The sequence below is a fragment of the Goekera deserti genome, assembly GCF_010685995.1.
Lineage (GTDB): Bacteria > Actinomycetota > Actinomycetes > Mycobacteriales > Geodermatophilaceae > Goekera > Goekera deserti.
Genome location: NZ_JAAGWK010000015.1, coordinates 1 through 112,433 on the forward strand (window position 1 = coordinate 1; position 112,433 = coordinate 112,433).

The window sequence follows — 112,433 nt, forward strand, 5'->3', positions numbered from 1 at the left end:
GCCGCGACCGGGAGCCCGTGCAGCTCGGCGACCAGTTCCCGGCCGTACCGGTCGCGGTCGGCCCTGTGCGGCAGCGCCTGGACGGCCAGTGCGATGCCGGCGCGCGCCACGGCGAGAGGCGCGCGTGGGCGGGTCATGCCGGCCCCGGCTGCGGGCGCAGCCGTGACGAGGCGGGCGGACGGTAGGCACGCGCCAGGGCGGCCCGGGAAGCCGGCACGCCCTCGCCGGTCAGCGCGTAGTAGCGGCGGGCCGGTCGACCCTGCACCGCGGGGTCGATGTCCTCCCACCGCGACGTGAGCCAACCGTGGCCCTCGAGCCGGGCGAGGATCGGGTGGACCGTGCCGCTGCGCAGGCCGGCCGCCTGGCCGATCTCCCGCCCGTAGCGCTCGCGCCCCGGGTCCTCCAGCAGTGCCTCGAGCACGCGCTGCGTGGTGAGGGTCATCCGGAGTTCGACCATGCCCTTACTCTACCTAGCTCCAGGTGGAGGACGAGTCGTCCGGACCGACCCGCCTGGTGTCGGGAGGATGCCTTGAGCGCGGATGCCTTGGACGCGGGGCCGCCTCACTTCCTCCCTCTGCGGGGCTGACCTTGCGAGTCGGCCATCGTGTTCGGTGGCCGACGTCCAGCGGGACAGCGACCTCGTCGGTGCTGTGACTCGGCGGGTCCCACCACTGGTTGGCGGTCTCCCCGCTGACGTCCTGGGGGTCGAACACCCACACCGCCCCGAGCTGGGCGCCGGGGTCCCCGCCCCCGGCACCGGCGGGCACGCGGGCCAGGTGCACCGCGGCGGTCGTCGTGCCGACCACGACCGGTACCGCGCCGACGGGCATCCACGTGGCGCTCTACGGTGACGGCTCGACGACGCCGAGTGCCGGATGCGGGTGGACGCTGTGGAGCGGGACGAGCGGAACCAGTACTCACCTGCCGGTGAGGTCGATCGGTGGGGTCACCTGGCCGCCGGTGCCGCGAGCGACCACCCGGGGCGGCGTCGGGCGCTGCGCATGCTGCTGGCGCTGCTCGTCGTCGTCGTCGCCGGGACGGTCCTGGTGTTCCTGCTCGCCGCCGTCGGCGTCCTGCCCGGTTGAGTCCACGACCGGGCCGGCAGACCCGTCCCGAGGCGGGCGCGCTCACGTCCAGGGCCGGCCGCGGGCCCTACGCTGCCCGGCATGACCAGCAGCGGGGGACGCCGCACGGCAGCAGGGCGCGGGCGGCGCACGGCACCGACGCAGGTGGTCGCGCCGTCGCGGCCGTGGGGGCTGATCGCGGCCGCCGTGGTGGTTGCGCTGTTCGCCGTCGCGGTCGTGGGCTACGCCGTCGTCCGCTCGAACCGGGCCGAGGCGGAGAGCGTGACCTCCCCGGACCAGATCCCCGGCGTCGCCGTGTACGAGTACCCGGGCGGCGCGCACACCGCCGACCCGGTCGGCTACGAGCAGACCCCGCCGGTGGGCGGGGAGCACGACCTGGAGTGGGCCGACTGCACCGGCAGCGTCTACCCCGCACCGATCCGGGACGAGAACGCCGTGCACGCCCTGGAGCACGGCGCCGTCTGGATCACCTACGACCCGGACGTCGTCACCGGCGACGACCTGGCCGTGCTGGTCGAGCTCACCGACGGGGTGTCCGGCACGATGGTCTCGCCGTACCCCGGCCAGGACACGCCGGTGAGCCTGCAGTCGTGGGGCCACCAACTGCGGGTGGACGCGGTCGGCGACCCCCGGGTCGAGCAGTTCCTCCAGCTGCTGCGCTACGCCCCGGGGCTGTCTCCCGAGCCCGGCGCGAGCTGTGAGAACCCGCAGTTCCTCGACGCCCCGCTGCGCCCCGAGGACCCCAGCCGCACCGGCTGACGAGCCGGGCCCGGGCAGTGCCCGGTGACGCAGCACCCGAGGGTCTAACGTCCGCCGCATGTTGCTCGTGTGGGGTGGGATCGGGCTCGTCCTCACGGCGCTGCTGCTCGCGGCCTGGCTGATGGACCGCAGCGTGCGGCGCCGCGGCTCCCAGGTCACCGGCGGCGGCCGGGTCTGGTTCGACGTCCGGGAGAGCCGGCGCGACGCCGATGTGTCGACGTACGCGCACGGCCGGGACATCTCCTGGAGCAGCTGGAGCCGGCGCAACCGGGGCAGCTGACGCCCAGCACGGCAGCCCCATGAGGCCGGCTCCCGGGACGCCGGGGCACGCCGTCCCTCCCCGCGAGCTGACTGCCCGCGGCCGGGCTCAGTGCAGGTCGCGCCGGGCGAACAGCACCATGCCCGCGCCGATGACCACCGCGGCGACCGCGCCCAGCCAGAGCCCGGCCTGCAGGTTGCCCAGCACGTACTCGGTGCCCTGCTCGACGGGCAGCCCGCTCCCGTCGAGGGTCCGCTGCGGGATGTACAGCGTCAGACCGTCGGGCACCACCAGGGCGATGGCGTTGTTCGTCAGCAGCCACGGCTGGGCGTTCGGCAGGAAGATGCGCACCGCCGTCTCGGCGATCGCCACGTACACGAACGCGATCCCCAGCGCGGCGCCGGTGTTGCGCACCAGGTGGGTCAGCCCGAAGCCGAGCAGCCCGGCCAGCAGCGCCAGCAGCACCCCCCGGCCCTGCAGCGAGAGCAGGCCCGACCAGAAGTCGTCCGGCAGGCGCGCGCCGTCACCGGCGACGGCGCGCAGCAGTGAAGCCATGGCCAGCCACATGGCCGCGGCGGCCAGCCCGATCAGCAGGGCCGCACCAACTACGACCAGGGCTTTCGCGCCGAGCACCCGGGTGCGCCGGGTCTCCCAGAACAGCAGGGCCACCATCGAGCGGGTCGACCACTCCGCGCCGACGAAGGTGGCACCGATCAGGAACGCCAGCACCGCGGCCGCGGCACCGAAGGCGATGGCGCCGCCCTGTCCCTCGTCGGCGAGGGAGAAGGGGGCGGGTATGAGGTAGCTGGCGACCTCGTAGTCCTCCGCGCGCACCTCCTGCCCGCACCCGGAATCCACGGGCACGTCCTCCGGACGGTCGGGACCGGTCAGGCACTCCTCCCGGTCCCGGTTGGCCTGCTGCACGTCCTGGGCGAGCCGCTGCTCCGCGCGGGCCAGCTCCTCCGGCCCGGCCGAGGAGTACTGGGTGGAGGCGACCAGCACCGCGGCCAGCCAGCCGAGCACGGCCAGCGCCAGCACCACCTGGATGAAGCGCCGGGAGAGGAAGCGGTGCGCCTCGGCGCGCAGCAGGCCGCTGAACCGGCCGGCCGGGACGCTGGCGACGTCGTCCGGGCGACCTCCGCCCTGCGCCCGGACCCCACCCTGCCCGACCGCGGTGCTCACACCGGCTCCGCGGTGATGGCGAGGAAGGCGCTCTCCAGGTCGGCGGCCACGGGGGTGAGCTCCTCCAGGTAGTGGCCGTGCTCGGCGAGCACGCGGGTCACCTCACCGGGCGCGGTGACGGCGTGCACGACCAGTCCCGCCTCGGCCGGGCTGACGGCCCAGCCTGAGGCCTGCAACACCGCGGCGGCCTCGGCCGGGGCGGGCACCCGGATCCGGACGTCGCCGGAGGACCGGCCGGCGAGCACCTCGCGCACCGGCCCGGCCGCGACGCAGCGCCCCCGGGCCAGGATCGCGACCCGGTCGCAGACCTGCTCGATCTCGGCCAGCAGGTGCGAGGACAGCAGCACCGTCGTCGAGCCGCTGCTGCCCAGCCGGCGGATCAGCTCGCGGACGTCCCGGATGCCGGCCGGGTCCAGGCCGTTGCTCGGCTCGTCCAGCACCAGCAGCCGCGGCGACTTCAGCAGCGCCGCGGCGATGCCGAGGCGCTGCTTCATCCCCAGCGAGTAGCCCTTGAAGCGGTCGTCGGCCCGGTCGGTCAGCTCGACCGTCTCCAGCACCTCCTCGACCCGGGTGCGGGGCAGCCCGGCGACCTCGGCCAGCAGCTGCAGGTTGCGCCGCCCGCTGAAGCCGGGGAAGAACAGCGGCGTCTCGACGAGTGCGCCCACCGACCCGATGACCTGCGGCAGGTCACCGGGGACGGGGCGGTCCAGCAGGCGCACCTCGCCGGCGTCGGGCCGGATCAGGCCCAGCAGCACGCGGATGCTGGTGGTCTTCCCCGACCCGTTCGGCCCGAGGAACCCCTGCACCCCGCCGTGCTCGACCACCAGGTCCAGGGCGTCCAGTGCCTGCTGCGGCGGCCGGCCGCGCCGCCGGTAGCTCTTCGACACGCCCCGCATCTCGACGGCTGGCACGTGGTCTCCCGACGGTCGGCGGACAGGGCCGGCACAGCCTGGCAGAGGTCGCCGTACCCGGGCCAGAGGCCACGCGGCGCGTGCCCGGGTCAGACCCGGAAGCCGCGCTGCCGGCGCACCAGCTTCTTCAGCATGAACAGGGTCTGGATGACCGTGATGAGGTACAGCACCGGCCAGCCGATCGACAGGATGGCGGACTGGATCTGCACGCTCTGCTGGCTCCAGGCGAAGATCAGCACCAGGAACGTGGCGAGGGCGCAGATCGCCGGGAAGACGTACGCCGAACCCCGGCCGCGCTCGGCTGCGGCCTGGGCGGCCCAGTTGTCCTTCTCCACCCGCGCGAAGAACTGCACCCACGCCGACACGAAGTGGCCCATCCGGATCCACATGTACAGCTCCGCCGGCGCGATGAGGACGGCGTAGAGCAGGTCCGAGGCGCTCGTGTCGTGCATCGAGGCGGCGATCCGGGCGTTGAGCAGCATGGCGACCGCCGGTGGGATGAGCCACACCGGGTTGAACACGAAGGCGTCGATCGACAGGGCTGCCGCCAGCAGCAGCAGGAACGCCATGCGGGTCGCGATGTTGAAGACCATCGAGATGTTCTCGTACCAGCGCAGCCGCAGGTTCGGGTGCATCGGCTGGCCCTTGTTGTCGCCCCGCTGCCCGGGCCACATGAGGTCGATGCCGCCGAAGTTCCACTTCACCTGCTGGCCGTGCAGCGCGCGCAGGTCCAGCATCGGCCCCACGAACGCGCGCGCCCGCGCGCTGATCTTGGTGCTGAACCCGGCGTCCTTGATCTGGAGGGAGAGCTTGGAGTCCTCCACCTCGGAGTCGCGGACCCAGGGCGCGGTCTGGTGGTTGCGGTACATCACCGTCTCCAGGGCGCGGACGCTGAACAGGCTGCACTGCCCCCCGAGCACCGCCATGTTCCGGCCGCGGACCAGGTTGTCCATGTTGAACCCGGCGAACTGGGCGCGCTGCCCGGCCACCAGGAAGCGGGCCAGCATGCCCTTCACGATGCTCTTGTCGAAGGTGTAGATGGCCGACAGCCCGCCGATGCGCGGGTCGGTGACCATCTCGTTCTCCAGCCACTCCACGCAGCGCCGGTCCAGGGTGGTGTCGCCGTCGACGCCCAGGATGTAGTCCGACCCGCGGCTGAGGTGGTAGCCGATGTTGAGCGCGCCGACCTTCTTGTCCGGGTTCACCCCGATGTCGTGCACGTGCACGACGGTGCGGAACACGTGCCCCTTCACGGTGCGCTCGTGCGGGCCCTCGAAGCCCCGGGCGATCTCGATCGTGTCGTCGTCGGTGTTGTTGACGATGACGTGGATCTGGTCCGGCAGCCGGGTCTGGGCCAGCAGCGAGGTCAGCACGGCCGCGATCGTGTCCTGCTCGTTGTACGCCGGGATGATGCAGCTGATCGTCGCGGTGCGCTGGGCCTGGTAGGCCTGAGCCTGCGCGAGGGAGTCCGGCAGCAACGAGGTGACGGTGGGTACGGCGCCACGGGCGACCAGCTGGACGCGGTCGGTGGAACGGCGCAGGCCGGGGACGACGAGGTCGGTGGTCACGAGGCGGTCTCCTGGACGAGCGGCAGGGTGAGGGTGTCCAGGACGGTCTGCCGGTAGGACGAGGTGCCCTTGGCCGTCGTGGCCACCAGCAGGTCGAACTGGACGTAGAGGGTGAGCGACGACGCGGTGGCGGCCGACGGCGTCAGGGTCAGGGCGGTCGAGTAGCTGAACGGCGGTGCCAGGGCGAAGGAGCCCTTGTCCTCCAGCGCGACGCTGCGCGTGACCCCGTCGTCGGAGGTGGCGACGAAGCGGGTCACGTCGATCGGGATGTCGTCGTCCCCGCCCTCGATGTGCGCCGACAGCTGGATGATCTTCGTGTCGGCGGCCGCCCAGGTGGTCGGGTCCTGGGTGGTCCAGTAGTCGATGACCAGGCTGCGGTCCCCGGCAGCGAGCTGGTGGGTGATCGAGCCGGTGTCCAGGTCCCCGGGTGGGCGGACCGGCTCCTGCGCCGTCGGCGCAGCCGTGGCCGCGACGACGGCCCGGCTCGGCGCGGCGGCCGTCGCGGTCGGGCTGGCCGATGCCGACGACGGCGTCTGCATGGGGCTCATGCTCACGTCGGGCAGCTCGCACCCGCTGAGCAGGACGGCCGCGCCGATCGCGAGGCCGTACGCCCGGGCCCGGCGGGTGGGGGATGGTCGTGCCGACACGGCGGCGTACTCCCGGTGATCGCTGGAAGCGGAGGACGACGCTGTGCTCCGTGAGCGCGGCGGCGCTCGCGGTCGCTCTCTGTCAGCGACCGGACTGAGGTTAGGAAGACCCGGCTCGACAGCACATCCCCCTGTCACCCGTGCGGAGGAGCGGCACGTCCACGCGCGGCAGCTGCCCGTGCAGCAGACTGCTGCCGGGCATACCGCCCCGGCTCGGAACCCGACGGAGGAGCACCACGATGGGCATGATCAAGGTGCACGAGTTCACCACGCTGGACGGCGTCGTCGACGCCCCGATGTGGACGATGGACTACGAGTTCAGCGACGAGTTCTCGGACGCGATCGGGCAGATCACCGGAACCTGCAGCGGCGTGCTGCTCGGCCGCACCACCTACGAGATGTTCGCCCCCGCCTGGTCCTCGCGGACCGTGGAGGACGACCCGGGCGCACCGTTCTTCAACGACAGCCCGAAGTACGTCGTCTCCGGCACGCTGGAGCACGCCGACTGGAACAACTCCACGGTGATCGGCAGCTACGACGCCGACCGGATCCGCGAGCTCAAGGCCCAGCAGTCCGGCGACCTCTACGTCAGCGGCAGCGCCACCCTGGTGCGGGCCCTGCTGGCCGACGGCCTGGTCGACGAGCTGCACCTGCTGGTCTACCCGGTCGCCGTCGGCACCGGCATCCGGCTGTTCCCCGAGGGCGGCCCGCGGACCCCGATGACGCTGCTGGGCAGCCGCGGGTTCGCCAACGGCGTGGCCCAGCTGACCTACGGCCCGGCCACCGCCTGACCCTCCCCGCGGAGCGGCCTTTTCCGCGGAAGTGGCCGGATGGGGCGGCCCTTTCCACGGAAGTGGCCGGATGGGGCGGCCCTTTCCGCGGAAGTGGCCGTGCGGGAGGCGGTCGTGTGCGCGGAAGTGGCCGTGCGGGAGGCGGCCGTGTGCGGGGAAGTGGCTGCGCGGGGCGGCCGTTCCCGCCGGAGTGTCGGGCGGGCCGGGCGGGTCAGGTGCCGCAGAAGGTCTGGTAGGCGCCGAAGTCCTGCGGGGCCGGGGCGGCGTACCGCTCCAGACCGGGCCGCGCCTGGAACGGTGCGCTCACCGCGTCCACCAGCCGGTGCAGCGGCGCCAGGTCGCCCCCGGTCGCGGCGTCCAGCGCCTCCTCGACCAGGTGGTTGCGCGGCACGTACACCGGGTTGACCCGGTCCATCGCGTCGGGGTCCGGGGACAGGGCACGCCAGCGATCCAGCCAGGCGTCGACGCCGGCCAGGTCCAGGAACAGCAGCCGCACCGGCTCGGCGTCGCCCCGGGCCGCGCGGGCCAGCGCCCGGTAGAACGACGTGTGGTCGACGTGGTCCTGCTGCAGCAGCGCCAGCAGGTCCACGAACAGCGGGGCCGGCTCGGCGTCGTCGGCGGCGTCGGGCAGTCCGAGCTTGGCGCGCATGCCCGCGGCCCAGGCCGCGTTGTACAGCGGCCGGAACGTGCCCAGGGCCTGCACCGCCAGCTCGACGGCGGCGTCCTGCTCCTCGTGCAGCAGCGGCAGCAGCGCCTCCGCCAGCCGGGCGAGGTCCCACTCGGCCACGACCGGCTGGTTGCCGTAGGCGTAGCGGCCGCCGTGGTCGATGGAGCTGTAGACCGTCGCCGGGTCGAAGGCCTCCATGAAGGCGCACGGCCCGTAGTCGATGGTCTCCCCGGAGATCGTCATGTTGTCGGTGTTCATCACCCCGTGCACGAAGCCGACCAGCATCCAGCGCGCCACCAGCGCGGCCTGCGCGGCCACGACGGACTCGAACAAGGCCAGGTACGGCTGGTCGGCCTCGGCGGCGGCGGGGTGGTGCCGGGCGATCGCGTGGTCGGCCAGCCTGCGCAGCAGGTCGGTGTCGTCGGTGGCCCGGGCGTAGGAGAAGCTGCCGACCCGCAGATGGCTGCTGGCCACCCGGGTCAGCACCGCACCCGGCAGCGGCGTCTCCCGGCGGACGGTGCGCCCGGTCGCGGTCACGGCCAGCGCCCGCGTGGTGGGGATGCCCAGTCCGTGCATCGCCCGGCTGACCACGTACTCGCGCAGCATCGGGCCGACCGCGGCCAGGCCGTCGCCGCCGCGGGCGAACGGGGTGCGCCCGGAGCCCTTGAGGTGCAGGTCGACCAGCCGGCCGCCGGTGTCGGTCAGCTCGCCCAGCAGCAGCGCGCGGCCGTCGCCCAGGCGCGGGGTGTAGCCGCCGAACTGGTGCCCGGCGTACGCCTGCGCCACGGGGGTTGCGCCCTCGGGCACGTCCACGCCCACCAGGAACCGCAGGCCCTCGGGGCTGCGCAGCCATGCCGGGTCCAGGCCCAGCTCGCCTGCCAGCTGCTCGTCGAGCAGTAGCAGTCGGGGCTCGGGGGCCTGCTCGGCGCGCCAGGGCAGCGCCATCTCGGGCAGCTCGCGGGCGAACCGGGAGTCGAGGGTGACGGTCGGGGGCAGGGCGACACTCACCCGCCGAGCGTACGGCGGCCGGCGGGCTCCGGCGCCCCGTCGGCCTAGCACCCGCGGTGCCGGGGCGGGGCGGACGCGAGCTCCGTCACCCGACGAAACGCCGGACGCCGATTGTCAGCACTGCACAACCCGTCTACGGTTGCCCGGTCCGGCCGACCACCACGCGTCCCCCCTCGGGGACCTCGGCCGGGCGCCGCCGAGTCGCCCACGGGCGAGCCGGGGACCCACCGAACCACTGGGGTGAATCCCGCTCCCGAGCACGATCCGGGTGTGGGTAGGGCTGCTTCCGGCCCGAACCCGTCAGCTGACCTGGTAGGCGGCCATCGGGAGAACGGAGAGCCGCCGCATGGCGCGCCCTGGAACTGCTGCACGTCCCCGGCCCGGCACGGCCGGTCCCTGCGCGCCCGACCGGCGCCTGCCACGGGACCGGGTCCAGCCCGGCTGACCCACCACCGCCGTCCTCCCGGACGGCGATGCCGGCCCTCGCCGGCCGCACCGGACCGGGCACCCAGCCCGATCGGCTCCCCGCCGCTGCCCCGGTGCGCGCCGCACGGCCGCGCTGCCCTGATCACCCCTCGCCCGGCCGTCGCCCCTCCCCGGGCGCGCCGCCCCCGCACACCCGGAGTCCCCCCGCCCATGCACCCCCGCACCACGGCACGTCACGCCGCCGCACACACTGCGGCCACATCTCCCGTCGCCCCGGCCGGCGACACCGCCGGTGAGCGCACGGCACCGGGCCGGGCCGCGACCCGCCGGTCCGCCGCACGCCGCCGCACCGCCCCCCGCCCGGGCCTGTACCTCGCCATGGCGGTCGCCGGTGCGGTCGCGGCCAACGTGCTGCTCGGTGCCGAGCCGGCCGCGCAGGCCGACCCCGCGTCGTCGGAGTCGGTGGCCATCGCCGCGCAGCTCGGGCTGACCGCGCAGACCGGACCGGTGGAGCCGGACATGCGCCAGCTCGAGCAGCTGGCCGCCACCCGCAGCACCCGCAGCGCCGCAGCCACCGCGGCACAGCAGACCCAGGCCGCCGCCGACCAGGCCGAGGCCGACCGCCGCCGGCAGGCCGAGGAGGAGGCGGCGGCCCGCGCCGCCGCCGAGGCCGCCGCGGCACGGGCCGCCGAGCAGGCCGCCGCGGCCGCGGCCGCGCAGGCAGCCGAGCAGGCCGCCGCTGCCTCGTCCTCCGCCGCGACCGTCGACGCCGACGCCGACGCCGACGAGTCGTCGTCCGGTGCGCAGGAGAGCACCCGGACGGCGGCCGCCCAGGCACCCTCGGCGTCGGTCTCCACCGGGTCGGTGGCGGTCATCCGCAACACCTCCGGCGCCGTCGAGCCCCAGGTGCAGGCCGCCGCCGACGTGGTGGTCAGCAACGTCCCGGGGGCCGACGGCATCACGCTCGGCGGCACCCGGCCCAGCGCCACCGACCCGGGCGGGCACCCCTCCGGCCTGGCCCTGGACTACATGGTCATGTCCGACGCCCAGCTCGGTGACGCCATCGCGGCCTACCACATCGCGCACTGGGACGAACTCGGCGTGGAGTACGTGATCTGGGAGCAGCGGATGCTGAGCTCGCCCAACGGGTCGTGGAAGCCGATGGAGGACCGTGGCGGTGTCACGGCCAACCACTTCGACCACGTGCACGTGAACTACCGGTAGCCAGAGCCGCCGGGGGCGTCACGCCAGGCAGGTCAGCGGGACGCCCCCGTTGAAGGTCACCATGTCCCGCAGCGCACTCAGCCCGTCGATCGGCCCGCCGGCCGGCACCCCGCCCAGCTCGGCCATGGCCCGGTGCAGGTTGCCGACGATGCGCTCGCTGTCGGTCCACTCCGCGTAGCGCCCCAGGTCGGTCTCCCGGGCGGCCTCCAGCGGGCCGATGCCCGCGGCGTGGGCCCGGCCGGCGACGTCGAGCACCATCCGCAGGTAGCCGAGCACCGCGTCGATGACCTCCGGGCCGCAGACCGGCCCGTGACCCGGGACGATCGTGCGGGCCCCGAGCGGGGCGACGAACCGCTCCAGCACCTCCACCGCCCCGGCGACCGAGCCGCTGAGCAGGAACGGCGTCCCGCCGTTGAACAGCAGGTCACCGGCGTAGAGCACCGACTGCTCGGCGACCCACACCACGCAGTCGTTGGTGGTGTGCGCCGGCCCGCCGACGTGCCGCACCTGGGCGCGGGTGTCCCCGGCCCAGATCGTGACGCCCTCGGTGAAGGTCAGGAAGGGCGGGGCGAACGGCGGCGCGCCGGAGTCGAACTCCTGCCAGATGCCCGGCGGGTGCACGCTGCCCATGGCGATCATCTCGGTGCGCGCGGCCTCGTGCGCCACGATCGTGGCGTCCGGCAGCAGCCCGTTGCCCGCGGTGTGGTCGGGGTGGTGGTGGGTGTTCACCAGGGTGCGCACCGAGCGCCCGGTCACCGACCGGACGGTGTCCAGGTAGGCGGTGGTGCGGGCCGCGGTCGCGCAGGTGTCGACGCTCACCACGCCGTCCGGGCCGGTGAGGAAGCCGGTGTTGTTGATCATCCAGCTGCCGTCGGGCTGCACGTAGGCGAACAGCCCGTCGCCCACCTCGACCACCTGGGGTGGCCCGCCGCGCAGGTCGCCGGCCGCGGTGCCGCTGCTCACCGGGTCACCCGTCCGCTCGTGTCGCCGGACCGTCGGGTCGTGGGCATGGCGTCTCCTCGCTGCTCGGGTGGCTCAGCGAGACCGTAGTCACCGTGGGTGCGCGCGGGCGCTCCGAGGTGTGCCCGCCCACGCCGGCCGGCCCGCCGGGGGGACACGCCGCGGGCGTCGGGGGACTGTCGGTGGCGTCGGGTAGACAGGCCGCGTGCTGCACCTCCACCGCGCGGAGCGGACCGCCCGGCTGGCCGACGGCCTCGCCGGCCTGCTCGCCGACCCCCTCGCGGACCCCTTCGCCACCGAGGTCGTGGCGGTGCCGGCGAAGGGCGTGGAGCGGTGGCTGGCGCAGCGGCTGTCCACCGTGCTGGGCGCCGGCCCGCGCGGTGACGGCATCTGCTCGGGCATCCGCTTCCCGTCCTCGGGCCGGCTGGTCGACGAGGCCCTGGCCGTCGCCACCGGCACCGACCCGCGCGCCGACCCCTGGGCGGACCCGACCTGGGCGCTGCTGGAGGTGCTCGACGCCTGCGTGGGCGAGCCGTGGTGCGCGGTGCTGGCCGCCCACGTGGGCGCCGGCGCCGCCGGTGAGGGGGCGGGAGCGCACCGCCGCGGCCGCCGCTGGGCCACCGCCGCGCACCTGGGCGAGCTGTTCCGCTCCTACGCCGCGCACCGGCCGGGCATGCTGCGCGACTGGGCCGCCGGCCGGGACACCGACGGGTCGGCGCCGCTGCCGGGCGACCTGCGCTGGCAGGCCGAGCTGTGGCGCCGGCTGCGCGAGCGCCTCGGCCCCAGCCCCGCCGAGGACCTGGCCGCGGCCTGCGCGGTGCTGCGAGCCGAGCCGGGCCGCTCCGACCTGCCCGACCGGGTCAGCGTCTTCGGCCCCACCCGGCTGTCCACCCAGTCGCTGGCGGTGCTCGACGCGCTCGCCGCCGGCCGCGAGATGCACCTGTGGCTGCCGCACCCCAGCCCCGCGCTGTGGTCGGCGCTGGCCGGCCGCACCGCCACCCGGCGCGCGGAGGACACCAGCGCCACGGTCGCCCGGCACCCGCTGCTGCGCAGCCTCGGCCGGGACGTCCGCGAGCTGCAGCTGCGGCTGCCTGAGCACGTGGACGTGCACCACACCGGCCCCGACGGCGACGTGCCGGGCACGCTGCTGGCCCGGCTGCAGGCCGACCTGCGCGACGACCGGCCGCCGGCGGCCGGCGGCACCCTCGACGGCACGGTCCAGGTGCACGCCTGCCACGGCCCCGCCCGGCAGGTCGAGGTGCTGCGCGAGGTGCTGCTGCGGCTGTTCCAGGACGACCCCACCCTGGAGCCCCGCGACGTCCTCGTGCTGTGCCCCGACGTCGAGACCTTCGCGCCCCTGGTGTCGGCCACCTTCGGGCTCGGACCGGACCTGCCGCACCCCGGCAACGCGCTGCGGGTGCGACTGGCCGACCGCAGCCTGCGCCAGACCAACCCGCTGCTGGACACCGTCGCGCTGCTGCTGGAGCTGGCCGACGGCCGGGTCACCGCCAGCCAGGTCCTCGACCTCGCCGCCACCCCCGGCGTCCGGCGGGCGTTCGGCTTCGACGACGAGGACCTCGAGCGCATCCGGGACTGGGTCGCCCGCTCCGGGGTCCGGTGGGGGCTGGACACCACCACCCGCGCGGCGTACGCGATGGAGCGGGTGCCGCAGAACACCTGGCGGGCCGGGCTGGACCGGGTGCTGCTGGGAGTCACCACCTCGGAGGACCAGCCGGTGTGGCTGGGCCTGGCCCTGCCCCTGGACGACGTGGACAGCACCGACGTCGACCTCGCCGGCCGGCTGGCCGAGCTGGTGGACCGGCTGGAGGACGTGCTCACGGCGCTGTCCGGCGAGCACCCCGTCGGGCACTGGGTGCACGTGCTGGCCGCGGCGCTGGACAGCCTCACCACCACCGAGCCCGACGACGCCTGGCAGCTGGCCCAGGCCCGGCGCGAGCTCGCCGAGACCGCCGAGGGCGGCACCGCCCCGGTGCGGCTGGCCGACGTGCGGGCGATGCTGGCTTCCCGGCTGCGCGGCCGGCCCACCCGGGCCAACTTCCGCACCGGCAACCTCACCGTCTGCACCCTGGTGCCGATGCGGTCGGTGCCGCACCGGGTCGTGGTGCTGCTCGGCCTGGACGACGGCGTCTTCCCGCGCAGCTCCGGGGTCGACGGCGACGACGTGCTGGCCCGCGACCCGCGGGTCGGCGAGCGGGACGTGCCCAGCGAGGACCGGCAGCTGCTGCTGGACGCGGTGCTGTCCGCCGGTGAGCGGCTGGTGGTGGTGCACACCGGCGCCGACCCGGTCAGCGGCGCCACCCGGCCACCGGCCGTCCCGGTCGGCGAGCTGCTGGACGTGCTGGCCGCGATGGTGCCGGCCGACCGGGACCGGATCGTCCGCCGGCACCCGCTGCAGCCGCACGACGCCCGCCAGTTCACCGGCGCCACCCCGCTCAGCTTCGACCCGGTCGCCCTCGCCGGCGCCCGGCAGGCGGCCCGCGCCCGAGCCCCCGAGCCGGCCCGCCGGCCGCTGCCGCCGCGCGGGGGCCCGGTCGCGCTGGACGACCTGGTCTCCTTCGTCGAGCACCCGGTGCGGGCCTACCTGCGCCAGCGCCTGCAGATCACCCTGCCCGGCGAGGACGACGAGGTGGCGGACGCGCTGTCGGCCTCGCTGGACGCGCTGCAGGAGTGGGCGGTGGGCGACCGGCTGCTCACCGCCGGGCTGGCCGGTGTGCCGGCCGCCGACGCCGAGCGCAGCGAGTGGCTGCGCGGCACGCTGCCGCCGGGCGCCCTGGGTGCCCGGGTGCTGCAGCGGGTCGGCCGCCGCGTCGTGCCGCTGGTCGGGGCCGCCGCGCCGCTGCTGGCCGCGCCGTCGCGCGCGGTCGACGTGCGGGTCGACCTGGGCGGTGGCCGGGAGCTGTCCGGCACGGTCAACGGCGTCCGCGAGGACGCCGTGGTCAGCGTGACCTACTCCAGCCTCGCGGCGAAGCACCGGGTGCGGGCCTGGGTGCTGGCCCTGGCGCTGGCCGCCACCGAGGGGCGAGGCACCGCGGTGACCGTCGGCCGGCGCGGCGACCGGGCCCGCACCTCCACGATCGTCGCCCCGCCCGACCCGCGGGCCGCGCTCGCCGGACTGGTCGACCTGTACGACCGGGGCCTGTGCGAGCCGCTGCCGCTGGCCGCCAAGGCCTCCGAGTGCTACGCCCGCGCCCGGGCCGGCGGGGGCACCAGCGTGGAGCAGGCGCTGGAGAGCGCTGGCCAGGAGTGGGCCGGTGGCCGGTTCCCCGGTGAGCGGGAGGACCGGCACCACGTGCACGTCTGGGGCACCCGGGCCCCGATCAGCGCCCTCGCCGCGGCCGCACCGCTCGACGACGAGCGCTGGCCCGACGAGCGCACCCGCTTCGGTGTGCTGGCCCGCCGGCTGTGGAGCCCCCTGCTCGATGCGGAGACCACCTCGTGACGCCGTCCACCCCCGAGCCGTCCACCTCGGAGCCGTCCACCCCGATGCCCTTCGACGTGTGCGGCCCGCTGCCCACCGGCACCACCGTGCTGGAGGCCAGCGCCGGCACCGGCAAGACGTTCACCATCGCCGCGCTCACCACCCGCTACGTCGCCGAGGGCGTCGCCGAGCTGTCCCAGCTGATGCTGGTCACCTTCGGCAACGCCGCCTCCCGGGAGCTGCGGGACCGGGTGCGCGAGCGCATGGTCACCGCGGAGGCCGCCCTGCGCGACCCGGCCGCGGCCCGCGCGTCGGGTGACCCGCTGCTGCGGCTGCTGGCCGCTGTCGGCGACGCCGAGGTCGGTGAGCGGTGCGCCCGGCTGGCCCGCGCCCTGGCCGGGTTCGACGCGGCCACCATCGCCACCACGCACTCGTTCTGCTCGCAGATGCTGGCCGGGCTGGGCACCGCCGCCGACACCGACCCCGCCGCCACCTTCACCGAGGACGTCGGCGACCTGGTGCACGAGGTGGTCGGCGACCTGTACCTGCGTTCCTTCGCCGTCGGCGAGCAGACCGCGCCGCCGTTCCTGGAGCACGCCCAGCTGCTGGAGCTCGGCCGGGCCGCCGTGGGCAGCGACCGGCAGGCCCGGCTGGAGCCGATCGACGACACCGGGACGCCCGGGCGCCGGCGCCGGGCCGCGCAGGCCGTGCGGGACGAGGTGGAGCGGCGCAAGCGCCGGCGTGGCCTGGTCGACTACGACGACTGGCTGTCGCTGCTGCGCGACGCGCTCGGCCACCCCGAGCACGGGGCGGTCGCCTGCGAGCGGGTCAGCTCCCGGTACCGGGTGGTGATGGTCGACGAGTTCCAGGACACCGACCCGGTCCAGTGGGAGGTGCTGCACCGGGCGTTCCACCAGCGCACCACGCTGGTGCTGATCGGTGACCCGAAGCAGGCCGTCTACGGCTTCCGTGGCGGCGACGTCACCACCTACCTGGCCGCCGGCGCGGTGGCCGGCAGCCGGGCCACGCTGGCCTGCAACTGGCGCAGTGACCGGCCGCTGATCGAGGCGCTCGACCAGGTGTTCGGCGGCACCGCGCTGGGCGACCCGCGGATCGTGGTCCGGCCGGTCGGGTCGGCGCACCCGGAGCCGCGGCTCACCGGCGCGGGCGCCCCGCTGCGGCTGCGCCGGGTGCCGCGCACCGGGCACGGCCGGCTGGCCCGCGGGCTGCCCGCCGTCGACCGGCTGCGCGACGCCGTCGCGGCCGACGTCGCCGCGGACGTGGTGGACCTGCTGTCCGGGCCGGCTCAGCTGGAGGGCCGGCCGCTGCGCCCCAGCGACGTCGCCGTCCTCGTGCGCACCAACCGGCAGGGCCACCTGGTCACCGACGCGCTGGGCCGGGTCGGCGTCCCGGCGGTGATGGCCGGTGGGGGCAGCGTGTTCGGCACCGCCGGGGCCCAGTCGTGGCTGGTGCTGCTGGAGGTCCTGGAGCAGCCGCACCGGGCCGGGCGGGTCCGGGCGGCGGCGCTGTCGGTGTTCCTCGGCCTGGACGAGGCCGCCCTGGACGCCGGCGCCGAGCAGGTCACCGACCGGCTGGCGCCCCGGCTGCGCCGCTGGGCCGACCTGCTCACCGACCGCGGCGTGGCCACCTTCCTGGAGGTGCTCACCGCGGAGGAGGGTCTGCCGGCCCGGGTGCTGCGCCGGCCCGACGGCGAGCGGGTGCTCACCGACCTGAGGCACGTCGGGCAGGTGCTGCACGCCGCGGCGGCCGCGGAGTCCCTCGGCCTGACCGCGCTGGTCCAGTGGCTGCGCCGGCGCATCGCCCGGGTCGAGGTGGAGGGCACCGAGGAGCGCAGCCGGCGCCTGGAGTCCGACGCCGCCGCGGTGCAGGTGATGACCGTGCACGTCAGCAAGGGCCTGGAGTTCCCCGTGGTGCACGTGCCCTTCGGCTGGGACCGCTGGGTGCCGCGCGAACTCGACGTGCTGCGGCTGCACGACGACCACGGCAACCGGGTGCTCGACGTCGGCGGGCCGGCCGCCGCCGGGTACACCCGGGCCCGCGTGCGCCGGGACGCCGAGGAGTTCGGCGAGGACCTGCGCCTGCTGTACGTGGCGCTGACCCGGGCCGCCTGCCAGGTGGTCGCGCACTGGGCGCCCAGTGCCAACACCCGCTCCGCGCCGCTGCACCGGCTGCTGTTCGGCCGGCCGGCGGCCGGGGCGCAGCCCGACCCGGAGGTGGCGGTGCCCTCCGACGACGACGCGGCCGCCCTGCTCGCCGCCCTGGCCGGGCAGTCGGGCGGCCGGATCGGCGTCGCCGACGTCGCGCCCGCGCCCGGCACCCGCTGGTCCCCACCGGCGCAGCCCCCGCCCGAGCTGGCGGTCAGCAGCTTCACCCGGGTGCTCGACGACGACTGGCGGCGCACGTCCTACAGCGCGCTCACCCGGGCCGCCCACGACCTGCCGCCGACCAGCGAGCCGGACGAGCCCGGCACCCAGGACGAGCGGGACGCCGAGCAGGACGTCCCGGCCCCCGACGCCGTACCGGCCCCCGACGCCGTCCCGGGAACGGGCGCCGTCCCGGGCGCGGGCGCCGTCCCGGGACCGAGCGCCGGCGGCCCCGCCCTGCCCCCGGACACCGGCGCGCTGCCCTCACCGCTGAGCGCCCTGCCCGGCGGTGCCGCGTTCGGCACGCTCGTGCACGCCGTGCTCGAGGAGCTGGACCCGGCGCAGCTGGACCAGCGCTGCGCCGAGGCGGTGGACCGGTTCCTGGTGCCCGGGGTCGACGCCGCCGCCCTGGCCGACGGGCTGCGCCCGGTGCTGCACACCCCGCTCGACGAGCAGGGCACCACGCTGGCCGGCATCGCCGCCGGCGACCGGCTCGCCGAGCTGGACTTCGAGCTGCCGCTGGCCGGCGGCGACGACGCCGTCCCGCACGCGACGCTCGCCGACGTCGCCGCGCTGCTGCGCCGGCACGACCTCGGCCCGGTGACCGGCTACGCCGACCGGCTGGCGACCCTGGAACCCGCGGCGCTGCGCGGCTTCCTCACCGGCAGCATCGACGCCGTGCTGCGGCTGCCGGACGGGCGCTTCGCCGTCGTCGACCACAAGACCAACCGGCTGGGTGCCGAGCCGCTCACCACCTGGCACTACCGGCCCGCCGCGATGGCCGGGGAGATGCAGCACACGCACTACGTGCTGCAGGCGCTGCTCTACTCCGTGGCCCTGCACCGCTTCCTGCGCTGGCGCCAGCGGGACTACGACCCGGCGCGGCACCTGGGCCCGGTGCTCTACCTGTTCGTCCGCGGCATGGCCGGCCCGGAGACCCCCGCCGGCGCCGGGGTGTTCACCTGGCACCCGCCGGCGGCCCTGGTCACCGAGCTGTCGGACCTGCTGGCGGGCCGGTCGTGATCGGTGTCCGCGCCACCGGCGTGCTGCGGGAGTTCGCCGAGGCCGGCGTGCTGGCGCTCGCCGACGTGCACGTGGCCCTGCGGCTGTCCCGGCTGGGGGCGGAGACGTCGGAGACGGTGCTGCTGGCCGTCGCGCTCGCCGTCCGCGGGGTGCGCACGGGGTCGGTGTGCGTGGACCTGGCCACGGTGGCCGACTCCGTGGTGCCCGACGAGGACGCCCCGCCCGTGGACCTGCCCTGGCCCGTGGACTGGTCGGCGTTGCAGGACAGCCCGCTGGTCGCCGTCGGCGCCGCGGCGCCGTGGCGGCCGCTGCGGCTGGTGGACGGGCTGCTCTACCTCGACCGCTACTGGCAGCAGGAGCAGCTGGTGCGCCGCGAGCTCGGCCAGCGAGCGGCACTGCTGCCCCCACCGGTCGACCTCACCCTGCTCCCCGAGCTGTTCCCCGGCCCCGCGCCGGACCGGCAGCGGCTGGCGGCGGCGGTCGCCGCCGGCCGCTGGGTCAGCGTGATCACCGGCGGCCCGGGCACCGGGAAGACGCACACCGTGGCCCGGCTGCTGCGGCTGCTGATGGCCCAGCCCGGCCCGCCGCCCCGGATCGCGCTGGCCGCACCCACCGGCAAGGCCGCGGCTCGGCTGCAGGAGTCGGTGCTGGCCCAGGCCGCGGAGGTGGGGCTGCCGCTGGACCTCACCGCCTGCACGGTGCACCGGCTGCTCGGCTGGCGCCCGGACAACCGCAGCCGCTTCCGGCACGACGCCGGCAACCGGTTGCCGTTCGACGTGGTCGTCGTGGACGAGTCCTCGATGGTGCCGCTGACCCTCATGGCGCGGCTGCTGGAGGCGGTGCGGCCCACGGCCCGGCTGGTGCTCGTCGGCGACCCCGACCAGCTCACCCCGGTCGAGGCCGGCGCCGTGCTCAGCGACCTGGTGCACCGGCCCGGTGCCGCCGCGGCGCCCGACCCGAGCCCGGAGCTCGACCGGGACGCCGACCTCGACGAGGTCGAGCGGGCGCAGCTGCGCAACGGCGTGGTGCGGCTGCGGGTGTCCCGCCGGTACGGCGCCAGCATCGGCGGGCTCGCCGAGGCCGTCCGCACCGGGGACGCCGACCTCGCGGTGACCCTGCTGACCGGTGGCGCGGGGCTGTCGCTGGCCGCGGGCACCGACGCCCTGGCCGGCACCGTCCGCCGCTCGGCCGAGCAGCTGCGCTCCGCAGCCACCGCCGGTGACGCCAAGGCCGCCCTGGCACTGCTGGGCGGCCACCGGCTGCTCTGCGCGCACCGGCACGGCCCGCACGGCGTCTCGTACTGGAACGAGCAGGTCAGCCGCTGGTCCGGGGACGTGCCGGGGGAGTGGCACCCCGGCCAGCCGCTGCTGGTCACCGCCAACGACTACGAGAACCGGCTGTTCAACGGGGACACCGGGGTCGTCGTCGACACCGCCGACGGGTTGCGGGCCGCCTTCGCCCGCGCTGACGGCGTCGACCTGGTGCCGCTGTCCCGGCTGTCGTCGGTGGCCACCGCGCACGCGCTCACGGTGCACCGCAGCCAGGGCAGCCAGTACGAGGCGGTGACGGTGCTGCTCCCGCCGGCCGGCTCCCCGCTGCTCACCCGGGAACTGCTCTACACCGCGGTCACCCGGGCCCGCACCCGGGTGCACGTGGTGGGCAGCGAGGACGCCGTCCGGGCTGCGGTCGAGCGGCAGGTGGTGCGGGCCAGCGGGCTGCGCCGGCCGGTGACCTGACCCGGGCCGGGGCGGCCCAGGCGGGGGCGGCTCAGGCGGGGGCGGGCGTCGCCCACGGGTCGGGCACGGCGAGCGACAGGTCGTCGGCGACGATCTCCTCCCCGCACGTCGTGCAGGTCAGCCGGGCCGCCAGCCGGTGCTCGTGGCCCTCGTGCCGGTGCCGCAGCGGCATCCGGCCGGCGGTGGGCAGGTGCCGGTCGCCCCACTGCTGCAGCGTGAGCAGCACCGGCACCAGCTCCTGCCCGGCCGGGGTCAGGTGGTACTCGAAGCGGGGCGGCCGCTGCGAGTACTGCCGCCGCTCCAGGACGCCGGCGTCCTCCAGGGTGCGCAGCCGCACGGCGAGCATGTTGCGCGGGGCGCCGGTCGCCAGCCGGATGCCCTCGAAGCGCCGGACCCCGTAGAACAGCTCGCGCACGACCAGCAGGGACCACCGTTCCCCGACCGTCTCCAGCGTCGCCGCCACCGAGCAGGGGCGGTGCGATCCGGCGTCCACGGCAGCAGACGGTACCCGCGGGTCTCAGCCGAACTCGTTCATCGCCTCCGCGCGGAACTGGGCCAGGAACTGGTCGCGGGTGATGCCGCGCCGCTCGGCCTCCCGGTCGCAGAGCATCGCGATGACCAGCGACGACTGCCGGACGACGTCGGCCCGGGTGTCGTCGTCCAGCCCGGCCAGCACCTTCGTCCAGCCCGCCCAGTCACCGCCGCCGGCGGCCTCGGCGAGCTCCAGCACGATGCCGAACCGGCGCAGCGACTCCAGGTTGGCCATCAGGCGTGCACCGTCGCCCGGCCCACCGACTGCACGGCCTCGGCCAGCAGGACGGTGGAGCGCAGCCGGCCCTCCAGCGCGGGGGAGGAGTGCCCGACGATCAGCTCGTCGGCGTCGGCGTACCGGCGGAAGTCGACCAGCTGCTCGCGCACCTCCGCCGGGGTGCCCACGGCCGAGTGCGTGAGCATCGCGTCGACCTGCTGCCCGGCGGCGGACTCCAGCAGCAGGTCGGTCTCCTGCTCGGTGAGGTCCCGGCCCCGGCCGAACAGCAGGGCGGCGCGGCGGCGGCGCAGCACCTCGAACTGCTCCCGGGCCGAGGCCGTGGTGTCCGCGGCGACCACGTTGGCGCCGGCGATGACGTGCGGGGCGTCCAGCTGCTCAGAGGGCCGGAAGTCCCGGCGGTACAGCTCCACCGCCGCCCGCAGTGCCTGCGGCGCGAAGTGCGAGGCGTGCGCGTAGGGCAGGCCGAGCGCCGCGGCGAGCTGCGCGCCGAAGGTGGAGGAGCCCAGCACGTAGAGCGGCACGTGCGAGCCGCTGCCCGGGAACGCCTGCACCCCCGGCACGCGGCTCTCGCCGGCGAGGTAGGCCTGCAGCTCCAGCACGTCCTGCGGGAACCGGTCGCCGGCGCGGGGGTCGGTGCGCATCGCGTGCATCGCCTGCTGGTCCGAGCCGGGTGCCCGGCCGACGCCCAGGTCGATCCGGCCGGGGTACATCGCCTCCAGGGTGCCGAACTGCTCGGCGATCACCAGCGGCGAGTGGTTGGGCAGCATCACGCCCCCGGCGCCGAGCCGGATGGTGGAGGTCCGCGCCCCGACGTGGGCGATGAGCACGCTGGTGGCCGAGGAGGCGATGGCCGGCATGTTGTGGTGCTCGGCATACCAGACCCGGGTGTAGCCGTGCTGCTCCGCGCACTGCGCCAGCGCCACGCTGGCCGCGATGCTGTCGGTGACGGTCTCGCCGGGCGCGACGGGGGCGAGGTCGAGGACGGAGAGCGGGAAGGACACGGGGCAGGGCCTCTCTGGTCGGAGCAGGGACCCGGTGCCTGCGGTCCCCGTCAGGGCGAACGCCTCAGCGGCGCGGGCATTCCACCCGGGCGGGGTGGCCGGGTCACCGAGCGGGTCGTCCGAGGTCGGGGACCAGGTCGCGGAGAAAAGATGGTGCCGGTCACACCGGTTCTGTCGGACCCTCAGGAGATGCTCCGGGTGAGCACAGGAGAGGAGTCGCGATGACCACATCGGCACCGTTGGCGATCGAGGCCAGCGGTCTCAGGAAGAGCTTCGGCACCACCCGGGCGGTCGACGGCGTCGACCTCGCCGTCCCGGCCGGGTCGGTGTACGGGGTGCTCGGCCCCAACGGCGCCGGCAAGACCACCACCATCCGCATGCTGGCCACGCTGATCGCCCCCGACGCCGGCACCGCGCTGGTGCTCGGGCACGACGTGGTCACCGAGGCCGACGCGGTGCGCCGGCTGGTCAGCCTCACCGGTCAGCTGGCCTCGGTCGACGAGGAGCTCACCGGCCGGGAGAACCTGGTCATGCTCGGCCGGCTGCTGGGCCACTCGTGGGCGGCCGCGCGCGTCCGGGCCGACGAGCTGCTGGCCGCCTTCGACATCGCCGAGGCCGCCGGCCGGCTGGTCAAGCACTACTCCGGGGGCATGCGCCGCCGGCTCGACATCGCGGCCAGCATCGTGGTCACCCCGCGGCTGATGTTCCTCGACGAGCCGACCACCGGGCTCGACCCGCGCTCGCGCAACCAGGTGTGGGAGATCGCCCGCGCGCTGGTGGCCGAGGGCACCACGATCCTGCTGTGCACCCAGTACCTGGAGGAGGCCGACCAGCTCGCCGACGGCATCGCCGTGATCGACCGCGGCCGGGTGATCGCCGAGGGCACGCCCGGGCACCTCAAGGCCTCGGTCGGCACCGGCGCGCTGCGCGTCCGGCTGATGGACGCCGGGCGCCGGGCGGAGGCCGCCGCGCTGCTGGAGCGCACCGTCGGCCCGGTGGCGCTGGAGCCGGACCCGGCCGCGCTCGCGGCCACCGGTGCCGACGCCGCGCGGGCCGCGCTGGGGGTGGCCGAGCTGGCCCGGGCCGGCATCCCGCTGGCCCAGTTCTCCCTGGAGCAGCCCAGTCTGGACGAGGTCTTCCTCGCCCTCACCGGCCACCTGGCCGAGGACACGCCCGCACCGTCCGACACCCTGCAGGAGCAGTCATGACCGCCACCACCCGGGCCCCGGGCCCCGCCGACACCGCGGCGGTCCGCCGGGCCATCACCTCCACCGCCCGGCCCACCCCGCCCGGCCGGCTGGCCACCGCCGTCGTGTTCGGCTGGCGCGGCATGCTCAAGATCAAGCACGTGCCCGAGCAGTTGCTGGACGTCACCGTCACACCGGTGATGTTCGTGCTGATGTTCACGTACCTGTTCGGCGGGGCGATCGCCGGCTCCACCGGCGCCTACCTGGACTTCATCCTGCCCGGGATGCTGGTCATGTCGGTGCTGTTCACCACCGTCTACTCCGGGGTCTCGCTGAACACCGACCTGACCAAGGGCGTGGTCGACCGGTTCCGCTCACTGCCGATCTGGCGGCCGGCGCCCCTGCTCGGGTCGCTGCTGGGCGACAGCGTCCGCTACGTGCTGGCCGGCACCGTGATCATCGTGCTGGGCCTGGCCCTGGGCTTCCGGCCCGACGGCGGGGTGCTCGGGGTGCTCGGCGCGCTGGCGGTGGTCGTCGTCTTCTCCTTCGGGCTGTCCTGGGTGTTCTCGGTGCTCGGGCTGCTGCTGCGCTCGCCGAACGCGGTGATGAACGCCGGCTTCATGGCCATCTTCCCGCTGACGTTCCTGTCCAACGTGTTCGTCGACCCGGCCACCCTGCCCGGCCCGCTGGAGGCCTTCGTGCAGGTCAACCCGATCACCGTGCTCGCCACGGCGTCCCGCTCGCTGATGCAGGGCGAGCCGGACGGCGTGGCGATCACGGTGTCCCTCGGGGTGGCGGCACTGCTCACCGCGGTGTTCCTGCCGCTCACCACGCGGCTCTACCGCAGCCGGTGAGCGGGGCGCGGCCACGTTCGAGCGGGCCGCTGGGGCGGTCCGCTGGACCGGCACCCCGGCTCGGCGGGACGGCGCGACTGCTCAGCGGGAGAGCGCGGCGGCGACGGCGTCGACGTTCGACTGCATCCAGCTGACGTAGTCCATGCCCTCGGGCAGGGTCTCGGTGACCGGGACGACGGCCACGCCGGCGTCCTCGGCGGCCTGCAGCACCTGCTCGGTCTCGGCGCCGGTGGTCTGCTCGTTGTAGACCAGTGCCTTCACCTGGCCGCTGGAGAACAGGTCGAGGGTCTGCTGCAGGACGGCGGGTGAGACGTCGGTGCCCTCCTCGATGGCCTCGGAGAACTCCTCGGGGGTCCGGTTCGCAGCACCCAGGGCGTCGAGCAGGTACCCCGGCACCGGTTCGGTGATGGCGACACCGGCCCCGCTGGTGGCCGGCTCGTCGGTGGCTTCCGCGTCGATGAGGGCCTGCACCTGGGCCGTGAAGGCGTCGCCGTTGCTGCGGTAGGTGTCGGCGTTGTCCGGGTCGATCGTGCTGAGCTGGTCGACGATCTCCCCGACCAGCGTCACCACGGTGGGGAAGTCGTACCAGACGTGCTCGTTGAAGCCCTCGGCGTCGGCGTCCTTGCCCGAGAGGTCCACGACGTTCAGCACGGTCGCCTGCGTCTCGGTGGAGTCGACCAGGGTCTGCATGAAGTCGTCGTAGCCGCCGCCGTTTTCGATCAGCAGGTCGGCCTCGGACACCTGCAGCTGGGTACGGGTGCTGGCCTCGAACGAGTGCGGGTCGGCCGACGGGTCGTCGATGATCGAGGTCACGTCCACGTCGTCCCCGCCGATGGCCGAGGCGATGCTGCCGTAGACGTTGGTGGAGGCCACCACCGAGACGCCGTCGGAGGCCGACGGTGCGGCGCCGGCGTCGTCGTCGGAGGACCCGCAGGCGGTCAGCAGGAGGCCGGCGGCCGCGGCGGTGGCGAGCAGGCGGACGGGGGTGGCGCGCATGGGACTGACTCCTTCAACCGACAATGACAATCACTACCGTAACCCGGTGATCGTCGTGCGTGGTCGAGGGGCCGTCCCGGGCGAGGGGTCGGGGTGGGTCAGCCGGCCGGCTGGGCGGCCGCGCTGGCGGCTCGGGCCTGGCTGCAGGTCGTGCAGGTGCCGAAGATCTCCAGGGTGTGGCTCACGTCGGTGAACCCGTGCTCGGCAGCCACCCGGTCGGCCCAGCGCTCGACGGCCGGACCCTCGACCTCCACGGTGCGCCCGCAGTTGCGGCAGACCAGGTGGTGGTGGTGCTGCGTGCTGCAGCGCCGGTAGACCGCCTCGCCGGAGTCGGTGCGGATCGAGTCGAGCTCGCCGTCGTCGACCAGCGCCTGCACTGCCCGGTACACCGTGGACAGGCCGATGCCGTCGCCGGCCGCGCGCAGCCGGGCGTGCACCTCCTGCGCGCTGTGGAAGCCGTCCAGCTCGTCGAACACGGCCGCGACGGCCGTGCGCTGCCGGGTGTTGCGGATCTGTCCCACCCGGTCACTGTACGGCGGGAGCCGGCCTGCGACTGCATCGCCGAGAGGTGTCAGGGCACGGCTGCGGGGACCGGGCGGGCCGTTTCCGCGCCGGCCGGGCGGCGCCCGCCCCAGCCGCGCCGCGTCCGCCGCCAGGCGACCACCCGGCACACCAGGTAGATGGCGAAGGAGATGGTGGTGACGAACGGGCTGATCGGGATGCTGCCGCCCAGGGCGAGCAGGATCCCGCCGACCGAGGCCGTCAGCGCGAACCCGGCGCTGAGCAGCGGGGCCAGCACCGGGGAGGCCGTCACCCGCAGTGCGGCCGCAGCCGGGGTCACCAGCAGCGACAGCACCAGCAGCGCCCCGACGACCTGGACGGCCAGGGAGACCGCGAGCGCCAGGAGCACCGTGAAGACCACCGACAGCACCCCGACCGGGACACCGCGCGCGGCGGCGACCTCGGGGTCGGCGGAGACGAAGGTGAGCGGGCGCCAGACGACGGCCAGCCCGACGAGCACCACGACCGACACCGACACCAGCCAGCCCAGCTGCACGGTGTCCACCGAGACGATCTGGCCGGTGAGCAGGCCGAACTTGTTCGCCGCCCGGCCCTCGTACAGGGCCAGGAACAGCACGCCCAGCCCCAGCCCGAACGGCATGAGGACGCCGATCAGCGAGTTCCGGTCCCGGGCGCGCACGCCGAGCAGGCCGATCAGCGCACCGGCGAGCAGCGACCCCAGCACCGAGCCCAGCGCCACGTTGACCCCGAGCAGCAGCGCGGCGGCCGCGCCGGCGAAGGACAGCTCGCTGATCCCGTGCACCGCGAACTGCATGTCCCGCATCTGCACGAACACGCCGATCAGCCCGCCGACGACGCCGAGCAGGGCCGCCGCGATCAGCGAGTTCTGCACCAGCCCCAGCAGCGCGCCGTAGTCGGTGAAGTCGAACAGGCCGCTCACCGCCCGGACCGCGCCGTCGTCCGCAGAGCGGGGTGGTCGTGGTGCTGGTGGTCGTCCGGGTGGTGACGTGCCGAGCCCGACGCGTGGTCCGGGGTGCCGACGACGACGATGCGCCCGCGGACGGTGACCACGTCGACCGGCGTCCGGTACAGCTCGCTGAGGGTCGCGGAGTTCATCACCTCGGCCGGGGTGCCCAACCGGTGCTGCCCGTTGGCGATGTAGAGCACCCGGTCGACCAGGTCGAGCACCGGGTTGATCTCGTGGGTGACGAACACGACCGCGGTGCCGTGCTCGCGCCGCCGCCGGTCGATCACCGCGCTGACCGCACGCTGGTGACCGAGGTCCAGGGACAGCAGCGGCTCGTCGCAGAGCAGCAGCTGCGGGTCGGTGGCCAGTGCCTGGGCGATCCGCACCCGTTGCTGCTCGCCGCCGCTCAGCAGCCCGACCGGCGCGTCGGCGTAGTCAGTGGCGCCCACCGCGGCCAGGGCGTCGGCGACCGCCCGGCGGTGGTCGGCCCGCCGGCGGCCGAGCCCCCACCGGTGCCCGTCGATGCCCAGCGCCACCAGGTCGCGGGCCCGTAGGGGCGTCGCGGCGTCCATCGACTTCTGCTGGGGCACGTAGCCCGCCGCGCGGCTGCCGCGGCCCGGTGGCCGACCGGCCACGAGGAGCTCGCCGGCGGTCAGCCGCTGCTGGCCCAGGGCGGCCTTCAGGAACGTCGACTTGCCGGCGCCGTTGGCACCGAGCACGGCGAGGAACTCACCGGGGGCGACGTCCAGGTCCAGGCCGCTCCACAGCACCCGGTCGCCGAACGCCATCGCGGCACCGCGGGCGCTCAGCACCGCGTCCGGGCGCCTGGATCCGCCCGGCGCGGGCGTCCCGGTCGCTGTTCTCGTGCCCACGCTGACCGGGGCGGCTGACTCCACCGGACCAGCGTAGACAACGGGAACCGTTCCTGGCAGGACGCTCGCGCCGGCTCAGCCCTCGTAGGCGGGGACCGGTTCCGGGACGCGGGTGACCGACACTGCCCGGACGACCGGCTCGAGGAACCTGCCGGTGGGGTCCGGGACCGGGTCGGCTGCCGTGCCGACGACCTCGACCCACTGGTCGGCCGGCAGGTCGCCGCGCGGCGCGTCGACGACCACGGAGATCGCCGCGGCGTCCGCGGCGCAGCAGCTGATCCGGATCCGGCTGACGTACCAGCCGCCGCCCTCCCGGGGCGTCACGAAGCCCACCAGGCGCACGATGCGCCCGTCGAGTGTGCCCTGCTCCTGGCTGGCGAACCAATAGCTGAGCAGGGGAAGGGTCACGTGGTCGGTGCCGGGGTCGTCCGGGGCGATGCGGGAGCCGGCGGCGGCCGGGGGAGCGGGCGGGGCGGCCTGCCGGGCGGCGGTGTACGCGCCGAGTGCCGGGGGCGCCACGACCACGAGCACCGCCACCGGCAGCAGCAGCAGCCACCCGATGCGCGGCCCGGCGTCGCCGTGCCCGTGCGCCCCTGCCCCGTGCCCGCCGACGGACGGGCCGGCGTCCTGCTGCTCACCGGCGGCGTCGTCGTCCCGGCCGGGTGCGGTGAGCACCCCGGCGACGCCGAGCAGGAACACCACCGCACCGGCCACCAGCAGCAGCGGGCCGAAACCGGGCCGGACGTAGGCCAGGTGCTCCTCGCCCCACGCGACCCGCACGGCCACCCCGCCCAGCAGCACCAGCAGCAGGTCCCGGGTCAGGCGCTGCACGGGGCACCTCCCGGTGACCGGCTCACAGCAGCACCGCCCCGACGGCGACCGCGGTGGTCACCGCGACGAGGAAGGTGACCGGGGCGAAGCGCACGGCGAACCGGCGGCCGAACGTGCCGGCCTGCAGCGCGATCAGCTTGACGTCCACCGCGGGGCCGACCACCAGGAACGCCAGCCGCGCGGTCAGCGAGAACGACGTGAGCCCGGCGGCGACGAACGCGTCGGCCTCCGAGCAGATGGCCAGCACCACCGCCAGCCCGGCCAGCACCAGGACGGCGAGCACGGGCGAGTCCGCGACCGTGTCCAGCCAGGCCCGCGGCACCACGACGTTCAGCGTGGCCGCGGTGAGCCCGCCGACCACCAGGAAGCCCCCGGCGTGCAGCAGGTCGTGCCGCATCGAGTCCAGGAACGTCGCCGTCCGGCCGCGCTCGGGCCCGGGCGCCTGCTCCGGCAGCCGGATCCAGTCCGACCGGCCGAGCAGGGTCCACAGCCAGCCCATCACCAGCGCGACCAGCAGCGAGGCGAGGAAGCGGGCGGCGACCATCTCCGGGTCGCCGGGGAAGGCCACCGCGGTCGCGACCAGGACGACGGGGTTCACCGCCGGCGCGGACAGCAGGAAGGCCAGCGCCGCCGCCGGGGTGACGCCGCGCCGGACCAGGCTGCCGGCCACCGGCACCGACGCGCACTCGCAGCCGGGCAGGGCGAGACCGGAGATGCCGGCCACCGGCACCGCCAGCGCCGGCCGCGAGGGCAGCACCCGGGTGAAGAAGGACGGCGGCACCAGCGTGCCGATCGCCGCCGACAGCAGCACGCCGAGCACCAGGAACGGCAGCGCCTGCAGGCAGACGGCGACGAAGACCGTGCTCCAGGCCTGCACCGCCGGCCGGCTGAGCAGGTCCGGCGCGGTCAGCCGCAGCGCGACGACCAGCGCGATCGCCGCGACGAGCAGGTCGGTGGACTGCAGCCGTGCCCGGCGGGCGCTCGTACCGGCCGTCGCCATGGGCCCTCCGGTGGTCCAGCGCATGATTCCCGTTAGCGTGAGGGGAGTCTGCCCCACGACAGTGCCGAACCTCGAGGAGTGCCGTTCATGAGCGAGTCGTCGTCCCGAGCCGGGGGAGCTGCCCGGGTGTTGCGCAAGGCCGCCGGGACGGTGGCCACCGGCGTCGTCGGTGTGCTGGTCGTCCGCGCCGCCGAGCGCGGTGAGGGTGGCAGCCTGCCGCGCCGGGTGGCGGTGACCGCCACCCGCTGGGGCATCCTGGGCGCCCGCCGGGCGGAGTCGGTGGTGGAGCGCACCCGGCTGGCCGCCGGAGATGTGCGCGCGCAGGCCTATGCCGACCTCGGCGAGCAGGCCCCGCCGCCGGCCGACCGCTCGGCCGACCCGCACGACCACAGCCACTGATGGCCCCGGACCCGGCCGTGCCGGTCGTCGTCGCCGATGCCGGCGGGCGGGTCCGGGTGCACGCCGCCGGACTCACCGGCTCGCCGTCGCGCGCGGTGCTGGCGGAGGACGCGCTGGACGCCGTGCCCGGGGTGCTCGCCGCGCAGGGCTTCCCGGTCACCGGGCACGTGGTGGTCTGGCTGACCGCCGACGCCGACCGCGCCGCGGTGCTCGCGGCCGTGTCGGCGGCGGCGGACCAGCCCGGCGACGCCGTGGTGGCGCGCCGTCCCCGGTCGGCCGACGTGGCCAACACCGAGCTGGTGCGGATCGCCGTGGGCGGTGCCGCGCTGGTGCTGCTGGGCGTGCGCCGCTACGGCCTGGGCCGGCCGCCGGTGCTCAGCGGCCGCAGCCGGTTCGCCGCGACCGTCGTCACCGTGTTCACCGGCTACCCGTTCGTCAAGGGGGCGGTCGGCGCGCTGGCCGGCAAGCGCAGTGCCGGGACCGACGCGCTGGTCACCGCGGCCACGTTCGCCAGCCTGCTGCTGCGGGAGAACGTCGTGGCCCTCACGGTGCTGTGGCTGCTGAACATCGGGGAGTGGTTGCAGGCGCTCACCCTGCGCCGCACCCGCCGGGCGATCAGCGCGCTGCTGGCCGGCACCGAGACCACGGCGTGGGTGCTGGTGGAGGGCCGCGAGCCCGGGGACGCCGACGTCGAGCGCCAGGTCGACCTGGGCCAGCTGCGGGTCGGTGACCTGGTGGTGGTGCACGAGCAGGCCACCGTCGCCGTCGACGGCGAGGTGGTCGACGGTTCGGGCGTGGTGGACCAGGCCGCGATCACCGGTGAGCCGCTGCCGGTGTCGGTGACCGCGGGCTCCCGGGTGCACGCCGGGTCGGTGAACCTGCGCGGGCGGATCGTGGTGCGCGCCTCGGCCACCGGGTCGGACACCGCGATCGGCCGGATCATCTCCCGGGTCGAGCAGGCGCAGGACGACCGGGCGCCGATCCAGACCGTGGGCGAGGAGTTCTCCCGCCGCTTCGTGCCGGCGTCCTTCGCCCTCGCCGGGCTGACCTGGATGCTCACCCGGGACGTGCGCCGGGCGATGACGATGCTGCTGGTGGCCTGCCCGTGCGCGGTCGGGCTGTCCACACCGACGGCGGTGAGCGCAGCGATCGGCAACGGCGCCTCCCGCGGGGTGCTCATCAAGGGCGGCGCGCACCTGGAGGCCGCCGGCCGGGTCGACGCCGTGGTGTTCGACAAGACGGGCACCCTGACCATCGGCCGGCCGGTGGTGACCAACATCGTCTCGTTCTCCCCGCTCTGGGAGCCCGAGCAGGTGCTGGGGTACGCGGCCAGCTCCGAGGTGCACTCCCGGCACCCGCTGGCCCAGGCGGTGATCCGCTCCACCGAGGAGCGGCACGTGTTCATCCCGCCGCACGAGGAGTGCGAGGTGCTGCTGGGCCTGGGCATGCGCACCCAGGCCGACGGGCGGGTGCTGCTGCTGGGCAGCGAGGCGCTGATGGCCAGCGAGGGCGTCGAGGTCGGGGCCGAGGCGGCGGGCTGGCTGGCCACGCTGCGCGCGGAGACCGAGACACCGCTGCTGCTGGCCGTGGACGGCGAGCTGGTCGGCCTGGTCAGCCTGCGCGACGAGATCCGGCCCGAGGCGCGCGAGGTGCTCACCGCGCTGCGGGCCACCGGTGTGCAGCGCGTCGTGATGCTCACCGGTGACCACACCGCCACCGCCGCGGCGGTGGCCGGGGCGCTGGACATCACCGAGTGGCGGGCCGAGGTGCTGCCCGAGCAGAAGCAGGACGTCGTCCTGGCGCTGCAGGCCGAGGGGCACACGGTCGCGATGATCGGCGACGGCACCAACGACGCCCCGGCGCTGGCCGCCGCCGACATCGGCATCGCGATGGGCGTCTCGGGCACCGACGTCGCGGTGGAGACCGCCGACGTGGCGCTGGTCGGTGACGACCTGCGGCACCTGCTCGACCTGCGGGAGCTGGGTGGCCGCACCCTGCAGATCGTGCGGCAGAACTACGGCATGTCCATCGCCGTCAACGGCATCGGACTGCTCGTCGGCGCCGGGGGCGCGCTGTCCCCGGTGCTCGCCGCGGTGCTGCACAACGCCTCGTCGGTGGCCGTGGCGGGCAACTCCGCGCGCCTGGTCCGCTACCGCGGCGTGCGGCGGGCCGACCCGGCGATCGAGCCGGAGGGCCTGCTGCCGACCGGCGGCTGACCCCCGCCCGGGTCAGCCGCGGTTCCGCCGGCGGCGCACGGTGACCAGGACCGCGGCCGCCGCGAGCAGCACACCGCCCCCGGCCGGCAGCCACGCCGGCACCCCGGACGGGGACGCCGGACGGGCCGCGGCCGGCTCGCTCGCCGCCGGCAGCGGGCTCGGCGCCGGGTCGGTGGCCGGCGGGGCCGGCGCGGCAGCCGGAGTGGGCGTCGTGCCGGCAGCCGGGGTCGGGGCCGGCGTCGGGGCGTAGGTGAAGCTGAGCGTGCCCTCCAGCCGGTGACCGTCGCCGGCGCCGACCGACCAGGCCACGGTGTGCAGGCCGGCCTCCAGCAGGGCGACCGGCTGGGTCAGCACCGCCCCGTCGGCGACGGCGGCGGCGGTGCCGACCCCCACCCCGGTGGGGCCGGTGACCAGCACCTCCCGCACCCGCACGGCACCGCCGAAGGTCAGGGTGACCGCGCTCGGCGGCGCGACGACGGTGCTCCCGTCGGCCGGGTCGGTGGACACCAGCCGGGTGTGCGCCCGGGCGTCCGTGGCGGTGCCCAGCACCAGCGCCAGCGACAGGACCAGTGCCAGGACCAGTGCCGGGACCAGCGCCAGGACCCCGGTCGGGACCCGTGCGGGGACCACCCCGAGCAGCCCGGGGGCCGCCTGCCGTCGGGGGCTCGGACCGGTCGGTGCGGCCGTGGTCATCGGGGCGCTCCCTCGTCCTGCGTCGCGGTGGCGGCGTCGCCGTCCATGGTGCCCGGCCGGGTGCGTCGCCGGAGCGAGGAACGCCCACTGCTAGCCTGTCGGTAATGATTCCCGATATCGTAGGTGCCGGCGGTCGCCCCGCACTGGCGGTGCGTGGTCTCTCGATCTCCGTGCACGGCCGGGACCTGGTGCACGACGTCGACCTCACCGTCGCCCCCGGGCAGCGGCTGGCGCTGATCGGGGCGTCGGGCTCGGGCAAGTCGCTCACCGCCGGTGCGGTGCTCGGGCACCTGCCGCCCGGCGCCCGCGTGCGGGGCACGGTGCAGGTCGGCGGGCACGACGTGACCGGCGTGCACCCCGCCCGCCGCCCGGCCGCGGCCCGGGCGGCCGCCGTGGCCCAGGACTCGCTCACCGCGCTCAACCCACTGGTGCCCGTCGGGGCGCAGCTGGCCACACCGCTGCGGCGCCGGGCAGGTCTGCGCGGCCCGGCCGTGGCCCGGCGCAGCGTCGAGCTGCTCATCGCCGTCGGCATCGAGGACCCGGCGCGGGTGCTGCGCAGCTGCGCCGGGGAGCTGTCCGGTGGGCAGCGCCAGCGGGTGTGCATCGCGATCGCCCTGGCGTCCGAGGCAGGCCTGCTCGTCGCCGACGAGCCGACCACCGCCCTGGACCTGGTCACCCAGGCCCAGGTGGTGGACGTCGTCCGGCGCGCCACGCAGGAGGCCGGGCTGCTGTTCATCACCCACGACGTCGCCGTCGCGGTCGCGCTGTGCGACACCGCGGTGGTGCTCGCGCACGGCCGCGTCGTCGAGCGCTGCTCGACCGCCGACCTGGCCCCGGACCCGCAGCACGCCTACACCCGCGACCTGGTGGCGGCGACTCGGCTGGACTCGGTCGCGCTGCGTCCCGGCGCGCCGGCGGTGGCCGGGTGAACGGGCTGGTCGCCAGCGGCGTCACCCGGAGCCACCGGCTGCCGCGCCAGCGGCCCTGGTCCCGGCCGGGCCGGCACACCGCGGTGCACGGGGTGGACCTGCGGCTGGCCGCGGGGGAGTCCGTGGGGCTGGTCGGCTGCTCGGGGTCCGGGAAGTCCAGCCTGCTGCGCTGCCTGCTCGCCCTCGACCGCCCCGACGCCGGGTCGGTCGGCTACGACGGCCGGCCGGTGGTCCCGGGCCCCGCGCACGCGTTGCGCTGGTTCCGCCGCCGGGTGCAGTACGTGCCACAGGACCCCGCCTCCACCCTGGACCCGCGGATGACCGTGGCCGCGCTGGTCGCCGAGCCGCTGCGGCACCTCGACGTGCCCGGCGACCCCGACGTCGTCGTCCGGTCGGCCCTGCAGCGGGTGGACCTGCCCGCCGAACTGGCCGGACGCCGACCCGGGGAGCTCTCCGGGGGCCAGGCGCAGCGGGTGGCCATCGCCCGCGCCCTGGCGCCCGGCCCGGCGCTGCTGCTGGCCGACGAGCCGGTCAGCGGGCTGGACCTGCCGGTCCGGCGGCAGGTGGTCGAGCTGCTCGCCGAGCTGTCGCTGCGTCAGGGGCTCGGCCTGCTGCTGGTCTCCCACGACCTGTCCGTGGTGTCCGCGCTCTGCTCCCGCACGGTCGTGCTGCACGACGGGCGGGTGGTCGAGGACCGGCCCACCGGCGAGCTGGTCGCCGACCCGCGGCACCCGCGCACCCGGCTGCTCGTCGAGGCCGTGCCCCACCTGCCCTGCTGACCCACCCCACGACGACGAGGAACCACGTGCCCACGAACCCCACCCGCCTGCCCCCGCGCCTGCTCGCCGGCGCCGCCGCCGCCCTGCTGCTGTCCGGCTGCTTCAGCGGCGGCACCGACACCGCTGCCGGCACCGACGACGGGCGGGTGTCCCTGGCCATGCTGCAGCCGCCGCGCTCCGGCCTGACCCCGCTGTCCGACGACGCGTTCAAGCTGTCCCGCTGGAGCACCGCGGAGACCCTGGTGACCCTGGACGACCTCGGTGAGGCCCAGCCCGCGCTGGCCACCGGCTGGACCCAGGTCGACGACCGCACCTGGCGGTTCACCGTCCGCTCCGGCGTCTCGTTCCACGACGGCACCGAGCTGACCGCCGAGCAGGCCGCGGCGTCGCTCACCGCCGCCACGCAGGCCGCGCCCAAACCCCGCATCCTGGACGGCGTCGATCTCACCGCCACCGCCGACGGGGACGACGTGGTGGTCACCACCGCCGACGTCGACCCGCTCGTCCCGCAGCGGCTGTCCAGCCCGCAGCTGGCCGTGCTCGCGGCGTCGGCCTACGCCCCCGACGGCACCGTCGACCCGGTCGGCACCGGGACGGGGCCGTTCGAGCTGGTCGCCGTGGACGGCACCTCCGGGGCCACCCTGGACCGGTTCGACGGCTACTGGGGCACCCCGGCCCGGGCATCCGGCATCGACGTCGACTTCGTGCCCGACGGCACCGCCCGGGCCGCGGCCCTGCGCACCGGCACCGCCGACGTGGTGGAGGCCGTCCCGGTGTCCCAGGTGTCGCTGCTGGACCCGGACCTGGTGCACGAGGTGCCCATGCCGCGCACCAACACCCTCTACCTGAACACCGCGAGCGGACCGTTCGCCGACCCGGGGGTGCGTGCCGCGGCCCGCGAGGCGATCGACCGGGCCACCATCGTGGCCACCGTCTACGAGGGCCGGGCCGACGTCGCCGAGGGCCTGCTCGGCCCCGCGCTGCCGTGGGCCGCGGAGGGCCGCGGCGAGCTCGACCTGCCGCCGGCCGGCGTGGTGCCGCCGGGGACGCGGATCACCCTGGGCACCTTCACCGACCGGGCCGAGCTGCCGGAGGTCGCCGTGCTCGTCCAGCAGCAGCTGGAGGCCGCCGGCTTCACCGTCACCCAGGACGTGCGCGAGTACGCGTTCATCGAGGCCGACGCCCTGGCCGGCGCGTTCGACGCCTTCATCCTGTCCCGCGCCACCGTGCTGGACTCCGGTGACCCGGTCGCCTACCTGACCAGCGACTTCTCCTGCGCCGGGTCGTTCAACATCGCCCAGCTGTGCGACCCGGCCGTCGACGCCGCGATCACCCGCGCCGCGCAGACCCCGGCCGGCGCCGAGCGGCGGGCTGCGGTGCTCCAGGCGGAGGCCGCGGTGCTGGCCACCGGCGCCGCCGTGCCGATGCTGCACGAGCGGGTGGTCCAGGGCGAGCAGGCCGGGGTGTCCGGTGCCGCCCGCGACCCCCGCGAGCGGGCGCTGATCACTGCGGACACCACCAGCACCGGGCAGTGACCGTCCCGGTCCGGACGCTGTCCCGGCTGCTGACCGCGGCCGGGGTGGTCGTGCTGATCGGGGTCCTGCCGTGGCTGTCCGGCCGCAGCCCGGAACTGTCGATCCTGCGCGCCCGGTCGGCGGAGCAGGAGGCCACCCCGGAGGCGCTGGCGGCGGTGCGCGCCGAGCTGGGCCTGGACCGGGGGCCGGCCGGGTTGTTCGGGCACTGGCTGGGCGGGCTGGTGCACGGTGACCTGGGCACGTCCTGGGTGTCCGGCGCACCGGTGGGTCCGGGGCTGCTGCAGGCCACCGGGGTGTCCCTGACCCTGATGGGCTCCGCCCTGACGGTGACGGTGCTCGTGGCCGCGGTGCTGTGCGCGCCCGCCCTGCGCCGGGCGGTGCAGGGCCGCCCCGGCCGGCCGGCCGGCGTCGCCGGGGCCGGGCTGACCGCGCTGCCGGAGTTCCTGCTGGCGTCGGTCCTGCTGGTGGTGGTCGCGGTCTGGCTGGGCTGGCTGCCGCCGTACGGCTGGGACGGGCCGCGCTCGGCGGTGCTGCCGGCACTGGCCATGGGCCTGCCGGCGGGCGGGCTGATCGGCCGGCTGCTGGCCGACGGGCTGACCGTCACCAGCGCCGAGCGGTGGGTGGTGGCCTGGCAGGTCGCCGGCGCGTCGGGCCCGCAGCTGGTCCGGGCGCTGCTCCGCCGGACGCTGCCGGTGCTCACCGGCCAGGTCGCGCTGGTCCTGGTCGGCCTCACCGGGGGAGCGGTCGCCGTCGAGCAGGTGTTCGCCGTCCCGGGGCTGGGGCGGGCGACCCTCGGCGCCGCGGAGTCCCAGGACCTGCCCACGCTGCAGGCCGGCATGCTGGTGCTGCTGCTGGTCTCCGCCGCGTTCGCCGGGCTCGCCTCGCTGACCCGCGCGCTGCTGCTCGGCCGGGCGCTGCGCAGCGGCAGCCTCTCGGTGGCACCGCCCACGTCGGTCTGGCGTCGCCGGGACTGGCTGCTGCCGGGGACCTGCCTGGTGCTGCTCGCCGGCATCGTCGCCGCGGGCATCGGCCGCGACCCCTACGCCACCGTGCACGGCCGGCTCACCGCGCCCGGCTGGGACCTGCCCTTCGGTGCTGACGCCAGCGGCCGCGACCTGCTCGCCCGGGTGGCGCACGGCGCCGTGGACACCCTGGGCACCGCGGCGGTGGTGACCGTGCTCAGCCTGTTGATCGGCGTGCTGGTGGGCCTGCTGCCGCGGGCGTCGGCCGGGCCGATCGAGGTCGCCAACGCCGCCCCGCCGGTGATCGTCGGGGTCCTGGTGGCCGCGGTCGCCGGCTCCTCGCTGGTCGGCGCCGCGGTGGCCGTGACCCTGGTCAGCTGGGCGCCGATCGCCGCGCACGTCGCCGCGGCGTCCACCGAGGTGCGCAGGCAGCCGCACGTGCTGGTGCTCCCGGTGCTCGGCCTGGGGCCCGCCGCCGTCACCTGGCGGCACGTGCTGCCCGCCGTGCTCGGCCCGGTCGCCCGCAACGCCGCGCTCCGGCTGCCCGGCATCGCGCTGGCCCTGGCGTCGCTGGGCTTCCTCGGGCTGGGGCCGACCCCGCCCACGCCGGAGTGGGGGCTGCTGCTGGCCGAGGGCCTGCCCTACGTCGAGCGGGCCCCCTGGGCGGTGCTGGCGCCCACCGTGGCACTGGTCGCGGCGTCGCTGCTGGCCGTGTCGCTGTCCGGGCTGTCCCGGCGGCGGCCGCGACCGCGGGTCGCCGTCCCCGTCGACGGGCCGCCGGCCCCTGCCGACGTGCCCGCGGCCGACCTGTTCGTCAGCGGTGCACCCGTCGCCGGCGGGCGCTGACCCGAGGCCCCGGCAGGAGGGCCGGCCGTCAGCCGCCGGTCGGTCGGCGGGTGGCCCGCAGCACCAGGTCGTGGGTGTGGTGCGCACCGCCGCCGCCCTCGATGTCACGCTCCCGGCGCTCGTCGACCTCGACCACCCACCCGTCGTCCAGCAGCCCGGCGACGTCGGCGGGGCTGACGTAGGCGGTCGGGTCGAAGCCGCGGGCCCGCGCCTGCTCGACGTCGATGTCGGCGTGGTGCACCACCAGCAGCGTCCCGCCGGGTGCCACCGCGTCGAGCAGCACGTGCTCGCACTCGTCGCCGGGGGTGCGCAGCAGTGCCGGGTACTGCGCTGACACCAGGTCGAACCCACCCGCGGGCAGCCGGGCCTCCAGCAGCCCGGCCAGCACCCACGTCACCTGCACGCCGGCGTCCGCGGCGTGGCGTCCGGCCCGGTCCAGGGCCACCCGGGACACGTCCAGCGCGGTCACCTCCCAGCCCCGGCGGGCCAGCCAGACGGCGTCCGCGCCCTCGCCGCAGCCGACGTCCAGCGCGCGGCCGGGCCGCAGGCCGGACACCTCGGCCACCAGCGCGCCGTTGGGCCGGCCGCTCCACACCTGGTCGTGGCCGGCGTACCGCTCGTCCCACTCGGCGGCCTCGTCCGGCCGGGGACCGGGTGCCGTGGGTGGCTGCTGCTCGACCGGGAACCGATCGTCGGGGGGCTCGTTCACGGTGCCAGCATCTCCTCGGCGCCGCGCGGGGTCCACGGCGCCTCCCGGCCCGGCGGCACCGCGTAGGTCGGTCGAGCCGGCCGGGCGCGGCCGGCGCCGGCCGCGCGGGCCACCGAGAGCAGCAGGTACACGGCGATCGCGGCCAGCACGATGGTGGCGCCCGAGGGCGTGTCGGCGTAGAAGGAGACCACCGTCCCGGTGACCGACACCGTGACGCCGACCAGCACGGCCACCACCATGCTGGACCGGAAGCTCCGGGCCACCAGCTGCGCGCACCCGGCGGGCAGCACCATCAGCGCGCTGATCAGCAGCAGCCCGAGCACCCGCATCGACAGCACGACCGTGCTCGCGGTCACCACGGCCAGCAGCAGGTTCAGCCGCAGCACGGGCAGGCCGCCGGCGGTGGCGTGCTCCTCGTCGAGGGCGACGGTGAACAGCTGCCGCCCCAGCCCGACGGTCCCCGCGAGCACGACCAGCGCCATGCCGGCGAAGGCGGCGAGGTCGGCCCGGGTGGTGGTGGTCAGCGCCCCGAACAGGTAGGCGTCCAGGTTGGCCGGGGTGCCCGCCGGGGCGCGCGTCACCGCGACGACCGCCCCGGCGATGCCGCCGTAGAACAGCACCGCCAGGGCGACGTCGGCACCGGCCGACCGGCGGCTGCGCAGCAGTTCCACCCCCAGCGTCCCGGCGACGGCGACCAGCAGCGCGCTGACCACCGGGTCGTTCCGGGTCACCACGCCCACGGCGACCCCGAGCAGGGCCACGTGGCCCAGCCCGTCGCCGATCAGCGACAGCCGGCGCTGGACGAGGTACACACCGACCGTCGGCGCGGTCAGCCCGACGAGCACCGCGGCCACCAGTGCCAGCTGCATGAAGCCGTAGCTCAGCACCGCTCTCCCGCGGACGGCAGGGCGGTGACCCGGTGCACCACCGGGGCCAGCGGCCCCAGCTCGTGCAGCACCGCCAGCACCGTCGTGCCGCTCGCCGCCAGGCCGGCGATCGTCGCGGCCAGCACCCGCTGGTTCGCGGCGTCCACCCCGGCGATCGGCTCGTCCAGCACCAGCAGCTCCGGGTCACCGGCCAGCGCCCGGGCCACCAGCGCGCGGCGCTGCTCGCCACCGGAGAGCTCGGAGAGCTGCCGGCGGTCGTATCCGGCCAGCCCGACGCCCTCCAGCGCGCAGTCGACGGCGCAGCGGTCGGCCTCCCCGAACCGCTGCCACGGCCGCCTGCGGTGTCGCGGCAGGGACAGCCGGCCGGAGGAGACCAGCTCGCGCACCGTGACCGGCACCGTGGTCGCGACCGTGTGCCGCTGCGGCACGTACCCGATCCGTGACCGGTCCCGCAGCTGCTGCTGCGGCCGGCCGAAGAGGTCGACCTGCCCGGCCAGCAGGGGTGCCAGGCCGAGCAGGCCGCGCACCAGGGCCGACTTGCCCGACCCGTTGGCGCCGCGCACCGCGACCACGTCCCCCCGGTGCAGCGTCAGGTCGACGCCGGTGACGACCGGCCGCCGGTCGTACCCGAACGCCGCCCCCCGCACCGAGACGACGTCCTCACCGGGCCCGCGGGTCGGGGCGACCCGCGGCCGGGCCACCGAGGTCAGGAGCACTGCTGCCCCGTCCGCAGGTCGGCCAGGTTGGCGTGCATGAGCTCGAGGTAGTCCGTGCCCTGGGAGGCGTCGGTCAGACCCTCGATCGGGTCCAGGATGAGCACCTGCGCGCCGGTCTCCCGGGCCACGGTCTCGGCCACGGCGGGGCTGACCAGCGTCTCGGCGTACACCGCCCGCACACCGTGCTCCCGGATGAAGTCGGTCGCCCCGGTGAGGGCGCCCGGGGACGGCTCCTCGTCCGGTGCCAGCCCGCTGATCCCGAACTGCCGCAGGCCGTAGGCGTCGGCCAGGTAGCCGAAGGCGCTGTGCCCGGTCACGACGTCGCGGCTGGCGCAGCGGGCCAGCCCGTCCCGGAACTCGCCGTTCAGGGCGGTCAGCTGCTCCCGGAGGTCCGCGGCGTTCGCGGTGTAGTCGGCCCGGTGCGCCTCGTCTGCCCGGCTCAGGGCCTCGGCCAGCGCGTCGCCGACGTCGGCCATGCGCATCGGGTCGTGCCAGAAGTGCGGGTCCCGGACGCCCTCGGCGTGCGTGCCGTCGGCGTGCTCCTCGGCGTGGCCGTCCTGGTAGAGCAGGTCCAGGTCGGCGGGGCCGGCGGCGTCGAAGGCGCGGTCGCCGGCCTGCTCGTCGACCGCCGCGTCCACCGAGGGCTGGTACGCCGACAGGTACACCACGATGTCCGCCTCCGCGGTCGCGGCGACCTCGCCGGGGGTCAGCTCGTACTCGTGCGGCTCGACACCGGGCGGGGTCAGGGAGGTGACGGTGCCGTGCGTCCCGGCGATCTGCTCGCCGAGCCACTGCAGCGGGTAGAAGGAGGCCGCGATGGTCAGGCCGCCGTCGGCGGTGTCCGACCCCGACCCGTTCGCGGCCCCGCAGCCGGCCAGTGCCAGGACGCCGGCGCAGGCGAGCGCCGACGCGCGCCCGCGGCCGCTCACCAGCTGGACTTCCGGATGCCGGGCAGCTCGCCGGCGTGCGCCATGTCGCGGAACCGGATGCGGGACAGGCCGAACGTCCGCAGGTGCCCCCGGGGGCGTCCGTCGGCGACGTCCCGGTTGCGCAGCCGGGTGGGGCTGGCGTCGCGGGGCAGCCGCTGCAGCGCCAGCTGGGCGGCGTCGCGCTCCTCGGCGGTGGGGGCGCTGCGCACCGCGGCCTTGAGCGCGGCCCGCCGTTCGGCGTACCGGGCGACGACCTCGCGCCGCTGCCGGTCCTTCACGATCTTCGAGGTCTTGGCCATGTCAGCGCTCCTCCTTGAACTCGACGTGCCGGCGCACGAGCGGGTCGTACTTGCGCAGCACCAGGCGGTCGGGGTCGTTGCGGCGGTTCTTGCGGGTCACGTACGTGTAGCCGGTTCCTGCCGTCGACTTCAGCCGGATCACCGGTCGGACGTCGGTGGCGCGGGCCATCAGGCCACCGCCCGTCCGGCGCCCAGCCGGCGCCGCGCGTCGGGGTCGGTCGCCCGGATGCGCGCGACGACGGCCTCGATGCCCTGCACGTCGATGGTCTTGATGCCCTTGGTGGACACGGTGAGCCGGATCCAGCGGTGCTCGCTGGGCAGCCAGAAGCGCTTGGTCTGCAGGTTGGGGTCGAACCGCCGGCTGGTGCGCCGGTGGGAGTGGCTGACGGCCCTGCCGAAACCGGGCCGGCGGCCGGTCACCTCGCAGTAGGTGGCCATGGGGGCTCCTGTCGTCGTGCGGTGGACGGGTCGGCATCGACTCTAGATGACAACGATTGTCAATCTCGTCTAGGGTCGGCCGGGTGATGACCGACCTGCTGCTGCTGACCGGCGTCGTCCCCGGGCTGCTCGCCGAGCCCGCGCGGACGCTGCTGGACCGACCGGGCACCGTGCTGGTGCACCACGACATCCGGGCGCTCGACCAGGGCGCCGTCGTCCGGACGATGACCGAGCGCGGACCGCACGGCCTCGTCGAGGACCGGTCGGTGGTCGAGCTCGCCCACGGCTGCCTGTCCTGCACCCTGCGCCTGGACCTGCTGCCCCTGCTGCGATCGCTCGCCGACCGGGACGACGTCGCGCGCGTCGTGCTGCAACTGGACCCCGCGCTGGAGCCCGAGCACCTGTGCTGGTCGATCGGGCACGTCCAGCTCGACGACGGCGGGACGGCGGGGGAGCACCTCGCCGTCCGTGGCGTGGTGGCCGTGCTGGACGCCGCGACCTGGCTGGTGGACGCCGCGGGGGAGGAGACCATGGCCGAGCGGGGGCTGGCGGCGACCGCCGACGACGAGCGCACCGTGGCCCAGGTCGTGGTGGCGCAGACCGGCTTCGCCGACGCCGTGCTGCTGCACGGCCGGCCGGGCGACGCGTGGGACGCGGTCCGCACCGACGCCGTGCTCGACCGGCTGCTGCCCGGGGTGCCCCGGGCCGACCTGGCCGGCACGGACCTGGACGCGCTGCTGGAGGCGCTGCCGGCCGGTGCCCGCCGGGGCCGGGTGCGCTCGCCGCACGACCCGCTGCTGGCCGGCGCCCCGCCGCTGGAGTCCGACGCCGGCGTCGCGCTGGTGCGCTTCGCCGCCGACCGGCCCTTCCACCCCGCCCGGCTGCACGACGCGCTGGACACCCTGCTGGACGGCGTCGTCTGCAGCCGGGGGCTGCTCTGGCTGGCCACCCAGCACGAGCGGGCGGTGTGGCTGGAGTCCGCCGGGGGTGGCCTGCAGGTCGGCGACGCCGGGCCCTGGCTGGCCGGCCTGCCCGCCGACCCGGAGCTGTGGGCCCAGGTGGACCCGCAGCGTCAGGTCGCGGCCGCACTGCGCTGGCACGAGGAGCACGGGGACCGGCACAGCGAGCTGGTCGCGCTCAGCCACCGCCAGGCCCCCGCCGAGATCCTGCTCGCCCTGGACGGCGCGCTGCTCACCGACGAGGAGATGGCCCTGGGCCCGACCGCCTGGGCCCTGCTGCACGACCCGTTCGGCAGCTGGCACGCCGACCCCTGCGAGGCGTCCAGCCCGGCCGACCCGGACGTGCACGCCACCGCCCACGACGACGACACCCGATGACGACACGCCCTGACCCCGACCCACCACGAGGAGCAGACATGAAGCCCGGCATCCACCCCGAGTACCGCGAGGTCGTCTTCCGGGACACCGCCAGCGGCGCCCTGTACCGCACCCGCTCCACGGTGACCAGCGACCAGACCGTCGAGGTCGACGGCCGCACCCTGCCGGTGGTCACCGTGGACGTGAGCGCGGCGTCCCACCCGTTCTGGACCGGCAACCAGCGGGTGCTGGACACTGCCGGCCGGGTCGAGCGCTTCCACCAGCGCTACGGCCGGCGCCCCGGCGCCCGCGGGCGGGGCTGACCCGGTGGCCGTCCCGAAGCGCCGGACGTCCCGGTCGAACACGCGCTCGCGCCGCGCCCGGTGGAAGGCGACACCGGTCCAGCTGGTGGCCGTGGTCGTCGACGGCGAGCGGGTGCTCGTGCCCCGCCGGCTGGAGCAGGCGGCCCGGCGGGGTCTGCTGCGGTGAGCGCGGCGACCGGGCCGGTGGTCGCGGCCTGCACCGGGCGGCGGTGCTCGGCGCTGCGGGCGCTGTCCGCCCGGCCGGACAGTGCCGAGCAGCTGAGCGCGGCCGTGCGCGACTCCGCCGGGGCCGTGCTGGTGGACGTCGACTGCCCGGGCCTCTGCTCGCGGTCCGCCGTCGCGGGGATCACCGGCTACGACGACCGGACCGGCATGCTGGGCCGGGTGTGGTGGCTGGAGCGCGTCGAGCAGCCGCCGCTGGCCGACGCGCTGGTCGCCTGGGTGCGCTCGGGGCCGCCACCGTGGTCGGCGCAGCGCGTGGTCGACGTGCCCCCCGCGCTCCGGTCGGCCGTGCTGGGCCTCGCCCCGCCGCCGGTGACCGTCCCGGCGCGGGCCCCCGGCGGGACCTGAGCGGCCGGGCGGGGTCGCGGCCCGGTCAGCCGGTGCGGTCCAGGCGCGATCGCACCCACGGCGGGCTGTGGCCCACCGCCGCGGCCAGCCGCAGCACGCTCCAGCCCTCCCGGGACCGCCGGTCCAGCCACGCGCGCACGTCGTCGGTGCCGACCCGCCGGGCGGCGGCCTCGTCGGCGGCCACCGCCCGCGCCCGCCGTCCGGCCGGGGTGGTGGCCCCGGGCGGGCGCGGCACCACGCCGGCCTCCAGCAGCGCCGCCCGCAGGCGGTCCCGGCCCAGACCGGTCTCCCGGGCCAGCTCGGCCAGGCTGGCGCCGGCGGCGTGGCGGTCCCGCAGGTGGGTGGCCAGGTCGGCGCTGCCGGCCTCGGCCAGCCGGGCACGCAGCCGGGCGGCGCGCGCCTCCCGCCGGGTGGCCCGCCCGGCGTCCAGCGCGGCGCGCCGGGCAGCGTCGCGCTGCGGCCGGACCGCCGCGTCGCGGGCAGCCCGGCGGGCCGCCTCGGCGAGCGAGCCGTCCCGGGCCATCCGGTGCCCGCGGCCCAGCTGCCGCCGGTGGTCGGGGTCGGCGGCGTAGCGCCGGGCCTGCCGCGCCGAGATGGACGACGACAGCGACCGGCCCGTCAGCGGCGTCCCGGAGGCCAGTCCCATGGCGGCCCGGTAGCCGTCCGACGTCCAGCCGTGGGCGCGCAGGTGTGAGCCGAGCGAGGCGTACCAGCGGCCGCAGAGGTGGCAGCACAGCCGGCCGGTGGAGTCCTCGCGGGTCAGCTCGCCGAACGGGGCGTGCAGCCGGTGGCCCTCGGGCGACGTCCACAGGTGCAGGTGCCCGCCGGCCGGGGACGGCGGACCGCTGCCGTCGACGCCGGGCGGGCCGCACCGGGACGGCGGTCGGGGCGTTGCGGGCATCGGCTCCTCCGGTGACGACGGGACGCGCCGGGCGGCCCCTCCCGCGGGGAGGAACCGCCCGGTGTTGTTGCGACTCTGTCGCAAGAAGGGTGCCGGCGCAACGACCGGCGCGCTCGGGCCCCGTCGGCCCGTGGGGTCGGGCAGGATGTCGGCGGCACCACCGGCGCCGGCCCACGGGAGGCGGGGTTGACCGAGCAGCGCGGCATGCGCGTGTCCGACGGCGAGCGCGAGGCGGTGGTCGGCCGGCTGCGGGTCGCCATGGACGAAGGCCGGTTGGACCTGTACGAGTACGACCGCCGGATCGCCCTGGCCTACCAGTCGGTGACCTACGGCGACCTCGAGCCGCTGGTCGCCGACCTGCCCGCGGGCGGGCTCCCGCCGCCGCCCGGGCTGCCGGCCGGCGGGCTCCCGGCAGCTGGGCTCGCGGCGTCCCGGTCCGGGGCGGGCCCGGCCCGGGTGCTGACGCCCGGGGTGGTGGAGGACATGCACCTGTCGCTGAAGGTGCTGTGGGCCGTCTGGGGTGCTGCACTCACCATCAACCTCACCGTCTGGCTGCTGGTCAGCCTCTCCACCGGGGACGCCGCGTACTTCTGGCCCATGTGGCTGCTCGTGCCCGGTGTCGTGCTGGGCGGTGTGACGGTGGGTGTGCACGAGGTGCGCCGGCGCTCCGGGCCGACGCACACCGGGCCGTCGGGCACCGGGCGCGGCCTGCCGGCCGGCGGCAGCAGCGGACCGGCCTGAGCCATCGCTGTGACGGCGCTCACCGCGTGCCGGCCGGCGGCGGGGGCAGTCCCCGGACTCACCCCCGAGCACTGAGGAGACCCCATGTCCACGCGAGCAACGGTCGGCGGGTGGCGTGCCGCGGTGGCCGCGGTGGCCCTCGTCGCCTCCCCGGTCGCCCTGGCCGCCTGCGGCTCCGGCGACAGCAGCACGCAACTGCCGGCCGACGACGAGCAGGCGCCGGACGAGCAGGAGCAGAACGAGGACGAGAACGAGAACCAGCAGAACGAGAACGAGCCGGACGAGAACGAGCCGGACGAGGACGAGCCGGACGAGAACGAGCCGGACGAGAGCTGACCCCTGCGTCCCCGCCCCCGTCGATCGAGTCATGACTGCACCGGCCGTCTCACCGTCGTCGACCACCGGGCGGCCGGCGCTGTGTCGGTTTCACGAGCTGGGGCGTGCGACCGGCCGGTGGCCCCGGCCCTGGCCGGGGGCGGGCGGCCCAGCACGTACTGCTCCCTGGGCGAGCACAACCGCACGACCTTCTCCGCCGCCTCTCGCTCCCGGGACCGGGAGACCGCGAGGGCCGCGGTGTCCGGGCTGCCCGGCGGCGGCGCCGCCGAGCGGACCGCGTCGATGGCCTCGGCGACCCTGGCGGTGTCGGTGGACCGGCTGCAGCAGCTGCTCGCCGGGGTCACCGAGCAGCTGGGGGTGGCCACCAGCGCGCTGGCCGAGGTCACCGACGCCGAGAGCGTCGAGGCCGAGCGCGCCTCGGTGCAAGCCGACGCCCGCCGCGACGTCGCCGAGGCCGAGGCCCGCGCGTCGGCCGCCGAGCGGCAGCGGCACACCGCCGAAGCCGCCGCCGAGGCCCTGGCCGACGCCGAGCGCGCCGCCCGCACCGCCCGGGAGGAGCGCGACGCCGCCCTCGCCCTGGTCGAGACCGCCCGGGCGGAGACCGAGGCCCCCCGGGTCGACCTCGCCGACGCCGCCGCCCGCACCGCCGCGGCCGAGGCCGCCCGCGCCCAGGCCGAGGCCCAGCGCGCCGAGGCGACCGCGGCCCGCGACACCGCCCGCACCGGCGCCGAGCAGGCCGCGGCGACCGCCCGGGAGCAGGCCGACCGCGCCGAGCAGGCCCGCGGCGAGGAGCACGCCGACCGGCTGGCCGCCGACGCCGCCCGGGACGCCGCGATCGCCGCCGATCGTGAGGCCCGCGCCGACCGCGCGAACCTCGCCGCCGAGCTGGCCACCATCCGCCGCGCACTGGAGGACGCCCAGCAGCGGGCCGCGGCCGCCGAGGCCGAGACCGCCCGGCTGCGCCAGGTCCTCGCCGGCCGGGACGACGCCGGCCGGAACGGCCCAGCCGGTCACTGAACCCCGCCCGGCCGACCACCCCGCCAGGCCGGAGCCGGCTACACCGGCGCCCTGCTCACCACCTACCGGTGGGCGGTGCGTACGGCGGCCGCCCTCACCGTCCAGGGCCACCAACCATCCCGGTCCCACCGGCGCGCTGAGCAGCGTCGTCGAGCAGGCGCGGGCGGCCGCGCTGGAGGTCGCGGGGGGACCCGGCCGCGGTCGGGGAGCGCCTGGGTGTGTCCGTCGAGGTGGTGGAGCCCACCGCGACGGCGTGCCGGCCGAGGCCCTGGGTGAGGTGCTCACCCACCACTTCGCCGCCGCGCTGCCCGGCTACCGCGGCTGGACCTGAGCGGTCACCTTGGTCCGCGTGCCGGGGGAGGCCCCGCCGACCTTGGACGAGGTCGTCCTGCTGCCGGGGGAGGAGGCGCTGCTGCCGCCGGCCTGGGTGCCGTGGCACGAGCGGCTGCGCCCGGGCGACCTCTCGGTCGGCGACGTGCTGCCCAGCACCGAGGACGACGAGCGGCTGGTCCCGGCGTACGTGGCCGACGACGACTCCGCCGCGGACCCGGCCGGCCGCGTCGTCGCCGGGGAGGTGGGGCTGGGGCGTGAGCGGGTGCTGTCCCCGCACGGCCGGCGCCAGGCGGTGGCGCGCTGGCTGGCCGGGGAGTTCGGGCCGGCGGCGCCGATGGCCCGCCAGGCGCCGGGGTCCTGCGGCACCTGCGGGTTCTTCCTGTCGCTGGCCGGGTCGCTGCGCCAGGTGGTGGGCGCCTGCAGCAACGCCTACGCCCCCGGTGACGGCCGGGTGGTCAGCGTCGAGTACGGCTGCGGGGCGCACAGCCAGGCGACGCTGGTCGTGACCTCCGGTGCCCCGGCCGAGGTGGTCCGAACGCCCGCTACGACACCGCCGACTTCGACGTGCTGAGCGACCAGGCCGGTGGGGCGGGTCGCCGCACAGGCTGCTCCCGCGGCGCGAGCTCCGGTCACAGCGGGATGTTGCCGTGCTGCCCCCGGGTCGGCTGCACGCGCGCCAGCCAGCGGACCAGCGCCGCCCGGGTGCCGGCCGGCGTGATGACCTCGTCCACGGCGTCGATGTCGAGCGCGAGGTCCAGCCCGCCCTCGCGCGCCTGGTGCTCGGCCACCAGTTGCCGGAGCAGCACGTCTCGCTCGGCGGGCGCGGCGGCCGCCAACCGCTTGCGGTGCAGGATCGGCACCGCCGCTTCGGCGCCCATGACCGCGACCTCCGCGTCGGGCCACGCGAAGACCGCGGAGGCACCCAGCGCCCGCGAATTCATCGCGACGTAGGCACCGCCGTATGCCTTGCGCAGCACGAGGGTGGCGCGGGGAACGACGGCTTCGGCGAAGGCGTAGAGCAGTTTTGCTCCGCGGCGCACCACACCACTCCACTCCTGCCCAACGCCCGCCAGATACCCCGGGACGTCGACCAGCACGACCAGTGGGACGCCGAAGGAGTCGCAGGTGCGCACGAACCTCGCCGCCTTCTCGGCACTCGTCGCATCCAGGCAGCCGCCCAGCCGCAGCGGGTTGTTCGCCACCACACCGACCGTCCGACCGGCCAGCCGGCCCCAGCCGGTCACCACGTTGGGGGCCCACGAGCGATGCACCTCGAACCAACTGCCCTCGTCGAGCAGCGCCCGTACGACGGGGAGGACGTCGTAGGCGCGCCGGCCGCTACCGGGCAGCAGCCCGGCCGGGTCCGGCGCCGGGCCCAGGGCGCGCTCGTCGGCGACGCCCTGGTCGCACAGCAGTGCCACCGCCGCGCGCGCGGCCCCCAGGGCCTCGGCTTCTGAGTCGGTCACCACGTGCACCACACCGCTGCGCCGTCCGTGCGTGTCGCCACCGCCGAGCGCCTCCATGGTGACGTGTTCCCCCGTCACGCTCTTGATGACATCCGGGCCGGTCACGAAGACGCGGCCCTGATCGGACATGATCACCAGGTCGGTGAGCGCCGGGCCGTAGGCCGCACCACCCGCGGCCGCGCCGAGCACCACGGAGATCTGCGGCACCTTCCCCGAGGCCGCCACCATGGCGGCGAAGACGTGGCCGACCCCGTGCAGCGCCCGCACCCCCTCGCCGAGCCGGGCGCCCCCGGAGTGCCAGATGCCGACCACGGGCTGCCGTCGGGCGACGGCTTCCTGGATCGCCGCCACGATCCGGCGGCAGCCGGCCTCGCCCATCGCGCCGCCCATGACCCGCCCGTCGGTGCAGTAGGCGATGGTTCGCACCCCGCGGACGCTGCCCTGCCCGACGACCACCCCGCACGAGGGGAGCTCATCGATGAGCGCCGTGTCACCGTCGTCGAACAGCTGCGCGAGCCGACCGACGGGGTCGTTCGGACCGGCTTCAGGGGGACCGACCGGCTGGCCGTCCGCGGAGCGCGGGTGGGTCAGGTGCCGGTGCGGCGGTCGGGACAGGGTGGTCGGTGCAAGCTCCGTCGTCGTCATGGCATCTCCAGTGCGGTCCGGATGGCGGGCGATGGGACGTGGCCGATCACCGGAACTCTGCGCGGCACCGGTCGAGCGTCACTCGGGTGCCACTCGCTGGCCGGTGGTCGGCTGGACGACGACGGCGGTGAGCGCCAGACCGCCGGCCACCAGCCACGTCCCATCGAGGACGTCGAGCCGGGGCTGGACCGGCTGCCGGGACCGACCCGCCGGAGTTGCCCGGAAGGTGCCCGCGGGGGAGAGCCGGACGGCGACCTCGCGGAAGCCGGGACGCCAGCCGGTGGTGGGGCACACTGCCTTGAACACCGACTCCTTGGCGCTCCACAGCACCACGTCCCAGTGCGTCGCAGCGGCAGCCGCGGCCAGCGTGCGGAGGTGCGCCCGCTCCGCGGGGACGGTGATGAGGTCGAGCACGCCGGGCGGCAGGGGCCGATGCGGCTGGGCGTCGATGCCCAGCGCCTGCGCGACCCCGGTCCGGGCCACGGCGCAGCCGCGGTAGCCGGTGCAGTGGGTGATGCTGCCGACCGCACCGGCCGGCCAGGTCGGCGCGCCGGCCGCGTCGCGGAGCAGGGGAGCGGGCGGGAACCCGAGCTCGGCGAGCGCGCGCCGGGCGCAGCGGCGGCCTGTCGCGAACTCCGACCGGCGCGCCGGCACGGCGGCCGCCACCAGCGCCTGCTCCTCGGGGAAGAGTTCGGCGCCCGGATCGTCGCCGCGGTGCTCGGCGGCCGTCGCCCCTTCGGGCAGCAGCGCCCCGATCAGGCCGCCGGCCGCTGCCCCGCCGGACCGCCGATCCAGCGGCGGCCCCATCAGCCGGCGAAACGCAGGTAGTGACCCCAGTAGCCCTGCCAGGCGCCGTACCGGCCGGCCAGCTCGGTGAACTCGGCCTCCGTCACCGGCCGGCCGTAGACGCGGCTCGCTGCGCGCAGCGCCTCCTTGTCCGGCGCGATCCGCTCCATGCGGCCCAGGCCACGGATGAGCAGGAAGGTCGCAGACCACGGCCCGACCCCGGTGATCTGCAGCAGCCGCTCGCGCACCTCGTCGTAGTCACCGGTGCGCAGGAAGCCCTCGTCGAGCTCCGCCCACTGGCGGACTGCCGCGGCGATGTAGCCGGCCTTGCGGGCGTTGCCGATGATGCCCTGCAGCCGTTGCGCGTCCATCGCCAGCAGCTGCTCCAGGTCGGGGAAGGCCCGCAGCGGTTGCCCGTCGACCACCATCTCGTTGCCGCAGGCGGCCATCAGTGCGTGCTTCATCGTGCGCGCGACCGGCATCGGGACCCGTTGGCCGAGGATCGCCCAGACCAGCAGCTCCAGCGGCGAGGGGAACGAGACCTGGTGGTAGCCGTACAACCGGGAGACCACCTGCCGGAAGGGCTCGTCACCGGCGCTGAGCGCGTAGAACTCGGTCAGGTCGTCCCGCAGCCCCAGGTACGAGGAGAGCCGGTCGGCGAGCGCCGCGACGACGTCGTCGGTCAGTGGCTGCGCCGACTCCAGCTCGCAGTGCACCCCTGCGCCTCCGGCCGCCCGCAGTCGCACGGCGGCAAGCGTCCCCCGCTCGCGCACCGCGCTGGTCAGCACGTCGCCCTCGGTGAGCTGCTCGCCGACCATCGCCGGGAAGCCGCGGACGAACCGCAGGCTGTGAGCGAAGTCGAACGGTGGCGTAGCAGGCAGCTCGAGGCCGACCCTGTTGATCTCGGTCACGGTCATCGATCCTCCACGGCGGTGGGACCGGACCGCGACGTCCCCGCGGGACGGTTCCCCGGCTCCCGTCGAGCCGACGGTCGGGACGGCGTCGGCCGAGGCGCCGGTACCGGTGGCGCCCCAGCGGCACCGCGCCCGGGAGCGCCCGCCCGGACCAGCACGAACGCGGCGAGCAGCGAGACCGCGGCGAAGGCGGTCATGCACCAGAAGGCGGCTTGGAAGCCTGCGGCCAGCTGCGCGGCCGGCTGCGTCTGGTCGCCGAGGAGGGAGACGCCGAGCGCAGCGCCGACCGCGCCACCGAGGCGGAGGGCGATGTTGACCTGGGTGACGGCCTGGGGCATCTGCGGCGGGCGCACCGCCACGTACGCGGCCGTCGACGACGGGACCACCGAGAGCGCGTTGCCGATGCCGAATGCAAAGGTCAGCGCCTCCAGCAGTGCCAGCGGTGCGTGTGCCGGCAGCAGCGCGATCGGCACGAAGGTCGCCGTCGTCAGCAGGGCCCCCGCCAGCACCACCCGTCCGCCGCCGAACCGGTCGGTGAGCCGGCCCGCCAGGGGCAGCACGGCGGCACCGAGAGCGAAGCCGCACATGGCCACGCCGGAAGCGACCACGCCGTACCCGCGGATCAGCTGGAAGTAGAGCGCCAGCAGGACCAGCGCTCCGATCTGCACCGCCCCGGCGACGAAGCTGGTGGCCGCCGCGGCTGCGAACACCCGGTTGCCGAGCAGCCGAAGGTCCAGCAACGCCGTGCTGCGCGTCAGTGCCCGCCGCACGAACGCGGCCACGGCCAGCACCCCGACCCCCGACGACAGGAGCGCCGACTGCACCGTGCCGCCGCCCTCGCTCACGCGGCTCACCGCGAAGGTCAGGCACGGCAGGCCGACGGTGACGAGCATGAAACCCCAGCCGTCGAAGGTCGCGGCCGCGGGGCGGCCGGGCGGGATGATCCGCCGGCCCAGCCACAGGCCGGCGATCCCCACGGGCACGTTGATCACGAACAGCCAGGGCCAGGAGGCATGCTCGGTGAGCAGACCTCCGACGATCGGACCGAGCGCGGGTCCCAGCACCAGCGGGGTGCCGACTACGCTCATCACCCGGCCCAGGAACTCCCGACCCGCGACCTGCGCGATCACGGTCTGCCCGGCGGGCAGCAGCAGACCTCCGGCGAGGCCCTGCAGGACCCGCGCCAGGACGAGGAAGCCCAGAGAGGGCGCCCCGGCGCAGAGTGCGGAGGCAACGGTGAACCCTGCGAGCGACCAGAGCCACAGCCGGCCGGCACCCAGGCGCGTGGCGGCCCACCCGGCCAGCGGCAGGCCGGCCACCAGGGCCAGCAGGTAGCCGCTGACGATCCATTGGGTGTCCTGGAGCGTGGCACCGAGGTCGGCGGTGATGGTGGCCAGCCCGATGTTCACCAGCGAGGTGTCCAACTGGGTCATGAACGCGCCGACGACCACGACGCCGGCCACCGGCCAGACTCCGCGCGGGACGGCTTGCCGCCGGGGCGCGGTCTCCACCGCCGGCTGCGGCGGCGCGGTGTCCGGGCCTGCGGTACGGCGGAACTCGGTCAGCTTCATGAGATCCTCCCGGTCGACGGTGCCGATGTCGGTGGTGCCAGCCGCTGCGACACCCAGTCCGCAGCGGTGAGCAGGCAGGAGTCGAGCTGGTTGAGGCACACGTGCGCCTCGCGCTCGTGGACCAGCAGCTGCGCGCGGTCGCCCCAGGCGGCGTGCAGCCGCTGCAGGTCGACCAGCGGGAAGATGTCGTCCAGTGCGCCGTGGACGCTGAGCACGTCGGTGGTGGCCGGGTCGCGCCCGTCGACCTCCAACCGGTCGAACAGCTCCTGCACGGCCGCGGGCGACAGGTCGGTCCGGCCGCCGCTCAGCACGAAGGAGAAGTCGTCCTTGAGCCGCCGGGGCAGCCCCGCGTAGGGCGCCATCCGCGGCCCACCCGAGAGGTTGACCACGCAGCGGAAGGCACCACCCAGCCGCTGCGCCACCCGCAGGGCGATGTGGCCCCCGAAGCTGACACCGAGGAAGGCCAGCCGGCCGGCGTCCACGCCCGGCTCGCCGTGCAGTTCGGTGACCAGCCGGGCGACCACGCGCTCGGGGTCGGCAGGGAGCGGGGTCTGCCCGACCTGGAGGCCCTGTCCGGGACCTTCGAACAGCACGGCGGCGATACCGCGCTCGAGGAACGCCTCGGCCAGCGACAGCGGCTCCACCTCGGTGACCGAGTCCAGGCCGTTGCAGACGACGACGCAGGGCAGCGGGCCCGGCGTCGAGGCCGCGGCCGGCGGTCGCAGCAGCCAGTAGCGCACGACCGCTGACCCGGGTCCTCCGGCGGCGACCTCGCGCTGGGTGATGTCGAGGTCCCCGCACTCGAGGCTGCGCTCGAAGGCGTCGCGCACCCGCCGGCGGAGCGCCGCCTTCGCTGCGGCGTCGTCGAAGTCCATGAACTCGGCCCAGTGGAAGCATGCGGCGGCCGCCCGGTGGGCCCGCGCCTGGCCGGCGACCGTCGTCGAGCCGGTGGCCACTGCCAGGTGGTGCTCGCCCCGGCTCACCCACCGGCGGCGCCACTCCGCCCAGAAGCGGGCCGAACCGAGGTCGAGATCGTCCTCGGGAAAGCCGTCGAGTGCCCAGGCGATGTCCCCGAAATGGACCTGCGGGGCCCAGCGGGTGTGCAGGAACAGCAGCCGCGGGAGGAAGTAGCCGGCGGCGGCGAAGACGGCCGGGGAAACCCGCGCCGGCCGCGGCCGGGTGGCCAGGGAACTAGACACCGGCGGCCTCCAGCACTGCCTCGCCGGCCTGGGCGGCGTCCAGCCGCGGGCGCGCGGGAGGCGGCTCGACCAAGGCGCGGGCGCAGGCGTCGAGCGTGGCGCGGCTGTCCCGCTCCAGCAGCTCACGGAGCCGGCGCTTCTTCTCGGGGACGTCCGCCCGGTCCGCTGCCGCGGCGAGGGCGCCGGCGTCCACCCGGGCGCTCTGCCGGGCCACCACCTCGCTGCCGCCGGGCGTGGCCCGCACCCGCCAGCGGCCCCAGCGCGCCGCGATGCCGCGCGGCGGTCCCGGCTGGCAGACGTCGATCGACAGGCTCCGCTCGTCGCGGGTCCGGACCACCCGCAGCGCCGCCTCGCCCCGGGGCTGGGCGACGAGCTCGTCGTGCACGGCGTCCTGGTACCGCACCGTCCCCGCAGGCCGGCCGGTGAGCAGGTCCGCCGTCCCGACGAGGGGGAACAGCGCGGCCAGGACCTCGTCGGGCGGGTGTGGCAGCGTGGCACGGACGACCACGGTGGCCAGCGCGGCGCTGCGGTTCTCCGCGAAGTCGCGGATCGCCAGCATCTCGGCCTCGGCGTTGCCGTCCACGAAGCCGTCGACCACCTCCGCGGCCTGGTCGACGGTGTTCACGCCCGGCCGGATGCCGGTGACGTCAGCGAGCAGCCGCCAGCGCCGGTCGACGGTGAGCAGGCAGCGATCCGCGGTCAGCGGGATGACCCGCCACTGCCCGCTCATCGACTCCAGGAACGGCATCGGGACCGGCAGCTCGTACTCGATGCGACGGATCGCGTCGGTGTAGTGCCGCCGGGTCTCCCAGCTGATCGTCGCGCCGTCCTGCAGGGCGTCGATCCGCACCAGTTCCGTCGTGTCGTCCCCCCCGACCCGGGTCGCCGCGACGCAGGCGTCGAAGATCAGCGGCCAGTTCGCCGCGTTCCGCACCACCGCGTAGACCTCGTCGGCCGGCGCGGCGCACACGATGGAGTGCCGAAGTGCTCGGTCCCGGCCGGACGGCGCCCCGGCCCGCTCGGCCGCCGCCTTGAAGTCGGCGAGCTCGCGCTCGGAGTTGACGTCGATCGACGCGGCGATGAATCGCGCGGCTTCCGCGCGGGTGTGCACGCCGTCGACCAGGCCGGTGATGTCGTCGCAGAGCCGATAGTCGTGCTCGAGCAGCAGGACGCACTGCTCGTCGTTGACGGCGACGACGCGCCAGGTGGTGCGCATGCTGGCGACCAGGGGCATCGGCCGGACCAGTTCCGCGTCGACGCCCAGGACCTCGGGACGGACGGTCCGCCGCGACTGCCACGACATGCCGACGCCCTGCAGCCGCGCGGTGATCTCGACCAGCTCGGTCGGCCCGTCGGACTCCAGCACCGTCACCGCCTCGCACGGCCCCAGCAGGCGGGGCCATTCGGATGTGCGGCTGATCAGGTCGTGGACCGTCGCCGCTGGGGCGTTGCACACCACCGAGTGCGACGCGTGGTTACGCACGATCTCCTCCTTGGTCGGGATCACAGGCTGGTTCGGGATCACAGTTCGATGAGCGCAGCCACGTCGATTCGGCGCCGGATCTCGGCGCGCATGACCTTGTCGTTGGTGCTGGTGGGAAGGGGAGCGGGGACCGGGTAGAGCAGGTCCGGCCACTTCTCCCGGCTGAGGACCGGACCCAGCGCCCGGCAGACCACGTCCCGGACCGTGGCGGGTCTGCAGCCGGCCAGCGCACCGGAGATGCAGGCCACCGGCCGCTCGGCCGGCCCCCCGGCAGCCACGCCGACCACCACGGCGCCGTCGACGCCTGGCACGTCGGCCAGCACCGCCTCGACCTCCTCCGGGTAGATCCGGTGGCCGTCGGCGCTGAGCAGGGCGCCGGCCTTGCGCCCCTTGAGCAGCAGGTCGCCGTGGCGGCTCCAACTGGCGAGATCACCTGTGCGCAGCCAGTCGCCGGGCGGGGTGAGCGCCCCCGAGGCGATGTCGAGGTAGCCCTCCATGAGGCCAGGGCCGCGTACCAGGACCTCTCCCACGCCCCCCGGGTGGCCGGCGACCGGCTCCAGCCGCACCTCGACCGTCTCGTCCGGACGCCCGACGCAGTAGGGCTCCCCCCGGTAGCGCCGGTCCCGGTGCCCGGCCTCGTCCAGCCAGCAGAACGGGCCGAAGGTCTCGCTGAGCCCGTACCCCTGGACCCAGGAGCACGGCATGAGCGCGCGGCCGGCCTCGAGCAACCCGCGCGGCATGGCGGCGGCCCCGTAGGCCACGGTCCGGAGGCTGGACAGGTCCTCGCCCCCGGCCGCGGCGGACTCGACGAAACGCTTCATCGCCACCGGCCGGAGCATCACGTGGGTGATGCCGTGCCGGGCGACCTCGGCCGGCCAGTTCTCGATCTCGCGTCCGGTCGGGACGATCAGCAGCGCGTCGTGGTGCAGCGCTCCGAACGCGAAGATCACCCCGGTCGTGTTGTTGAGCAGACCCGACATGAACACCCGCGACCCGGCGTCGAAGTCCAGCGCCCGGGTCACGCTCAGGACCCGCCGGCAGACCAGCTCCTCCGAGACGCTGATCGCCTTGGGTGCGCCGGTGGTGCCGCTGGTGAAGAGGATGAGGAACTGGGCGGTCGGCTCCGGCTGGTGGATGCGCGGGCCCGGGCCACCGCGAGGAGCCGGCGGCCCGCCCTCGCCGAGCTCCACCACCCGGCAGCCGGCCTCCCGCAGCGCGGGCACCGCAGCACGGTCCCGGGTGAGGTGGACGACGGCATCCGGCCGCGCGGCGGCGGCGATGGTGAGCCACTCCGCCGCCGCCGCCGCGTGCAGGTTGTAGGGCATGAGCACCCGCAGCCCCAGGGCGCTGGCCGCCGCGAGGAAGGTGATGCCCCGCAGATCGTGATCGAGCAGGGCCAGCACCCGCTGCCCCGGCCGCAGACCCTGCTCGAGCAGGTCGTCGGCGCACCGCCCCACCGCTGCCCCGACCTCGGCCCGGGTCCAGGGCCGTCCGTCGGCGATCACGCAGACCCGGTGCGGGTCGGTCCCTGCGGGTCCGAGCAGCAGCTCGACGAGTTTCACCGGCGCGTGGTCGGCCATGTCCTGGTCCCCTCAGTCCCCGACAATCTCGGCCAGGTTGGTCAGGGAGGCTGCGACGCCACCCCGCAGCTCCGGCCAGACCGTCGTGGCGAAGTCCGCCACGTGGTGGGTGTCGACCTCGGCCGTGACCGCGTGCGTGATCTGCGCCAGGTCACCCACCCGGCCCATCCGGTGCGAGGTCCGGACGACGCCGAAGGGCAGCTCGACCTCGTCGGTGAACTCCTCTCCCTGGGTGACCGAGACCAGCGTGGCCTGGACGGGATCACCCGAGGTCGGGGTGAGGGTGAGGGTGGCGCCCTCCTTGAAGTTGCCGTCGATGTCGACCGCCGCCAGGCTGTCGTCCCACGTGGTCCATGCCCGGGCATCGACCCACACCGCCCAGATGTCGTGCAGCTCCGCATCCACGGTGACGGTGGCGTCGGCCTGGAAGGTCTGACGCTCAGGCACCGGGGACCACCTCCGACCCGGAGAGCGCCGGCGGCTCGAAGAAGGTGGTGGCCTTGTCACCGAGCCAGTACTCGCGGCTGTGCGCCCCGACCTCGACCATCACGCCGTTGAGCGACCAGTTCGGCTCGTCGAGGGAGGCCGAGTCGTCCCAGAAGGCCGGGTTGAAGAACTCGAGGATGACGTTGGTGTGCCAGACCAGGCCCAGCTGGGTGAGCTTCATCCGGTCGTCGGTGAGCTCGATCAGCCCCTTGCGCTCCAGCCGCTGGAGCTCGTCGGCGAAGTCCTCCAGGAACGAGCTGCCGAACTTGCTCTGGTAGTAGGCGTACTCGATCTCGTAGTACAGGAGGGCGAAGACGACGTACCGCTCACGCTGCACGCGCGGCGACAGCTTGTCCGTGATCGTGCTGATCAGGAAGTCGCCGTCGTTGACGGTGTCGATGTACTTGTCGACGTCGGTCTCTGTGCCGAGGCGGTATCCGTCGAAGTAGCTGTAGGACCCGGGTCCGACGGCCAGCGTGTCGATGTACACCCGCCAGTTCCAGTGGTTGTACATGTTCTCGTAACCGGGCTTGCAGAAGTGGTCGACCATGTACATCGAGTAGCCCAGCGATTCGGCGATCTCCACGGCCTCCTCGTACATCGCCTTCACCATCGGGCCCTCGGGGTCCTGTGGCGAGGCGATCTTCCCCTTGCTGATCAGCTTGTGCTGGATCGTGTCCTTGTGGATCCGGTACAGGTAGATGGTGAAGTGCGGGACGTCGAGTTCGGCGAGCGTCTCGAGGTCGCGGCGCCAGATGTCCAGGGTGTGCCCGGGCATGTTGAACATCAGGTCGAGCTGGATGTTGCGCAGCCCGCGCTCCTGGAAGGCCTTGATCACGCGCGCACTGTCGGTGGCGGCGTGCGGGGATCCGATGACGCTGAGGATCTCCGGCTGGAACGACTGGACGCCGAAGCTCAGCCGGTTGATCTTCGAGGAGACGACGTAGTCGATCTTCTCCTCGTCGAAGTCGCGCGCGTTGCCCTCCAGGGTGAACTCGTAGTCCTCGGAGACGGTGAAGGTCTCGAAGACGGCATCGACGAGCCGGCGCAGGTTGGCGACCTTGAGGATGCTGCCCGTGCCACCGCCGATGTAGATGTTGCGAACGGTCCCCGTGGCGAACTTCGGATACTCGGCCCACCGCTTCATGTCGGCGATGAGCGCGTCGACGTACGCCTCCTCGCGACCGCGGCTGTCCTTCTCCGACAGCAGGCTGATGAAGTAGGGGCACGACTTGCACCGGGTCCGGCAGAACGGCACGCCCAGGTAGAGGACGAAGTCGCCACCTTGCTGCTGCATGTCGATGTGGCTCTCCAGCCACTCCTTGCCACCGGAGATCCGGTGCATGCCTGGTGGGTAGAGGATGAAGGGCAGATAGCACTTGTTCGGGTACGGGTCCGCGAGGCGGACCTCTTCCAGCATGGTCACGCGCGTCTCCTCCGTGGAAGCGATGGCAGGGAGCGCCCGTCGGGGCGGCCGGTAGGACGCGCCGACCGTTCCAGCGACCACTCGAGAGCCGGTCGAGCAGCGCTGATCGCTGGCTCGTACGAGCCGGCGTCGAGCCGGGCTCGAGCGCGGACCCGCACTGTGCGGCGCGTCCGCGAGACACGCGGTCAGACAGGAGGGGAAGTCATGGCGGAGAGCACGGGGCGGGTGGCGCTGGTCACCGGCGCGACGAGTGGCATCGGCCTCGCGATCGCGAGGACCCTGGCCCAGGACGGGGTCCGGGTGTTCCTGTGTGCCCGGCAGGGCGAGAACGTCGCGACGACGGTGAAGCAGCTGCGCGAGGAGGGTCATGACGTCGACGGCGCCGCCTGCGACGTCACCTCGCCCGCGGAGGTCAGCCGGCTGGTCCAGTTGTGCGTGGAGCGGTACGGCCCGATCGACATCCTGGTCAACAACGCCGGCCGGCCCGGCGGCGGAACCACGGCCGAGATCGAGGACGAGTTCTGGTACGACGTCATCGACACGAACCTCAACAGCGTCTTCCTGGTCACCAAGCGGGTGCTGACGATGGGCCGGATGCGCGAGCAGCCGACCGGTCGGATCATCAACATCGCGTCCACCGGTGGGAAGCAGGGCGTCGTGCATGCCGCCCCGTACTCGGCCTCGAAGCACGGCGTGGTCGGTTTCTCCAAGGCGCTCGGCCTGGAGCTGGCGTCCAGCGGCATCACCGTGAACGCTGTCTGCCCCGGGTTCGTCGAGACGCCGATGGCCGAGCGGGTCCGTGAGCACTACTCCCAGGTGTGGGGCGTGGACGAGAACGAGGTCCACCAGCGCATCACGACCCGCGTCCCCCTGGGTCGCTACGTCGAGGCCTCGGAGGTCGCGGCACTCGTCCGCTACCTGGTCGACGACCGCGCGGCAGCGGTGACGGCGCAGGCCATCAACGTGTGCGGCGGGCTGGGCAACTACTGAGCCGGAGGATCCGCACATGACCATCGAGGCAGTGCCGGTCGCGCCCGCGTCGCAGCCGCCGACCACCGTGGCGACAGTCCGGCGACTCGCGTCCTGGCCGACGCCCGGTGCGGCGCCGGCGCGGTCTCGGGAGCTGATCACGCGGGCGCTCACGCCCGCCCGTCTCGACCGACTCCGCCCCGGCCTCGAGCGATCGGCCGCGGTGTGCCTGGACACCACCGAGGCGGCCGGCTTCCCGGCGGACCTCTGTCAGACCGTGGCTCTGCCACTGGCCGGCGCAGGACTTTGCGAGCTCCTCGGCGTGCCCGACGATGACCGGAGCGACGTCACGGCGTGGTCGCGGTCGCTGCTGTGGGCGCCCGGACCGCCACCGGCGGGCGACGGGGCCGGGGACGAGCTGCTCGGCTACCTCTGCGAACTCGTCGAGACCAGGGTCTGCGCCCCGGAGGACGATCTGATCAGCGCGCTCGCCCGGGTCGCGACCTCCCTCGGAGCACTCGACGAGCACGAGCTCGTGCAGTGCGCGCAGCTCCTGATCGTCGAGGCCTTCGAGAGCGTCGTCGCGGCTCTCGGGGCCGGGATGGCAGCGGTGGCGCGGCACGCCGGCGACCGGCGGGACGTCGGCTCGGGGGCGGGAGCGGTCGTCGGCCTAGTCGCCTCGGCGATCGACGAGGCCCTGCGACCGGCACCTGCGGTGCCGTGGCCGCTCGGGCAGCCGGGCGCCGACGTGCAGCCCGTCCGGGCGGTCCTCGGCGCCGGTCACCGGGGCCGGGCCGACGCCGACCTGGCCCGGGTGCACCTGCACGTGCTGTTGTGCCCGCTGATCCGCCGGTTCCCCGGGCTGCGCCCTGCCGTCCCGCTCGAGCAGTTGCCGCGTCACCCCAGCGGACTGGCGCTCGGGTTCGACGCCCTGCCCGTCGTCTGGTGAGTGCCGTTGCTCCGGCGTCGCGTCCCGGACACGGAGTGTTCACGAGGGCGAGCCTAGCGAGGCACTCTGCAACTAAATAATCTTCATGCTGATCATCCGTTCACCGACAATCGATGCCTGGAGACATCATGTGGACCACCCAGCACACCGCCGACACCACCGCTTCCCCGGCCGCCGTTTGGGCAGCGCTCAAGGCGCTGCACAGCGGGACGCCGATCGGCGAGAACAGCGACCACTTCGACCTGCACGGCGAGTTCGCCGTCGGCACGACGATCTCGGTGACCCCGCGGGGCCAGGAGACCTTCCAGTCGCGCATCGTCGAGCTGCGCGAGAACGAGGTCTACGCCGACCGGACGACCTTCGGCGACCTCACCCTGCTGTTCCGGCACACCCTCACCCCGCGCCCCGAGGGCGGGACGACGATCACCCACCAGCTGGTGATCGACGGGGCCGGGGCCGACGACGTCGCACCGGAGCTCGGCCCGCAGATCAGCGGTGACTTCCCGGTGGCCATGCAGGAGCTCGTCGAGGCCGCCAGGCGGTACGAGCTGGAGGCGTCGCCCCGGTGACCCTGTCCGCCGGCGGTCCGGCGGACAGCCCCGGCTTCCTGCTCTGGCACGCCACCCTGCGCTGGCAGCGCCAGATCACGGCAGCACTGGCGCCGCTGGGCCTCACCCACGTCCAGTTCGTCCTGCTGGCGTGCGCATGGTGGCTCGGCCGCCGAGGAGACCAGCCCAACCAGCAGCGGCTCGCCCGGCAGGCCGGCGTCGACGTGCGCATGGCCTCCCAGGTGATCCGGACCCTCGAGGGCAAGGGGCTGCTCGAGCGCCAGGTCGACCCGGCCGACACTCGGGCCCGACGGCTCCGCCTGACCCCGGCGGGAGTGACGCTGGCGGCCCGCGCTGTGAGCGTCGTCGAGCAGGTGGACGGCGGGGTCTTCGGCGAGGCCGCCCAGGACCTGCTGAGCGCCCTCTCCCGCATGCCGGCGACCTCCGGCGCAGGCCGCCACGCGCCGGAGGTCGCCGACGGCACAGCGGCCGCCCGCCCACCACGCCCAGCCGCACCGCCGCGGAACATGTGCAGGGCGTAGACGCAGATGCACGTGGGATCGGCGGGACGCTCGTGCCATCTCCACTCGGACGGCTGACTCGCTCGTCCTGAGAGCTTCTCGACCATCGACGTCATCGCTGCTGCCGGCGTCGGAGACGACCGTCGGCGAAAGGCGCGGGTCCGGGAGGAGGCCGGCTGTTCCACGCGTGAATCGTCCTGACTGGGAAAACGCATCCTACCGTGCACCACCGCACCGGTCCGCCGTGTGGGCCGGAACGCGGCGGCGGGGCCGGAAACTTCGGGAGAATAGATGGAGATCAAGCTTCTCGGCCCGCTGGTCCTGAGCGACGGGTCCAAGTCGTTGGTATTGCGCGCGAGCAAGGTGGGGCTCGTGCTCGCCCTGCTGCTCGCCCGGCGGAACGAACTGGTCAGTGTCGATTCACTGATCGACGAACTGTGGGGGGACGACCCCCCGCGGAGCGCGCTCACCACGCTGCAGACCTACGTCTATCACCTGCGCAAGATGCTGCACGCCGAGCTGGGTGTTCCCCGCCCCGAGGACGTTCTCGTGACGTCACCGCCGGGATATCTGCTCGCCGTCGACGAGCAGGCCGTGGACGTCGGCGCGTTCGTCCAGCTCTTCCGGCGCGGCAGCGCGCACATGGGGCGGGGTGAGCACCAGCAGGCCGAGACGTGCCTCGGCGAGGCACTGGCCCTGTGGCGGGGGCCGGCCTTCGCGGGCATCCCCACCGGCCCTGGCCTGCGGGGGCACATCTCCTACCTGCAGGAGATGCGGCTGGCCGCCCTGGGACTGCACATCCAGGCCCAGCAGGAACTCGCACGGCATGCCGAGCTCATCCCCCAGCTGCGTTCCCTGGTCGCCGAGTACCCGCTGCACGAAGGCTTCCACGCCCATCTCATCGAGGCTCTCTACACCTGCGGACGGCGAGCCGAGGCACTCCAGGCGTACCAGACGCTGTGGCGGGTCCTCGACACCGAACTGGGCGTCGAACCGGCGCCCGACGTCCAGCGACTGCACCAGCAGGTGCTCCTCGGCGACCGTGAGGTCCTGGCGCACGTCGCGGCCGGCTGACCGGACGTCACTCTGTCGGCCATTCGGGGCCGGTGACCGATGCGCGCGTCGGTCACCGGCCCCTTGTCGTGCCTGAACCGTCCGACCGTGGTCCAGGCGGCCCACGAGCTGTTGTCGAGCCACCGTCGAGCAGCCCCGGGCAGGGTGTGATCCGTCAGCGAGGAGGCCCCATGCGGGGCGAGAGTCCTCGGCCCGGCGGCGGTTCCGCCGGTGGGAAGAACGACTGTTCGGAAGGCGGAGGTGGCAGATGACCCGGCGGGTGGTGATCACGGGTCTGGGCGTCCGGGCGCCCGGCGGAGGAGGCACGAAGGGCTTCTGGGACCTCCTCACCTCGGGCCGGACCGCGACGGGCCGGATATCGTTCTTCGATCCCGCACCCTTCCGGTCGCAAGTGGCCGCCGAGGTGGAATTCGACCCGGCGCTGGAAGGGTTGTCCCCACCGGAGCAGCGACGGATGGACCGCGCCACGCAGTTCGCCGTCGCCTGCGCGCGGGAGGCGGTGGCCGACAGCGGCTTCGACTTCGGCGCCACGGACCCGGATCGGATCGGGGTCGCCCTCGGGAGCGCTGTCGCCTCGGCGACCAGCCTGGAGCGCGAGTACCTGGTCCTCTCGGACAGCGGCAGCCGCTGGCTGGTCGACCACGAGAAGGTCTCCCCGCACATGTTCGACTACCTGACTCCGGGGATCATGCCCGCCGAGGTCGCCTGGACCGTCGGGGCCGAGGGCCCGGTCACGATGGTCTCCAACGGCTGCACGTCGGGTATCGACGCTGTCGGCCACGCCAGTCAACTGATCCGCGCAGGTCGTACCGACGTGATGTTGACCGGTGCCACCGACGCCCCCATCACCCCGATCGTCGTCGCCTGCTTCGACGCGATCAAGGCGACCACCCCCGACAACGACGACCCGGGACGCGCCTCCCGGCCGTTCGACCGAAACCGCACCGGGTTCGTGCTGGCCGAAGGGGCGGCGATGTTCGTGCTGGAGGAGCGGGAGAGCGCGCTGCGACGCGGGGCGCACGTGTACGCCGAGGTGGTCGGCTACGGGACGCGGTGCAACGCATACCACATGACCGGCCTGCGCGCCGACGGCCGGGAGATGGCCGAAGCCATCCGCGTCGCGCTGGACCAGGCCGGGGCGGCGCCGCAGGAGGTCGACTACATCAACGCGCACGGCTCCGGGACCAAGCAGAACGACCGCCACGAGACCGCTGCTTACAAGCGCAGCCTGGGTGAGCACGCCTACCGGACGCCGATCAGCTCGATCAAGTCGATGGTGGGTCACTCGCTCGGCGCGATCGGCTCGATCGAGATCGCTGCCTGCGCGCTGGCCATCGAGCACGGGATCGTGCCGCCGACGGCGAACCTGCACGAGGCCGACCCCGAGTGCGACCTCGACTACACACCACTGGAAGCGCGTGAGCGACGTGTCCGGACCGTCTTGACCGTCGGTAGCGGTTTCGGCGGCTTCCAGAGCGCGATGGTCCTGCGGGCGGCCACGGCGGGGTCGAGGTGAGCCCCCGGGCCGTGGTCACCGGCATCGGACTGGTGGCCCCCAACGGTGTCGGCCTGGAGCGCTTCTGGCAGGCAGTGCTCGACGGCCGCAGCGGGCTGGCCGAGCTCACCCGCTTCGACGCCTCCGGCTACCCCTGCCGCATCGCCGGGGAGGTCTCGGGGTTCGACCCGGCCGCCCACCTCCCCGGCCGGCTGCTGCCGCAGACCGACGTCTCGACCCAGCTCGCCCTGGTCGCCGCGGACTGGGCGCTCCAGGACGCCAAGATTGAGCCGGGCACCTACACCGACTACGACATGGCCACGGTCACCAGTACCGCCACCGGCGGTTTCGACTTCACCCACCGCGAGTTCGACAAGCTGTGGTCCCAGGGGCCCCGCGCGGTGAGTGTCTACGAGTCGTTCGCCTGGTTCTACGCCGTGAACACCGGTCAGATCTCCATCCGCAACCAGCTGCGGGGGCCCAGCACCGCACTGGTCGCCGAGCAGGCCGGCGGTCTGGACGCGCTGGGGCAGGCATGCCGCACCGTTCGGCGCGGAACGCCGGTGGTGGTCAGCGGAGGCGTCGACTCCGCCCTCGACCCGTGGGGCTGGGTCTCCCAGCTCGCCGGTGGCCAGGTGAGCCGCGAGAGCGACCCGTCGCGGGCCTACCTGCCCTTCGACGCCGACGCCGCCGGCTATGTCCCGGGCGAGGGCGGTGCCATCCTGGTGGTCGAGGACGAGGACGGCGCCCGCCGACGGGGTGCGCACCAGGTGTACGGCGAGCTCGCCGGGCACGCCGCCACGTTCGACCCCCCGCCGGGCTCGCCACGGCCCCCCGGTCTGCGCCGCGCGGCCCAGGCCGCCCTCGCCGACGCCGGGGTGCGCCCGGAGGAGGTCGACCTGGTCCTCGCCGACGGCGTCGGCGTCGCCCCACTGGATCGGGCCGAGGCGGAGGCGATCACCTCCCTGTTCGGGCCGCGGGGGGTCCCGGTGTCCGCGCCGAAGGCATTCACCGGTCGGCTGTACGCCGGCGCCGGCCCGGTCGACGTCGCGACGGCGTTGCTGGCCATCCGCGACGGCGTCATACCCGCCACCGGAGCGACGGCTCGGGTGCCCGACGAGTACCGCCTGGACCTGGTGCACGGCGCCCCACGCCCGGCGCCGGTGAGCACCGTGCTGGTGCTCGCCCGTGGACGGCGCGGCTTCAACTCAGCTCTCGTGGTGCGCAGGGCGGACGCCTGACCGCGCACTGCCATCGACGGCGATCACGACGACCACACCGGAGGAGCAACCATGACGATCGACGACCTCAACCGCATCCTCGTCGCCTGCGCGGGCGAGGCCGACAGCGGCCCCCTCACCGAGCAGCGCGTGGACACCACCTTCGAGGACCTCGGCTACGACTCGCTGGCCCGCATGGAGACGGCCTCACGGATCGCGGACGAGTTCGGCCTGTCGATCCCGGACGATCAGGTGATGGAGCTCCGGACGCCGCGCGACGTCCTGGACCTCGTCAACTCGCTCGTCCGCGCCTGATCAGGAGGACGCCATGTCGCAGGCTCTGCCGTCCCGCTCGCTGGTGCACCGCCGGACGGTGACGGCGCCGGCTTCCGAGCTCTACGGGCTGATCGCCGACGTGCGCCGCTGGCCGGTGATCTTCGAACCGTGCGTGCACGTGCGGCACCTGGAGCAGACCGCACGCAGCGAGCGCTTCCAGCTGTGGGCGCTGGTGAACGGCCAGATCAGCACCTGGGTGTCGCGCCGGGTCCTCGACCCGATCGCCCTGCGGGTGGACTTCCGGCAGGAGCGCAGCTCGCCGCCAGTCGCCTCGATGGAGGGTCGCTGGGAGTTCCACCGCCTCCCTGAAGGCCGGACCGAGATCGTGCTCCGGCACGACTTCGCCGTGCTCGGCGGCGACGAGGACCTCGACGCCATCACCCGGGCGGTCGACCGGAACAGCGAATCGGAGCTGGCTGCGGTGGCCCGGCTGGCCGAACAGCCCCATCCCATCGGTGACCTCGTGTTCGGCTTCACCGACTCGCTGGACCTGACCACGGCCCCGGACGACGCCTACGCCTTCCTCGAACGGTCCGATCGCTGGCCGCAGTGGCTGCCCCACGTGCACCGGGTGGATCTGCGGGAGCAGCCGGGCGGTGTGCAGGAGATGGAGATGGAGACGGTCACCCGGGACGGTGGGCGCCACGTCACCCGCTCCATCCGGCTGTGCACGCCACCCCGGCTGATCGTCTACAAGCAGCTGGTCCGGCCGCGCCTGCTGCTCGGGCACAGCGGCAGCTGGGAGGTCGGCGGTGGGACGGTGACCGCCCGGCACACGGTCGCCATCGACGTCGCAGCACTGGTCGAGGCGCTCGGCGCTGGAGCCACACTGCAGGACGGGCAAGCCCACCTGCGGGAGGTGCTGGGGGCCAACAGTCGCGGGACCCTCTCGGTGGCCACGGCTGTGCGGCCGGGCCGGGTGGGGGTCTCGTGACGACCGCGCCGCACCCGCTCGCCGCCGTCGCCGAGGTCGCCGACGGCGTGCACGCCTACGTCCAGGACCCGGGTGGTTGGTGCGTGAGCAACGCCGGCATCGTCACCGGAGACCAGGGCGCCGTGGTGATCGACACCCTGGCCACGCGCAGCCGAGCCGAGGCCCTCCGGGCCGCGGTGGATCGCGTGTCGGCTGGGCCACGGCGGGTCCTGGTGAATACCCACCACCACGGTGACCACGTCTTCGGCAACGACGTCTTCGAGCCCACTGCCGTCGTCGTCGCCCACGAGAACGCCGTCGACGAGCTCGTCGAGACCGGTCTGGCGCTCACCGCACTCTGGCCCGAGGTCGCGTGGGGCGACCCCCGGCTGGTCCTGCCGACCATCACCTTCGACGATCGGATCGCACTGCGCATCGGCGAGCGGCGACTGGAGCTGATCCACGTGGGGCCGGCGCACACGTCCAACGACGTCGTGGTCTGGCTGCCGGAGGACCGGGTGCTCTTCGCCGGGGACGTCCTCATGTCCGGCTGCACGCCCTTCTCGCTGATGGGGTCGGTGGCCGGCACCCTCGCGGCCATCGAGCGGCTGGCCCGGCTGGACCCGGTCACCGTGGTCTGCGGCCACGGCCCGGTCGCCGGCCCGGAGGTGTTGGAAGCGAACGCGACATACCTGCGCTGGATCCAGGACCTGGCGGCCGCGGGGCGGGCGGCCGGCTGCACGCCGCTGCAGACAGCCCGCGCCACCCCGCTGGGCGAGTACGGCGAGCTGCTCGATCCCGAGCGGATCGTGGGGAACCTGCACCGCGCCTTCGCCGAACTGGATCCCGATGGTCGGTCCGCGGTGGACGTCCCACACGTGTTCGAGGAGATGATCACCTACAACGGTGGTCGACGGCCGACCTGCCTGGCGTGAGATCCCGGCGGCTGGGTGGAGCTCCGGTCACCCGGCTCCGGCCGGTCCTCGGTTAGCTCGGCGGGAGTCCGGCGGGAGTCCGGCGGGCCGGGCCGAGCTGGCCCTGGGCGCGCATGACCAACAGCCCGGTCGCGGCCAGCCCGAGTGCGCACAGGCAGGTCCAGGTCCACCCGGTCCACCCGGTCACCGAGCAGCAGCACCACCAGGGCGGTGCCCTGCCTGCACCGCGCGTTCCCGCCGGGCACCGACAGGGCCACCGACGTCGACGGCCCGGTCGGGCGGCTGCAGCAGCTGCGCAACGGACTTGCCCACCACGAGCACCTGCTGGCTACCGACGTTGCCGCGCGGTTGGCCGACCTCACCGCCATCGCCGGCTTGATCAGCCCTGACCTGGGTGGACACCTGACTGCGACCAGTCAGGTGTCCACCCTCCTCACTCGACGACCAGCGGACACCTGAAGCCCACCGGCTGAAGCGAGCTGCTCCCGGTCAGTCAAACGTTCCGGTCCAATCGGGTTCGTTCTCCAGCAGCACCGGGGGGCGTGCCCGGTCACCGGTGCAGTCGGTGAACCGGATGCCCGCCGTGATCGTCCCGTTCAGCTGACCGTTCCTCGTGTGCGTGTGGTCTCGGGAGACGCCGCAGGCGGAGGCGAACTCGTACAGGTCCAGGTTGGGGTCCTCGTGCTTGAGCACCTGGGCGACAACCCAGAACACGTTGGTGCGGACGGCGTCCGTGGCGGTGGCGTCCAGCTGGTCGTGGCCGGCCGCGTTGGGGTCGTGCTCCCGGCGGTGCCCGGCTCGATCCAGGCGCGTGTGCGCATCCGACCAGTCCTGGTAGCGGATCTCGGCGGCGAACTCGCGGGCAAGCCGACTCAGCATGGTGTCCTCCGACAGGACGCTGCGGGCACCTCCGCGACAGAGGTGTTTCAAGAACAACGCAGGGCCTGGGCGAGTGAGTAGGCCGGCGACCGGTCGAGGTTGTGCCGGGTGCGGTCATAGCGCCGTGTGGTCCGAGAGTCCCGATGTCCCCGTGCGTCCTGGACGTCTTGGAGCGGGATACCGATAGCCAGGGCCTCGGTGGCGAACCCGTTGCGCAGACTGTGAGGCTTGATCCGGTCAGCTGAGGGGATGCCGGCGGTCTTGGCCAGACGCTTGATCTGGTCGTAGGCGGTCTTGTAGGCCAATCGGTCGCCGGTGCGGCTGAGGAAGACTGCACCGTTGGTGCGCTGGCCTATCAGCTCGTCAAGCGCCCGGACGGTCGCCGGTGGCAGCTGCCCGCCCGAGGTGGTCGACCCAGGCATCGACGTGGGGGCGCCTGGCCAGCAGCGGGTGCACCCGGTACTCCTCCGGCGCCTCGACGAGGCACCAGCTGCGCCAGGCGGCCAGGTCGGCGGCGTAGGCGGTCTTGGTGTGGGCCAACCTGCGGCCGGTGAGGAAGGCGACCACCAGCCGGTCGAAGGGATCGACTGCGGTGCCCGGCACGCGGGCCAGCGCCTCACTGCCGCTGGGGGCCAGTCGCTGGATGGCTGGGGATACAGAGGCAACACCAAGGCCCGGCTGCAGTTCGGTCACGGTGCTTCATTCGCACAGGGGGTCGGGGCGCCGTCGGACAGGTCCAGTTGGGCGAGCAGGTTCTGGCGCGCCTGCCGTGCGGTGGCATGCCGCTCGGCCCGGTCGCGGTCCAGCTGGGGGCCGTCGTAGGTAGCGACCTTCTGCACTCGGTCGGCCTGGGCAAGGGCCTGCATGGTTCTGCGGATCTTCTCCAGCTCGCCGACGGCGTGGTGGACCGTTCGCTCGTGCATCCACTGGCGCACCACGAAGACCTTCCAGTCCAGCACCGATGGCGTGCTGTGGGTGGCCCCGGAGGAGTCGCTGTAGGTGATCGTGACGTCGTGGCGGTCGGGAAGGTCGTACGTGTCGTCGGCCCGTTCGACGCCGTTGTCCCAGAAGGTGCGCCACTCTTGTCCCGGTGCCAGGAACGGGATGGTGTCGGGCAGGTGGACGTCCTCGGCCCCGCCGTGCTGGTCGGTGCGTACCAGGGGTGGGACGCAGGAGATGACGACGTCCAGGAGGCCAGCAGGTCGCCCTCGGCGCGGGAGTAGGGGACGACCTCGCGGAGCTTGGCGAGCTCGCCGTGCGGGAGGCCGCCGGAGATGACCATGCCGGCGCGCTCGACGAACCCGCGGGCCCTGGCCGTGTCGGCGGCATCGGGGAGGGTCAGGTCACTCAAGGTGTGGGTGATCATGGCCTGCCCGACACCGCGGTTGCGGTTCAGGCGGGTGAGGGCGTCGACCCGGTCGAGACGTCGACGACCACGGGTGGGTCGCGGCGCATCGGGGTGGTGGTCTGCTCGGAGAAGATCGCCCCGAAGCGGCCGCCATCGGGGGCACTCCCGCCCCCCGAGAGGGGGCACTCCCGCCCGCCGCGGCCGCCGATGTCACATCCGCGGCCGCGGCGGTGCTGTAGGTACATGAAGCTGATCCACCCACCCACCGGGGCGGTCGCGACCGTCCGGGCGGTGCCGGTGGCGCTGCCCGGTGCCACGGCACGTCGGGACGAGAGCAGGGAGCGCATGACGGTCCGATCGGTCGACGCCGTCCGCGCCGACCTCGAGGAGGTCTTCCGGCGCGACTACCAGCCGGTGGTCGCGGTGGCCGCGCGGGTGCTCGGCTCGCGCGACCAGGCCGAGGACGTGGCCCAGGAGGTCTTCCTCTCCTTCAGCCGCTCCACCGTCCCGGCCGCCGAGGCCCGCGGCTGGCTCGCGGTCGCCGCAGCGCACACCGCACTGAACCTCATCCGGTCCGGACGCCGTCGCGCGTCCCGGGAGGAGACCGCGTTCGCGGCCCAGCACGACGTCGTGTCCGACGTCGCCGAGACGGTCGTGACCCGCGAGGAGCGCAGCCGGGTCCGCGCGGCGCTCGCGCTCCTGCCCCGCAAGCAGGCCGTGGCCCTGGTGCTGCGGCACAGCGGGCTGAGCTACGCCGAGGTGGCCGCGGCCCTCGACATGTCCCCCGGCAGCGTCGGCACCACCGTCCGCCGCGCCGAATCCGCCTTACGCGAGGAGCTGACCCGTCATGCGTCATCCGACTGAGGGCGTGCTGCGCCGGCTGATCGACGAGCCGGCCGGTGTGTCCGACCCCGACCGGCGGCACGTCGCCGACTGCGCGCAGTGCCTCAGCGCACTGGCCGCCACCCGCGCGGACGCCGTCGCCGTCGGCGCGGCACTGCAGCCTGCGGCCGGCAGCGATGCCGACGTGCCCGCCGCCTGGCAGCGGCTCAACGCCGCGCTGCCCACCGCCGCACCGGCTGCCGCCGCGTTCACCCCGGCGCGCCCGGCCCGCGGCCCGCGGGCCCGGGGGCTGCTGCGCCGCCCCGCGGTGGCGGTCGCCGCGGCCGCCCTGGTGCTGGCCGGTGCCGGTACCGCCGCCGCGAACGACTGGCTGCCGATCTTCCGCACCGAGCAGATCGCGCCGGTGTCCCTGACCGCCGCGGACCTCGTCTCGCTGCCCGACCTCAGCGCCTACGGCGACCTGGAGGTCAGCGGTGAGCCCGACCTGCGCGAGGTGCCCGACGCGGCCGCCGCGACCAGCGCCACCGGCCTGGACCTGCCGCAGGTGGCCTTCCTGCCCGACGGCGTCGTCGGCCGGCCGGAGTTCCAGGTGGGCGACCAGGTGAGCGCCACGTTCACCTACTCCGCGGCGCGGGCCGCCCAGGCCGCCTCCGAGGCGGGGGAGACGGCCCCGCCGTCCCCGCCCGGCCTGGACGGCAGCCAGGTGCGGATGGTCGCCGGCCCGGGCGTCGCGCAGGTCTGGTCGTCGTCCTCCGGGCTGCCCGCGCTGGTGGTGGGCACCGCCGTCGCCCCGACGGCGTTCTCCTCCGGGGTGCCGTTCGAGACGCTGCGCGACCACCTGCTGTCGCTGCCCGGCATCCCGGCCGAGCTCGCCGCCCAGCTGCGCACCTTCACCGCCGACGGCGCCACCCTGCCGCTGCCGGTGCCCGGCGACGAGGTGGAGACCTCGACCGCCGACGTGGGCGGCGTGCAGGCCACCGTGCTGGCCAGCCGGGACCAGTCGATGGCGGCCGTGGTGTGGGTCGAGGACGGCGTCGTCACCGCCGTGGCCGGCTCGCTGGGCACCGACGAGCTGCTGTCCGTGGCCCGGGAGCTGCGCTGACCATGGCCACCGACTCCCTCACCGCCCCGGACGGCGCGGCGCTGCGGGCGGCGTCGGAGCTCGTCTCCGCACTGCCGCCCGCACCGGCCGCCTGGTGCTCCGGGCTGCACAAGCGCTACCGCAAGCGCACCGCCGTCGAGGACGTGTCCCTGCAGGTCGGCCGCGGTGAGGTGGTCGGCCTGCTCGGGCCCAACGGCGCCGGCAAGACCACGGTGATCAAGATGCTGCTCGGCCTGGTGCGCCCGGACGCCGGGGAGGCCATGCTGCTCGGGCGGCCGTCGGCCGACCCGGCGGCCCGGGCCCGGGTCGGCTACCTGCCCGAGCTGTTCCGCTACCAGCCGTGGCTGAGCGCGGCGGAGGTGCTCGCCCTGCACGTGCGCCTGGCCGGTGGCGACGTGTCCCGCGCCGAGCAGGCCGAGTGCCTGTCCCTGGTGGGCCTCGGCGGGCGCGCCGCGGACCGAGTCGGCGGGTTCTCCAAGGGCATGCAGCAGCGCCTGGGCCTGGCCGTCGCGCTGGTGGCCCGGCCGGAGTTCGTGGTGCTGGACGAGCCGACCAGCGCGCTGGACCCGCTGGGCCGCGCGGACGTGCGCGACATCGTGCTGGAGCTGCGCACCCGCGGCGTCGCGGTGCTGCTCAACTCCCACCTGATCGGCGAGGTCGAGCGGGTCTGCGACCGGGTGGTCGTGCTGGACCGGGGCCGGGTCGCCGCCTCCGGCACGCTGGCCGAGCTGCTCGGGCAGCGCGAGCTGCGCCTGCAGCTCACCGGGCTGACCCCGGCCGCGCAGCAGCGGCTGGCCGCCACCGGGCGGGTGGACACCGACGGCGCCTGGTTGACCGTCGCCGTCCCGGCCGACGACGACGGCACCGCCGCACCCGACCTGGTGGCCGACCTGGTCGCCCTCGGTGTGCGGGTGCACGCGGTCGAGCCGGTGCGGATCAGCCTGGAGGAGCGCCTGCTCGGCATCCTCCGGGACGGCGCCGCGAGCCGGGCGGGGGAGCAGTCGTGACCACCTCCGACACCCGGCCGGCGCCCGACCGGCCGGCCCCGCCCGGGGCGAGCACCCTGCGGACCGTGCTCACCGTCGCCGCGCTCACCCTGCGCGAGGCGTCCCGGCGGCGGGTGCTGCTGGCGTTGGCGGCGCTCACCGTGGCGCTGCTGGTGCTCAGCGCGTGGGGCTTCTCCCGGCTCGCCGGTGAGGCGCTCACCAGCGGCGAGGCCCGGCTGACCGCCTCGATCGTGCTCAACCTGGTGATGTTCGGCTTCAGCCTCGTCGCCGCGCTGGGCACCGCCTTCCTGGCCGGCCCCACGCTGGCCGGGGAGACGGAGTCCGGCATCGCGCTGGCGGTGCTGTCCCGGCCGATCCGCCGCTCGGCGTTCCTGCTCGGCAAGTGGCTGGGACTGGTCGCGTTCGGCAGCGGGTTCGTCGTCGTCGCCGGGCTGGCCGAGATCCTGGTGGTCCGGGCGACGGTCGACTACTGGCCGCCCAGCCCGGTCACCGCGCTGGCGCTGCTCGCCGCGCAGACCGCGGTGCTGCTCACGCTCACCGTGCTGCTGGCCACGGCCGTCTCACCGATGGCCTCCGGCGTCATCGCGGTCGGCCTGTTCTGCACCACCTGGGTGGCCGGCGTGGTCGGCGCCATCGGCACCGCGCTGGGCAACGACGCCGTCGCCCAGGTGGGTGCGGTGTCGCGGGTGCTGCTGCCCACCGACGGCCTGTGGCGGGGGGCGATGAACGCCTTCCAGGACCCCTCGGCGATCGTCCAGTTCGGTGGCGCCGACCAGGGCGCCGGGGCGTTCCCGTTCCTCAGCGTCGCACCGCTGTCCGCGGCCTACCTGGCCTGGTCGGCGGTGTGGGTGCTGATGATCGGGGGCCTGGCCGCCGCGGCCTACATCCGCAAGGACCTCTGAGCGGTCGCCCGCGACCCGTCGTCCACGCCTCAGGACGACGGGTCGCGGTCGGGGTAGCGGGCCCGGCCGAGGGCGTAGACCCCGAACGCGGCGAACCCCGCAGCGACCCCGCCCAGCAGCCACGAGCCGCCCGGCACCCCGGCGATGACGGTCAGCGCGCCGTCCAGGCCGGTGGCGGCGGAGAGGTCGGCGGTGCGGGCGGCCTGCACCAGCAGCACCCCGGCCAGGCCGAACGCGATGCCCTTCGCCACGTAGCCGACCCGCCCCACCGCCTCGATCCACGGCTCGACCCGGTCGGGGGCGGCGGTGAGGTCGATGTCCTTCATGAAGCCGCCGGTGCACCCGCGCAGCACCGTGTACAGCCCGACGGCGACCACCCCCACCGCCACCGCGACCACCAGCGCCGTGCCGCCGGGCACCTCCAGGGTCTCCCCGGTCAGCTCGCGCAACCGCTCGTCGGCCTGGTACTCACCTCCCGCGGCGAACAGCAGCGCGGTGCCGCCGAGTACCGCGTACACCGCCGCCTTGGCCAGGCACTTCGCGCAGACGAACGCCGTGCGTCTCCAGCGCTCGCGGCTCAGCAGCCCGCGCCACCAGAGCAGCACCTCACCGGCCTGCCACAGCGCGAGGGCCAGCAGCCCCAGCCCGATCAGCCACAGCGCCACCACCCCGCCCGGGGAGTCCGCGACGGTCTGCAGCGCCCCGGTCTGGTCGGCGTCGGTGCGGTCGCTGCCGCGGGCCAGCTGCAGCGCCAGCCACCCGATCAGCAGGTGCACCAGCCCGTACGCGACCAGCCCCACCCGCGCCACCGCCTCCAGCACGGGGTGGTCGGTCACCTCCCGGGCGTGCTCGACGACCCGGTGCACGCGGTCGATCAGGGCACGCGCGGTGGGGGTCACCGGGCCGATGCTCCGGCACGCGCCCCCACCCCGCTCGTCACCGCCCCCGGGCCGACGCCGTGCGGGCGGCGGCGCTCACGCGGGCGCGGTGCGGCGCAGCTCGCGGCCCAGCCAGGCGGCGAGGGCGACCGGCACGGCGACGAAGGCGCTCAGCGCCGGCACGGTGCCGATGGCCGAGCCCAGCCAGGACAGCAGCAGCGGGGTGGCGAAGCCGGCGTAGGCGAAGGCGTAGAAGGCGCTGTTCATCGCGCCCCGGGCGTGCGGCGGGGCCAGCCGGGCGGTGAGCGTCAGCCCCGCGGTGAGGCACAGCCCGCCACCCCCACCCAGCAGGACGGCGGCCGGCAGCAGCAGCGGCTCGGACCCGGCCACCACCGCGACCACGTCCAGGGCGGCACCGACGGCGCCCAGCACCATGCCCAGCGGGCCGGCGCCGCGCTCGGCCCGGCGTCCCAGCCGCGCGGTCACCGCCCCGGCGCCCAGCGCCAGCCCGCCGAGCAGGCCCGCGTAGGCCACCCCGACGCCGCCGGTCACCACCAGCAGCGGCAGCAGCGTGGACGCCACCGCCGGGAACGCGAACACCCCGACCGCGGTGGGGGCCAGCACCGCCCAGAACGGCCGCCGCGCCTCCCGGGGCAGGCCCAGCGTCATCAGCCGGCCGGGCCGCCGCTCCAGCACCGTCTCGGGCACCCCGACCAGCGCCACCAGTCCGGCGAGCAGCACGGCGACGTGCACCAGGTAGGGCAGCGTCGTCGGGGCCGGGCCGTACTGGGCGAGCAGCCCGCTCATCGCCGGCGCGACGGCGAAGCCCGCCGACGTGGACACCGCCCCGCGGGTCGCCGCCGAGCGCTGCCCGTCGGGGCCGGCGAGCTCCTGCAGCCAGGCGTTCGCCACGGAGAAGACCATCCCGGACACCACGCCCTGCAGCAGCCGGCAGGCGTAGAGCAGCGGCAGGCTCTCCGCGGCCGGCAGGTAGAGCAGCGACACCAGCCCGGACAGCACGGCGAAGGGCAGCACCACCGCGCGGCGTCCGAACCGGTCCGACGCCGCGCCGGAGACGGTGAGCGCGGCGATCAGCCCGACCGCGTAGCTGCCGAACACCGCGGTCAGGTCGGCGTCGGACAGGTCGAGGGTCCGCCGGTAGACCAGCAGCAGCGGGGTCGGGACGTTGGTGCCCAGGGCCACGGTGAACAGCCCGAACGTGAGGGCGTCCAGCTGCCGTCGGGCCCGGGGACGCCCGGCCGCGGTCTCCGGCATCCGCGGACGCTACCGCGGGCCGCGCGGCGTTCACCTCCCCGCCACTCGCGCCACACAGCGATCGCTTAGCGTGAGCAAAGACCCACCTGTCTCAGCAGAGGAGCTCCACCACATGAGGCGACGTCCCCTGGCGGCCCTGGCCACCACCGCCTGTCTCTCGGTCGCGATCGCCGCGGCCGCGACCCCCGCGTCCGCGGCGCCGAAGCCGGCCGGGCCCAAGCCGGTCGACGTGCAGCTGCTCGCGTTCAACGACTTCCACGGCGCCCTCCAGCCGCCCACCGGCTCCGGCGGCGCGGTGAACGGCGTGCCGGCCGGAGGGCTCGCCTCCTTCGCCACCCACCTCCGGCAGCAGGAGGCGGAGAACAAGAACACGCTGACCATCAGCAACGGCGACCTGATCGGCGGCAGCCCCTTCCTGTCCGCGCTGTTCCGCGACGAGCCCACCGTGGACGCGATGGACCTGCTCGGCCTGGACGTGGCCACCGTCGGCAACCACGAGTTCGACGAGGGCGTCGACGAGCTGAGCCGGATCATCGACGGCGGCAGCTGCCACCCGGTCGACGGCTGCCTCGACGGCGACGGCTACGACGGCTCCGACGCCGACTGGCTGGCTGCCAACGTGGTCGACCGCACCACCGGGGAGCCGATCCGCAGCCCCTACGAGGTCTACAAGTTCCAGGGCGTGCAGGTCGGCGTGATCGGTCTGACCCTGGAGTCCACCCCGTCGATCGTGTCGGCCGCCGGCATCGCCGACGTCCGGTTCCTCGACGAGGTCGAGACGATCAACCGCTACGTCGCGGAGCTGCGCGCCGACGGCGTGGAGTCGATCGTGGTGTCGCTGCACGAGGGCGGCGCCGCCGGTGCCGACCCGAACGGCTGCTCGGCGCCGACCGGGCCGGCCTTCGACATCACCCGGGCCATCGACGACGCCGTCGACGTCGTGCTCACCGGCCACTTCCACAACGGGTTCGTGTGCGAGGGGGCCAACGAGGTCGACGGGAAGCTGGTCACCCAGGCGCTGTCCAACGGCCGGCTGATCACCGACCTCGACCTGAGCATCGACCGGAAGACCGGCGACGTCACCAGCGCCGCGGCCGAGAACGTCGTCGTCACCCGCGACGTGCCTCTCGACGCCCAGGCGCAGGCCCTGGTCGAGCGGTACGAGGCGATCTCCGAGCCGATCGCGAACGAGGCCGTCGGCCGGGTCACCGGGCCGATCGTGCGGGCCCAGGAGCCGCTGTTCGGCAGCCTGGTCGGTGAGTCGCCGCTGGGCAACCTGATCGCCGACTCGCAGCTCGCGGCCACCGACGACGAGGCCGGGGCGGTTGCGGCGTTCATGAACCCCGGCGGCGTGCGGGCGGACATCACCTTCCCGTCCTCGGCCGCGGGCGAGGGCGACGGCGTGGTCACCTTCGGCGAGGCCTTCACGGTCCAGCCGTTCAACAACCTGCTGACCACGCTGACCCTGACCGGCACGCAGCTCTACGCGGTGCTGGACCAGCAGTTCGCCGTCGGGCGGGTGCTGGCGCCCTCGGACTCGGTGCGGTACTCCGTCGCCGGTGGCGCCGTGGTGCCCGGTTCGCTGACCATCGCCGGTGCGCCGGTCACCGCCGACGGCACCTACCGGATCACGGTGAACAACTTCCTGGCCGGCGGTGGTGACGGCTTCACCGCGCTGACCGCGGGCACCGACGTCGTCAACCAGCCCGGCTTCGACGTCGACGCCCTGATCGCCTACCTGGCCGGGGACCCGGTCGCCCCGCCGGCGACCGACCGGATCACCGTCACCGGCTGATCCACCGCCCGGCACAGCGGGCACCGTCGGTCCCCTGCGGACCGGCGGTGCCCGCTGTCGCGTGTCAGGCCGGGGTCAGCGGCCGCTCGTCCATCGCGGGTTCCCCGTCCCGGGCCGCCACGGGCGACGGCTCGACCCGCAGCAGCCGGGCGACCCCGGCGGGCAGCCACCAGTTCCACCGGCCGAACAGGCTGACCAGCGCCGGCACCAGCAGGGCCCGCACGATCGTGGCGTCGATCAGGATGCCCACGCCCAGCGCCGTCCCCAGGACCTTGATGTCCACGCCCGGGGAGGAGGCCAGGGCGGCGAAGGAGAAGAACAGGATCAGCGCCGCCGAGGTGACCAGCCGCCCGGTGCGTCCCAGGCCGGTGACCACGGCCTGCGCGGTGCTGCCGGTGTCGTCGTACTCCTCGCGCATCCGGGCCAGGATGAAGACCTCGTAGTCCATCGACAGGCCGAACAGGAACGCGAAGATGATCACCGGCAGCCAGAAGGTGACGGCGCCGGTGGCCGACACCCCGAACACGGCGTCCGAGCCGTTGCCCTCCTGCCAGAACCAGGTCACCGCACCGAACACCGCGGCCAGCGACACCAGGTTCAGCAGCACCGCCTTGAACGGCAGCAGCAGCGACCGGAACGTGCGCACCAGCAGCAGGAACGTGATCACCGCGATCAGCGCCAGGACGTAGGGGAAGGCGTCGTACACGGCGCGGAAGTAGTCCTGCACGACCGCGCCGGTGCCGGCGACGCCCACCTCGCCGTCCACCGCGCCCTCCACGGCCACCCGGACGTCGTCCACCACGCCGTTGCTGGCGCTGTCCACGGTCTCGGCCTCGGGCACGACGTCGACGACGGTCAGCCCGTCCCGCTCGCCGCCGATCGCGGCGGTGCGCACGTCGGGCACCTCGCGGGCGGCCGCCACGGCCGCGTCGGCCTGGTCGGTGGGCACCAGCACCGCGATCGGGGTGAGTACGCCGGTGCCCACGCCGCCCTGCTCCAGGGTCTGCAGCGCCTGGAACGCCGGCCCGTTCCGGGTCAGCGAGTCGGTGCCGGCCTGCCCGATCTTCAGCCCGGCGACCGGGGCGATCAGCACGGCCAGCAGCAGCAGCGCGACGCCGGTGGCCAGCCCGCGGCGACGCACCACCAGCCGGGCCCAGGCGGACCAACCGCGGGCCGGGGCGGCGTCCTGCCGGATCTTCGGCCAGTCGACCCGGGGGCCGATCGCGGACAGCAGCGCCGGCAGCAGGGTGAGCACCACGGCCACGCTGACCAGCGGGATGAGCATGCCGCCCAGGCCCATGCTGCGCAGGAACGGCACCGGGACGACGACCAGCGCCAGCAGGCTGATCGCCACCGTCACGCCGGAGGCGAGCACCGCGTGCCCGGCGGTCTGCACCGCCACCACCACGGCCTCGTCGTTGTCGCGCCCGTGCGCCCGCTCCTCCCGCCAGCGGGACACCAGCAGCAGCGAGTAGTCGATCGCCACGCCCAGCCCGACCAGGGCGATGAGGAACTGCACGACGAAGCTGACGTCGGTCAGGTACGTCAGCCCCAGCACCAGCAGGAACGTGGTCAGGATGGACACCGCGGCGATCACCAGCGGTACCAGGGCCAGGAACGACGCGAACACGAACACCAGCACCACCAGTGCACCCACCGCCCCGAGCAGGGTCTCCACGAGCACGCTGGGGCCCTCGGTCTCGCCCCCGGCGGCCAGCAGCACGTAGGAGGTGAGCCCGGCCTCCAGGCCGGCCGCACCGGCCGCCTGCTGCAGCGCCGGCAGCAGCTGCACCTCCACGCCGGGGCCGAACCCGGCGGGCAGCGGACCCTGCACCAGGGCGAAGGTGCTGCGCCCGTCGTCGGTGACGAACCGGTCGTCGCCGGTGCTGGCCAGGTCGACCACCCGTGCCTGCGGCACCGCCGCCCGGACGGCGTCGAACACCCCGGCGACCTCGGCCCGCCGCTCGGCCACCGTCTGGCCCGCCGGCACGGTGAGCACCGGCACCAGCGTGTCGGCGGTGCTGGCACCGAAGGTCTCGATCAGCTCCCGCTCGGCCTCGTACCCGGGCTGGCCGGGCAGCGAGAAGTCGAAGGTGAGCCGCTCGGTGACCGTGGCGGCGACGGCGCCGCCGGCCACCATCAGGACCAGCCAGCCCAGGACGACGATCAGCCGGTGACGCAGGACGTGACGGGCGAGGGACTCCACGACGTGCTCCCGGGGCAGTGGCGAGCGGATTGCGCCCGATCGCTCGCCGGCAGGCTAGCGGCAGCAGGGGCTCCCGCGGTGTGCCACCGACACGGCCACCCCCGGATCCGGCACGGCCACCCCCCGGATCCGACGCGGACACCCCCCGGATCCGACACGAACAGCCCGCCAAGATGGCCATCTTGGCGGGCCGGGCGGGGGAGGGGGCGGGTGGGGTGGCCGGGTCAGCCCGCGGTGGCGGTGACGAAGACGCAGATGCCCTCGCCCTCGTCGGCCCGGTGGCGCTGCCCGATCAGCCGCAGCGCGGCCATCTGCAGCCGGTGCGCCGGCTGCCGCGCACCGTGGTGGTCGGTGTCGCCGGCGGTGCGGGCGCGCACGTCGCCGAAGCCGGCCCGCCGCACGTGCTCGGTGAGCATCCGGTCGGGGAGGATCGCGATGTGCCCGGGCTGGTGGTGACGCCGGGCCGAAGATGTGGGGCGCGCCGCGCAGGGACATCCTCAGCTGGGAGTGCGGGTGGGTCATGTTCGGCGTGCTCACCAACACCCGGTCCCCGGGTCGCGGGAGCGCCCGGATGGAGCGCATCACCTGCCGCGGGTTCCCCACGTGCTCCAGCGTCTCGACGCCGACCACCATGTCGAAGGGGCCGCGGGTCCGCTCGGTCAGCTGCGGGTGGTCCAGGTCCAGCCGGGCGATCCAGTCCCCGGCGTACGAGCGCACGGCCGCCGTCCGCTGGACGGTCTCGAGCGGAGGGGGAGTGTCAGCCTGTCAGGGGCCGCGGGTCCGGCGATCCGGAGCGGGCGGCAGGGGTGACGCCGCCGGTGCGGCGCGGGCCGCCCGCCCCGACTCGGGCTAGCATGGGCCCCGGCACCGACCAGGGGATGCCGTCGCCCGTCCGGCGGCGGACCCCGGGTGCGGTCGCCGTCCCGGCCGTCGGACGACGGTCCTGGCCCGCCGTCCCGGGCGGGCCGTCGGGACCCGGGCACCGGGCCCACGCCGGCCGGTGCCGCCGGGTCTGAGTCGGTGGAGCAGCCGCACCTGGCGCTCCGCGTGACGACCACCCGCCGGGTGCCGCGCCGCCGTGCGCGGGACCCGGGCGTGGGGACGTGCCGGGCACAGCAGAGGAGGAGTACGTGGCTCGACCAGGCCAGCGCCGGCCCGGCGCCCGCCGTGCCGCCCCGCGGGAGCAGCGGCGCAGCCGCGGGCCCGAGGACGTCGTGGCGGTGCTCGCCCGGACGGTGCGGGAGGTCGAGGCCGCCGCGCAGCGCGGCCCGGTGACCGCCTCGGCACGCACCAAGTTCCAGGTCGTGGCCCTGCTGCTGCGCGAGGAGCACGCCCGGGTCCGCGCCGACGGCACCACGGGGGAGACCCGGCGGGCCGAGCAGCTCAAGCGGCTGGACGGGATCGCCACCATCCTGGCGCGCACCGCCGTCCGGGACCCTGCCCTGCTGGCCCTGCTCGCCGAGGACGCCGTCGTCTCCGACGCCGCCCGCGCGCTGAAGCAGGAGGTGCTCCGGTCGGCCGGCATCGAGGCCACCGAGGAGGAGGCCGCGCCGCCGCCGGTCGCCGCGGCACCGGCCGCCCCGGAGAACCGGGTGGTGCCGCAGTCGGTGGTGTCCCGGCAGATGGCCAACCCGTTCCTCGCCCCGGACTTCTCCGCCGTGCAGGCCCCCGCGAAACCGCGCCGGCTGGCCGGCTGGGAGCTGATCGGCCCGCTGCTGCGCTCCTTCGAGCGGGCCGGCGGCGGCGACGCGGCGTGCATGCCGCTGCCCTTCCCGACCAGCCGCTTCGTGCCCGACGGGGTGGAGCTGATGCCGCACCAGGGCCAGTTGGTCGCCGCCGCGGCCGCCGGTCACCGCACGTTCCTGCTGGCCGACGAGCCCGGCCTGGGCAAGACCGCGCAGGCGCTGCTGGCCGCCGAGGCCGCCACGGCCTACCCGCTGCTGGTCGTCGTCCCGAACGTGGTGAAGACCAACTGGGCGCGCGAGGCCGGCATCTGGACCCCGCACCGCCGCTCGACGGTGATCCACGGCAACGGCGACACGATCGACGGCTTCGCCGACATCGTCGTCGTCAACTACGAGGTGCTGGACCGGCACGTGGGCTGGCTGGGCGACTTCGGGTTCCGCGGGATGGTCGTCGACGAGGCGCACTTCATCAAGAACCGGACCTCGCAGCGCTCCCAGCACGTCCTGGAGCTGTCCGAGCGCATCCGCACCCGCAACTCCACCGCCCTGCTGATGGCCCTGACCGGCACCCCGCTGATCAACGACATCGAGGACTTCCGGGCGATCTGGCAGTTCCTCGGCTGGATCGACGACAGCCAGCCGCTGGCCGAGCTGATGAACGCCCTGGAGGACACCGGCCTCACCCCGGCCGACCCCGGCTTCTACCCCGCGGCGCGGCGCTGCGTGGTCGACCGGGGCATCGTGCGGCGCCGCAAGGTCGACGTCGCCGCCGACATCCCCGCCCGCCGGATCGCCGACCTGCCGGTCGAGCTGGACGGCGCGGCGGGCCGCTCCATCCGGGCCGCCGAGCGCGACCTGGCCCGGCGGATGGTGGCCCGCTACGAGACGGCGCTGGCCAACCGGCGCTCCGGTGCCGTGGTGGAGGGCATCGACCACGACCTGGTGCGCACCGTGTCCCGATGGGAGCAGAAGGACGCCGCCGAGGCCTCCAGCGGCGAGAACGTGTTCACCATGATGCGGCGGATCGGGCAGGCCAAGGCCGGCCTGGCCGCCGACTACGCCGGGCAGCTGGCCCGCAGCGCCGGCAAGGTGGTGTTCTTCGCCAAGCACGTCGACGTGATGGACGCCGCCGAGGAGACCTTCACCCGGCAGGGCATCCGGTTCTCCTCGATCCGCGGCGACCAGACCTCCAGCGCGCGGCAGCGGAACATCGACGCCTTCGTCAACGACCCCGAGGTCGCCGTGGCGGTGTGCTCGCTGACCGCGGCCGGGGTGGGGCTGAACCTGCAGGTGGCGTCCAACATCGTGCTCGCCGAGCTGTCCTGGACCGACGCCGAGCAGACCCAGGCGATCGACCGCAGCCACCGGATCGGCCAGTCCGAGCCGGTCACCGCGTGGCGGATCATCGCCGCGCAGACCATCGACGCCCGGATCGCCGAGCTGATCGACAGCAAGGCCGGGCTCGCCGCCCGCGCGCTGGACGGCTCGGACGAGGAGGTGTCCAGCTCGGCGGACGTGCAGCTGGAGGCCCTGGTCGGCCTGCTGACCGAGGAGCTGTCCCGGGCCTGACCGTCCGGGACGCAGCCGATGGTCACCGCACGCCCGCTCGCCGAGGTGTACCGGCGCTTCGCGGAGGACGCCGCCGGTACGTCGCCGCTGACCGCGGCCGTGGCGCGCGCCCTGGGCGGGTCGGTGGCGTTGGAGCTCCTGCCGCCGCGCCGGCGGCAGCCCGCGCTGGTGCTGGCCGCGCTGCACGACCTGGCGCTGGCCGGTCGCGCCCCGGCGCTGGCCGCCGCGTACACCGCCGGGGACGGCGACGCGGCTGCCCGCGCCGCGCTGGACACGCTGGCCGGGCTGACCGGCGAGGTCGCCGCCCTCGTCGCGCGCCGGCGGCTCGTGACCGTCGAGGCCCAGCGCTGCGCGGTGCTCGTCCCGGCCGTCGCCGAGGCGGCCCGGCGGGCGGGCGCGGCAGCGGTGGGGCTGGTCGCCGTGGGCAGCCCGGCCGGCTTCGACCTGCACCTGGACCGGGTGGCCGTCACCTCCGCCGGCCGCATCGCCGGTGACCCGTCGTCCCCGGTGCAGGTGTCGGTGTCGGTGGTGGGCCGGATGCCGGTGCCCGTCCGCCCGGTGCCCGAGGTGGTGGCCCGGATCGGGGTGGACCGGGAGCCGCTGGACCCCACCGACCCCGACGACGCCCGGTGGCTGCGCGCCTGCGTGCCGCCGGACCGGCCCGGGCGGCGGGCGGAGCTGGACGCGGAGCTGGCGCTGGGTGCGGGCGCCCCGGTGCTGCTGCTGCGCGGCGACCCGGTGACGCTGCTGGCCGACGCGGTCGCCCGGGTGCCGGCCGGTGCGCTGCCGGTGGTCACCACGACCTGGGCGCTGTCGACCTGGCCGGCCGCCCGCCGGGTGCGGCTGCTGGACCGGCTCGCGCAGGCGGCGGCCGGGCGGGCGGTGTCGTGGGTGTCGGTGGAGGGGGTCGGCGTCGCGCCCGGCGTGCCGACGCTGGGGGACCGGCCCGCCTCCGGTCACAGCATCGTCGGCCTCGTCGAGCTGGACGGCGCCGGGCGCCGCGCCGAGGCCCTGGGGCGCTGCTGGTCGCGCGGCCGCCAGCTGTCCTGGCTGGCCGTGGAGCCGCCCGGCTGACCCGGTCCGGCGGCGTCCTGTCGAGTTCGTCCCCCGTCCGCCTGCCGCACACGACCTGCCCGGCTGCGGGCCACCTCCGGCCGCCAGCGTGGAGCCGTCCGCACACCGGATCTGCCCCTGGGGGAACCATGACCGCCGCCACGAAGAACTCCGCCGCCGCGTCCACCGACGACCACGAGGACCGTGCCGCCCGGGTGACCGGCCCCGCGCCGCGCACCTCGCTCGACGAGCTCGCCCGCGCCCAGGAGGAGCTGACCCTGGAGATCCGCGGCCTGGTGGCCCGCCAGGTCCTGGAGCACACCGGCACCGACGACGAGCGCGAGCGCGCCGGCCGGCTGGTCACCCTGGCCCGTGCCGACCTGCTCGGGCAGCTGCGCGAGCAGGAGCAGGAGCAGGCCCGCCGGCAGCTGGACCAGGCCACGCGCAGCACCGAGGACGCCGTCGACGGCGTCGTGCGCAGCGTCACCACGGTGGTGCGCTCGCTGGTGCCCGCCGCCCTGGTGCGTCCCGAGGACCTCATCGAGGCCGCCTACACCGTGGCCGACCAGGGCCTGCGGGTCAGCCGCCGGCTCGCCCTCAGCGTCACCGGCAGCGTGCGCAGCCTGACCACCGGGCTCTGACCGGCGGCGGGCCGCCCGGCCGGGCACAGACCCGGCCGGGCCGGCCCGCCTGCGCCGTCGTCAGGACCGCGCCGGGACGACGGCGAGCCACCGCCGGAGTGCCTGCACCGTCTGCTCCAGGGCCCGCCCGGCGGCGTCCGGCGCGCCGAGCCACAGGTGGTCGGCGCCCGGGTGCACCACCAGCTCGGCCTCGGCGCCGGCCCGGCGCAGCGCGGTGTGCAGCCGCTCGCTCTGCGCCGCGGGCACCAGCCGGTCACCGGCGCCGTGCAGCAGCAGCACCGGCGGGGCGCCACCGGTCACGTACGTCAGCGGGCTGGCCCCCGCCGCCCGCTCGGGCGCCTGGGTCAGCGGGGCGCCGAGCAGCTGGGCCTCGCGGCTGTCCGCGGCAGCGGGGTCGGTGCCGGTGTCGCCGGCCAGACCGGGCAGGTCGCTGGGGGCGTACCAGGCGACGACGCCGGACAGCGCCGGCGAGGTGGCCGCGTCGTCGTCCGGGGCGAGGCCCAGGAGCAGGGCGAGGTGCCCGCCGGCGGACTCGCCCCAGGCGGCCACCCGCCGCTCGTCCACGTCCAGCTCGCCGGACCGGGAGCGCAGCCAGCCGACGGCGGCCCGCACGTCCTCGAGCTGCGCCGGCCAGGTCGCCTCGCCGCTGAGCCGGTAGTCCGCGCTGGCCACCGCGACGCCGGCGGCGGCGACCGCCTGGAACAGCGAGCTGCCGGGGAAGGCCGGGCCACCGGAATACCGGCTGCCCAGCCGCCAGCCACCGCCGTGCAGGAACAGCACGACCGGGTGCGGGCCGTCCCCGGCGGGCAGGTACAGGTCCAGCTCCAGCGGCCGGGCGCCCGGCGGCGAGGCGTACGCCAGGCCGGTCAGCACCCGGGTGCCGGCGGGGCCGGGCCAGGGCGGCGGCAGCGGCGCGGCGTGCGCGGCGGGCGGCAGCGGCAGCGCGGGTGCGGATGCGGGTGCCCCCGGGGTGCCGGCGGTCACGCCGGCGCCGGCCACTCGACGTCGCGCCGGAACTGCATGCGGTGCTGCTGCGCGGCGGCCTGCATGCGCGCGACGTCGGGCACGAAGGGCGGCTGGTCCCCGGTGGCGTGGTCGGTGGGCGTGCCGATGTGCTGGAAGAACCGCTCGAACCCGCCGGACATCGTGCCGGTCATCCGGGCGTCCTCGACGACCTGGTAGGCGTGGGCGTACCCGGCCGGCACGAAGCCGAAGTCGCCGGGCGCCAGCAGCTGGGACTGCCGGACGCCCTCGCCGTCCTCGAAGAACAGCCGGACGAGGCCGGAGAGCACGAAGAACGTCTCGTGCGTGCCGTCGTGCGCGTGCGTGGGGATCACGTCCCCGGCCGGTGACGAGCTGGTGATGATGCCGAACTGGCCCTGGGTCTCGTCCCCGGACACCAGCACGGTGAACAGGTCGCCGAAGAGCATCGCGTGCTCGCCCTCGCCCCGGCGCAGCACGTACGGCACCGGCCGGCCGGGCAGGACGCCCTGCCAGCGCGGACCCCGCGCGGGGTCGAGCAGGTACTCGAAGCTCATCGGGACTCCAGCTGGTGCGGGGGTGGTGGGGGGCCATCGTCGCCGCCGCGGCCCGGCGCGGGCGAGCGGGAAGTCCTGGACGATCATGCGGCTCAGCCGCACGATCACCGGGTGGACCCCACCGTGCAGGCCCTGCGCTGCTTCCTCGCCGTCGGCCGGACCCGGCACTTCGCCCGGGCCGCCGCCGAGCTGCACCTGTCGCCGTCGTCGGTGAGCGAGCAGGTCGCCGGGCTGGAGAAGCAGGTCGGTGCACCGCTGTGCGACCGGACATCGCGCCGGGTGGACCTCACGGCGGTGGGCGCGGCGATGCTGCCGCACGCCGAGGAGGTCACCGCCGCGCACGGGCGGCTCGTGGCGTGGGCGGCGGCCCGCCGGGAGGGCCGGCTGGGCGACCTGCGGATCGGGTTCCTGGCCGGCGGCACCAGCGCGGTGATGACCCCGGTGCTGGAGGCGGCGGTCAACAGGCTGCCCGAGTGGCGGCTGCACCTGCGCCGGCTCGGCTTCCGGGACGCCGTGCCGCTCCTGCAGGCAGGAGAGGTGGACGTCGCCCTGGCACCGGGCCCGGTCCGGCCGGCCGAGGTCGGGCTGCGTGGCGTCGAGCTGCTGCGCGAGCCGCGGGTGCTGGTGGTGCCGCAGCGGCACCGGCTGGCGGGGCGGGCCGGCGTGCGGCTGGCCGAGGTGCGCGACGAGGTGTTCATCTGCGCCAGCCCCGGTACCGACGAGGCCTCCCGCTGGTGGGCCGTCGACCCCCGCCCGGACGGCGGCCCACCCGTCTACGGCCCGCAGGCCCAGGACGTCGACGAGGTGCTGCAACTGGTCGCCGCGGGGCTCGGCGTCAACATCGCGGCGGCCTCCGCGGCCCGGTACGCGAGCATGCCGGGGGTCGCCTTCGTCCCGCTGGAGGACGTCGAGGACTGCGCGATCTGGCTGCTGGTCCGCGCCGGTGACCGGTCACCCGGCGTGGCTGCGTTCGAACGGATCGCTCGTACGAGCGCCGCCGCGCTGCGGGCCCGGGGCGGCTCGGTCGGCGGATGAAGCCCTGCTCCAGGCCCCGGGGGAGGTCAGGAGCGATGAGGGCACATCGACCGGGCGCACCCGCGCTCTGCGCGCCTGCAGCCAGCGCCCTGACGATGGTCGGGTACCGGGCAGTCCGACGACGAGGGCGAGCTGCAGCGTGGTTCCTGATGTCGCGTCGGTGTCTCCGTGCCCGATACGCGGTTGCGATAGAGGACGCCTGCGGCTGAGGATGGACATCGTGTACAGATGCGCCGGCTCCGCGAAGCCCTGGTCGCCCCGCTGACGGCGGCGCACCTGGACCTTTCGTAGGACCCCTGCCCGCCGTTCCGGTCATTGCCGGGCGGCCTCCTCGTGCTGTCCGGCTCCAGAACGAGCCACGCGGAGCAGCACCGTGTCCACACACCCCTTCAGCATGTCCGACCCCGTCGGCGCGGCCGATGTCCGCCTGCCGGTCGGGGGAGCAGCCCAACTCCGGGCCGTCGCCGTCTCGCTGGTCCGGGGCGGTAGGCAAGTCCTCCACGACGTCTCGGTGACACTCGCGCCACGGTCCCGGGTCGCCGTCGTCGGGGAGAACGGGCGCGGCAAGACCACCCTGCTGCACGTGCTGGCCGGAGTCCTGGAGCCAGACGACGGCCACGTCCACCGAGTCGGCACCGTCGGACTGGCACAGCAGGTCATGCACGCACAGCACGGCGAGACAGTCGGCACGCTGACCGAGGAGGTCGCGGCCGCCTCGCGCCACGCGCTGCAGGTCCTGGACGAGTCCCTGTCGGACGTGGCCGACGGGGTCGATGGCGCATCGGAGCGCTATGCGGCTGCCCTGGACCGCGCGACACGCCTGGACGCCTGGGACGCCGAACGCCGTCTCGACGTCGCACTCCAGTCCCTGGACGCCTGCACCGACCGCAGCCGGGAGCTCGCCACGCTCTCTGTCGGCCAGCGCTACCGGGTACGACTCGCCTGCCTGCTGGGCACCCGGTACGACTTCCTCCTCCTCGACGAACCGACCAACCACCTCGACGCCGGTGGACTGCACTTCCTCACCGAGCAACTCCGCAGTCACGACGGGGGGTGGGCGCTCGTCAGCCACGACCGCGCGCTGCTGCAGGACACAGCCACCACGTTCCTGGACCTGGACCCCAGTCGAGACGGCCGGGCCACGAGCTACGCCGGTGGATACCGGGCCTGGAAGAACGGTCGTCGCCGCGACCGCGAGAACTGGGTCCGGGAGCACGCCGCACAGGTGGAGGAGCACCAGCGGCTGACTGCTGCCGTCCAGCAGGCCCAGAGCCGATTGCACACCGGGTGGCGCCCGGACAAGGGCACCGGCAAGCACCAGCGACAGTCCCACGCTCCCGGAGTCGTGCGATCACTGAACCAGGAACGGGCGGCGCTCGCAGCCCACCGGATCACCGCCCCCCGGCCACCGCTGTCGCTGCGGTTCCCCGAGCTGTCCCCGCGTCGGGGGGTCACGCTCCTGGCCACCGAGGACGTCGTCGTCGAGGACCGGGTCACCCAGCCGGTCACCATCGCCGTCCGGGCCGGGGACAGGATCCTGGTCACCGGCCCCAACGGGGCCGGGAAGTCGACCGTGCTGCACGTCCTCGCCGGGCACCTGGCCCCCACCCGGGGCCGCCGCCACCAGCACGAGGCGACCCGCATCAGCCTGGTGGCTCAGGAGGTGCCCGACTGGCCCGCGCACCTGACCGCCAGGCAGGTCCATGACGCCCACATCGGCGGACTGGTCACGGCTGGGCTCACAGCTCCTCATGGCGCTGGCTGCTTCCCCACCTGGGGGCTGCTCGATGCCGAGGCGATGCGCACACCCGTCGGCCGCATGTCCCAGGGGCAACAGCGACGCCTGGACCTGGCCATCCACCTCGCCGCCCACCCGGACGTCCTCATCCTGGACGAACCGACCAACCACCTGTCCGCGCTCCTGGTCGACGAGCTGACCGACGCGATCCAGACGACCGCGGCAGCGGTCATCGTGGCCACGCACGACCGGCAGCTGCTCCGCGACCTGCACACATGGCCCAGACTCGACCTGGGCAGCCCCGCCACCCGGGCGCAACCGGCCGCGAACTAGGCGGCCGGAGAGGCACACACCTCCACCGAGGCGGCCTTGCCCGGAGCGCGGTACAGCCGCTGTCGGAGTCGGTCGGCGAGCTGGGTGCGGCGCGATGCTCCACGGTGGTGGTCGGCCAGCGCCTGACGGGCGGCACCCACGAGCCAGGGGCGGGCTCCCCAGGCTGATCGGGGACGTCGTCCAGGCGATGCCCGGCGAGGATGAAGACCTCGGCCATGAGGTCGGCGGCGTCCTGCGCCGTGTTCGTGCGGGGCGTGCTGCGGCCGGCCTCGACGGCCGTGCTCGGCGAGCGCACCTCGTGGCTGCGCCGCCGGCTGCCTGCCGCCTCGCGCTGAGCCACGCACCCCGCGGGTGATCATCCCGGGCCGAGCGGGGGGTCCCGGGCCGGGACACCCCGCCCGGCCCGTGGTGATCACCGGGTGGGCGGCGCTCAGGCCGGCTCGGGCACGCCGCCCGGGTCGCCGCCGGGGTCGTCCGGCGTCGCCTCGATCGGCGGCGGGGGGAGGGGCTCGGGGGCGTCGGGCAGCAGCTCCGCCGGGTCGTCGGGGACCGGCTGGTCCGGGTCGATCAAGGGGTCGGGTTCTGGCACGGGCATGACCATGCCGGGAGTCAACCAGCGACCCGCCGGGAGCGCGACGCGCAGCGCGCGCGGCCCGCCCCTGGCCACCGCGGGCGCGCACGGGATGCTGTCCGGGTCGGCCCGCCGGCCGACGGCGCCCGCATCCGACGACCGGAGCCCCGCCGAGATGGCGATCGTGGCGGGCTGTCCGTGTCCGTTCCGTCGTGACCACCCAGGAGGCACCCCATCCCCGCTGACCCGTTCCTGGCCGAGGCGACCCGCACGGCCGAGGCCCTGCTGGAGGTGCAGGCCCGGGTCAACGCCCGGATCGGCGCCGAGCTGACCGAGCTGCTGCCGCAGGTGCAGCAGCGCCTCGGCCTCGCCCCGACCGCCGACGTCGACCTCTCCGGCCTCAGCGACACCCGGATCACCGGCCTCAGCGTCGTCGTCACCCCGGCCGCGGTCGCCGCCGTGGTGCCGCTGTCCGCGGAGTCCGCCGCCACCACCCGGGCCGGACGGCGGGCCATGACCGACATCGTCACCGGCGCCGACGACCGGCTGGCCGTCATCGCCGGCCCGTGCTCGGTGCACGACCCCGCGGCCGCGCTGGAGTACGCGGCCTTCCTGGCCCGCATGCGGGGCCGGCACGGTGCGGACCTGGAGATCCTGATGCGCACCTACACCGAGAAGCCACGCACCGAGGTGGACTGGAAGGGCTTCGCCTACGACCCGTTCCTGGACGGGTCGAGCCGGATCAGCGTCGGCCTGGTGGGCACCCGGATGCTGATGTGCCGGATCACCGCCCTCGGCGTCCCGGTCGCGGCCGAGCCGCTGAACGCGCTCACCCCGCAGTACGTCGACGGGCTGGTCACCTACAACGGCGTCGGTGCCCGCAACGTCACCGACCAGACCGCCCGGGAGCGGGTCTCCGGCTTCTCCGCCGTCGTCGGCTTCAAGAACTCACCCGAGGGCAGCATCGACGTCGCGGTGCAGGCGGTGCTCACCGCGCGGGCGCCGCACGACTTCCTCGGCGTCGACCACCACGGCGTGAGCGCGCAGCTGACCACCACCGGCAACGACACCGCCCACGTGATCCTGCGCGGCGGCAAGGACGGGCCGAACTACTCCGCGGCGCACGTCGCCGAGACCAAGCGGGCACTGGCCGCCCGCGGGCTGCCGGAGGTCGTCGTCGTCGACGCCTCGCACGGCAACAGCCTCAAGGACCACCGGCGCCAGGCCCTCGTGGTGCGCGACCTGGCCGGCCAGCTCGCCGGCGGTGAGCGCGCGCTGCGCGGGGTGATGATCGAGAGCAACCTGGTGGAGGGCCGGCAGGACCTCGACCGCCGCCACCCCGAGGCGCTCGTGCACGGCATCAGCGTCACCGACGCCTGCGTCGGCCTGGACACCACCGAGGAGCTGCTGGCCGAGCTGGCCGCCGCGGTCCGGGCGCGCCGGGAGACCTGAGCCGGCCGGTCAGCCCCGCCGGACGGCGCGCACCACGACGTCGTGCAGCGTCCTCACCGATCCGGGCGGCTGCCGGTCCAGCTCCACGGCGGTGCGCACCTCCCAGGTGGCGGTGTCCAGCCGGGCGGTGATCGCCGCCGCCGTGGCCGATGCCTCGGCCGGCGGCCGGTCGCCGTGCCCGTGCTGCTGGTGGCCGTGCTCGGGGGTGCCGGTGTCGTGCGTGTGCAGGTGCCCGACCACCAGCAGCGTGCCGCCGGGGGCCACCCAGCCGGCCAGCCGGTCGTAGAAGTCCAGCTGCGGCATCGCCGGGTGCGCGTAGTGCGTGGTGACCAGGTCGAAGGCGCCGTCGGGCTCCCAGCTGACCAGGTCGGCCTGCACCCAGCGCACCTGCTGAGTGACGCCGTCCGCCGCGGCCCGCTCGGCGGCGCGGGCCAGCGCGGTCGCGGAGACGTCGGCCGCGGTGACCTGCCAGCCGTGCGCGGCCAGCCACCGCGCCTCGGCGCCGGTGCCGCACCCGGCGTCCAGCGCGGTGCCCGGCGCCAGGTCGCCGACCTCCTGCGCCAGATAGGGGTGCGCCGGGGCGGCGTGGGCCGCCGGGCGGGCGGCGTCCCAGTGCTGCTCCCAGTACGCCCGGTCGAAGGCGTGCTCGGGGGTAGGGCCGTCGTGGACGGTCATGTCCGGTCCTCTCGGTCGGGGTGCCGGCCTACCTTCGCCTGCCGTGGCGCCGACGCGCACACGTCGTTGCCGGAACGGCGAACTCCAGCGGCGCGGGCCGGGGTGGCGCCGGCCACCTCGCCACCGTCCGGGCGAGCCGCGCCGGACCGTAGGCTCGTCGCCGTGTCGACCCGTCCCCTGACCCTGATGGCCGTGCACGCGCACCCGGACGACGAGGCCACCGGCACCGGCGGCGTGCTGGCCCGGTACTCCGCCGAGGGCATCCGCACGGTGGTGGTGACCTGCACCGACGGCCGGTGCGGCGACGGGCCGGGCGGGGTGAAGCTGGGCCAGCCCGGGCACGACGCCGCCCAGGTGGTCGCCGCCCGGCAGGCGGAGCTGGAGGCCAGCTGCGCGGTGCTCGGCGTCGACAGCCTGGAGCTGCTCGGCTACGCCGACTCCGGGATGACCGGCTGGCCCAGCAATGACGCCCCCGGCTCGTTCTGGTCCACGCCCGTCGAGGAGGCGGCCGCCCGGCTGGCCGAGCTGATCCGCCGGTACCAGCCCGACGTGGTGGTCACGTACGACGAGAACGGCTTCTACGGCCACCCCGACCACGTGCAGGCCCACCGGGTGACCATGGCGGCGGTCGCGACCACCGGCTCGGTGGCCAAGGTCTACTGGACGACGGCGCCGTCCTCGTTCATGGAGAGCTTCGCGGAGATGGCCGCGGCGGGCGGCATCACGTTCGACGAGCCGGAGCAGGAGATGCCCGAGATCGGCCTGCCCGACGAGGAGATCACCACCTGGGTCGACGTGTCGGCCGAGGTGGGGCGCAAGCGCCGGGCGCTGGCCGCGCACAGCAGCCAGGAGGACGCCGCCTTCTTCCTGCGCATCCCGGAGGACATGTTCGCCCGGGCCATGGGCACCGAGCACTTCCTGCGGGTGCACGACACCACCGGCGCCCCGCTGCCGGAGGACGACCTCTTCGCCGGCCTGCGTCCGGCCCCCGCGGACCAGGGATGACCGCGCGCACCGGCGACGGCGGTCCCCACCTCTGCCGAGGCGGCGGTGAGCATCCCGGAACACGATCGACACGTGAGCGGGTCGGCCGTTACCGGAGCTTCACGGGCGTGACCCGGCGGTGACACCCCGCGCCGATTGACTCCGTCTCGACCCGCAGGACCTGCTGCGGGGCGCGTCTAGGGTTCCGTCGCCGGTCACGGTGGGTCTGGTCCGAGAGATGCAGGCAGGGTCCCGCGTACGCCGCGGCCCTGTCCCACGGCGGGAGAAAAGCCCGGGAGGCCATCAGAGGCCCGGGCCGTGCTGTGCCCTGGCCCGTACGGGAGGGGCCGGCATGACCGCGCTCTCGGATCCACCCCGCACCGCACCCGACGCCGCCGACGACAGCGACCTGGCCGGATTCGGATACCAGCCGCAACTGCACCGCAGCATCGGCACCTTCGGCTCCTTCGCCGCCGGGTTCTCCTTCGTCTCCATCCTCACCACGGTGTTCCAGCTGTTCAGCTTTGGGTTCGACTTCGGCGGGCCCGCCTTCTTCTGGACCTGGCCGCTGGTGTTCGTGGGCCAGCTGCTGGTGGCGCTCTGCTTCGCCGAGCTGGCCGCTCGCTACCCGATCTCCGGCTCCATCTACCAGTGGTCCTCCCGGCTGGGCGGCCGGCTGTGGGGCTGGACCGCGGGCTGGCTGATGCTGGTCGGGCAGGTGGTCACGGTGGCCGCCGCGGCGATCGCGATGCAGATCGTGCTGCCGGCGATCTGGAGCGGCTTCCAGGTCCTGGACAGCCCCACCGCCAACGCCGTCCTGCTGGGCAGCGGGGTGCTGGCGGTCACCACCTTGATCAACGCCGTCGGCATCCGGGCGATGTCGGTGATCAACAGCATCGGGGTCACCTGCGAGCTGGTCGGCGTCGCGCTGCTGTGCGTTGCGCTGTTCTCCAAGGCCGAGCGCGGCCCGGGCGTGGTGCTGGACACCGGCATCGTGGGCGACTCGGGCTACGTGTGGGCGTTCGCGGTCTCCGCGCTGATGGCCGCCTACGTGATGGTCGGCTTCGACAGCGCCGGTGAGCTGTCCGAGGAGACCCGGGACCCGCGCCGGACGGCGCCTCGGACGATCCTGCGCGCGCTCGTCGTCTCCGGCATCGGCGGCGCGCTCATGCTGCTCGCCACCCTGATGGCCGCACCCAGCCTCACCGACGGTGCCCTCGGCGACCCCGCCCAGGGGCTGCCCTCGGTGCTGCTCAGCCGGCTCGGCGAGGACCTGGGGCGGGTCTTCCTGGTGATCGTGGCGATCGCCGTGCTGGTCTGCACGCTGGCCATCCAGACCGCCACCACCCGGATGATGTTCTCGATGGCCCGCGACCGGGTGCTGCCGTTCTCCGCGGCCCTGGCGAAGGTCAACCGCCGCACCGGCGCACCGATCCTGCCCGCCGTCGTCGTCGGCGTGCTGGCCATCGGGCTGCTGGTGCTCAACGTGCACAACGAGTCGGTCTTCCTGGCGCTGACCAGCGTCTGCATCATGCTGCTCTACATCGCCTACCTGATGGTGACCGTCCCGCTGCTGCGCCGCCGGCTGCGCGGCGGCTGGGCGCAGGACGACGAGCTGTTCTCCCTCGGCCGGTGGGGGCTGGCGGTCAACATCGGTGCCGTGGTCTGGGGCACCGCGATGGCGCTGAACCTGGCCTGGCCCCGCGAGGCCGTGTTCGGCACCGAGTGGTACCTGCAGTTCTTCCCGCAGCTGATGCTCGCCGGTGCCCTGCTGGCCGGGGCGGTGGCCTACGCGGTGCAGCGGGCGCAGGTCCGCCGGGACAGCGCCGTGCTCGACCCGAGCCCGGCGACCGCGGAGGTGTCCCGGTGATCCCGGCCCACGACGTCCCCGCCGGCGCGCACTGGTCGCTGGCCCTGCGGGCGGGCCGGGTGCTCCGGCTGACCGCCCTGGACGACGGCGCGGTCTGCTCCACGCTGCTGTTCGCCCACCGCGACCCGGTGGACCGGCTGAACGTGCCGGACACCCTCAAGGCGCAGATGAGCGCCCGGATCACCCCGCCGATGGTGCTGATGAGCGACCGGGGCGCCGCCCTGGCCTCGGTCACCGGCTCGTCGCTTGACTGGCACGACTGCCTCACCGGGCACTCGCTGGACCGGCACCTGGACCGGCACGCAGCGGTGTCCGGCCCGTCGTCCTACGCCACCGACCGCAACGACTGGCGCCGCTCGGCCCGGGCCGGGCTGCTGTCCGAGCTGCGCAAGCACGGCCGCGGCCCGGCCGACCTGCACGCCTGCGTGAACCTCTTCGCCAAGGTGGCCATCGGCCCGGACGGCGGCCTGACGTTCGTGCCCGACCACGCGCACGCCGGGGACTGGGTCACCCTGCGCGCCGAGCAGGACCTGCTGCTGGTGCTCTCCACCGCCCCGCACCCGCTGGACCCGGCCTGGGCGCCCGGCGCGGTGCGGGCCGAGGTCGAGGCCGGTGCCCCCTACGGGCCCGACGACCCGTCGGTCACCTTCCGACCCGAGAGCGCCCGCGCCCTCGCCAACGCCGCGGCGGTGCTCGCATGACCACCCTGTCCCTGCCGCTGGTGCCCAGCCCGCTGCTGGAGTCCGACGCCGTCCTGGACGTGGTGGTGCAGGCCGGGGACGGGTTCCTCGGCCGGGTGCCGGCCGGCGGCTCGTTCCGGATCGTCGACCTGCACGGCAACCAGGCCGCCGACACGCTGTTCTACGACGCCGCCGACGTCACCCACCGGTACAGCGCGGTGGACACCATCCGGGAGCAGGGCTCGGTGTACCTGACCGCCGGGTCGACGCTGCTGTCCCAGCAGCTGGAGCCCCTGGTCACCGTCACCGCCGACACCTGCGGCCGGCACGACACCCTCGGGGGGGCGTGCGCGCAGGAGTCCAACGTCGTGCGCTACGGCATGCACACCCGGCACCAGCACGCCTGCCGGGAGACGTTCCTGCGGTACGGCGCGGCGGCGGGCATCGGCGCCCGGGAGCTGGCGCCCAACGTCAACTTCTTCATGAACGTGCCGCTGACCCCCGACGGCGGCCTCAGCTTCGCCGACGGTCTCTCCGCCCCGGGCCGGTACGTCGAGGTGCGCGCCGAGCGGGACGTGCTGGTGCTGATCAGCAACTGCCCGCAGCTGAACAACCCCTGCAACGGCTGGGACCCCACCCCGGTGCGGCTGCTGGGGTGGTGGGCGTGACCGCGGTGCACCCGGTCGTGCTGACCGGCACCGTCGAGGTGCTCACCCCCGGCGTGCAGACCAGCGTGCAGGACCTCACCGGTCGCACCGGGCTCTGGGACGTCGGGGTGCCGCCGTCCGGGGCGTGGGACGACCTGTCCTTCGCGCTGGCCAACCGGGCCGTCGGCAACCCGCCCACCGCGGCCGGGCTGGAGGCGGTGGTCACCGGCCCGCGGCTGCGCTTCGGTGCCCGCACGCTGGTCTGCCTGGCCGGGGCGGTCGGCTCCGCGACGCTGGACGGCCGGCCGGTGCGCCCCGGCGTGGTCACCGTCGTCCCGGCCGGTGGCGTGCTGGACATGGGCGCCTGCGGTGCGCCCGGGATGCGCGGCTACCTCGCCGTCGCCGGCGGGATCGCAGTGCCGCAGGAGCTGGGCAGCCGCGCCACGTTCCTGCTCGGCGGCTTCGGCGGCCTGGGCGGGCGGGCACTGCAGGCCGGTGACGCGCTGCCCGTGGGCCGGGTGGAGAACCTGCAGGCCCCGATCGACGTCGCCCCGCTGCTGCCCGAGCTGGGCGACAGCTGGACCCTGCGCGTGGTCCCCGGCCCGCACGGGGCACCGGAGCACCTCACCGAGGACGGCGTCACCGAGCTGTTCGCGGCGAGCTGGACGGTGGACCACCGGGCCGACCGGACCGGCATCCGGTTGCTCGGGCCGGCACCGCGGTGGGCCCGGCAGGACGGCGGCGAGGCCGGCCTGCACCCGTCGAACATCCACGACAGCGCCTACCCGGTCGGCGGGATCATGCTCTCCGGTGACACCCCGGTCATCGTGGGGCCGGACGGGCCGAGCCTGGGCGGGTTCGTCGTCCCGTGCGCGGTGGTGCGGGCCGACCGGTGGCAGCTGGCCCAGCTGCGCCCGGGCGACACGGTGCGGCTGGTGCCGGTGACCCCGGAGGTCGCCGCCGCGGCGGCCGCCGAGCGCGCCGCGCTGCTCGCCGAGCCGGCCGCCGCGGTGGCGGCGACCTGGGAGGCGGCGCTGGCCGGCCGCCGGTCCGGTCCGCCGCCGGTGACCGCCGGACCGCCGGTGCGACCGGTGCTCGCCGAGCTGGCCGCCGACGGCCCGCGTCCCGGTGTGACGGTGCGCGCCTCCGGCGACCACCACCTGCTGCTGGAGGCCGGGCCCGCCCAGCTGGACCTGGACGTGCGGGTGTGGGTGCACCTGCTCGCCCAGCGGCTGCGCGCGCTGGCGCTGCCGGCGGTGCGCGAGCTGGTCGAGGGTGTCCGCTCGATGCTGGTGCAGGTCGACGAGCGGGCGCTGCCGCTGCCGGTGCTCGCCGAGCTGCTGGTGCAGCTGGCCGGCGAGGTGCCGGACCCGATGACGGTCACCCTCGACGTGCGCGAGGTGACCCTGCCGATCACGCTGGACCACCCGGCCGCACACGAGGCGATGGCCCGGTACGCCCGCTCGGTGCGCCCGGATGCCCCCTGGTGCCCGGACAACGTGGAGTTCATCCGCCGGGTCAACGACCTGGAGCACCGCGACGACGTGTTCGACGTGGTCACCGCGGCCACCTACCTCGTGGTGGGGCTGGGCGACGTCTACCTGGGGGCACCGGTCGCCGTCCCGATCGACCCGCGGCACCGGCTGGTCACCACCAAGTACGACCCGGCCCGCACCTGGACGCCGCAGAACGCCGTCGGCATCGGCGGGGTGTACCTCTGCGTGTACGGGATGGAGGGGCCGGGCGGCTACCAGCTGGTCGGCCGCACCGTGCCCGTCTGGCGGCACGTGCCCGGCTCGACGGCGAAGCCCTGGCTGCTGCGCCAGTTCGACCGGCTCCGGTTCGCCCCGGTCACGGCCGAGGAGCTGGCCGACCGGCGGGCCGCCGTCGCGGCCGGGGCGGAGGACCTGCAGGTGCGCCCGGCGACGTTCTCCCTCGCCGAGGTGCGGGCGCTGGAGTCCGCGCACGCCGCGGAGATCGGCACCGTGCGCACCCGGCGCCGGGCCGCCTTCGACGCCGAGCGCGCCCGCTGGGGCACCCGGTGACCGCCGTGCAGCCCGACCTGACCCCGGCCGACCTGGACCAGCCGGCCTTCATCCGGGTGCTCACCGCCGACGAGGTGACCGGCCTCGGCCCGGCGGCGGACGGGCCGCTGGCCGGGCTGCCGTTCGCCGTGAAGGACAACATCGACGTCGCCGGCGTGCCGACCACCGCGGCCTGCCCCTCCCGGGTGGAGCCCGCGACCGGCTCGGCGACGGCGGTGCAGCGGCTGCTGGACGCCGGCGCGCGACCGGTCGGCAAGACCAACATGGACCAGTTCGCCACCGGCCTGGTCGGCACCCGGTCGCCCTACGGGGCCTGTCACAGCGTCGCCTCCGCCGCGCACGTCAGCGGCGGCAGCAGCTCGGGCAGCGCGGTGGCGGTGGCCGCGGGCGTGGTGCCGCTGGCACTGGGCACCGACACCGCCGGCAGCGGCCGGGTGCCGGCGGCGTTCAACGGCCTGGTCGGGATGAAGCCGACCCGGGGGCTGGTGCCCACCCGCGGGGTGCTGCCTGCGGCGCCGTCGCTGGACTGCGTCACCACCCTCACCCGCACCGTGGCGCTGGCCCGCACCGCGCTCGGCGTGCTCGCCGGCCACGACCCGGCGGACCCGTGGTCCCGCCCCGCGCCGGCCGCGCTGCCCCCCGGGGTGGCCCGCCGGATGCGGGTGGTGGCGGTGCCGGACGGCCCGCTGGACCTGGACCCGCCGCACCGCGCGGCGTGGGAGGCGGCGCTGGCGCACGCGGCGACGGTCGCCCGGCTGGTGCCGGTCGACGTCTCGGCGTTCCTGGAGGCGGCCCAGCTGCTCTACGGCGGGCCGTTCCTCGCCGAGCGGCTGGCCGCGTTCGGGCAGCTGCTGGAACCCGACCACCCCGGCCTGGACCCGGTCGTGCGCCGGATCGTGCTGGGGGCGCGCCCGATCAGCGGGGCCGACGTGTACCGCGGCCAGCAGCGGCTGGCCGAGCTGCGGGCCGCCGCGCTGCCGGCCTTCCTCGGCGCCGACGCGCTGCTGCTGCCGGTGACGCCCGGGCACCCGACGCTCGCCGAGGTCGCCGCCGACCCGGTCGGGGTCAACGCCCGGCTGGGCACCTACACCAACATGGTCAACCTGCTTGACCTGTGCGCGGTCGCGGTGCCGGCCGGCACGCGCGCCGACGGGCTGCCCTTCGGCGTCCAGCTGCTGGCGCCGGCCTTCGCGGACGGCCCGCTGCTGGACCTGGCCGCGCGGTGGTGCGGGGAACCGGTCGACCAGGTGCCGACCCGCAGCCTGCTGGCCGTCGCCGGCGCCCACCTGACCGGGCAGCCGCTCAACCCGCAGCTGGTGGGTCTGGGGGGCCGGCTGCACGCCCGGGCGCGCACCGCGGGCGGGTACCGGATGTACCGGGTGCCGGGTGCGCTGCCCCGGCCCGGGCTGGTCCGCGGCGCCGGTGGCCCGCCTGCGGGCATCGAGGTCGAGGTGTGGGACCTGCCGGCCGGCGGGCTGGGGGAGCTGCTCCCGGCGGTGGCCGCGCCGCTGGCGCTGGGACCGGTGGAGCTGGACGACGGCACGGTCGTGCCCGGGTTCCTCACCGACCCCGGCGGCGTCGACGCCACCCAGGACATCAGCGGCTCCGGCGGCTGGCGGGCCCACCTCGCAGCCCGGATCGCGCGGGGGGCCGCCGACCGGTAGGACAGGGGGCGGGACGCCGCCGGCCTCCCGCCCCCTGCCTCAGAACGCGAGGACCCCCCATGCCCGCCCCGAGCTTCGAGACCGACCCGTGGACGGTCCGCGAGCCGCACCTGGAGCTCGGGACGCTCGGCGTCGCCGAGTCCGTGTTCAGCCTGTCCAACGGCTACCTGGGCATCCGGGGAACGCTCGACGAGCTCGAGCCGCACGTCAGCCGGGGCACCTACCTCTCCGGCGTGCACGAGACCCACCCGCTGTCCTATCCCGAGGGCGGCTACGGCCACCCCGAGGAGGGAGAGGCGCTGCTCACCGTGGCCGACGGGACGCCGGTGCGGCTGCTGGTGGACGGCGTCCCGCTGGACGTGCGGGAGCTGCGGTTCCAGCTGCACGAGCGGACCCTGGACCTGCGCAGCGGCACCCTGGACCGCCGCGCGCGCTGGACGACGGCGGCGGGCACCACGGTGGAGATGACGTCCCGGCGGCTGGTGTCGCTGCGGGAGCGGTCGATCGCCGCGGTGCGGTACGAGGTGCGCGCCCTGGACGGGCCCGCGCACGTCGTCGTGCGCTCCGAGCTGGTGGACGGCGAGGCCACGCCCACCGGCGTGGACAACGACGACCCGCGCGTCGCCGAGCAGCTGGACCACGCCTTCGAGTCGCTGACCCACGAGCGCGCCAGCAGCGGCGGCGCGCTGGCCGCGCGGACCCGGCGCTCGGGCATCACCGTCGCCGCGGCCGTCGGCCACCGGGTGCAGGGAGGCGCGCTGAGCACCTACGCCGACGTACGGCAGGTTGTGGCCACCGTCGTCGCGTCCCTGGACGCGGGGGAGTCGGTCACCGTCGTGAAGACCGTGGCGCACACCTGGTCCCACGACGCCGACCCCGGCTCGCTGACCGGGGAGGCGTGGGCCACGGTGGACTCCGCCCTGGACCTGGGCTGGGACGGTCTGCTGGCCGGCCAGCGGGCGGTGCTCGACGAGCTGTGGGCCACCGCGGACGTCGAGGTCGACGGCGACCCGGAGCTGCAGCAGGCGCTGCGCTACGGCGTCTTCCGGCTCGCCTGCGCCACGGCCTGCATCTCCGGTGCGCCCGTCGGCGCCAAGGGGCTGACCGGGATCGGGTACAGCGGCCACACCTTCTGGGACGTCGAGGGCTTCGTGCTCCCCGCGCTCACGCTGCTGCGCCCGGACGCCGCGGCCCGGCTGCTGCGCTGGCGTGCGGGCACCCTGGACCACGCCCGGGAGCGGGCCCGCACCCTGGGCGTGGCCGGGGCGTCGTTCGCCTGGCGCACCATCAGCGGCCGGGAGGTGTCGGCCTACTGGCCGGCCAGCACTGCCGCGGTGCACGTCAACGCCGACATCGCCCGCGCCTTCTGGTTGCACCAGCACGTCACCGGCGACGACGTCGACTCCCTCGGTGGCCTGGAGGTGCTGGTGGAGACGGCGCGGCTGTGGGCCTGCCTCGGCCACGAGGACGCCGCCGGCGCCTGGCACCTGTTCGGCGTCACCGGGCCCGACGAGTACACCGGCGTCGTCGACGACAACGTGTTCACCAACCTGATGGCACGGCGGAACCTGCGGTGGGCCGCAGACGCGTGCCGACGGTGGGAGTCGCGGGCGGCCGAGCTGGGCGTGGACCACGCGGAGATCGCCTCGTGGCGGGCCGCGGCGGACGCGGTGCACGTGCCGTGGGACGAGGGCCTGGGCGTGCACCCGATGAACACCAACTTCACCTCCTACCGGGAGTGGGACTTCGACGAGTCGCCGGACGCGCCGGCGGTGCAGGAGGAGAACCACTACGCCACGTTCTACCGGCGCCAGGTGCTCAAGCAGGCCGACCTGGTGCAGGCCCTGTGGTGGTGCCGGCAGGACTTCACCGCCGAGCAGGTGGCCCGCGACCTGGAGTACTACGAGGCGCGCACCGTGCGCGACTCGTCGCTGTCGGCGTCGATCCAGGCGGTCGTGTGCGCGCAGGCGCAGCACCCCGACCTGGCCCTGCGGTACCTGCGCGAGTGCGCGCTGGTGGACCTGCGCGACGTGCAGGGCGACACCGCCAAGGGCCTGCACATGGCCGCGGTCGCCGGCTCGTGGCTGGCCCTGGTCGCCGGGCTGGGTGGCCTGCGGGAGGACGGCGAGGACCTGGAGCTGGCGCCGCTGCTGCCCGCGGCACTGTCCCGGACCGCCTACCACGCGACCTGGCGCGGCCGGCTGCTGCGGGTGCAGACCACCCGGGACGGCACCACGGTCACCCTGCTGCGCGGCGAGGGCCCGGTGCCGGTCGTGGTGGACGGCGAGCGGCTGACGGTGACCGGCGACGCCCCGGCGCACGCCCCGCTGCGGGACCCGGCACCGCTGCTGGCCGAGCCGCGCCAGCCGCCCGGCCACGAGCCGCGGACCTGAGGCCACCGGGTCTGGTCAGCCGGGCCGCGGCGGGGTGTACTCGACGCCCGAGACCCGTCCAGGAGAGGAGCCACCCGTGCAGGTGGTGGTGACAGACGCTGCCGAGCAGCACCGCTACGAGGCCCGCGTCGACGGCGAGCTGGCGGCGATCGCGGAGTACATCGCGACGCCCGGGCTCGTCGTCATGACGCACACCGAGGTGCTGTCCGGGCACGAGGGCCAGGGCGTCGCGTCCGAGCTGGTGCGCCAGGCGCTGGAGGACGTGCGCCGGCAGGGGGCCAAGGTGCTGCCGCTGTGCCCGTTCGTGTCCGGCTGGATGCGCCGGCACGACGGGTACGACGACCTGGAGTACCGCTCACGGACCACGATCACCGCCGCGAGCAGCTGACCCGGCGAGCGCCCGGGGTCCCTACCCCCGGCTGGTCTCGGCGACCGGCGGCTGCGGGGGAGCGAGCGGCGGCAGCGTGGGTGTCACCGGCGGGGCCATGAGCTCCTGGTAGGCGGTGGTGTGCGCCCGGAGCGCGGAGACCGCGTCCGCCACGTCGGTGGTCGAGCGGCCGGCCGCGGCCTCCACCTGCTCGGCGTGCCGGACCGCGTCGCAGACGTCGGCGACCGTCGCCAGCCAGGCGCGCGCCTCTGGTTCCGGGTCGACCGTGCCGGTCGGCCCGGTGGCCAGGGTCAGCTGCCGCAGGCGCTGCTCCAGCCGGCTGCCCTCGGCCTCCAGCGACGGCAACAGCCCCGGGACGTCGCCGAGGTGCGCACCGGTGGCCTGGGCGGCGGCCACCTGCCGGCGCAGCCCGTCGCGGGCCCGGGCGACCTCCAGCTGGAGCTCCGCGGCGGAGCGCCGCTGACCCGGCGGCAGGTGCCGCGCGGCCACCGCGGTGGCGCCCTGCATGCCGATCTCCCGGCCGCGGGTGGCCAGCTCCCGGCCCCGGGCTGCCAGCGGGCTGCGCCGCACCCGGCGGACCACCAGCCACCCGGCGACCGCCGCGACCAGCAGCAGCACCACGAGCACCCCGCCCAGCACGGCGAGCACCGTGGGGTCCAGCGACAGCAGCCAGGTCAGCTCGCCGTCGGCGCGCACGTCGAGGGCGCCGGCGGGGTGGGTCGGCAGGGGGGTGGTCATGGGGCTCCTCGTCGGGGCGGTGTGGCCGGGGCGGTGTGCCGGCTGCCCGGACAACGTCGCCGGTCGGCCTCCCGGTTCCCGTCCGTCGCCTGCGGGATGGACCACCGGCCCGATCGACCGGTGCCTGCGTCGGCCGACCGCTCCGACGCCCGCCGCGCCTCACGCGGCCACGAGCCGCACGACGCTCATCACGGTCGCGGTCACCGGGACGGTGATCCACAGCACCCGGCTCAGCCACCCGCGACGGGGGAGCTCACGGGTGCCGTACAGCGCCCACTGCAGCGTCAGGGACAGCGCGAAGCAGAGCAGCGTGGCCGGGAGTCCGAGCAAGAACGCCATGGGGACCCACCAGTCGTAGCCCGTCGCGCACGCGGAGGCGAAGCAGTCGGGGTCGGGGGTGATCGTGACTGACGTGATGGCCAGGGCGACGAGGACCTCCAGCAGCTGGGCCACGAAGTACCGGATCGAGCTCTCCTCCGCGCCGAGGGTGTCGTCGGGTCTCGATGTGTGCGGAGGCGTCACCGATGCCGACCTCCTGGAGGACGATCACGGACGGGGGGATCACCGTGCCACACGCTCCGAGACCCGACGAGCCCTCGATCAGGTCGGCGGGGCGGGGATGGAGAGGGCGCCCTCGGCCTGGGTGGTGCAGGCGGTCGAGTCGGTGCGGTACTCGGGCGTGTCCAGCAGCTCCGCCGGCTGCACCTCGTACCGAGTGACGTCGCGGCCGGCGGTGCTGCCGAGCGTGTCGTCGTCGGAGTTGACCCGGATCGACCAGCCCCGGTCCCGCAGGCAGTCGACGATGCCGGCGGTCACCGCGTACTGGTAGGCCTCCGTCGCCGGGTCGACCGGCGGCGTGGTGACCTCCACGCACTCCTGCATGCGTGCCGCGACGCCGGGGTTGTTGGCCCCGATCGGCGTCAGGCTCTCGCCCTCGTCGGTCTGCTCCACTCGGTAGGGCACGTCGCGGTCGTCGAAGCAGTCGGCGAGGCCCCGCGCCCCCTGGCCGGCGTAGGGCGCGGAGCCGGTGGCGCCGGGTGCGTCCTCGGCGTGCGCGGTCGTGGCGGCCAGGCCGGCCGCGCCGATTCCGAGGACGGCGAGGGTCAGCGGCAGGGCGATGCGGGTGCGGCGGGTGGTGGTCATCGTCGGGGGTCCTTCGGGTGTGGGGGACGGGTGGGCCGGCGAGGGGGCAGGTGCCGGCGCTCGTGGGCGTCGTGGACGAGCTGACGTGCGGCGATGAGCAGCGCGGAGTCGGTGCTCATCGCGGTCGGGTCTGGGCGAAGGTGCCGTTCCCGTAGTAAGGGGAGAGCGGGACGTCGGCGAGCACCTGGCCCGCGGCGTCCAGGAACCGGGCGGTGCGCTCGGAGCCCTCCGCCGGCGCGGTGGACACCCCGCTGTCCAGGTCGTGGGTCGCGGTCACGTCGCCGGCGGCATCGCGGACCTCGACCCGGGTGGCGCCGGGCGGCCCCAGCAGCAGGCTCGAGACCGTCGTCCCGGACGGGTCGGACACGTCGCAGCGCATCGCCAGGGGGTGGTCGGCCGGGTCGGTGCCGGCCGGGAGGACGGCGAAGGTGCAATAGGTGGCCCGGTCGGCAGGGCGGCCTGGGTCGGCCGCGGCCCACCCGGCCACGACCGCCGTGGCCCCGGACGGGAAGCGCGCGGCCAGCACGGCGGTGGGCACGGGCCCTGCCGGGCCGGGCAACGAGCCGGACCACAGCGTCTGCAGCGTGAGGTCGTCCGGCGTGTACCCGGTCGTGCGGACCAGGTCGGCCAGGACGGTCTGGACCAGCGCGCCGGGCGCGGCCGGCTGGCCGGGTCGGGCGGGCGGGTCCTGTGCGGGCAGCGGGATCTCGGCCGGCAGCGGTTGCCGCAGCGGGGTGCCGCGGTAGACCGTCGTGCCGTCCCGGATCACCTGCACGCGGGCGGACACCCCGTAGGCCGACGCGTCCGGCAGGGTCGAGGTGGCCGCACCGTCGGTGGTCACCAGCGGCGCCTGCCGGCGCACCGGTTCCCCGGCCGCGGTCACCTCCAAGCGCTGCGACACCGACACCTGATCACCGGGGGCGGCGAGGACGACGAGGGTGTCCGGGCTCGGGTCGGTGTCCAGCCGGAGCACGGGTTCGCTGGCGTCCAGCGGGGCCGGGTCCCCGCTCTGCCTCAGCTCGCCGGGCGATGCCCCGGCCGGCCCGGTGAACCAGGCGCCCAGGGTCCGCCCGTCCACCCGGGCGACCACCAGCGCGGTGCGCTGCGGGCCGATGTCACCGGCGAAGGCGACCGTCCGGGTCACGTCCTGCACGTCGGCACCCGCCCAGGGCAGGGCGGCCAGCTGCTGCACCAGTCCGGCGTCCCCGGCGAGGCCGCCGCGCGTCGGACCGGCCAGCACGTCGAGCGTCCGGCCGTCGACCGTGCGGGTGGGCCCCGGCGGCTGCGGCCCCGGGTCCACCAGCGGCACCGCCAGCAGCGCCGCCGCGGCGAGGACGCCGGCCCCGACCCGGGCACGGCGCCGCGCCCGGTGCCGGCGCACCACGAGCGCCGGGACGTCGGGCGATCCACCGGGGGCGTCGCCGGCGACGGCGTGCAGCAGCGCCCGGACGTCGTCCTCGGTGCTCATCGGGCCCGGTCCGTGCAGTGCGACGGGTCGAGCGCGGCGACGCTCTGCCGCAGCCGGGCCAGACCGCGGGAGGACTGCGTCTTCACCGTGCCGACCGAGCAGCCCAGCAGTCGGGCGGTCTCGGCCTCGCTGAGGTCCTCGTAGAAGCGCAGGACGACGACGGCACGCATCCGGGGCGGCAGCTGGCGCAGCGCGGCCATCATCTCCTCCTTCCTGTCGTCCGGGTGGGGGTCGCGCGGGGCGGCCCGGTCGGGCACGTCGCTGACCGGCCGTTCGGTGGCGCTGAGCAGCCGGCGCCAGCTGGTGTGCGTGTTGACGACCACGCGGCGGGCGAAGGCCAGCGGGCTGACGTCGATCCGGTCCCAGTGCGTGTAGGTCTTCAGCAGTGCCGCCTGGACGACGCCCTCGGCGGCGGCGTGCTGACCGGTCACCAGGTAGGCGGTGCGCAGCAGCGCTGCCTGGTGCTGCTGCACGAACGCGGTGAACGCGACCTCACGCTCCCTGGACACCCACCCCCCTCTCATCCGGCGCTCAGCTGCCCCTTGGACGCTGCGAGGGGGAGCGGAGGTTGACAGGCTCCAGTAACCGATCGGGCGCAGCCGGACACTTCTCGGGTGTGGGCATGCTGAGTGGTTCCTGTGACTGAGGCCAGCGATGCGACGTTCGACCGGCTGTGGTCCGAGCATGCTGCCGCCGTCGTGCGGTACGCCCGGGCGCACGTTCTGCCCGACGACGTCGAGGACGTCGTCGCCGAGACGTTCGTGGTGGCCTGGCGACGACTGGACGAGATCCCGGACCTCGGCCTCCCGTGGTTGTTGGGTGTCGCGCGCGGGATCAGCGCGAACGCCCGGCGCTCGCGGCGCCGCCAGGGTGCTTTGAACGACCGACTGATGTCCCTGGGGGAGACCCGGGTGCAGAACACCCCGGAGGACGACTGGCCGCTGTTCCACGACGGCAGCACCATGGCGGCGCTACGCGCCCTGCCCGAGTCCGACCGCGAACTGCTCACCCTGCTGGCCTGGGACGGCCTGAGCCAGGAAGAAGCCGCCGAGGTGCTCGGCTGCTCGCGCGGTGCCCTCAAGGTGCGCCTGCACCGCGCTCGTCGCCGGTTCGCACAACTCACCGACGTGGCCCACGAGGTCACCCATGACCGTGATCCCGCCCCACATCTCGGAGGCACCCAGTGACCGACGACATCGACGCTCGACTCCGCAGGGCCCGACCCGATGACCTGACGGGGGAGTCCATGCAGGCGCTGCTGACCCGGGTCCGAGCGCGTGTGGACGCCGAGCGCCTCCCGACTCCTCGCCTTCGCAACCGTCGGCTGCGTCCCGGGAACCGGCTCCTGCTGGTCGCCGCTGCGGCAGTGCTCATCACTGCAGTGCCGGTGGTGGTCAGCGTCGTGGGGCAGGAGGAGGAGGGTGCACCGTCCGGTCTGCCGATCGCCGTCGCCCAGACCGGCGAGCTGTCCTGCGGGGGCGGTTACGCAAGCGTCGTGGACCCCGCGGCTGCGCAGGTGCGGCTGCTGCCCGACGAGTTGCCCGTCGGGTGGGCCTACACCGAGATCTTCGCCAGACACGAGACATCACAGAGCTGCGATGCACAGTCCCTCGTCGCCCTCCGGCTCGATCCTGCCGGGGTGGTGACCGGCAGGGTCGCTGTCAGCGGTCCGGTCGATGCGTTCGTCAACGGGCCCGTCATCGATCGCGACTCCGTGCCCGACAGCGTCTTCGGTCTGCCAGCACGCCGGTTCGACCTGACCCCGGACGCCGACCGGTACGTCGACGCAGAGATCCACCGCTGGGTCTGGACAGACAGTGGTGGGCGACAGTGGTCGGCCGAGGTGATCGGCTTCGGGCTGGACGAGGCCCGCCGTCAGTTGTCGGGGGTCTCTATCGTCGGTGCGGCCGTCGCCTGGGCCCCCGTCGACCCCGGATGGACCCTGGTCCACCTGCGGGCGGGCGCCCCGTACGTCGTCCCGATCGACAGGGTCATCTGGACGGTCTCGCTCAGCGGCGGTCTCGAAGGGCGCGGGTTCGACGTCTACAGCAACGCCGAACCCCGTCTGCCCGTGGCCGCGAGCGCTTTCATCGGCGACCGTCTCACCGAACTCGATGGCAGAGGAGCCGTCATCAGCCCCGCGCGAGGCGGCGAAGCCGACGGGGGAGCGCCGGGATCGCTGCCACTCGTCACCATCGGCGTGGACATCGAGCCAGGCGTCTCAGCGGTGACCCGCGTAGCGGCGACCGACCTCGCTGGCGTCGAGCAGATCCTCACGTCCCTACGTCAGGTGCCCGCGGACGACCCGCGGATCAAGCGCTATGGCACCAGCTGACCAGCTCGTCGTCGACACCGTCGCGCACACGCCCAGCGCTCGCACCGAACAGGAACGGAACGCGACTGCAACCCGACAGCGCTAGGTTGTCGTGCATGTCACATCCCGGCACGGAGGGTGTCCTGGCACCCAGCGAGCTCAAGCGCTCCATCACGGCCCGGCAGCTCTACTTCTACGTCGTCGGGGACGTGCTCGGATCGGGCATCTACGTCCTGATCGGGCTGGTGGCAGCCGCGGTGGGCGGCGCGTTCTGGATGGCGTTCCTGGCCGGGGTCGCGGTGGCCACGATCACCGGGCTCGCCTACGCCGAGCTGGTGACCAAGTACCCGCAGGCGGCCGGCGCCTCGCTGTACGTGAACAAGGCGTTCCGGTCACCGGTGCTCACGTTCTTCGTCACCATTTGCATGCTCTCGGCCAACATGGCCGCCGTCGGGTCGCTGGCCTCGGGGTTCGTCCGCTACTTCGCCGGCGTCGTCGGCATGAGCGAGGACGCCGTCATCCCGACGCTGCTGATCGCCCTGGCGTTCATCACGCTGATCACGGTGATCAACCTGATCGGGATCAGCGAGTCCGTCGTGGCCAACGTCGTGATGACGTTCATCGAGCTCAGCGGTCTGCTGCTGATCATGGTCATCGGGGTGATCGCGTTGTTCACGGGCGTCTCCGAGCCCGGGGTGCTGCTGGAGTTCAGCGGCGAGGGCAGCAAGGCGGTCGCGGTGCTCGCCGGCGTCTCGCTGGCGTTCTTCGCCATGACCGGGTTCGAGAACGCGGCCAACGTGGCCGAGGAGACGGTCGACCCGTCGCGGGCGTTCCCGCGGGCGCTGATCGGCGGCATGCTCACCGCCGGCACCGTGTACGTGCTGGTCTCGATCGCGGCGGCGCTGGCCGTGCCGATGGACACGCTGGCCGACAACACGCTGCTCGAGGTCGTCCGGGCCGACCTGCTGCCGATCTCGGTGAGCGTCATGCTCGTCGTCTTCGGCCTGATCGCGATGGTCGCGATCAGCAACACCACGCTGGTCACCGTCGTCGCCCAGTCCCGGATCCTCTACGGGATGGCGCGCGAGGACGTGGTGCCCGGGGTGTTCGCCAAGGTGCACCCGACCCGCCGCAGCCCCTACGTGGCGCTGCTGTTCGGTGGCGCGATCGTCGGCGGGCTGCTGCTGATCGGGGCGCTGATCCAGCTGGGGGGCTCCGACCTCGACATCGTCGACCGGCTCGCCACGATCACCGTGGTGTTCCTGCTGTTCATCTACGCCCTGGTCATCGTGGCCTGCCTCAAGCTGCGGGGCACCGGGGAGACCCCGGACACCTACCGGGCCAACACCGCGTTGCTGTACCTCGGCATCCTGGGCAACCTGCTGGTGCTGGGCTACACCGTCGTCGACGACCCGGGGTCGCTGCTGTGGGTGGCCGGGCTGCTCGCCGTCGGTCTGGTGCTGTTCCTGGTGCAGCGGTTCAACGGCGGCGCCCGGGACCGGCCGTCGACCGACGGGCCCACCGCCACTGCTGGTACGCCGAACACCGACGAAGGGCGCTGAACCGTGCACGTGATCGTGGCGACCGACGGGTCCCGGGCCTCCCTGGTCGGGGCCGAGCAGTTCCAGTGGATCGCCGACTCCCGGGAGATCACCGACGTCACCGTGGTGGCGGTGGTGAGCCCGTACGCGGCGGTGCCGTTCGCCAACGAGCTCACCGAGCGGCGCAACCCGCAGCCGACCGACTTCAGCTTCCGGGAGGAGGCCGAGGCCGCGGTCGGCGTGGTGGCCGCCGTCTTCCACGGCTGGGGCCCGACCGTCCACCGTCAGGTGCGCAGCGGGTCGCCCGCCGCGGAGATCGTCAAGGCCGCCGAGGAGGCCAGCGCCGATCTCATCGCCCTGGCGGCCGGGGGTCGCGGGTTGACCTCGACCATCCTGCTGGGCAGCACCGCCTCACGGGTGCAGCACTCCGCGCCCTGCCCGGTGCTGGTCTGCCGGCCGAAACGGTCCGCGAGCAGCTGAGCCCCGGCGGCGCGTGATGGCAGGTGCCGAGATGCTGACGGCGGCCGTCGCGACGGTGCGGCCGGTGCTCTCGGCCGCCGGCTTCCGCAAGCGGAGGCACACCTTCAACCGGACGGTCGAGCCGGGACTCGTCCAGGTGGTCTCCTACCGGCTGCCTCCGCGGGACCCGCCCGGCTCGACCGAGCCCCCGGTCCCCGTTCCCCGGGGGCTCGCCTTCATGGCCCTGGGCATCTTCGTCGAGGAGGCATGGCGCCTCGACCTCGGCCGTTTCGGCCCCGACGGCCCGCCCCTCGACAAGTCGTGGGTCAACGACCACGACTGTCAGCTGCGCCGACCGACCGACGGCGTGGGCGACACCCTGGCGCAGGGCCGGCGCATCGACAACCCGGGCACGGGGCACGCGTGGGTCCGCGACCTGGGCGACGTGTTCGCCTGGTTCGACCGGTTCGGCAGCCGGGCGGCCATCATCGACGCGTTGGAGGCCGCCCCGGTCGACTCCTACGAGATCGCCGGCTGGGAGTCCGACCGGATGCTCGCCGTCCGCATGAGGTGGGGCGCCGGCGACCGGCGGCGTGCTCAGGAGCTGTTCGGCGAGTGGGTGCGGAGATGCCGGTCCGAGGCGGCGTCCGCGCCCTGGTTGGTAGGTCATCTCGAGTACCTGTCCTGGTTCGCCGGTGAGCTGGGGCTGTCCGTCGATGACGACACCCGGCTTTGAGGGCAGCACCACCGACCGTGCCCGGCTGGTCGTGCTGAGTCCTGGCCGCGCCGACCGCAGTAACGGGACCATAGCTTTCCGCATGTGAGCGGGCTAGGACTGTGAGGGGGGTCACTACGAGCGGTCGCGCTCCGGCGGCGCCCTGCCACCGGGCGACCGCCCGGCGGGACGACCGACCCTGGAGCCCTGTTGTCCGGACGCCCAGCACAACAGCACCACGCCCGCCCCCGCGTACACACACCTCGACGGCGCGCCGTGCCGCTCGTCGCCGCCCTCGGCCTCGGCCTGGTGACCGGGGGAGCGGTCGCACCGTCCGCCGCCTCCGCCACCGAGGAGCACCACCACGGCCCCTCGACCAGCGTCGAGCCCTTCGGCACCGCACCGGACGGCACCGAGGTGGAGCGCTGGACGCTGTCCAACGGCGACATCACGATGCGGGTGCTCACCTGGGGCGGCGTCATCCAGACGCTGGAGGCCCCGGACGCGCACGGCGAGGTGGACAACGTCGTCCTCGGGTTCGAGGACCTGGCCGGCTACGTCGGCGACGACGACCCCTACTTCGGCTCGCTGATCGGCCGCTACGGCAACCGCATCGCCGAGGGCCTGTTCACCCTGGACGGCACCGAGTACCAGCTGCCGCTGAACGACGGGCCGAACACGCTGCACGGCGGCCCGACCGGGTTCGACGACCGGGTGTGGGAGGCCACCGACGTCTCCGACCACGAGGTGGCCGCGCTGGAGCTGCGCCTGGTCAGCGCCGACGGCGACGAGGGCTTCCCCGGCACGCTGACCACCACCGTCACCTACACCCTGGACGACGAGTCCCGGCTGTCGGTGCACTACGAGGCGACCACCGACGCCCCGACCGTGGTCAACCTGACCCAGCACACCTACTGGAACCTGGCCGGTGAGGGCTCCGGGTCGATCTACGACCACGAGCTGCAGATCGACGCGAGCGGCTTCACCCCGGTGGACGAGACGCTCATCCCGACCGGGGAGGTCGCCCCCGTCGAGGGCACCCCGTTCGACTTCCGTGAGCCGACCCCGATCGGGGAGCGGATCCGGGTGGCCGACCAGCAGCTGCTGTACGGGCAGGGCTACGACCACAACTGGGCCCTGGACCGGGAGGACGACGGCGCCCGGGAGGGCTCGGACGCCGAGGACGCGCTGGAGGAGGCCGCGGTGCTGCACGACCCGCACAGCGGGCGGACGCTGACCATCCTCACCACGGAGCCGGGGCTGCAGTTCTACTCCGGCAACTTCCTCGACGGCACGCTGGTGGGCACCGGTGGCGGCGTCTACCGGCAGGGTGACGGGCTGGCGCTGGAGACCCAGCACTTCCCGGACTCGCCCAACCAGCCGGCCTTCCCGTCCACCGAG

At 75.0% G+C, this 112,433-nt stretch carries 113 protein-coding genes, 1 pseudogene and 2 riboswitches (1 of these 116 running past the window's edge); of the genes and pseudogenes, 61 read left to right on the forward strand and 53 right to left on the reverse strand.

Features of this window, described 5'->3' with window-relative positions; translation table 11 throughout:
• Positions 1-133: 133 nt before the first annotated feature.
• A complete protein-coding gene (locus tag G1H19_RS10960) occupies positions 134-457 on the reverse strand; it encodes a PadR family transcriptional regulator (RefSeq protein ID WP_202925720.1) in 324 nt (107 codons plus the stop codon).
• Positions 458-875: 418 nt separating this feature from the next.
• Here G1H19_RS10960 and G1H19_RS10965 point away from each other — a divergent pair, with 418 nt between their 5' ends.
• The 3 genes from G1H19_RS10965 (at position 876) to G1H19_RS10975 (ending at position 2,124) form a co-directional block, all read left to right on the forward strand.
• Positions 876-1,085, forward strand: coding sequence for a hypothetical protein (locus tag G1H19_RS10965; protein ID WP_152727779.1), 210 nt, complete (start codon positions 876-878; stop codon positions 1,083-1,085).
• A gap of 81 nt (positions 1,086-1,166) precedes the next feature.
• The gene (locus tag G1H19_RS10970) at positions 1,167-1,844 is read left to right on the forward strand and encodes a DUF3105 domain-containing protein (RefSeq protein WP_152727780.1); all 678 of its coding nucleotides are present in this window, start codon (positions 1,167-1,169) and stop codon (positions 1,842-1,844) included.
• Between the two features lie 58 nt (positions 1,845-1,902).
• Positions 1,903-2,124, forward strand: coding sequence for a hypothetical protein (locus G1H19_RS10975; RefSeq protein ID WP_152727781.1), 222 nt, complete (start codon positions 1,903-1,905; stop codon positions 2,122-2,124).
• Positions 2,125-2,211: 87 nt separating this feature from the next.
• Here G1H19_RS10975 and G1H19_RS10980 read toward each other — a convergent pair whose 3' ends face one another.
• The 4 genes from G1H19_RS10980 to G1H19_RS10995 all read right to left on the reverse strand — a co-directional run bounded on the left by G1H19_RS10980 (position 2,212) and on the right by G1H19_RS10995 (position 6,411).
• Positions 2,212-3,285 carry an ABC transporter permease subunit gene (locus G1H19_RS10980; protein WP_152727782.1) on the reverse strand — a complete coding sequence of 358 codons (1,074 nt, stop codon included), beginning with the start codon at positions 3,283-3,285 and terminating at the stop codon, positions 2,212-2,214.
• Positions 3,282-4,196 carry an ABC transporter ATP-binding protein gene (locus G1H19_RS10985; RefSeq protein ID WP_162392196.1) on the reverse strand — a complete coding sequence of 305 codons (915 nt, stop codon included), beginning with the start codon at positions 4,194-4,196 and terminating at the stop codon, positions 3,282-3,284. Before G1H19_RS10985 ends, G1H19_RS10980 begins: the two co-directional genes overlap by 4 nt.
• 89 nt (positions 4,197-4,285) lie before the next feature.
• On the reverse strand, positions 4,286-5,764 hold the full coding sequence (locus G1H19_RS10990) for a glycosyltransferase family 2 protein (protein ID WP_162392195.1): 1,479 nt from the start codon (positions 5,762-5,764) through the stop codon (positions 4,286-4,288).
• Positions 5,761-6,411 (reverse strand): hypothetical protein, encoded by a 651-nt coding sequence (locus tag G1H19_RS10995; protein WP_152727783.1) that lies wholly within the window; start codon positions 6,409-6,411, stop codon positions 5,761-5,763. Before G1H19_RS10995 ends, G1H19_RS10990 begins: the two co-directional genes overlap by 4 nt.
• A 239-nt stretch (positions 6,412-6,650) precedes the next feature.
• On the opposite strand from G1H19_RS10995, the gene G1H19_RS11000 reads away from it, so the two are divergent.
• A complete protein-coding gene (locus G1H19_RS11000) occupies positions 6,651-7,202 on the forward strand; it encodes a dihydrofolate reductase family protein (RefSeq protein WP_152727784.1) in 552 nt (183 codons plus the stop codon).
• Between the two features lie 211 nt (positions 7,203-7,413).
• On the opposite strand, the gene G1H19_RS11005 is transcribed toward G1H19_RS11000, so the two are convergent.
• Positions 7,414-8,877: a protein adenylyltransferase SelO gene (locus G1H19_RS11005; RefSeq protein WP_162392194.1), complete on the reverse strand. Its 1,464-nt coding sequence runs from the start codon at positions 8,875-8,877 to the stop codon at positions 7,414-7,416.
• A gap of 194 nt (positions 8,878-9,071) precedes the next feature.
• A riboswitch (cyclic di-AMP (ydaO/yuaA leader) is annotated at positions 9,072-9,209 on the forward strand.
• A 472-nt stretch (positions 9,210-9,681) separates the two neighbouring features.
• On the opposite strand from G1H19_RS11005, the gene G1H19_RS11010 reads away from it, so the two are divergent.
• Positions 9,682-10,527 (forward strand): hypothetical protein, encoded by an 846-nt coding sequence (locus G1H19_RS11010; RefSeq protein ID WP_152727785.1) that lies wholly within the window; start codon positions 9,682-9,684, stop codon positions 10,525-10,527.
• Positions 10,528-10,545: 18 nt separating this feature from the next.
• Here the strand turns inward: G1H19_RS11010 and G1H19_RS11015 are convergent, their stop codons facing one another.
• Complete coding sequence (locus G1H19_RS11015; RefSeq protein ID WP_235927857.1) at positions 10,546-11,490, reverse strand: MBL fold metallo-hydrolase; 945 nt, start codon at positions 11,488-11,490, stop codon at positions 10,546-10,548.
• 202 nt (positions 11,491-11,692) lie between these two features.
• Between G1H19_RS11015 and recC the strand changes: the two genes are divergently transcribed.
• The 3 genes from recC to recD are packed head-to-tail and all read left to right on the forward strand — an operon-like array spanning position 11,693 to position 20,069.
• Positions 11,693-14,947, forward strand: a complete 3,255-nt coding sequence (gene recC / locus G1H19_RS11020; RefSeq protein ID WP_162392193.1) for an exodeoxyribonuclease V subunit gamma — start codon at positions 11,693-11,695, stop codon at positions 14,945-14,947.
• Positions 14,944-18,333 (forward strand): UvrD-helicase domain-containing protein, encoded by a 3,390-nt coding sequence (locus G1H19_RS11025; protein ID WP_152727786.1) that lies wholly within the window; start codon positions 14,944-14,946, stop codon positions 18,331-18,333. The genes recC and G1H19_RS11025 overlap by 4 nt, the downstream gene beginning before the upstream one ends.
• Positions 18,330-20,069, forward strand: a complete 1,740-nt coding sequence (gene recD / locus G1H19_RS11030) for an exodeoxyribonuclease V subunit alpha (RefSeq protein ID WP_162392192.1) — start codon at positions 18,330-18,332, stop codon at positions 20,067-20,069. Before G1H19_RS11025 ends, recD begins: the two co-directional genes overlap by 4 nt.
• Before the next feature lie 31 nt (positions 20,070-20,100).
• Here recD and G1H19_RS11035 read toward each other — a convergent pair whose 3' ends face one another.
• From G1H19_RS11035 to G1H19_RS11045, 3 genes are read right to left on the reverse strand one after another with little or no spacing between them, the layout of a single operon-like run.
• Positions 20,101-20,562, reverse strand: coding sequence for a winged helix-turn-helix transcriptional regulator (locus tag G1H19_RS11035; RefSeq protein ID WP_162392191.1), 462 nt, complete (start codon positions 20,560-20,562; stop codon positions 20,101-20,103).
• Between the two features lie 24 nt (positions 20,563-20,586).
• The gene (locus tag G1H19_RS11040) at positions 20,587-20,835 is read right to left on the reverse strand and encodes a hypothetical protein (protein WP_152727787.1); all 249 of its coding nucleotides are present in this window, start codon (positions 20,833-20,835) and stop codon (positions 20,587-20,589) included.
• Complete coding sequence (locus G1H19_RS11045; RefSeq protein ID WP_162392190.1) at positions 20,835-21,839, reverse strand: LLM class flavin-dependent oxidoreductase; 1,005 nt, start codon at positions 21,837-21,839, stop codon at positions 20,835-20,837. The genes G1H19_RS11040 and G1H19_RS11045 overlap by 1 nt, the downstream gene beginning before the upstream one ends.
• Before the next feature lie 221 nt (positions 21,840-22,060).
• Between G1H19_RS11045 and G1H19_RS11050 the strand changes: the two genes are divergently transcribed.
• Together G1H19_RS11050 and G1H19_RS11055 are read left to right on the forward strand one after the other, a co-directional pair.
• The gene (locus G1H19_RS11050) at positions 22,061-23,047 is read left to right on the forward strand and encodes an ATP-binding cassette domain-containing protein (protein WP_152727789.1); all 987 of its coding nucleotides are present in this window, start codon (positions 22,061-22,063) and stop codon (positions 23,045-23,047) included.
• Positions 23,044-23,880 carry an ABC transporter permease gene (locus tag G1H19_RS11055; RefSeq protein WP_152727790.1) on the forward strand — a complete coding sequence of 279 codons (837 nt, stop codon included), beginning with the start codon at positions 23,044-23,046 and terminating at the stop codon, positions 23,878-23,880. Before G1H19_RS11050 ends, G1H19_RS11055 begins: the two co-directional genes overlap by 4 nt.
• Before the next feature lie 81 nt (positions 23,881-23,961).
• Here the strand turns inward: G1H19_RS11055 and G1H19_RS11060 are convergent, their stop codons facing one another.
• The 6 genes from G1H19_RS11060 to G1H19_RS11085 all read right to left on the reverse strand — a co-directional run bounded on the left by G1H19_RS11060 (position 23,962) and on the right by G1H19_RS11085 (position 29,068).
• Positions 23,962-24,876, reverse strand: coding sequence for a metal ABC transporter solute-binding protein, Zn/Mn family (locus G1H19_RS11060; protein ID WP_152727791.1), 915 nt, complete (start codon positions 24,874-24,876; stop codon positions 23,962-23,964).
• 98 nt (positions 24,877-24,974) lie between these two features.
• Entirely contained in the window at positions 24,975-25,397 is a 423-nt protein-coding gene (locus tag G1H19_RS11065; RefSeq protein WP_162392189.1) for a Fur family transcriptional regulator, read from the reverse strand.
• Between the two features lie 50 nt (positions 25,398-25,447).
• The gene (locus G1H19_RS11070) at positions 25,448-26,338 is read right to left on the reverse strand and encodes a metal ABC transporter permease (RefSeq protein WP_162392188.1); all 891 of its coding nucleotides are present in this window, start codon (positions 26,336-26,338) and stop codon (positions 25,448-25,450) included.
• Positions 26,335-27,261 (reverse strand): metal ABC transporter ATP-binding protein, encoded by a 927-nt coding sequence (locus tag G1H19_RS11075; protein WP_235927856.1) that lies wholly within the window; start codon positions 27,259-27,261, stop codon positions 26,335-26,337. Before G1H19_RS11075 ends, G1H19_RS11070 begins: the two co-directional genes overlap by 4 nt.
• Positions 27,262-27,312: 51 nt before the next feature.
• Positions 27,313-28,068 carry a TIGR03943 family putative permease subunit gene (locus G1H19_RS11080; protein ID WP_152727792.1) on the reverse strand — a complete coding sequence of 252 codons (756 nt, stop codon included), beginning with the start codon at positions 28,066-28,068 and terminating at the stop codon, positions 27,313-27,315.
• 22 nt (positions 28,069-28,090) lie between these two features.
• On the reverse strand, positions 28,091-29,068 hold the full coding sequence (locus G1H19_RS11085; RefSeq protein WP_152727793.1) for a permease: 978 nt from the start codon (positions 29,066-29,068) through the stop codon (positions 28,091-28,093).
• Between the two features lie 87 nt (positions 29,069-29,155).
• Between G1H19_RS11085 and G1H19_RS11090 the strand changes: the two genes are divergently transcribed.
• Positions 29,156-29,467 (forward strand): DUF1490 family protein, encoded by a 312-nt coding sequence (locus tag G1H19_RS11090; protein WP_152727794.1) that lies wholly within the window; start codon positions 29,156-29,158, stop codon positions 29,465-29,467.
• Entirely contained in the window at positions 29,467-31,683 is a 2,217-nt protein-coding gene (locus G1H19_RS11095) for a heavy metal translocating P-type ATPase (protein ID WP_152727795.1), read from the forward strand. The genes G1H19_RS11090 and G1H19_RS11095 overlap by 1 nt, the downstream gene beginning before the upstream one ends.
• A gap of 12 nt (positions 31,684-31,695) precedes the next feature.
• Here the strand turns inward: G1H19_RS11095 and G1H19_RS11100 are convergent, their stop codons facing one another.
• On the reverse strand, positions 31,696-32,376 hold the full coding sequence (locus G1H19_RS11100; RefSeq protein WP_152727796.1) for a copper resistance CopC family protein: 681 nt from the start codon (positions 32,374-32,376) through the stop codon (positions 31,696-31,698).
• A 104-nt stretch (positions 32,377-32,480) separates the two neighbouring features.
• Between G1H19_RS11100 and G1H19_RS11105 the strand changes: the two genes are divergently transcribed.
• The 4 genes from G1H19_RS11105 to G1H19_RS11120 are packed head-to-tail and all read left to right on the forward strand — an operon-like array spanning position 32,481 to position 37,427.
• A complete protein-coding gene (locus G1H19_RS11105) occupies positions 32,481-33,305 on the forward strand; it encodes an ATP-binding cassette domain-containing protein (RefSeq protein WP_152727797.1) in 825 nt (274 codons plus the stop codon).
• Positions 33,302-34,084, forward strand: coding sequence for an ABC transporter ATP-binding protein (locus G1H19_RS11110; RefSeq protein WP_174278064.1), 783 nt, complete (start codon positions 33,302-33,304; stop codon positions 34,082-34,084). Before G1H19_RS11105 ends, G1H19_RS11110 begins: the two co-directional genes overlap by 4 nt.
• 26 nt (positions 34,085-34,110) lie before the next feature.
• Entirely contained in the window at positions 34,111-35,619 is a 1,509-nt protein-coding gene (locus G1H19_RS11115) for an ABC transporter substrate-binding protein (RefSeq protein ID WP_202925719.1), read from the forward strand.
• A complete protein-coding gene (locus G1H19_RS11120) occupies positions 35,616-37,427 on the forward strand; it encodes an ABC transporter permease subunit (protein WP_162392187.1) in 1,812 nt (603 codons plus the stop codon). The genes G1H19_RS11115 and G1H19_RS11120 overlap by 4 nt, the downstream gene beginning before the upstream one ends.
• 28 nt (positions 37,428-37,455) lie before the next feature.
• Here the strand turns inward: G1H19_RS11120 and G1H19_RS11125 are convergent, their stop codons facing one another.
• From G1H19_RS11125 to rpmB, 7 genes are read right to left on the reverse strand one after another with little or no spacing between them, the layout of a single operon-like run.
• Entirely contained in the window at positions 37,456-38,136 is a 681-nt protein-coding gene (locus tag G1H19_RS11125; protein WP_162392186.1) for a class I SAM-dependent methyltransferase, read from the reverse strand.
• Entirely contained in the window at positions 38,133-39,023 is an 891-nt protein-coding gene (locus G1H19_RS11130; RefSeq protein WP_235927855.1) for a metal ABC transporter permease, read from the reverse strand. Before G1H19_RS11130 ends, G1H19_RS11125 begins: the two co-directional genes overlap by 4 nt.
• A complete protein-coding gene (locus G1H19_RS11135; protein ID WP_152727798.1) occupies positions 39,017-39,739 on the reverse strand; it encodes a metal ABC transporter ATP-binding protein in 723 nt (240 codons plus the stop codon). The genes G1H19_RS11130 and G1H19_RS11135 overlap by 7 nt, the downstream gene beginning before the upstream one ends.
• Positions 39,730-40,668, reverse strand: coding sequence for a metal ABC transporter substrate-binding protein (locus G1H19_RS11140; RefSeq protein WP_174278063.1), 939 nt, complete (start codon positions 40,666-40,668; stop codon positions 39,730-39,732). Before G1H19_RS11140 ends, G1H19_RS11135 begins: the two co-directional genes overlap by 10 nt.
• Positions 40,665-40,967 (reverse strand): 30S ribosomal protein S14, encoded by a 303-nt coding sequence (gene rpsN, locus G1H19_RS11145; protein WP_152727800.1) that lies wholly within the window; start codon positions 40,965-40,967, stop codon positions 40,665-40,667. The genes G1H19_RS11140 and rpsN overlap by 4 nt, the downstream gene beginning before the upstream one ends.
• A 1-nt stretch (position 40,968) precedes the next feature.
• Complete coding sequence (gene rpmG / locus G1H19_RS11150) at positions 40,969-41,136, reverse strand: 50S ribosomal protein L33 (protein WP_152727801.1); 168 nt, start codon at positions 41,134-41,136, stop codon at positions 40,969-40,971.
• Complete coding sequence (gene rpmB, locus G1H19_RS11155; protein ID WP_152727802.1) at positions 41,136-41,405, reverse strand: 50S ribosomal protein L28; 270 nt, start codon at positions 41,403-41,405, stop codon at positions 41,136-41,138. Before rpmB ends, rpmG begins: the two co-directional genes overlap by 1 nt.
• A gap of 86 nt (positions 41,406-41,491) precedes the next feature.
• On the opposite strand from rpmB, the gene mrf reads away from it, so the two are divergent.
• Genes mrf through G1H19_RS11175 form a run of 4 tightly spaced genes read left to right on the forward strand, consistent with a single transcriptional unit; the run spans position 41,492 to position 43,614 of the window.
• A complete protein-coding gene (mrf, locus tag G1H19_RS11160; RefSeq protein WP_152728133.1) occupies positions 41,492-42,742 on the forward strand; it encodes a ribosome hibernation factor-recruiting GTPase MRF in 1,251 nt (416 codons plus the stop codon).
• A 38-nt stretch (positions 42,743-42,780) separates the two neighbouring features.
• Positions 42,781-43,044 carry a type B 50S ribosomal protein L31 gene (locus tag G1H19_RS11165; protein WP_152727803.1) on the forward strand — a complete coding sequence of 88 codons (264 nt, stop codon included), beginning with the start codon at positions 42,781-42,783 and terminating at the stop codon, positions 43,042-43,044.
• 4 nt (positions 43,045-43,048) lie between these two features.
• A complete protein-coding gene (gene rpmF / locus G1H19_RS11170) occupies positions 43,049-43,210 on the forward strand; it encodes a 50S ribosomal protein L32 (RefSeq protein WP_162392185.1) in 162 nt (53 codons plus the stop codon).
• A complete protein-coding gene (locus G1H19_RS11175; RefSeq protein WP_152727805.1) occupies positions 43,207-43,614 on the forward strand; it encodes a hypothetical protein in 408 nt (135 codons plus the stop codon). The genes rpmF and G1H19_RS11175 overlap by 4 nt, the downstream gene beginning before the upstream one ends.
• Positions 43,615-43,639: 25 nt before the next feature.
• On the opposite strand, the gene G1H19_RS11180 is transcribed toward G1H19_RS11175, so the two are convergent.
• Positions 43,640-44,515, reverse strand: coding sequence for a MucR family transcriptional regulator (locus G1H19_RS11180; RefSeq protein ID WP_152727806.1), 876 nt, complete (start codon positions 44,513-44,515; stop codon positions 43,640-43,642).
• A gap of 204 nt (positions 44,516-44,719) precedes the next feature.
• Here G1H19_RS11180 and G1H19_RS11185 point away from each other — a divergent pair, with 204 nt between their 5' ends.
• The 4 genes from G1H19_RS11185 to G1H19_RS11200 all read left to right on the forward strand — a co-directional run bounded on the left by G1H19_RS11185 (position 44,720) and on the right by G1H19_RS11200 (position 47,513).
• Positions 44,720-45,256, forward strand: a complete 537-nt coding sequence (locus tag G1H19_RS11185; RefSeq protein ID WP_152727807.1) for a DUF1707 SHOCT-like domain-containing protein — start codon at positions 44,720-44,722, stop codon at positions 45,254-45,256.
• An 84-nt stretch (positions 45,257-45,340) separates the two neighbouring features.
• Positions 45,341-45,592: a hypothetical protein gene (locus G1H19_RS11190; protein WP_152727808.1), complete on the forward strand. Its 252-nt coding sequence runs from the start codon at positions 45,341-45,343 to the stop codon at positions 45,590-45,592.
• A 117-nt stretch (positions 45,593-45,709) separates the two neighbouring features.
• The gene (locus tag G1H19_RS11195) at positions 45,710-46,609 is read left to right on the forward strand and encodes a coiled-coil domain-containing protein (RefSeq protein ID WP_152727809.1); all 900 of its coding nucleotides are present in this window, start codon (positions 45,710-45,712) and stop codon (positions 46,607-46,609) included.
• A 349-nt stretch (positions 46,610-46,958) separates the two neighbouring features.
• On the forward strand, positions 46,959-47,513 hold the full coding sequence (locus G1H19_RS11200) for a DUF3027 domain-containing protein (RefSeq protein WP_235927854.1): 555 nt from the start codon (positions 46,959-46,961) through the stop codon (positions 47,511-47,513).
• A 58-nt stretch (positions 47,514-47,571) separates the two neighbouring features.
• Here G1H19_RS11200 and G1H19_RS11205 read toward each other — a convergent pair whose 3' ends face one another.
• From G1H19_RS11205 to G1H19_RS11245, 9 genes are all read right to left on the reverse strand, one after another.
• Positions 47,572-49,053 (reverse strand): acyl-CoA carboxylase subunit beta, encoded by a 1,482-nt coding sequence (locus tag G1H19_RS11205; protein WP_152727810.1) that lies wholly within the window; start codon positions 49,051-49,053, stop codon positions 47,572-47,574.
• Positions 49,054-49,131: 78 nt separating this feature from the next.
• A complete protein-coding gene (locus tag G1H19_RS11210) occupies positions 49,132-49,860 on the reverse strand; it encodes a 4'-phosphopantetheinyl transferase family protein (RefSeq protein ID WP_202925717.1) in 729 nt (242 codons plus the stop codon).
• Positions 49,860-50,756 (reverse strand): DNA-3-methyladenine glycosylase family protein, encoded by an 897-nt coding sequence (locus G1H19_RS11215; RefSeq protein ID WP_152727811.1) that lies wholly within the window; start codon positions 50,754-50,756, stop codon positions 49,860-49,862. The genes G1H19_RS11210 and G1H19_RS11215 overlap by 1 nt, the downstream gene beginning before the upstream one ends.
• A complete protein-coding gene (locus tag G1H19_RS11220; protein ID WP_152727812.1) occupies positions 50,753-52,324 on the reverse strand; it encodes a DHA2 family efflux MFS transporter permease subunit in 1,572 nt (523 codons plus the stop codon). Before G1H19_RS11220 ends, G1H19_RS11215 begins: the two co-directional genes overlap by 4 nt.
• Positions 52,321-53,523, reverse strand: coding sequence for an alpha/beta hydrolase family protein (locus tag G1H19_RS11225; protein WP_202925716.1), 1,203 nt, complete (start codon positions 53,521-53,523; stop codon positions 52,321-52,323). Before G1H19_RS11225 ends, G1H19_RS11220 begins: the two co-directional genes overlap by 4 nt.
• On the reverse strand, positions 53,516-55,159 hold the full coding sequence (locus tag G1H19_RS11230) for an SRPBCC family protein (protein ID WP_328593518.1): 1,644 nt from the start codon (positions 55,157-55,159) through the stop codon (positions 53,516-53,518). Before G1H19_RS11230 ends, G1H19_RS11225 begins: the two co-directional genes overlap by 8 nt.
• Positions 55,045-56,586 (reverse strand): class I adenylate-forming enzyme family protein, encoded by a 1,542-nt coding sequence (locus G1H19_RS11235; RefSeq protein WP_152727814.1) that lies wholly within the window; start codon positions 56,584-56,586, stop codon positions 55,045-55,047. The genes G1H19_RS11230 and G1H19_RS11235 overlap by 115 nt, the downstream gene beginning before the upstream one ends.
• A 12-nt stretch (positions 56,587-56,598) precedes the next feature.
• Entirely contained in the window at positions 56,599-57,033 is a 435-nt protein-coding gene (locus G1H19_RS11240; protein ID WP_162392184.1) for an SRPBCC family protein, read from the reverse strand.
• Complete coding sequence (locus tag G1H19_RS11245) at positions 57,026-58,492, reverse strand: coproporphyrinogen-III oxidase family protein (RefSeq protein ID WP_235909427.1); 1,467 nt, start codon at positions 58,490-58,492, stop codon at positions 57,026-57,028. Before G1H19_RS11245 ends, G1H19_RS11240 begins: the two co-directional genes overlap by 8 nt.
• Positions 58,493-58,702: 210 nt before the next feature.
• On the opposite strand from G1H19_RS11245, the gene fabG reads away from it, so the two are divergent.
• From fabG to G1H19_RS11300, 11 genes are all read left to right on the forward strand, one after another.
• Positions 58,703-59,488 carry a 3-oxoacyl-ACP reductase FabG gene (gene fabG, locus G1H19_RS11250; protein WP_152727816.1) on the forward strand — a complete coding sequence of 262 codons (786 nt, stop codon included), beginning with the start codon at positions 58,703-58,705 and terminating at the stop codon, positions 59,486-59,488.
• Between the two features lie 301 nt (positions 59,489-59,789).
• Positions 59,790-60,416 carry a cytochrome P450 family protein gene (locus tag G1H19_RS11255; protein WP_152727817.1) on the forward strand — a complete coding sequence of 209 codons (627 nt, stop codon included), beginning with the start codon at positions 59,790-59,792 and terminating at the stop codon, positions 60,414-60,416.
• A gap of 128 nt (positions 60,417-60,544) precedes the next feature.
• Positions 60,545-60,985: an SRPBCC family protein gene (locus tag G1H19_RS11260; RefSeq protein ID WP_152727818.1), complete on the forward strand. Its 441-nt coding sequence runs from the start codon at positions 60,545-60,547 to the stop codon at positions 60,983-60,985.
• Positions 60,982-61,506, forward strand: coding sequence for a MarR family winged helix-turn-helix transcriptional regulator (locus G1H19_RS11265; protein ID WP_217269533.1), 525 nt, complete (start codon positions 60,982-60,984; stop codon positions 61,504-61,506). The genes G1H19_RS11260 and G1H19_RS11265 overlap by 4 nt, the downstream gene beginning before the upstream one ends.
• Before the next feature lie 270 nt (positions 61,507-61,776).
• Positions 61,777-62,559, forward strand: coding sequence for an AfsR/SARP family transcriptional regulator (locus tag G1H19_RS11270; protein WP_152727819.1), 783 nt, complete (start codon positions 61,777-61,779; stop codon positions 62,557-62,559).
• Positions 62,560-62,806: 247 nt separating this feature from the next.
• On the forward strand, positions 62,807-64,075 hold the full coding sequence (locus G1H19_RS11275) for a beta-ketoacyl-[acyl-carrier-protein] synthase family protein (RefSeq protein ID WP_152727820.1): 1,269 nt from the start codon (positions 62,807-62,809) through the stop codon (positions 64,073-64,075).
• Positions 64,072-65,295 (forward strand): ketosynthase chain-length factor, encoded by a 1,224-nt coding sequence (locus tag G1H19_RS11280; RefSeq protein ID WP_162392183.1) that lies wholly within the window; start codon positions 64,072-64,074, stop codon positions 65,293-65,295. Before G1H19_RS11275 ends, G1H19_RS11280 begins: the two co-directional genes overlap by 4 nt.
• A gap of 51 nt (positions 65,296-65,346) precedes the next feature.
• On the forward strand, positions 65,347-65,589 hold the full coding sequence (locus G1H19_RS11285) for an acyl carrier protein (RefSeq protein WP_152727821.1): 243 nt from the start codon (positions 65,347-65,349) through the stop codon (positions 65,587-65,589).
• A gap of 13 nt (positions 65,590-65,602) precedes the next feature.
• Positions 65,603-66,544: an aromatase/cyclase gene (locus tag G1H19_RS11290; protein WP_152727822.1), complete on the forward strand. Its 942-nt coding sequence runs from the start codon at positions 65,603-65,605 to the stop codon at positions 66,542-66,544.
• Positions 66,541-67,458: an MBL fold metallo-hydrolase gene (locus tag G1H19_RS11295; RefSeq protein ID WP_162392182.1), complete on the forward strand. Its 918-nt coding sequence runs from the start codon at positions 66,541-66,543 to the stop codon at positions 67,456-67,458. Before G1H19_RS11290 ends, G1H19_RS11295 begins: the two co-directional genes overlap by 4 nt.
• Positions 67,459-67,668: 210 nt before the next feature.
• Positions 67,669-67,917, forward strand: coding sequence for a hypothetical protein (locus G1H19_RS11300; RefSeq protein ID WP_152727823.1), 249 nt, complete (start codon positions 67,669-67,671; stop codon positions 67,915-67,917).
• A gap of 30 nt (positions 67,918-67,947) precedes the next feature.
• On the opposite strand, the gene G1H19_RS11305 is transcribed toward G1H19_RS11300, so the two are convergent.
• The 5 genes from G1H19_RS11305 to G1H19_RS11325 form a co-directional block, all read right to left on the reverse strand.
• Positions 67,948-68,337, reverse strand: coding sequence for a hypothetical protein (locus tag G1H19_RS11305; protein ID WP_152727824.1), 390 nt, complete (start codon positions 68,335-68,337; stop codon positions 67,948-67,950).
• Positions 68,338-68,384: 47 nt separating this feature from the next.
• A complete protein-coding gene (locus G1H19_RS24880; protein ID WP_152727825.1) occupies positions 68,385-68,759 on the reverse strand; it encodes a tyrosine-type recombinase/integrase in 375 nt (124 codons plus the stop codon).
• Positions 68,701-69,030, reverse strand: a complete 330-nt coding sequence (locus G1H19_RS11315; protein WP_152727826.1) for a hypothetical protein — start codon at positions 69,028-69,030, stop codon at positions 68,701-68,703. Before G1H19_RS11315 ends, G1H19_RS24880 begins: the two co-directional genes overlap by 59 nt.
• On the reverse strand, positions 69,027-69,296 hold the full coding sequence (locus G1H19_RS11320; protein WP_152727827.1) for a hypothetical protein: 270 nt from the start codon (positions 69,294-69,296) through the stop codon (positions 69,027-69,029). Before G1H19_RS11320 ends, G1H19_RS11315 begins: the two co-directional genes overlap by 4 nt.
• A 433-nt stretch (positions 69,297-69,729) precedes the next feature.
• Entirely contained in the window at positions 69,730-70,032 is a 303-nt protein-coding gene (locus tag G1H19_RS11325; protein WP_152727828.1) for a hypothetical protein, read from the reverse strand.
• Between G1H19_RS11325 and G1H19_RS11330 the strand changes: the two genes are divergently transcribed.
• The 4 genes from G1H19_RS11330 to G1H19_RS11345 are packed head-to-tail and all read left to right on the forward strand — an operon-like array spanning position 70,031 to position 73,539.
• Complete coding sequence (locus tag G1H19_RS11330) at positions 70,031-70,549, forward strand: sigma-70 family RNA polymerase sigma factor (protein ID WP_152727829.1); 519 nt, start codon at positions 70,031-70,033, stop codon at positions 70,547-70,549. The genes G1H19_RS11325 and G1H19_RS11330 overlap by 2 nt on opposite strands.
• A complete protein-coding gene (locus G1H19_RS11335) occupies positions 70,533-71,630 on the forward strand; it encodes a hypothetical protein (RefSeq protein WP_152727830.1) in 1,098 nt (365 codons plus the stop codon). Before G1H19_RS11330 ends, G1H19_RS11335 begins: the two co-directional genes overlap by 17 nt.
• Before the next feature lie 2 nt (positions 71,631-71,632).
• Entirely contained in the window at positions 71,633-72,637 is a 1,005-nt protein-coding gene (locus tag G1H19_RS11340) for an ABC transporter ATP-binding protein (protein WP_152727831.1), read from the forward strand.
• Positions 72,634-73,539, forward strand: coding sequence for an ABC transporter permease (locus G1H19_RS11345; RefSeq protein ID WP_235927851.1), 906 nt, complete (start codon positions 72,634-72,636; stop codon positions 73,537-73,539). Before G1H19_RS11340 ends, G1H19_RS11345 begins: the two co-directional genes overlap by 4 nt.
• 29 nt (positions 73,540-73,568) lie before the next feature.
• Here the strand turns inward: G1H19_RS11345 and G1H19_RS11350 are convergent, their stop codons facing one another.
• Positions 73,569-74,438: a DUF1206 domain-containing protein gene (locus G1H19_RS11350; protein WP_162392181.1), complete on the reverse strand. Its 870-nt coding sequence runs from the start codon at positions 74,436-74,438 to the stop codon at positions 73,569-73,571.
• 75 nt (positions 74,439-74,513) lie between these two features.
• Positions 74,514-75,692: an MFS transporter gene (locus G1H19_RS11355; RefSeq protein WP_152727832.1), complete on the reverse strand. Its 1,179-nt coding sequence runs from the start codon at positions 75,690-75,692 to the stop codon at positions 74,514-74,516.
• Positions 75,693-75,804: 112 nt separating this feature from the next.
• On the opposite strand from G1H19_RS11355, the gene G1H19_RS11360 reads away from it, so the two are divergent.
• A complete protein-coding gene (locus G1H19_RS11360; RefSeq protein ID WP_152727833.1) occupies positions 75,805-77,487 on the forward strand; it encodes a bifunctional metallophosphatase/5'-nucleotidase in 1,683 nt (560 codons plus the stop codon).
• Between the two features lie 64 nt (positions 77,488-77,551).
• Here the strand turns inward: G1H19_RS11360 and G1H19_RS11365 are convergent, their stop codons facing one another.
• From G1H19_RS11365 to G1H19_RS23220, 3 genes and pseudogenes are all read right to left on the reverse strand, one after another.
• Positions 77,552-79,693, reverse strand: coding sequence for an MMPL family transporter (locus tag G1H19_RS11365; RefSeq protein WP_162392180.1), 2,142 nt, complete (start codon positions 79,691-79,693; stop codon positions 77,552-77,554).
• Between the two features lie 224 nt (positions 79,694-79,917).
• Positions 79,918-80,109, reverse strand: a complete 192-nt coding sequence (locus tag G1H19_RS23215; protein ID WP_235910114.1) for a hypothetical protein — start codon at positions 80,107-80,109, stop codon at positions 79,918-79,920.
• Between the two features lie 142 nt (positions 80,110-80,251).
• Positions 80,252-80,326, reverse strand: a pseudogene (locus G1H19_RS23220) (class I SAM-dependent methyltransferase); the annotation flags it as partial.
• 497 nt (positions 80,327-80,823) lie between these two features.
• On the opposite strand from G1H19_RS23220, the gene G1H19_RS11375 reads away from it, so the two are divergent.
• The 3 genes from G1H19_RS11375 (at position 80,824) to G1H19_RS11385 (ending at position 84,641) form a co-directional block, all read left to right on the forward strand.
• A complete protein-coding gene (locus G1H19_RS11375; protein ID WP_162392179.1) occupies positions 80,824-82,947 on the forward strand; it encodes a DEAD/DEAH box helicase in 2,124 nt (707 codons plus the stop codon).
• Positions 82,948-82,965: 18 nt separating this feature from the next.
• Positions 82,966-84,021, forward strand: a complete 1,056-nt coding sequence (locus G1H19_RS11380; RefSeq protein WP_152731027.1) for a DUF2332 family protein — start codon at positions 82,966-82,968, stop codon at positions 84,019-84,021.
• 128 nt (positions 84,022-84,149) lie between these two features.
• Positions 84,150-84,641 carry a hypothetical protein gene (locus G1H19_RS11385; protein WP_152731028.1) on the forward strand — a complete coding sequence of 164 codons (492 nt, stop codon included), beginning with the start codon at positions 84,150-84,152 and terminating at the stop codon, positions 84,639-84,641.
• A gap of 60 nt (positions 84,642-84,701) precedes the next feature.
• On the opposite strand, the gene G1H19_RS11390 is transcribed toward G1H19_RS11385, so the two are convergent.
• Complete coding sequence (locus tag G1H19_RS11390; RefSeq protein WP_162392178.1) at positions 84,702-85,625, reverse strand: alpha/beta hydrolase; 924 nt, start codon at positions 85,623-85,625, stop codon at positions 84,702-84,704.
• Positions 85,622-86,179 carry a quercetin 2,3-dioxygenase gene (locus G1H19_RS11395; RefSeq protein WP_152731029.1) on the reverse strand — a complete coding sequence of 186 codons (558 nt, stop codon included), beginning with the start codon at positions 86,177-86,179 and terminating at the stop codon, positions 85,622-85,624. The genes G1H19_RS11390 and G1H19_RS11395 overlap by 4 nt, the downstream gene beginning before the upstream one ends.
• A gap of 111 nt (positions 86,180-86,290) precedes the next feature.
• Here G1H19_RS11395 and G1H19_RS11400 point away from each other — a divergent pair, with 111 nt between their 5' ends.
• The 3 genes from G1H19_RS11400 to G1H19_RS23955 all read left to right on the forward strand — a co-directional run bounded on the left by G1H19_RS11400 (position 86,291) and on the right by G1H19_RS23955 (position 89,620).
• A complete protein-coding gene (locus G1H19_RS11400) occupies positions 86,291-87,214 on the forward strand; it encodes a LysR family transcriptional regulator (RefSeq protein ID WP_162392177.1) in 924 nt (307 codons plus the stop codon).
• A 394-nt stretch (positions 87,215-87,608) separates the two neighbouring features.
• A complete protein-coding gene (locus G1H19_RS11405; RefSeq protein ID WP_152731031.1) occupies positions 87,609-89,285 on the forward strand; it encodes an ATP-binding cassette domain-containing protein in 1,677 nt (558 codons plus the stop codon).
• A gap of 200 nt (positions 89,286-89,485) precedes the next feature.
• A complete protein-coding gene (locus G1H19_RS23955; protein WP_268895303.1) occupies positions 89,486-89,620 on the forward strand; it encodes a hypothetical protein in 135 nt (44 codons plus the stop codon).
• Between the two features lie 95 nt (positions 89,621-89,715).
• Here the strand turns inward: G1H19_RS23955 and G1H19_RS11410 are convergent, their stop codons facing one another.
• Entirely contained in the window at positions 89,716-89,874 is a 159-nt protein-coding gene (locus G1H19_RS11410) for a hypothetical protein (RefSeq protein ID WP_162392098.1), read from the reverse strand.
• A gap of 273 nt (positions 89,875-90,147) precedes the next feature.
• On the opposite strand from G1H19_RS11410, the gene G1H19_RS11415 reads away from it, so the two are divergent.
• The gene (locus tag G1H19_RS11415; protein ID WP_235927850.1) at positions 90,148-91,308 is read left to right on the forward strand and encodes a 3-deoxy-7-phosphoheptulonate synthase; all 1,161 of its coding nucleotides are present in this window, start codon (positions 90,148-90,150) and stop codon (positions 91,306-91,308) included.
• Positions 91,309-91,317: 9 nt separating this feature from the next.
• On the opposite strand, the gene G1H19_RS11420 is transcribed toward G1H19_RS11415, so the two are convergent.
• Positions 91,318-91,983 carry a class I SAM-dependent methyltransferase gene (locus G1H19_RS11420; protein ID WP_152731033.1) on the reverse strand — a complete coding sequence of 222 codons (666 nt, stop codon included), beginning with the start codon at positions 91,981-91,983 and terminating at the stop codon, positions 91,318-91,320.
• 162 nt (positions 91,984-92,145) lie between these two features.
• Between G1H19_RS11420 and G1H19_RS11425 the strand changes: the two genes are divergently transcribed.
• The 8 genes from G1H19_RS11425 to G1H19_RS11460 all read left to right on the forward strand — a co-directional run bounded on the left by G1H19_RS11425 (position 92,146) and on the right by G1H19_RS11460 (position 102,654).
• The gene (locus tag G1H19_RS11425; protein WP_162392176.1) at positions 92,146-92,988 is read left to right on the forward strand and encodes a PIG-L family deacetylase; all 843 of its coding nucleotides are present in this window, start codon (positions 92,146-92,148) and stop codon (positions 92,986-92,988) included.
• Between the two features lie 165 nt (positions 92,989-93,153).
• Positions 93,154-93,268: riboswitch (guanidine-I (ykkC/yxkD leader) on the forward strand.
• Between the two features lie 51 nt (positions 93,269-93,319).
• Positions 93,320-94,837: an amino acid permease gene (locus G1H19_RS11430; RefSeq protein WP_202925715.1), complete on the forward strand. Its 1,518-nt coding sequence runs from the start codon at positions 93,320-93,322 to the stop codon at positions 94,835-94,837.
• Entirely contained in the window at positions 94,834-95,538 is a 705-nt protein-coding gene (locus tag G1H19_RS11435; protein ID WP_162392175.1) for an urea amidolyase associated protein UAAP1, read from the forward strand. Before G1H19_RS11430 ends, G1H19_RS11435 begins: the two co-directional genes overlap by 4 nt.
• Positions 95,535-96,185 carry an urea amidolyase associated protein UAAP2 gene (locus G1H19_RS11440; RefSeq protein WP_152731035.1) on the forward strand — a complete coding sequence of 217 codons (651 nt, stop codon included), beginning with the start codon at positions 95,535-95,537 and terminating at the stop codon, positions 96,183-96,185. Before G1H19_RS11435 ends, G1H19_RS11440 begins: the two co-directional genes overlap by 4 nt.
• The gene (locus tag G1H19_RS11445; protein WP_202925714.1) at positions 96,182-98,209 is read left to right on the forward strand and encodes a 5-oxoprolinase/urea amidolyase family protein; all 2,028 of its coding nucleotides are present in this window, start codon (positions 96,182-96,184) and stop codon (positions 98,207-98,209) included. Before G1H19_RS11440 ends, G1H19_RS11445 begins: the two co-directional genes overlap by 4 nt.
• Positions 98,206-99,873, forward strand: coding sequence for an allophanate hydrolase (gene atzF, locus G1H19_RS11450; RefSeq protein WP_202925713.1), 1,668 nt, complete (start codon positions 98,206-98,208; stop codon positions 99,871-99,873). The genes G1H19_RS11445 and atzF overlap by 4 nt, the downstream gene beginning before the upstream one ends.
• Before the next feature lie 59 nt (positions 99,874-99,932).
• Positions 99,933-102,266 carry a glycoside hydrolase family 65 protein gene (locus G1H19_RS11455; protein WP_152731036.1) on the forward strand — a complete coding sequence of 778 codons (2,334 nt, stop codon included), beginning with the start codon at positions 99,933-99,935 and terminating at the stop codon, positions 102,264-102,266.
• An 88-nt stretch (positions 102,267-102,354) separates the two neighbouring features.
• On the forward strand, positions 102,355-102,654 hold the full coding sequence (locus G1H19_RS11460) for a GNAT family N-acetyltransferase (RefSeq protein WP_202925712.1): 300 nt from the start codon (positions 102,355-102,357) through the stop codon (positions 102,652-102,654).
• Between the two features lie 21 nt (positions 102,655-102,675).
• Here the strand turns inward: G1H19_RS11460 and G1H19_RS11465 are convergent, their stop codons facing one another.
• From G1H19_RS11465 to G1H19_RS11485, 5 genes are all read right to left on the reverse strand, one after another.
• Positions 102,676-103,392 (reverse strand): hypothetical protein, encoded by a 717-nt coding sequence (locus G1H19_RS11465; RefSeq protein WP_152731037.1) that lies wholly within the window; start codon positions 103,390-103,392, stop codon positions 102,676-102,678.
• Positions 103,393-103,551: 159 nt separating this feature from the next.
• Positions 103,552-103,914, reverse strand: a complete 363-nt coding sequence (locus G1H19_RS11470; protein WP_152731038.1) for a hypothetical protein — start codon at positions 103,912-103,914, stop codon at positions 103,552-103,554.
• Positions 103,915-103,992: 78 nt separating this feature from the next.
• Complete coding sequence (locus G1H19_RS11475) at positions 103,993-104,535, reverse strand: hypothetical protein (protein ID WP_152731039.1); 543 nt, start codon at positions 104,533-104,535, stop codon at positions 103,993-103,995.
• 115 nt (positions 104,536-104,650) lie between these two features.
• On the reverse strand, positions 104,651-106,003 hold the full coding sequence (locus G1H19_RS11480) for a hypothetical protein (RefSeq protein ID WP_152731040.1): 1,353 nt from the start codon (positions 106,001-106,003) through the stop codon (positions 104,651-104,653).
• On the reverse strand, positions 106,000-106,512 hold the full coding sequence (locus G1H19_RS11485; RefSeq protein WP_235927849.1) for a SigE family RNA polymerase sigma factor: 513 nt from the start codon (positions 106,510-106,512) through the stop codon (positions 106,000-106,002). The genes G1H19_RS11480 and G1H19_RS11485 overlap by 4 nt, the downstream gene beginning before the upstream one ends.
• 129 nt (positions 106,513-106,641) lie before the next feature.
• On the opposite strand from G1H19_RS11485, the gene G1H19_RS11490 reads away from it, so the two are divergent.
• The 6 genes from G1H19_RS11490 to G1H19_RS11515 all read left to right on the forward strand — a co-directional run.
• Positions 106,642-107,190 carry an RNA polymerase sigma factor gene (locus G1H19_RS11490; RefSeq protein ID WP_152731042.1) on the forward strand — a complete coding sequence of 183 codons (549 nt, stop codon included), beginning with the start codon at positions 106,642-106,644 and terminating at the stop codon, positions 107,188-107,190.
• Positions 107,187-108,338: a hypothetical protein gene (locus G1H19_RS11495; protein ID WP_152731043.1), complete on the forward strand. Its 1,152-nt coding sequence runs from the start codon at positions 107,187-107,189 to the stop codon at positions 108,336-108,338. Before G1H19_RS11490 ends, G1H19_RS11495 begins: the two co-directional genes overlap by 4 nt.
• A 95-nt stretch (positions 108,339-108,433) precedes the next feature.
• On the forward strand, positions 108,434-109,879 hold the full coding sequence (locus tag G1H19_RS11500; RefSeq protein WP_152731044.1) for an APC family permease: 1,446 nt from the start codon (positions 108,434-108,436) through the stop codon (positions 109,877-109,879).
• A gap of 3 nt (positions 109,880-109,882) precedes the next feature.
• Entirely contained in the window at positions 109,883-110,338 is a 456-nt protein-coding gene (locus tag G1H19_RS11505) for a universal stress protein (RefSeq protein ID WP_162392172.1), read from the forward strand.
• Positions 110,339-110,369: 31 nt separating this feature from the next.
• Positions 110,370-111,053 (forward strand): hypothetical protein, encoded by a 684-nt coding sequence (locus tag G1H19_RS11510; RefSeq protein WP_152731045.1) that lies wholly within the window; start codon positions 110,370-110,372, stop codon positions 111,051-111,053.
• 255 nt (positions 111,054-111,308) lie between these two features.
• A protein-coding gene (locus tag G1H19_RS11515; RefSeq protein ID WP_162392171.1) for an aldose epimerase family protein crosses the window boundary here: on the forward strand, positions 111,309-112,433 show its 5' portion. 54 nt of this gene lie beyond the right edge of the window; the window shows 1,125 of its 1,179 coding nt (coding positions 1-1,125); its start codon is at positions 111,309-111,311; the stop codon falls past the right edge of the window.

Excerpts from the sequence above, each read along its gene's own strand:
- G1H19_RS11165 (WP_152727803.1), top strand. The coding sequence starts at position 42,781 with ATGAAGCCCGGCATCCACCCCGAGTACCGCGAGGTCGTCTTCCGGGAC.
- G1H19_RS11090 (WP_152727794.1), top strand. The coding sequence starts at position 29,156 with ATGAGCGAGTCGTCGTCCCGAGCCGGGGGAGCTGCCCGGGTGTTGCGC.
- G1H19_RS11050 (WP_152727789.1), top strand. The coding sequence starts at position 22,061 with ATGACCACATCGGCACCGTTGGCGATCGAGGCCAGCGGTCTCAGGAAG.
- G1H19_RS11085 (WP_152727793.1), bottom strand. The coding sequence starts at position 29,068 with ATGGCGACGGCCGGTACGAGCGCCCGCCGGGCACGGCTGCAGTCCACC.
- G1H19_RS11500 (WP_152731044.1), top strand. The coding sequence starts at position 108,434 with ATGTCACATCCCGGCACGGAGGGTGTCCTGGCACCCAGCGAGCTCAAG.
- G1H19_RS11275 (WP_152727820.1), top strand. The coding sequence starts at position 62,807 with ATGACCCGGCGGGTGGTGATCACGGGTCTGGGCGTCCGGGCGCCCGGC.
- G1H19_RS11095 (WP_152727795.1), top strand. The coding sequence starts at position 29,467 with ATGGCCCCGGACCCGGCCGTGCCGGTCGTCGTCGCCGATGCCGGCGGG.
- G1H19_RS11475 (WP_152731039.1), bottom strand. The coding sequence starts at position 104,535 with ATGACCACCACCCGCCGCACCCGCATCGCCCTGCCGCTGACCCTCGCC.
- G1H19_RS11055 (WP_152727790.1), top strand. The coding sequence starts at position 23,044 with ATGACCGCCACCACCCGGGCCCCGGGCCCCGCCGACACCGCGGCGGTC.
- G1H19_RS11060 (WP_152727791.1), bottom strand. The coding sequence starts at position 24,876 with ATGCGCGCCACCCCCGTCCGCCTGCTCGCCACCGCCGCGGCCGCCGGC.
- G1H19_RS10975 (WP_152727781.1), top strand. The coding sequence starts at position 1,903 with ATGTTGCTCGTGTGGGGTGGGATCGGGCTCGTCCTCACGGCGCTGCTG.
- G1H19_RS11180 (WP_152727806.1), bottom strand. The coding sequence starts at position 44,515 with ATGCCCGCAACGCCCCGACCGCCGTCCCGGTGCGGCCCGCCCGGCGTC.
- G1H19_RS11190 (WP_152727808.1), top strand. The coding sequence starts at position 45,341 with ATGTCCACGCGAGCAACGGTCGGCGGGTGGCGTGCCGCGGTGGCCGCG.
- G1H19_RS11305 (WP_152727824.1), bottom strand. The coding sequence starts at position 68,337 with ATGCTGAGTCGGCTTGCCCGCGAGTTCGCCGCCGAGATCCGCTACCAG.
- G1H19_RS11395 (WP_152731029.1), bottom strand. The coding sequence starts at position 86,179 with ATGAGCTTCGAGTACCTGCTCGACCCCGCGCGGGGTCCGCGCTGGCAG.
- G1H19_RS11215 (WP_152727811.1), bottom strand. The coding sequence starts at position 50,756 with ATGACCGTGACCGAGATCAACAGGGTCGGCCTCGAGCTGCCTGCTACG.
- G1H19_RS11380 (WP_152731027.1), top strand. The coding sequence starts at position 82,966 with ATGGTCACCGCACGCCCGCTCGCCGAGGTGTACCGGCGCTTCGCGGAG.
- mrf (WP_152728133.1), top strand. The coding sequence starts at position 41,492 with ATGACCGACCTGCTGCTGCTGACCGGCGTCGTCCCCGGGCTGCTCGCC.
- G1H19_RS11440 (WP_152731035.1), top strand. The coding sequence starts at position 95,535 with ATGACCACCCTGTCCCTGCCGCTGGTGCCCAGCCCGCTGCTGGAGTCC.
- G1H19_RS10965 (WP_152727779.1), top strand. The coding sequence starts at position 876 with ATGCGGGTGGACGCTGTGGAGCGGGACGAGCGGAACCAGTACTCACCT.
- G1H19_RS11385 (WP_152731028.1), top strand. The coding sequence starts at position 84,150 with ATGACCGCCGCCACGAAGAACTCCGCCGCCGCGTCCACCGACGACCAC.
- G1H19_RS11420 (WP_152731033.1), bottom strand. The coding sequence starts at position 91,983 with ATGACCGTCCACGACGGCCCTACCCCCGAGCACGCCTTCGACCGGGCG.
- G1H19_RS11335 (WP_152727830.1), top strand. The coding sequence starts at position 70,533 with ATGCGTCATCCGACTGAGGGCGTGCTGCGCCGGCTGATCGACGAGCCG.
- G1H19_RS11285 (WP_152727821.1), top strand. The coding sequence starts at position 65,347 with ATGACGATCGACGACCTCAACCGCATCCTCGTCGCCTGCGCGGGCGAG.
- rpsN (WP_152727800.1), bottom strand. The coding sequence starts at position 40,967 with ATGGCCAAGACCTCGAAGATCGTGAAGGACCGGCAGCGGCGCGAGGTC.
- G1H19_RS23955 (WP_268895303.1), top strand. The coding sequence starts at position 89,486 with ATGAAGACCTCGGCCATGAGGTCGGCGGCGTCCTGCGCCGTGTTCGTG.
- G1H19_RS10970 (WP_152727780.1), top strand. The coding sequence starts at position 1,167 with ATGACCAGCAGCGGGGGACGCCGCACGGCAGCAGGGCGCGGGCGGCGC.
- G1H19_RS11330 (WP_152727829.1), top strand. The coding sequence starts at position 70,031 with ATGACGGTCCGATCGGTCGACGCCGTCCGCGCCGACCTCGAGGAGGTC.
- G1H19_RS11040 (WP_152727787.1), bottom strand. The coding sequence starts at position 20,835 with ATGGCCAACCTGGAGTCGCTGCGCCGGTTCGGCATCGTGCTGGAGCTC.
- G1H19_RS23215 (WP_235910114.1), bottom strand. The coding sequence starts at position 80,109 with ATGCTCACCGAGCACGTGCGGCGGGCCGGCTTCGGCGACGTGCGCGCC.
- G1H19_RS11355 (WP_152727832.1), bottom strand. The coding sequence starts at position 75,692 with ATGCCGGAGACCGCGGCCGGGCGTCCCCGGGCCCGACGGCAGCTGGAC.
- G1H19_RS11260 (WP_152727818.1), top strand. The coding sequence starts at position 60,545 with ATGTGGACCACCCAGCACACCGCCGACACCACCGCTTCCCCGGCCGCC.
- G1H19_RS11465 (WP_152731037.1), bottom strand. The coding sequence starts at position 103,392 with ATGACCACCCCCCTGCCGACCCACCCCGCCGGCGCCCTCGACGTGCGC.
- G1H19_RS11325 (WP_152727828.1), bottom strand. The coding sequence starts at position 70,032 with ATGCGCTCCCTGCTCTCGTCCCGACGTGCCGTGGCACCGGGCAGCGCC.
- G1H19_RS11100 (WP_152727796.1), bottom strand. The coding sequence starts at position 32,376 with ATGACCACGGCCGCACCGACCGGTCCGAGCCCCCGACGGCAGGCGGCC.
- fabG (WP_152727816.1), top strand. The coding sequence starts at position 58,703 with ATGGCGGAGAGCACGGGGCGGGTGGCGCTGGTCACCGGCGCGACGAGT.
- G1H19_RS11245 (WP_235909427.1), bottom strand. The coding sequence starts at position 58,492 with ATGCTGGAAGAGGTCCGCCTCGCGGACCCGTACCCGAACAAGTGCTAT.
- G1H19_RS11220 (WP_152727812.1), bottom strand. The coding sequence starts at position 52,324 with ATGAAGCTGACCGAGTTCCGCCGTACCGCAGGCCCGGACACCGCGCCG.
- rpmG (WP_152727801.1), bottom strand. The coding sequence starts at position 41,136 with ATGGCCCGCGCCACCGACGTCCGACCGGTGATCCGGCTGAAGTCGACG.
- rpmB (WP_152727802.1), bottom strand. The coding sequence starts at position 41,405 with ATGGCCACCTACTGCGAGGTGACCGGCCGCCGGCCCGGTTTCGGCAGG.
- G1H19_RS11430 (WP_202925715.1), top strand. The coding sequence starts at position 93,320 with ATGACCGCGCTCTCGGATCCACCCCGCACCGCACCCGACGCCGCCGAC.
- G1H19_RS11340 (WP_152727831.1), top strand. The coding sequence starts at position 71,633 with ATGGCCACCGACTCCCTCACCGCCCCGGACGGCGCGGCGCTGCGGGCG.
- G1H19_RS11510 (WP_152731045.1), top strand. The coding sequence starts at position 110,370 with ATGCTGACGGCGGCCGTCGCGACGGTGCGGCCGGTGCTCTCGGCCGCC.
- G1H19_RS11455 (WP_152731036.1), top strand. The coding sequence starts at position 99,933 with ATGCCCGCCCCGAGCTTCGAGACCGACCCGTGGACGGTCCGCGAGCCG.
- G1H19_RS10960 (WP_202925720.1), bottom strand. The coding sequence starts at position 457 with ATGGTCGAACTCCGGATGACCCTCACCACGCAGCGCGTGCTCGAGGCA.
- G1H19_RS24880 (WP_152727825.1), bottom strand. The coding sequence starts at position 68,759 with ATGCCTGGGTCGACCACCTCGGGCGGGCAGCTGCCACCGGCGACCGTC.
- G1H19_RS11205 (WP_152727810.1), bottom strand. The coding sequence starts at position 49,053 with ATGACGACGACGGAGCTTGCACCGACCACCCTGTCCCGACCGCCGCAC.
- G1H19_RS11185 (WP_152727807.1), top strand. The coding sequence starts at position 44,720 with ATGCGCGTGTCCGACGGCGAGCGCGAGGCGGTGGTCGGCCGGCTGCGG.
- G1H19_RS11270 (WP_152727819.1), top strand. The coding sequence starts at position 61,777 with ATGGAGATCAAGCTTCTCGGCCCGCTGGTCCTGAGCGACGGGTCCAAG.
- G1H19_RS11000 (WP_152727784.1), top strand. The coding sequence starts at position 6,651 with ATGGGCATGATCAAGGTGCACGAGTTCACCACGCTGGACGGCGTCGTC.
- G1H19_RS11360 (WP_152727833.1), top strand. The coding sequence starts at position 75,805 with ATGAGGCGACGTCCCCTGGCGGCCCTGGCCACCACCGCCTGTCTCTCG.
- G1H19_RS11480 (WP_152731040.1), bottom strand. The coding sequence starts at position 106,003 with ATGAGCACCGAGGACGACGTCCGGGCGCTGCTGCACGCCGTCGCCGGC.
- G1H19_RS11210 (WP_202925717.1), bottom strand. The coding sequence starts at position 49,860 with ATGGGGCCGCCGCTGGATCGGCGGTCCGGCGGGGCAGCGGCCGGCGGC.
- G1H19_RS11290 (WP_152727822.1), top strand. The coding sequence starts at position 65,603 with ATGTCGCAGGCTCTGCCGTCCCGCTCGCTGGTGCACCGCCGGACGGTG.
- G1H19_RS11235 (WP_152727814.1), bottom strand. The coding sequence starts at position 56,586 with ATGGCCGACCACGCGCCGGTGAAACTCGTCGAGCTGCTGCTCGGACCC.
- G1H19_RS11010 (WP_152727785.1), top strand. The coding sequence starts at position 9,682 with ATGGCGGTCGCCGGTGCGGTCGCGGCCAACGTGCTGCTCGGTGCCGAG.
- G1H19_RS11105 (WP_152727797.1), top strand. The coding sequence starts at position 32,481 with ATGATTCCCGATATCGTAGGTGCCGGCGGTCGCCCCGCACTGGCGGTG.
- G1H19_RS11405 (WP_152731031.1), top strand. The coding sequence starts at position 87,609 with ATGTCCGACCCCGTCGGCGCGGCCGATGTCCGCCTGCCGGTCGGGGGA.